The sequence below is a fragment of the Serratia sp. Sp408 genome, assembly GCF_057180665.1.
Genome location: NZ_JBXUFT010000002.1, coordinates 229,935 through 345,277, shown reverse-complemented (window position 1 = coordinate 345,277; position 115,343 = coordinate 229,935). Strand labels below are relative to the sequence as shown.

Annotated in this window: 105 protein-coding genes and 1 riboswitch (2 of these 106 cut by a window edge); of the genes, 64 read left to right on the top strand and 41 right to left on the bottom strand. The window is 57.3% G+C overall.

The window, feature by feature from the left end; all coding sequences use genetic code 11:
- Positions 1-1,510: the 3' portion of a bifunctional isocitrate dehydrogenase kinase/phosphatase gene (aceK, locus tag AC2AXP_RS12375; protein WP_484381708.1), read on the top strand. It extends 245 nt beyond the left edge of the window; 1,510 of the gene's 1,755 nt are visible here — the last part of the coding sequence; its start codon lies beyond the left edge, outside the window; it ends in the stop codon at positions 1,508-1,510.
- A gap of 30 nt (positions 1,511-1,540) precedes the next feature.
- Here aceK and AC2AXP_RS12370 read toward each other — a convergent pair whose 3' ends face one another.
- The 4 genes from AC2AXP_RS12370 to iclR all read right to left on the bottom strand — a co-directional run bounded on the left by AC2AXP_RS12370 (position 1,541) and on the right by iclR (position 5,839).
- A complete protein-coding gene (locus tag AC2AXP_RS12370; RefSeq protein WP_004957809.1) occupies positions 1,541-2,182 on the bottom strand; it encodes a bifunctional 4-hydroxy-2-oxoglutarate aldolase/2-dehydro-3-deoxy-phosphogluconate aldolase in 642 nt (213 codons plus the stop codon).
- A gap of 80 nt (positions 2,183-2,262) precedes the next feature.
- Positions 2,263-4,077, bottom strand: coding sequence for a phosphogluconate dehydratase (gene edd / locus AC2AXP_RS12365; protein ID WP_484381707.1), 1,815 nt, complete (start codon positions 4,075-4,077; stop codon positions 2,263-2,265).
- Positions 4,078-4,218: 141 nt separating this feature from the next.
- Entirely contained in the window at positions 4,219-4,758 is a 540-nt protein-coding gene (gene gntK, locus AC2AXP_RS12360) for a gluconokinase (RefSeq protein WP_004957818.1), read from the bottom strand.
- Between the two features lie 250 nt (positions 4,759-5,008).
- Positions 5,009-5,839, bottom strand: a complete 831-nt coding sequence (gene iclR / locus AC2AXP_RS12355) for a glyoxylate bypass operon transcriptional repressor IclR (RefSeq protein WP_004957820.1) — start codon at positions 5,837-5,839, stop codon at positions 5,009-5,011.
- A gap of 310 nt (positions 5,840-6,149) precedes the next feature.
- On the opposite strand from iclR, the gene metH reads away from it, so the two are divergent.
- Positions 6,150-9,830 carry a methionine synthase gene (metH, locus tag AC2AXP_RS12350; RefSeq protein ID WP_484381706.1) on the top strand — a complete coding sequence of 1,227 codons (3,681 nt, stop codon included), beginning with the start codon at positions 6,150-6,152 and terminating at the stop codon, positions 9,828-9,830.
- A 264-nt stretch (positions 9,831-10,094) separates the two neighbouring features.
- Positions 10,095-11,744 carry a Na/Pi cotransporter family protein gene (locus AC2AXP_RS12345; RefSeq protein WP_004957826.1) on the top strand — a complete coding sequence of 550 codons (1,650 nt, stop codon included), beginning with the start codon at positions 10,095-10,097 and terminating at the stop codon, positions 11,742-11,744.
- 31 nt (positions 11,745-11,775) lie between these two features.
- Here AC2AXP_RS12345 and panS read toward each other — a convergent pair whose 3' ends face one another.
- From panS to AC2AXP_RS12330, 3 genes are all read right to left on the bottom strand, one after another.
- Positions 11,776-12,699, bottom strand: coding sequence for a ketopantoate/pantoate/pantothenate transporter PanS (panS, locus tag AC2AXP_RS12340; protein WP_088499808.1), 924 nt, complete (start codon positions 12,697-12,699; stop codon positions 11,776-11,778).
- 134 nt (positions 12,700-12,833) lie between these two features.
- Positions 12,834-14,201 (bottom strand): lysine-sensitive aspartokinase 3, encoded by a 1,368-nt coding sequence (gene lysC / locus AC2AXP_RS12335; protein WP_004957828.1) that lies wholly within the window; start codon positions 14,199-14,201, stop codon positions 12,834-12,836.
- 116 nt (positions 14,202-14,317) lie between these two features.
- A riboswitch (Lysine riboswitch) is annotated at positions 14,318-14,512 on the bottom strand.
- Between the two features lie 52 nt (positions 14,513-14,564).
- A complete protein-coding gene (locus AC2AXP_RS12330) occupies positions 14,565-16,373 on the bottom strand; it encodes a cation:proton antiporter (RefSeq protein WP_004957831.1) in 1,809 nt (602 codons plus the stop codon).
- Positions 16,374-16,617: 244 nt separating this feature from the next.
- Between AC2AXP_RS12330 and pgi the strand changes: the two genes are divergently transcribed.
- The gene (pgi, locus tag AC2AXP_RS12325; RefSeq protein WP_198773859.1) at positions 16,618-18,264 is read left to right on the top strand and encodes a glucose-6-phosphate isomerase; all 1,647 of its coding nucleotides are present in this window, start codon (positions 16,618-16,620) and stop codon (positions 18,262-18,264) included.
- A gap of 86 nt (positions 18,265-18,350) precedes the next feature.
- Here the strand turns inward: pgi and adhP are convergent, their stop codons facing one another.
- Together adhP and AC2AXP_RS12315 are read right to left on the bottom strand one after the other, a co-directional pair.
- Positions 18,351-19,364, bottom strand: coding sequence for an alcohol dehydrogenase AdhP (gene adhP / locus AC2AXP_RS12320; protein ID WP_039991585.1), 1,014 nt, complete (start codon positions 19,362-19,364; stop codon positions 18,351-18,353).
- Positions 19,365-19,521: 157 nt separating this feature from the next.
- Entirely contained in the window at positions 19,522-20,955 is a 1,434-nt protein-coding gene (locus tag AC2AXP_RS12315) for a capsule assembly Wzi family protein (protein ID WP_004957837.1), read from the bottom strand.
- Positions 20,956-21,170: 215 nt separating this feature from the next.
- On the opposite strand from AC2AXP_RS12315, the gene psiE reads away from it, so the two are divergent.
- Positions 21,171-21,578 carry a phosphate-starvation-inducible protein PsiE gene (psiE, locus tag AC2AXP_RS12310; protein ID WP_004957839.1) on the top strand — a complete coding sequence of 136 codons (408 nt, stop codon included), beginning with the start codon at positions 21,171-21,173 and terminating at the stop codon, positions 21,576-21,578.
- Between the two features lie 79 nt (positions 21,579-21,657).
- Here the strand turns inward: psiE and malG are convergent, their stop codons facing one another.
- The 3 genes from malG to malE form a co-directional block, all read right to left on the bottom strand.
- Positions 21,658-22,548, bottom strand: coding sequence for a maltose ABC transporter permease MalG (malG, locus tag AC2AXP_RS12305; protein ID WP_004957842.1), 891 nt, complete (start codon positions 22,546-22,548; stop codon positions 21,658-21,660).
- A gap of 9 nt (positions 22,549-22,557) precedes the next feature.
- A complete protein-coding gene (malF, locus tag AC2AXP_RS12300; protein WP_198773860.1) occupies positions 22,558-24,135 on the bottom strand; it encodes a maltose ABC transporter permease MalF in 1,578 nt (525 codons plus the stop codon).
- 181 nt (positions 24,136-24,316) lie between these two features.
- Positions 24,317-25,513, bottom strand: coding sequence for a maltose/maltodextrin ABC transporter substrate-binding protein MalE (gene malE, locus AC2AXP_RS12295; RefSeq protein WP_004957845.1), 1,197 nt, complete (start codon positions 25,511-25,513; stop codon positions 24,317-24,319).
- A gap of 352 nt (positions 25,514-25,865) precedes the next feature.
- On the opposite strand from malE, the gene AC2AXP_RS12290 reads away from it, so the two are divergent.
- The 6 genes from AC2AXP_RS12290 to ubiA all read left to right on the top strand — a co-directional run bounded on the left by AC2AXP_RS12290 (position 25,866) and on the right by ubiA (position 32,032).
- On the top strand, positions 25,866-26,831 hold the full coding sequence (locus AC2AXP_RS12290; protein WP_004957847.1) for an alpha-amylase family glycosyl hydrolase: 966 nt from the start codon (positions 25,866-25,868) through the stop codon (positions 26,829-26,831).
- Entirely contained in the window at positions 26,824-27,933 is a 1,110-nt protein-coding gene (malK, locus tag AC2AXP_RS12285; protein ID WP_004957849.1) for a maltose/maltodextrin ABC transporter ATP-binding protein MalK, read from the top strand. Before AC2AXP_RS12290 ends, malK begins: the two co-directional genes overlap by 8 nt.
- A 157-nt stretch (positions 27,934-28,090) precedes the next feature.
- Positions 28,091-29,383 carry a maltoporin gene (locus AC2AXP_RS12280; protein ID WP_039991589.1) on the top strand — a complete coding sequence of 431 codons (1,293 nt, stop codon included), beginning with the start codon at positions 28,091-28,093 and terminating at the stop codon, positions 29,381-29,383.
- A gap of 99 nt (positions 29,384-29,482) precedes the next feature.
- Positions 29,483-30,373: a maltose operon protein MalM gene (gene malM, locus AC2AXP_RS12275; protein WP_484381705.1), complete on the top strand. Its 891-nt coding sequence runs from the start codon at positions 29,483-29,485 to the stop codon at positions 30,371-30,373.
- 250 nt (positions 30,374-30,623) lie between these two features.
- Positions 30,624-31,148, top strand: a complete 525-nt coding sequence (gene ubiC, locus AC2AXP_RS12270) for a chorismate lyase (RefSeq protein WP_004957855.1) — start codon at positions 30,624-30,626, stop codon at positions 31,146-31,148.
- 17 nt (positions 31,149-31,165) lie between these two features.
- Entirely contained in the window at positions 31,166-32,032 is an 867-nt protein-coding gene (gene ubiA / locus AC2AXP_RS12265) for a 4-hydroxybenzoate octaprenyltransferase (protein WP_039991590.1), read from the top strand.
- Positions 32,033-32,103: 71 nt separating this feature from the next.
- On the opposite strand, the gene plsB is transcribed toward ubiA, so the two are convergent.
- Positions 32,104-34,569: a glycerol-3-phosphate 1-O-acyltransferase PlsB gene (plsB, locus tag AC2AXP_RS12260; protein WP_004957858.1), complete on the bottom strand. Its 2,466-nt coding sequence runs from the start codon at positions 34,567-34,569 to the stop codon at positions 32,104-32,106.
- A gap of 128 nt (positions 34,570-34,697) precedes the next feature.
- On the opposite strand from plsB, the gene AC2AXP_RS12255 reads away from it, so the two are divergent.
- The 4 genes from AC2AXP_RS12255 (at position 34,698) to AC2AXP_RS12240 (ending at position 37,811) form a co-directional block, all read left to right on the top strand.
- Complete coding sequence (locus tag AC2AXP_RS12255; protein ID WP_004957859.1) at positions 34,698-35,066, top strand: diacylglycerol kinase; 369 nt, start codon at positions 34,698-34,700, stop codon at positions 35,064-35,066.
- Positions 35,067-35,190: 124 nt separating this feature from the next.
- On the top strand, positions 35,191-35,799 hold the full coding sequence (gene lexA / locus AC2AXP_RS12250; RefSeq protein WP_004957863.1) for a transcriptional repressor LexA: 609 nt from the start codon (positions 35,191-35,193) through the stop codon (positions 35,797-35,799).
- A 144-nt stretch (positions 35,800-35,943) separates the two neighbouring features.
- Entirely contained in the window at positions 35,944-37,290 is a 1,347-nt protein-coding gene (gene dinF, locus AC2AXP_RS12245) for an MATE family efflux transporter DinF (protein ID WP_371901906.1), read from the top strand.
- A 311-nt stretch (positions 37,291-37,601) separates the two neighbouring features.
- Positions 37,602-37,811, top strand: coding sequence for a CsbD family protein (locus AC2AXP_RS12240; RefSeq protein WP_004957869.1), 210 nt, complete (start codon positions 37,602-37,604; stop codon positions 37,809-37,811).
- A gap of 100 nt (positions 37,812-37,911) precedes the next feature.
- Here AC2AXP_RS12240 and zur read toward each other — a convergent pair whose 3' ends face one another.
- Complete coding sequence (gene zur / locus AC2AXP_RS12235; protein WP_004957872.1) at positions 37,912-38,421, bottom strand: zinc uptake transcriptional repressor Zur; 510 nt, start codon at positions 38,419-38,421, stop codon at positions 37,912-37,914.
- 251 nt (positions 38,422-38,672) lie between these two features.
- On the opposite strand from zur, the gene AC2AXP_RS12230 reads away from it, so the two are divergent.
- The 3 genes from AC2AXP_RS12230 (at position 38,673) to pspG (ending at position 40,804) form a co-directional block, all read left to right on the top strand.
- Positions 38,673-39,245, top strand: coding sequence for a sugar O-acetyltransferase (locus AC2AXP_RS12230; RefSeq protein ID WP_273869380.1), 573 nt, complete (start codon positions 38,673-38,675; stop codon positions 39,243-39,245).
- A gap of 111 nt (positions 39,246-39,356) precedes the next feature.
- Complete coding sequence (gene dusA, locus AC2AXP_RS12225; protein WP_273869377.1) at positions 39,357-40,403, top strand: tRNA dihydrouridine(20/20a) synthase DusA; 1,047 nt, start codon at positions 39,357-39,359, stop codon at positions 40,401-40,403.
- Between the two features lie 182 nt (positions 40,404-40,585).
- Positions 40,586-40,804, top strand: coding sequence for an envelope stress response protein PspG (gene pspG, locus AC2AXP_RS12220; RefSeq protein ID WP_004957989.1), 219 nt, complete (start codon positions 40,586-40,588; stop codon positions 40,802-40,804).
- A gap of 298 nt (positions 40,805-41,102) precedes the next feature.
- On the opposite strand, the gene AC2AXP_RS12215 is transcribed toward pspG, so the two are convergent.
- On the bottom strand, positions 41,103-42,092 hold the full coding sequence (locus AC2AXP_RS12215; protein ID WP_004957991.1) for a quinone oxidoreductase: 990 nt from the start codon (positions 42,090-42,092) through the stop codon (positions 41,103-41,105).
- A 111-nt stretch (positions 42,093-42,203) separates the two neighbouring features.
- Between AC2AXP_RS12215 and dnaB the strand changes: the two genes are divergently transcribed.
- Positions 42,204-43,619, top strand: coding sequence for a replicative DNA helicase (gene dnaB, locus AC2AXP_RS12210; RefSeq protein WP_004957993.1), 1,416 nt, complete (start codon positions 42,204-42,206; stop codon positions 43,617-43,619).
- Between the two features lie 140 nt (positions 43,620-43,759).
- Positions 43,760-44,839, top strand: coding sequence for an alanine racemase (gene alr, locus AC2AXP_RS12205; protein ID WP_484381704.1), 1,080 nt, complete (start codon positions 43,760-43,762; stop codon positions 44,837-44,839).
- Positions 44,840-44,889: 50 nt separating this feature from the next.
- Here alr and AC2AXP_RS12200 read toward each other — a convergent pair whose 3' ends face one another.
- Entirely contained in the window at positions 44,890-45,657 is a 768-nt protein-coding gene (locus AC2AXP_RS12200) for a transporter substrate-binding domain-containing protein (protein ID WP_004957997.1), read from the bottom strand.
- 273 nt (positions 45,658-45,930) lie between these two features.
- The gene (gene nudI / locus AC2AXP_RS12195) at positions 45,931-46,356 is read right to left on the bottom strand and encodes a nucleoside triphosphatase NudI (protein ID WP_484381703.1); all 426 of its coding nucleotides are present in this window, start codon (positions 46,354-46,356) and stop codon (positions 45,931-45,933) included.
- Between the two features lie 128 nt (positions 46,357-46,484).
- On the opposite strand from nudI, the gene AC2AXP_RS12190 reads away from it, so the two are divergent.
- The 5 genes from AC2AXP_RS12190 to maa all read left to right on the top strand — a co-directional run bounded on the left by AC2AXP_RS12190 (position 46,485) and on the right by maa (position 49,885).
- Positions 46,485-46,952: an Lrp/AsnC family transcriptional regulator gene (locus AC2AXP_RS12190; protein ID WP_004958001.1), complete on the top strand. Its 468-nt coding sequence runs from the start codon at positions 46,485-46,487 to the stop codon at positions 46,950-46,952.
- Positions 46,953-47,073: 121 nt separating this feature from the next.
- The gene (locus tag AC2AXP_RS12185; RefSeq protein WP_004958004.1) at positions 47,074-48,267 is read left to right on the top strand and encodes an amino acid aminotransferase; all 1,194 of its coding nucleotides are present in this window, start codon (positions 47,074-47,076) and stop codon (positions 48,265-48,267) included.
- Between the two features lie 128 nt (positions 48,268-48,395).
- Positions 48,396-48,812 (top strand): secondary thiamine-phosphate synthase enzyme YjbQ, encoded by a 417-nt coding sequence (locus AC2AXP_RS12180; protein WP_004958005.1) that lies wholly within the window; start codon positions 48,396-48,398, stop codon positions 48,810-48,812.
- Between the two features lie 4 nt (positions 48,813-48,816).
- Complete coding sequence (locus AC2AXP_RS12175; RefSeq protein WP_004958006.1) at positions 48,817-49,170, top strand: MmcQ/YjbR family DNA-binding protein; 354 nt, start codon at positions 48,817-48,819, stop codon at positions 49,168-49,170.
- A gap of 157 nt (positions 49,171-49,327) precedes the next feature.
- On the top strand, positions 49,328-49,885 hold the full coding sequence (maa, locus tag AC2AXP_RS12170; RefSeq protein WP_269815936.1) for a maltose O-acetyltransferase: 558 nt from the start codon (positions 49,328-49,330) through the stop codon (positions 49,883-49,885).
- 37 nt (positions 49,886-49,922) lie between these two features.
- Here the strand turns inward: maa and uvrA are convergent, their stop codons facing one another.
- Positions 49,923-52,754 carry an excinuclease ABC subunit UvrA gene (gene uvrA, locus AC2AXP_RS12165; RefSeq protein WP_484381702.1) on the bottom strand — a complete coding sequence of 944 codons (2,832 nt, stop codon included), beginning with the start codon at positions 52,752-52,754 and terminating at the stop codon, positions 49,923-49,925.
- Between the two features lie 276 nt (positions 52,755-53,030).
- Here uvrA and ssb1 point away from each other — a divergent pair, with 276 nt between their 5' ends.
- Positions 53,031-53,570 carry a single-stranded DNA-binding protein SSB1 gene (gene ssb1, locus AC2AXP_RS12160; protein WP_273869361.1) on the top strand — a complete coding sequence of 180 codons (540 nt, stop codon included), beginning with the start codon at positions 53,031-53,033 and terminating at the stop codon, positions 53,568-53,570.
- A 135-nt stretch (positions 53,571-53,705) separates the two neighbouring features.
- On the opposite strand, the gene AC2AXP_RS12155 is transcribed toward ssb1, so the two are convergent.
- Positions 53,706-54,206, bottom strand: coding sequence for an Lrp/AsnC family transcriptional regulator (locus tag AC2AXP_RS12155; RefSeq protein ID WP_273869360.1), 501 nt, complete (start codon positions 54,204-54,206; stop codon positions 53,706-53,708).
- An 84-nt stretch (positions 54,207-54,290) separates the two neighbouring features.
- On the opposite strand from AC2AXP_RS12155, the gene AC2AXP_RS12150 reads away from it, so the two are divergent.
- Positions 54,291-55,466: an MFS transporter gene (locus tag AC2AXP_RS12150; protein ID WP_004958011.1), complete on the top strand. Its 1,176-nt coding sequence runs from the start codon at positions 54,291-54,293 to the stop codon at positions 55,464-55,466.
- 79 nt (positions 55,467-55,545) lie between these two features.
- Here AC2AXP_RS12150 and AC2AXP_RS12145 read toward each other — a convergent pair whose 3' ends face one another.
- Positions 55,546-56,892, bottom strand: coding sequence for an enolase C-terminal domain-like protein (locus tag AC2AXP_RS12145; protein WP_484381701.1), 1,347 nt, complete (start codon positions 56,890-56,892; stop codon positions 55,546-55,548).
- Complete coding sequence (locus tag AC2AXP_RS12140) at positions 56,870-58,225, bottom strand: MFS transporter (protein ID WP_004958013.1); 1,356 nt, start codon at positions 58,223-58,225, stop codon at positions 56,870-56,872. Before AC2AXP_RS12140 ends, AC2AXP_RS12145 begins: the two co-directional genes overlap by 23 nt.
- A 472-nt stretch (positions 58,226-58,697) precedes the next feature.
- On the opposite strand from AC2AXP_RS12140, the gene hemB reads away from it, so the two are divergent.
- Positions 58,698-59,678: a porphobilinogen synthase gene (gene hemB / locus AC2AXP_RS12135; RefSeq protein ID WP_004958015.1), complete on the top strand. Its 981-nt coding sequence runs from the start codon at positions 58,698-58,700 to the stop codon at positions 59,676-59,678.
- 60 nt (positions 59,679-59,738) lie between these two features.
- Here the strand turns inward: hemB and AC2AXP_RS12130 are convergent, their stop codons facing one another.
- Positions 59,739-60,488, bottom strand: coding sequence for a 3-oxoacyl-ACP reductase family protein (locus AC2AXP_RS12130; protein WP_004958017.1), 750 nt, complete (start codon positions 60,486-60,488; stop codon positions 59,739-59,741).
- Between the two features lie 130 nt (positions 60,489-60,618).
- Between AC2AXP_RS12130 and AC2AXP_RS12125 the strand changes: the two genes are divergently transcribed.
- From AC2AXP_RS12125 to AC2AXP_RS12100, 6 genes are all read left to right on the top strand, one after another.
- Entirely contained in the window at positions 60,619-61,542 is a 924-nt protein-coding gene (locus AC2AXP_RS12125) for a LysR family transcriptional regulator (protein ID WP_004958018.1), read from the top strand.
- 80 nt (positions 61,543-61,622) lie between these two features.
- On the top strand, positions 61,623-62,066 hold the full coding sequence (locus AC2AXP_RS12120) for a lipocalin-like domain-containing protein (RefSeq protein WP_484381700.1): 444 nt from the start codon (positions 61,623-61,625) through the stop codon (positions 62,064-62,066).
- Positions 62,063-62,731: a glutathione S-transferase family protein gene (locus AC2AXP_RS12115; RefSeq protein ID WP_449145410.1), complete on the top strand. Its 669-nt coding sequence runs from the start codon at positions 62,063-62,065 to the stop codon at positions 62,729-62,731. Before AC2AXP_RS12120 ends, AC2AXP_RS12115 begins: the two co-directional genes overlap by 4 nt.
- A gap of 45 nt (positions 62,732-62,776) precedes the next feature.
- Positions 62,777-63,193, top strand: a complete 417-nt coding sequence (locus tag AC2AXP_RS12110; RefSeq protein WP_004958023.1) for a VOC family protein — start codon at positions 62,777-62,779, stop codon at positions 63,191-63,193.
- A gap of 330 nt (positions 63,194-63,523) precedes the next feature.
- A complete protein-coding gene (locus AC2AXP_RS12105; protein WP_004958025.1) occupies positions 63,524-64,885 on the top strand; it encodes an NCS2 family permease in 1,362 nt (453 codons plus the stop codon).
- Positions 64,886-65,073: 188 nt separating this feature from the next.
- Entirely contained in the window at positions 65,074-66,723 is a 1,650-nt protein-coding gene (locus AC2AXP_RS12100) for a Na+/H+ antiporter (RefSeq protein ID WP_004958026.1), read from the top strand.
- Positions 66,724-66,751: 28 nt separating this feature from the next.
- Here the strand turns inward: AC2AXP_RS12100 and AC2AXP_RS12095 are convergent, their stop codons facing one another.
- Entirely contained in the window at positions 66,752-67,639 is an 888-nt protein-coding gene (locus tag AC2AXP_RS12095) for a LysR family transcriptional regulator (protein WP_004958028.1), read from the bottom strand.
- 137 nt (positions 67,640-67,776) lie between these two features.
- Between AC2AXP_RS12095 and AC2AXP_RS12090 the strand changes: the two genes are divergently transcribed.
- Entirely contained in the window at positions 67,777-68,193 is a 417-nt protein-coding gene (locus tag AC2AXP_RS12090) for a CidA/LrgA family protein (RefSeq protein ID WP_004958031.1), read from the top strand.
- Positions 68,190-68,879, top strand: a complete 690-nt coding sequence (locus tag AC2AXP_RS12085; protein WP_004958033.1) for an LrgB family protein — start codon at positions 68,190-68,192, stop codon at positions 68,877-68,879. Before AC2AXP_RS12090 ends, AC2AXP_RS12085 begins: the two co-directional genes overlap by 4 nt.
- Before the next feature lie 40 nt (positions 68,880-68,919).
- On the opposite strand, the gene AC2AXP_RS12080 is transcribed toward AC2AXP_RS12085, so the two are convergent.
- From AC2AXP_RS12080 to acuI, 13 genes are all read right to left on the bottom strand, one after another.
- Positions 68,920-69,612, bottom strand: a complete 693-nt coding sequence (locus AC2AXP_RS12080; RefSeq protein ID WP_484381699.1) for a CTP synthase C-terminal region-related (seleno)protein — start codon at positions 69,610-69,612, stop codon at positions 68,920-68,922.
- A gap of 137 nt (positions 69,613-69,749) precedes the next feature.
- On the bottom strand, positions 69,750-70,670 hold the full coding sequence (gene lpxP / locus AC2AXP_RS12075) for a kdo(2)-lipid IV(A) palmitoleoyltransferase (protein ID WP_004958036.1): 921 nt from the start codon (positions 70,668-70,670) through the stop codon (positions 69,750-69,752).
- A gap of 432 nt (positions 70,671-71,102) precedes the next feature.
- Entirely contained in the window at positions 71,103-71,399 is a 297-nt protein-coding gene (fis, locus tag AC2AXP_RS12070; protein WP_000462905.1) for a DNA-binding transcriptional regulator Fis, read from the bottom strand.
- A gap of 21 nt (positions 71,400-71,420) precedes the next feature.
- Positions 71,421-72,386 carry a tRNA dihydrouridine synthase DusB gene (dusB, locus tag AC2AXP_RS12065; protein WP_004958039.1) on the bottom strand — a complete coding sequence of 322 codons (966 nt, stop codon included), beginning with the start codon at positions 72,384-72,386 and terminating at the stop codon, positions 71,421-71,423.
- Positions 72,387-72,915: 529 nt separating this feature from the next.
- Positions 72,916-73,797 (bottom strand): 50S ribosomal protein L11 methyltransferase, encoded by an 882-nt coding sequence (gene prmA / locus AC2AXP_RS12060; RefSeq protein ID WP_484381698.1) that lies wholly within the window; start codon positions 73,795-73,797, stop codon positions 72,916-72,918.
- 11 nt (positions 73,798-73,808) lie between these two features.
- Complete coding sequence (panF, locus tag AC2AXP_RS12055; protein ID WP_004958042.1) at positions 73,809-75,254, bottom strand: sodium/pantothenate symporter; 1,446 nt, start codon at positions 75,252-75,254, stop codon at positions 73,809-73,811.
- Positions 75,244-75,486 carry a YhdT family protein gene (locus tag AC2AXP_RS12050; protein WP_004958044.1) on the bottom strand — a complete coding sequence of 81 codons (243 nt, stop codon included), beginning with the start codon at positions 75,484-75,486 and terminating at the stop codon, positions 75,244-75,246. The genes panF and AC2AXP_RS12050 overlap by 11 nt, the downstream gene beginning before the upstream one ends.
- A gap of 193 nt (positions 75,487-75,679) precedes the next feature.
- Positions 75,680-77,029 carry an acetyl-CoA carboxylase biotin carboxylase subunit gene (gene accC, locus AC2AXP_RS12045; protein ID WP_004958046.1) on the bottom strand — a complete coding sequence of 450 codons (1,350 nt, stop codon included), beginning with the start codon at positions 77,027-77,029 and terminating at the stop codon, positions 75,680-75,682.
- A 13-nt stretch (positions 77,030-77,042) separates the two neighbouring features.
- Complete coding sequence (accB, locus tag AC2AXP_RS12040) at positions 77,043-77,510, bottom strand: acetyl-CoA carboxylase biotin carboxyl carrier protein (RefSeq protein ID WP_004958048.1); 468 nt, start codon at positions 77,508-77,510, stop codon at positions 77,043-77,045.
- 91 nt (positions 77,511-77,601) lie between these two features.
- Positions 77,602-78,054, bottom strand: coding sequence for a type II 3-dehydroquinate dehydratase (gene aroQ, locus AC2AXP_RS12035; protein WP_004958050.1), 453 nt, complete (start codon positions 78,052-78,054; stop codon positions 77,602-77,604).
- 307 nt (positions 78,055-78,361) lie between these two features.
- Positions 78,362-78,961 (bottom strand): protein-methionine-sulfoxide reductase heme-binding subunit MsrQ, encoded by a 600-nt coding sequence (gene msrQ / locus AC2AXP_RS12030; protein WP_004958053.1) that lies wholly within the window; start codon positions 78,959-78,961, stop codon positions 78,362-78,364.
- Positions 78,962-79,963, bottom strand: coding sequence for a protein-methionine-sulfoxide reductase catalytic subunit MsrP (gene msrP, locus AC2AXP_RS12025; protein WP_039991617.1), 1,002 nt, complete (start codon positions 79,961-79,963; stop codon positions 78,962-78,964).
- 150 nt (positions 79,964-80,113) lie between these two features.
- Positions 80,114-81,091: an acrylyl-CoA reductase (NADPH) gene (acuI, locus tag AC2AXP_RS12020; protein ID WP_039991619.1), complete on the bottom strand. Its 978-nt coding sequence runs from the start codon at positions 81,089-81,091 to the stop codon at positions 80,114-80,116.
- A 304-nt stretch (positions 81,092-81,395) separates the two neighbouring features.
- Between acuI and csrD the strand changes: the two genes are divergently transcribed.
- The 9 genes from csrD to tldD all read left to right on the top strand — a co-directional run bounded on the left by csrD (position 81,396) and on the right by tldD (position 94,591).
- Positions 81,396-83,327 carry an RNase E specificity factor CsrD gene (gene csrD / locus AC2AXP_RS12015; protein ID WP_004958057.1) on the top strand — a complete coding sequence of 644 codons (1,932 nt, stop codon included), beginning with the start codon at positions 81,396-81,398 and terminating at the stop codon, positions 83,325-83,327.
- A 324-nt stretch (positions 83,328-83,651) separates the two neighbouring features.
- Complete coding sequence (gene mreB / locus AC2AXP_RS12010) at positions 83,652-84,695, top strand: rod shape-determining protein MreB (protein ID WP_003855260.1); 1,044 nt, start codon at positions 83,652-83,654, stop codon at positions 84,693-84,695.
- 93 nt (positions 84,696-84,788) lie between these two features.
- On the top strand, positions 84,789-85,805 hold the full coding sequence (gene mreC / locus AC2AXP_RS12005) for a rod shape-determining protein MreC (protein WP_004958059.1): 1,017 nt from the start codon (positions 84,789-84,791) through the stop codon (positions 85,803-85,805).
- Positions 85,802-86,290, top strand: a complete 489-nt coding sequence (gene mreD / locus AC2AXP_RS12000) for a rod shape-determining protein MreD (protein WP_004958060.1) — start codon at positions 85,802-85,804, stop codon at positions 86,288-86,290. The genes mreC and mreD overlap by 4 nt, the downstream gene beginning before the upstream one ends.
- 9 nt (positions 86,291-86,299) lie before the next feature.
- Positions 86,300-86,884, top strand: coding sequence for a Maf family protein (locus tag AC2AXP_RS11995; protein ID WP_004958062.1), 585 nt, complete (start codon positions 86,300-86,302; stop codon positions 86,882-86,884).
- A 42-nt stretch (positions 86,885-86,926) separates the two neighbouring features.
- Positions 86,927-88,396, top strand: a complete 1,470-nt coding sequence (gene rng / locus AC2AXP_RS11990; RefSeq protein WP_004958064.1) for a ribonuclease G — start codon at positions 86,927-86,929, stop codon at positions 88,394-88,396.
- Positions 88,397-88,471: 75 nt separating this feature from the next.
- Complete coding sequence (gene yhdP / locus AC2AXP_RS11985) at positions 88,472-92,281, top strand: AsmA2 domain-containing protein YhdP (protein WP_039991649.1); 3,810 nt, start codon at positions 88,472-88,474, stop codon at positions 92,279-92,281.
- Positions 92,278-93,138, top strand: a complete 861-nt coding sequence (gene nit1, locus AC2AXP_RS11980; RefSeq protein WP_198773871.1) for a deaminated glutathione amidase — start codon at positions 92,278-92,280, stop codon at positions 93,136-93,138. Before yhdP ends, nit1 begins: the two co-directional genes overlap by 4 nt.
- A 7-nt stretch (positions 93,139-93,145) precedes the next feature.
- Positions 93,146-94,591 (top strand): metalloprotease TldD, encoded by a 1,446-nt coding sequence (gene tldD / locus AC2AXP_RS11975; RefSeq protein WP_004958070.1) that lies wholly within the window; start codon positions 93,146-93,148, stop codon positions 94,589-94,591.
- A 60-nt stretch (positions 94,592-94,651) separates the two neighbouring features.
- Here tldD and uriH read toward each other — a convergent pair whose 3' ends face one another.
- Together uriH and aaeR are read right to left on the bottom strand one after the other, a co-directional pair.
- The gene (gene uriH / locus AC2AXP_RS11970) at positions 94,652-95,584 is read right to left on the bottom strand and encodes a uridine-preferring nucleoside hydrolase UriH (RefSeq protein WP_039991650.1); all 933 of its coding nucleotides are present in this window, start codon (positions 95,582-95,584) and stop codon (positions 94,652-94,654) included.
- A gap of 38 nt (positions 95,585-95,622) precedes the next feature.
- A complete protein-coding gene (gene aaeR / locus AC2AXP_RS11965) occupies positions 95,623-96,534 on the bottom strand; it encodes an HTH-type transcriptional activator AaeR (protein WP_004958075.1) in 912 nt (303 codons plus the stop codon).
- Between the two features lie 284 nt (positions 96,535-96,818).
- Here aaeR and aaeX point away from each other — a divergent pair, with 284 nt between their 5' ends.
- The 6 genes from aaeX (at position 96,819) to AC2AXP_RS11935 (ending at position 102,320) form a co-directional block, all read left to right on the top strand.
- Complete coding sequence (aaeX, locus tag AC2AXP_RS11960; RefSeq protein WP_004958078.1) at positions 96,819-97,022, top strand: p-hydroxybenzoic acid efflux pump operon protein AaeX; 204 nt, start codon at positions 96,819-96,821, stop codon at positions 97,020-97,022.
- Between the two features lie 7 nt (positions 97,023-97,029).
- On the top strand, positions 97,030-97,965 hold the full coding sequence (aaeA, locus tag AC2AXP_RS11955) for a p-hydroxybenzoic acid efflux pump subunit AaeA (protein ID WP_004958080.1): 936 nt from the start codon (positions 97,030-97,032) through the stop codon (positions 97,963-97,965).
- Entirely contained in the window at positions 97,965-99,932 is a 1,968-nt protein-coding gene (gene aaeB, locus AC2AXP_RS11950; protein WP_198773873.1) for a p-hydroxybenzoic acid efflux pump subunit AaeB, read from the top strand. Before aaeA ends, aaeB begins: the two co-directional genes overlap by 1 nt.
- Before the next feature lie 109 nt (positions 99,933-100,041).
- Positions 100,042-101,496, top strand: coding sequence for an NAD-dependent succinate-semialdehyde dehydrogenase (locus AC2AXP_RS11945; protein ID WP_004958084.1), 1,455 nt, complete (start codon positions 100,042-100,044; stop codon positions 101,494-101,496).
- A 66-nt stretch (positions 101,497-101,562) separates the two neighbouring features.
- Complete coding sequence (locus AC2AXP_RS11940; protein WP_004958086.1) at positions 101,563-102,015, top strand: ribonuclease domain-containing protein; 453 nt, start codon at positions 101,563-101,565, stop codon at positions 102,013-102,015.
- A gap of 5 nt (positions 102,016-102,020) precedes the next feature.
- Entirely contained in the window at positions 102,021-102,320 is a 300-nt protein-coding gene (locus tag AC2AXP_RS11935) for a barstar family protein (protein WP_004958088.1), read from the top strand.
- A gap of 42 nt (positions 102,321-102,362) precedes the next feature.
- On the opposite strand, the gene yjgA is transcribed toward AC2AXP_RS11935, so the two are convergent.
- Entirely contained in the window at positions 102,363-102,911 is a 549-nt protein-coding gene (yjgA, locus tag AC2AXP_RS11930) for a ribosome biogenesis factor YjgA (protein WP_004958089.1), read from the bottom strand.
- 169 nt (positions 102,912-103,080) lie between these two features.
- On the opposite strand from yjgA, the gene pmbA reads away from it, so the two are divergent.
- Positions 103,081-104,421 (top strand): metalloprotease PmbA, encoded by a 1,341-nt coding sequence (gene pmbA, locus AC2AXP_RS11925; protein WP_004958092.1) that lies wholly within the window; start codon positions 103,081-103,083, stop codon positions 104,419-104,421.
- Between the two features lie 125 nt (positions 104,422-104,546).
- Positions 104,547-104,933, top strand: coding sequence for a cytochrome b562 (gene cybC / locus AC2AXP_RS11920; protein ID WP_273869317.1), 387 nt, complete (start codon positions 104,547-104,549; stop codon positions 104,931-104,933).
- Positions 104,934-104,953: 20 nt separating this feature from the next.
- Here the strand turns inward: cybC and AC2AXP_RS11915 are convergent, their stop codons facing one another.
- Positions 104,954-105,736: an AraC family transcriptional regulator gene (locus AC2AXP_RS11915; protein WP_198773874.1), complete on the bottom strand. Its 783-nt coding sequence runs from the start codon at positions 105,734-105,736 to the stop codon at positions 104,954-104,956.
- Positions 105,737-105,849: 113 nt separating this feature from the next.
- On the opposite strand from AC2AXP_RS11915, the gene AC2AXP_RS11910 reads away from it, so the two are divergent.
- Positions 105,850-106,638 carry a sulfite exporter TauE/SafE family protein gene (locus AC2AXP_RS11910; protein WP_198773875.1) on the top strand — a complete coding sequence of 263 codons (789 nt, stop codon included), beginning with the start codon at positions 105,850-105,852 and terminating at the stop codon, positions 106,636-106,638.
- Between the two features lie 32 nt (positions 106,639-106,670).
- Here AC2AXP_RS11910 and rnk read toward each other — a convergent pair whose 3' ends face one another.
- Entirely contained in the window at positions 106,671-107,081 is a 411-nt protein-coding gene (rnk, locus tag AC2AXP_RS11905) for a nucleoside diphosphate kinase regulator (protein ID WP_484381697.1), read from the bottom strand.
- A gap of 354 nt (positions 107,082-107,435) precedes the next feature.
- On the opposite strand from rnk, the gene AC2AXP_RS11900 reads away from it, so the two are divergent.
- The 10 genes from AC2AXP_RS11900 to AC2AXP_RS11855 form a co-directional block, all read left to right on the top strand.
- Positions 107,436-107,780 (top strand): glycine dehydrogenase, encoded by a 345-nt coding sequence (locus AC2AXP_RS11900; protein ID WP_004958102.1) that lies wholly within the window; start codon positions 107,436-107,438, stop codon positions 107,778-107,780.
- 33 nt (positions 107,781-107,813) lie between these two features.
- Positions 107,814-108,179 (top strand): glycine-rich SFCGS family protein, encoded by a 366-nt coding sequence (locus AC2AXP_RS11895; RefSeq protein ID WP_198773876.1) that lies wholly within the window; start codon positions 107,814-107,816, stop codon positions 108,177-108,179.
- Positions 108,179-108,475: a DUF4312 family protein gene (locus tag AC2AXP_RS11890; RefSeq protein WP_004958105.1), complete on the top strand. Its 297-nt coding sequence runs from the start codon at positions 108,179-108,181 to the stop codon at positions 108,473-108,475. Before AC2AXP_RS11895 ends, AC2AXP_RS11890 begins: the two co-directional genes overlap by 1 nt.
- A 13-nt stretch (positions 108,476-108,488) precedes the next feature.
- Complete coding sequence (locus AC2AXP_RS11885) at positions 108,489-109,265, top strand: DUF4311 domain-containing protein (RefSeq protein WP_004958107.1); 777 nt, start codon at positions 108,489-108,491, stop codon at positions 109,263-109,265.
- A 12-nt stretch (positions 109,266-109,277) separates the two neighbouring features.
- The gene (locus AC2AXP_RS11880) at positions 109,278-109,928 is read left to right on the top strand and encodes a DUF4310 family protein (protein ID WP_004958108.1); all 651 of its coding nucleotides are present in this window, start codon (positions 109,278-109,280) and stop codon (positions 109,926-109,928) included.
- 47 nt (positions 109,929-109,975) lie between these two features.
- Positions 109,976-111,115, top strand: a complete 1,140-nt coding sequence (locus tag AC2AXP_RS11875; protein WP_484381696.1) for an amidohydrolase/deacetylase family metallohydrolase — start codon at positions 109,976-109,978, stop codon at positions 111,113-111,115.
- On the top strand, positions 111,099-112,214 hold the full coding sequence (locus AC2AXP_RS11870; protein WP_198773878.1) for a DgaE family pyridoxal phosphate-dependent ammonia lyase: 1,116 nt from the start codon (positions 111,099-111,101) through the stop codon (positions 112,212-112,214). The genes AC2AXP_RS11875 and AC2AXP_RS11870 overlap by 17 nt, the downstream gene beginning before the upstream one ends.
- Positions 112,211-112,951 (top strand): 2-dehydro-3-deoxy-phosphogluconate aldolase, encoded by a 741-nt coding sequence (gene dagF / locus AC2AXP_RS11865; RefSeq protein ID WP_198773879.1) that lies wholly within the window; start codon positions 112,211-112,213, stop codon positions 112,949-112,951. The genes AC2AXP_RS11870 and dagF overlap by 4 nt, the downstream gene beginning before the upstream one ends.
- 70 nt (positions 112,952-113,021) lie before the next feature.
- Complete coding sequence (locus AC2AXP_RS11860; protein WP_484381695.1) at positions 113,022-114,236, top strand: lactonase family protein; 1,215 nt, start codon at positions 113,022-113,024, stop codon at positions 114,234-114,236.
- Positions 114,237-114,284: 48 nt separating this feature from the next.
- Positions 114,285-115,343, top strand: the 5' portion of a protein-coding gene (locus AC2AXP_RS11855) for a BglG family transcription antiterminator (RefSeq protein ID WP_039991657.1). 858 nt of this gene lie beyond the right edge of the window; only the first 1,059 of its 1,917 coding nucleotides appear in the window; the start codon lies at positions 114,285-114,287; its stop codon lies beyond the right edge, outside the window.

The following is a 115,343-nucleotide window of genomic DNA, read 5'->3' as shown; positions in this document are numbered from 1 at the left end:
GAAGGCGGTGTATACCGAGCTGTTGCCGGATTATCCGCGTTTTGAAATCGCCGAAAGCTTCTTCAATTCGGTCTATTGCCGCCTGTTCAAACACCGCGATCTTACGCCGGATAAACTGTTTGTCTTCAGTTCGCAGCCCGAACGGCGTTTTCGCGATATTCCGCGCCCGTTGGCGCGGGATTTCATGGCCAACGACTCATTACCGGCGATGCTGAATAATCTGTTAAGCGACTTGCCGCTGCGTCTGCCGTGGGAGGATTTGCCACGCGACATTGGTTACATCACGGCGGCGTTGCAGCAGGATTTCAGCGCCGCACAGCTGTCCGGTGCGACTTTCCACATTGCCAACGAGCTGTTTTACCGCAATAAGGCGGCCTGGCTGGTGGGTAAACTGCGTACCGTAGACGGGGTATTCCCGTTTCTGCTGCCGATCCACCGTAGCGATGCGGGGGCGCTGTTTATCGATACCTGTCTGACCCGCAAGGAGGAGGCCAGCATCGTGTTTGGCTTCGCCCGTTCCTACTTTATGGTGTATGCACCGCTGCCGGCGGCGATGGTTGAATGGCTGCGTGAAATTTTGCCAGGTAAGACCACCGCCGAACTTTATATGGCGATTGGCTGCCAAAAACACGGTAAAACAGAATGTTACCGAGAATATCTGACGTTTATGTCCGCTTCGCAACAGCAGTTCATTATTGCGCCGGGGGTTAAGGGCATGGTGATGCTGGTATTTACCCTGCCGTCGTTCGATCGGGTATTCAAGGTGATCAAAGACCAGTTCGCACCGCAAAAAGAGGTTACCCAGGCGCAGGTGATGGCCTGCTATCAGTTGGTGAAAGAGCACGATCGCGTTGGGCGAATGGCGGATACGCAAGAGTATGAAAACTTCGTCATCGACAAGGCGCGCATCAGCCCGGAACTGATGGCGGAGTTACAGCGCGAAGTGCCGGAAAAACTGGTAGATCTGGGTGAGCAGATCGTTATCAGACATTTGTACATGGAGCGCCGCATGACGCCGCTCAACCTGTACCTTGAGCAGGCCAGCGATCGGCAGTTGCGTGATGCGATTGAAGAATACGGCAATGCGATAAAGCAGCTGGCGGCGGCCAATATTTTCCCGGGCGATATGCTGTTCAAGAATTTTGGCGTTACCCGCCATGGGCGGGTAGTGTTCTATGATTATGACGAAATCTGTTACATGACCGAAGTGAATTTTCGCGATATTCCGCCGCCACGTTACCCGGAAGACGAATTGGCCAGCGAACCGTGGTACAGCACGTCACCCAATGATGTGTTCCCGGAGGAGTTCCGCCACTTCCTGTGCAGCGATCGACGGATCCGCCAGGTGTTTGAAGAGTTGCACGGCGATTTATTTACCGCGCAATACTGGCGCGGTTTGCAGCAGCGCATTCGTCAGGGGCACGTTGAAGACGTGTTCGCCTACCGCAAAAAACGGCGTTTCAGCCAGCGCAGCGGCGCGGATCTGCCGGCAACCTCCGCGACGGTATAAGAGCGCAGCGGCCTGCGCTCTTATTACTGCTTATGCCTGCGCGCCGGCGACGGCTGCGCGAGCCAGCTCGGTAATACGCGCATAGTCGCCGCTTTCCAGCGCATCGGCAGGCACCAGCCAGGAACCACCGATGCACAGCACGCTGTTCAGCGCCAGATAGTCACGGTAGTTGCCAGGTGAAATACCGCCGGTTGGGCAGAAGCGCACCTGTGGGAACGGACCGCAGATGGCCTGCAGCGCTTTCACACCGCCGTTGGCTTCCGCCGGGAAGAACTTGAATTCACGCAGACCATGGTCCATACCCAGCATCAGTTCAGACACGGTGCTGATACCCGGAATCAAGGGAATGCTGCCGGCGGTTGCGGCGCTCAGCAGCTCGGCGGTCAGGCCAGGACTGATGGCGAACTGCGCGCCAGCCTCGGTCACCTGTTGTAATTGCTTAGGATTAATGACGGTGCCGGCACCGATGATGGCGTCTGGTACCGCGTCGGCGATGGCGCGAATCGCGTCGATGGCACAGGCGGTACGCAGCGTCACTTCCAACACCCGTACGCCGCCGGCGACCAGCGCCTTCGCCAGCGGCACCGCATGCTCCAGTTTGTTAATGACAATCACCGGTACTACCGGGCCGGCGCTCAGAATCTGCTCGGCGCTCGTTTTCCAATTCTTCATTTACTCTCTCTTCAACGTTGGGGCGGGAAACCGACGGCCGATAACAGGATGACGCCCCCACGGCCGCGTTTCCCCGTCGATTAAAATTTGATGCAGCAGGCACCCTGTTCCGCGCCAGAAAGCTGGCTGCGCAGTGCGCCAAACAGTTCGCGCCCGCAGCCGATGTGCTCGGCGTTCAGATCTGGGAGATACGCTTCGCGCGCGGCCAGTTCGGCCGCATCAACCCGCAGTTCCAGTTCGCCGCTGCGGCCATTGACGCGGATGATGTCGCCGTTACGTACTTTCGCCAACATACCGCCGGTATAGGCTTCCGGCGTAACGTGGATGGCGGAGGGGACTTTGCCGGAAGCACCAGACAGTCGACCATCGGTCACCAGCGCCACCTTGAAACCACGATCCATCAGCACGCCAAGCGGCGGCATCAACTTGTGCAGTTCTGGCATGCCATTGGCCTGCGGCCCCTGGAAACGCACCACCACCACGCAGTCTTTGTTCAGCAGTCCGGCTTCGAAGGCTGGAACGATGTCGTGCTGACTGTCAAACACCACCGCCGGTGCTTCGATAATCTGGTTATCCGCCGGCACGGCCGAGGTTTTCATCACCGCGCGACCAAGATTGCCGGACAGCACCTTGGTCCCGCCGTGGTGCTCGAACGGCTGGGCGATGCTGGCGATAACCTGAGGATCGAGCGAGCTTTCCGCGCCGTCGCGCCATGCCAGGTTGCCGTTGTCCAGCCACGGTTCCTGGGTGTAACGCTCAAGGCCAAATCCGGCGACGGTGTGTACGTCACGGTGCAGCAAGCCATGTTTCAACAGTTCGCGCACTACCAATTGCACGCCACCGGCGGCCTGGAACTGGTTGATATCGGCCGGGCCGTTGGGGTAAATGCGGCACAGTAGCGGCACGGCGTCCGACAACTCGGAAAAATCATCCCAGTTGATGATGATACCGGCGGCGCGCGCCATGGCCACCATATGCATGGTCAGGTTGGTGGAGCCGCCGGTGGCCAGCAGCGAAACGATGCCGTTGACCACCACTTTTTCGTCCATCAACTGGCCGATGGGCAGATAATTGCCGGCGGTTTCGGTCAGGCGAGTGACCTGGCGAGCGGCGGCATCGGTAAGCGCGGCGCGCAGCGGCGTATCCGGATGCACAAACGAGGCGCCCGGCAGGTGCAGGCCCATCACTTCCATGATCATCTGGTTGGTATTGGCTGTGCCGTAGAACGTACAGGTGCCAATGCTATGATACGAGGCGGATTCCGCCTCCAGCAGTGCCTGGCGGTCTGCCTTGCCTTCGGCATACAGCTGACGCACGCGGACTTTCTCTTTATTTGGCAGGCCGCTGCTCATCGGTCCGGCGGGCACGAACACCGCAGGCAAATGGCCGAACGACAGCGCGGACATCACCAGCCCCGGAACAATCTTGTCGCAGATGCCGAGGAACAGCGCGCCATCGAACATATTATGCGACAGCCCGACCGCCGCCGACATGGCGATCACATCTCGGCTCATCAGCGACAGTTCCATGCCGTCCTGTCCCTGGGTCACACCGTCGCACATTGCCGGTACGCCACCGGCCACCTGACCGACCGCCCCGACGGCGTTCAACGCCTGTTTCAGCTTCTGCGGATAATCTTCGTAGGGCTGGTGGGCGGACAGCATATCGTTGTAGGCGGTGATGATGGCGATATCGCTGCGCACCATGTTTTTCAGCGCGTTTTTATCTTCCGGTTGGCAGGCGGCAAAGCCGTGTGCCAGATTACCGCAGGCCAGTTGGGCGCGATGCACGGTTTGGCTGCGGGCGGCGTCGATTCGTGCCAGATAGGCGGCGCGGCTGCCTTTGGAGCGTTCAATAATGCGCTGTGTTACACGGGATAGGGTTGAATTAATCATACCTTCCTCACATTGTCGTTATAGTTATCGCCAGTAATGGCGGGCCCGGTGATGCCAGGGCCAATCATGGTGTTGTTTTAAAGGTGTCGAATTTAACGAGGGCTCGCCGAGGTGATCCGCCGAGCCGGAGGCGCTATTTACTTACGCGCAGTCTTCCTGCGGCATAAAGCTTTGAATATGTTGCAAGGTATCGGCAATCACCCCTTCCAGCGGCTGGTTGATATCCACCGCCATCACATCACTTTCATCAATACCTGGCTGTTCCAGTGCGTCAAACTGCGATACCAGCATCTGTGGTTTAAAGAAATGGCCTTTGCGGGCGCTGAGGCGCGCTTCGATCACCGGCAGGTCGCCGTGCAGATAAATAAACGACAGGTTGCCGTTACCGGCGCGCAGACGATCGCGGTAGTGCTTTTTCAGCGCGGAGCACACGATAATCGACACGTTATTGGTGCGTTGCATGGCGAACGCGGCGTCATTGAGCGCCGCCAGCCAGGGTGCGCGATCGTCGTCGTTCAGCGCCACGCCGTCGGCCATTTTCATGATATTGCTGCGTGGGTGCAGGAAGTCGCCATCCAGAAAACCGGCGGAAAGTTGGCGGGCAACGGCACCGGCGACGGCAGATTTGCCACTGCCGGAAACGCCCATGATGACGTAGATACGGTTTTGATTATTGGTCATGGCTTAGCTCCAAACGCGATGGGTATCGTTACCTTGCGGTGTCTTTGTTACCGGTAACATGTTATCGGTAACATTGTCGGTGCAAGCGGCGTCGGAGGCAATCAGCTTTACCTTTTGCCGTCATTAACTGTGATCGGAATCAAACTTTTCGTACAGGAATTATGCGGGTGGTGGTATCACGCGATAGGAGAGTGATGGAGGGGAGGCCCTTTCCCCACAAGGCCGGTACCGCAGGGAAAGGAGAGGCAAATCAGCGTACGCCGCCGTAGGCCAGGCTTATCTCTTTCGCCGCATGGATCACCAGCGCGCCCAGTTCGATAACGCGGTTATCGGTAATGCGCGACACCGGCCCGGAAATGGAAATCGCCGCGAACGCTTCGCGATGCTCATCAAAAATACAGGCCGCAACGCAGCGTAGTCCCAGCGCATGTTCTTCATCATCAAAGGAAAACCCCTGCTTGCGGATCTGCGCCAGTCCTTCCTTCAGGTTATGCGGCGTCAGGGTATGCGGGGTATAGGTCTGCATGCCCTTCTGGTGCAACAGCCTGGTGACCTGCTCGTCGGACAGAGTGGAGAGAAACGCTTTGCCTGCGCCGGATGCGTGCATCGGCAATTTACCGCCGATGGGCGCCGACATGCGCATCAACGCGGTACATTGTACTTGATCGATAATAATCGCCTGATATTCACTGGTATCCAGCACCGCCAGATTGACGGTTTCACCGGACTCCTCCATCAAACGGCGCAGCGTCGGGTGCACCATCGCCAGCAGGTTGCGGCTTTGCAGGAAGCTGCTGCCGACCACAAACGCATGCGAGCCAATGGTCCACAGACCCAGATCGCCCACCTGGCGTACGAAACCTTGCTGCTGCATGGTAGTCAACAGGCGGTGGGTGGTGGAATTCGGCAGGCCTGCCTGCTGAGCCAGATCGGTCAGCGCGACATTACCCTGTGCTTCGGCGATGTATTCCAGCAATTTCAGGCCGCGGGTCAGTGATTGCACCTGTCCGGTGGCGCTGCTGGTAGCCGCAGCGGTGGCGCGCGGTTTCTTGCCGCGTTTGGCAGGAACGGGTGTGGCCATGTTCAAGCTTCCTTTTTCCGTATTATGGAATTCATTTTCGTTTTTTGAGTATGAATTGCAATATGTGATTGCGCTCATCGGATGTGTTAAATCTCTATCCTGAAAAACTCTCAATTGGTGCTGCCCCCTCTGCCTCACTTTACTGTGCTAGGATGGTTCGTTTTTAGAACGATTGGCTGATGGCATTACAGGCCCGTAGGTTTTACGTTGCAGCAAGGCGCAGCCCGAACAATAAAGCCCGTCGTGGGCGAACAACGTCGCGCAGCTGGCGCCGGCGAGGCGTGGAATAGCGAGGGGAGAAGGGGTTACAGTGACGAATCGAGTAGAACAACTGCGTCAGCAGCTTGCGCAGCGCATTTTGCTGCTGGACGGCGGTATGGGCACCATGATCCAGAGCTATGGGCTGCTGGAAGAAGACTATCGCGGCGAACGTTTTGCCGACTGGCAGAGCGATCTGAAAGGCAACAACGACCTGCTGGTGTTGACCCGGCCGGAAATCATTACCGCCATACATGACGACTACCTGGCCGCCGGCGCCGATATTCTCGAAACCAATACCTTTAACGCTACCCCGATCGCCATGGCCGATTACCATATGGAATCGCTGTCAGCCGAAATCAATTATCAGGCCGCCTGCCTGGCGCGCGCCTGCGCCGATGCGTGGACGGCGCGCACGCCGCAACGGCCGCGCTACGTGGCTGGGGTGCTCGGTCCAACCAACCGCACCGCGTCCATTTCGCCGAATGTCAACGATCCGGCTTTTCGTAATGTGTCGTTTGATGAGTTGGTCGCCGCCTATCGCGAGTCCACCCGCGCGCTGGTGGCCGGCGGTGTCGATCTGATCATGATCGAAACCATCTTTGATACCCTGAACGCCAAAGCCGCCGCATTTGCCGTTGAAACCGAATTCGAAGCGCTGGGGGTGACGCTGCCGATCATGATTTCCGGCACCATCACTGATGCTTCCGGCCGCACGCTCTCCGGCCAGACTACCGAAGCGTTCTACAACTCGTTGCGCCACGTCAAACCGCTGTCCTTTGGCCTCAACTGCGCATTGGGGCCGGACGAACTGCGCCAGTACGTGGCGGAGCTGGCGCGAATTAGTGAAAGTTACGTTACCGCACACCCCAACGCCGGCCTGCCAAACGCCTTTGGCGAATACGATCTCGATGCCGAAGAAATGGCGAAGCAGGTCAGCGAATGGGCGCATGCCGGTTTCCTGAATATTATCGGCGGTTGCTGCGGCACCACGCCGGCGCATATTGCGGCGATGGCCAAGGCGGTTGAGGGCGTGCCGCCGCGTCGACTGCCGGATATCCCGGTCGCCTGCCGACTTTCCGGCCTGGAGCCGCTGAACATTGACGCCAAATCGCTGTTCGTCAACGTCGGCGAGCGCACCAATGTCACCGGCTCAGCACGCTTCAAGCGCTTGATCAAAGAAGAAAAGTATAACGAAGCGCTGGACGTGGCGCGTCAGCAGGTGGAGAGCGGCGCGCAGATCATCGACATCAACATGGACGAGGGCATGCTCGACGCCGAAGCGGCGATGGTGCGTTTCCTCAACCTGATTGCCGGTGAGCCAGACATCGCCCGTGTGCCAATCATGATCGACTCCTCCAAATGGCAGGTGATCGAAAAAGGCCTGAAGTGCATTCAGGGCAAAGGCATCGTCAACTCGATTTCAATGAAAGAGGGCGAAGAGGCGTTTATTCACCACGCAAAACTGGTACGTCGCTACGGCGCAGCGGTGGTGGTGATGGCGTTTGACGAGGTTGGCCAGGCGGATACCCGCGAACGCAAGTTCGACATTTGCCGCCGCGCCTACAAGATCCTGACCGAACGCGTTGGCTTCCCGCCGGAAGACATCATTTTTGACCCCAACATTTTCGCCGTGGCAACCGGTATTGACGAGCATAACAACTACGCCGTCGACTTTATCGAAGCCTGCGCCGACATTAAAACTCATTTGCCGCATGCGATGATCTCCGGCGGTGTTTCCAACGTGTCGTTCTCGTTCCGTGGCAACGATCCGGTGCGCGAAGCGATCCACGCGGTGTTTCTCTATCACGCGATCCGCAACGGCATGGATATGGGCATCGTCAACGCTGGCCAGTTGGCGATTTACGACGACCTGTCCGCCGAGTTGCGCGACGCGGTGGAAGATGTGGTGCTCAACCGCCGGCCGGACGGCACTGAACGCCTGCTGGAGCTGGCGGAAAAATACCGTGGCAGCAAAGACAACGAGGTCGCGGTTCAGCAGGCGGAATGGCGTGGCTGGCCGGTGGCCAAACGGTTGGAATACTCGCTGGTGAAAGGCATCACCGAATTTATCGAACTGGATACCGAAGAAGCGCGCCAGCAGGCGACGCGGCCGATTGAGGTGATCGAAGGGCCGCTGATGGCCGGCATGAACGTGGTTGGTGACCTGTTCGGTGAAGGTAAAATGTTCCTGCCGCAGGTGGTGAAGTCCGCGCGGGTGATGAAGCAGGCGGTCGCCTATCTGGAACCGTACATTCAGGCCAGCAAGCAGCAGGGCAGCAGTGCCGGCAAGATCCTGCTGGCGACGGTGAAAGGGGATGTACACGACATCGGCAAGAATATCGTCGGTGTGGTACTGCAGTGCAACAACTATGAAATCATCGATCTCGGCGTAATGGTACCGACCGATAAAATTCTCAAGACGGCGCGCGACGAGAACGTTGATATTATTGGCCTGTCGGGGCTGATCACGCCCTCGCTGGACGAAATGGTCAACGTGGCAAAAGAAATGGAGCGTCAGGGTTTCACGCTACCGCTGCTGATTGGCGGCGCTACCACCTCCAAAGCCCATACCGCGGTGAAAATAGAACAGAACTACAGCGGGTCGACCACCTACGTGCAGAATGCCTCGCGCACCGTTGGCGTGGTGTCGGCGCTGCTGTCGGACACTCAGCGCGACGCGTTTGTCGCCCGGACGCGTAAAGAGTATGAAACCGTGCGTATCCAGCATGGGCGTAAAAAACCGCGAACCCCGCCGGTCAGCCTGGAAAAGGCGCGCGCCAACGCCATGGCGCTGGATTGGGACAGCTACAGCCCGCCGGTGCCGCGGCAATTGGGCGTGTTCCCGGTGGAGGCCGATATTGCCACGCTGCGCCATTACATCGACTGGACGCCGTTCTTCATGACCTGGTCGCTGGCGGGTAAATACCCGCGCATTCTGCAAGACGAGGTGGTGGGTGAAGAAGCCAAACGCCTGTTCGACGACGCCAATCAGATGTTGGATATGCTGGCGGCCAGGCATAGCCTGAACCCGCGCGGTGTCTACGGCCTGTTCCCGGCAAACAGCGTGGGCGATGACGTGGAAATCTATCGTGATGAACGGCGCGACGAGGTGCTGGTGGTCAGCCGTCATTTACGCCAGCAGACCGAAAAAACCGATTTCCCCAACTACTGTCTGGCGGATTTCGTTGCGCCGAAAAGCAGCGGCAAGGCCGATTACTTTGGCGCGTTTGCCGTGACCGGCGGGCTGGAAGAGGACGATCTGGCGGCAGCCTACGACGCACAGCACGATGACTACAACAAAATCATGGTGAAGGCGCTGTCAGACCGTCTGGCCGAGGCATTCGCCGAGTATCTGCATGAACAGGTACGCAAGCTGCACTGGGGGTTTGCGGCCGACGAAAACCTCAACAATGAAGAATTGATCCGCGAAAATTATCAGGGTATCCGTCCGGCACCGGGATATCCGGCCTGCCCGGAGCACACCGAGAAGGCCGAAATCTGGCAACTGTTGGACGTTAATCGCCATACCGGTATGGTGCTGACCGAATCCTTCGCCATGTGGCCTGGGGCGGCGGTGTCCGGGTGGTACTTCAGCCATCCGCAAAGCAAATATTTCGCCGTGGCACAGATCCAGCGCGATCAGGTTGAAGATTATGCGGCGCGCAAAGGCATGAGCGTCAGCGAGGTTGAGCGGTGGCTGGCCCCCAATCTGGGGTATGATGCCGATTGAGGCCCTACGCCTGGCGCGGCCTGAGTGGCGTCCGGCGTAGCGTGCGCTGTCAAAGCGCGCAGTAGCCGATTTCCCTACGGAGAGCAGTGAAATTGGGCTACACTTGGAAAGTGTTACATTACGGGCAGTTGCATGACAATGCCGGGCCGAATGGCGGGTTTTTCGCCCCTTGCGGCGGTCGGTGCCCGTAACTGCTGTCCTGCTCTTTTCACGCCCGGCAGGCAGGATAGCCAGCATGCCGGGCGTTAATGGAGCGTTCCTTCCGTGCTGACCCTTCTTCACCTGCTTTCTGCCGTTGCGCTGCTGGTGTGGGGTACCCACATTGTCCGCACCGGCATCATGCGGGTTTACGGCGCCAATTTGCGCCGCGTACTGAGCAACAGCGTCGAGAAAAAACCGCTGGCGTTTGCCTCCGGCATTGGTGTGACCGCGCTGGTGCAAAGCAGTAATGCCACCGCGCTGCTGGTCACTTCGTTTGTCGCGCAGGGGCTGGTGGGGCTGGCGCCCGCGCTGGTGATCATGCTCGGCGCCGACGTGGGTACCGCGCTGATGGCGCGGGTACTGACCTTCGATCTTTCCTGGCTTTCGCCGCTGCTGATTTTCGTCGGCGTTATTTTCTTCCTCAGTCGCAAGCAAACGCGTGCCGGCCAGATGGGGCGAGTATCAATTGGTCTTGGCCTGATCGTGCTGGCGTTGGAGCTGATTGTCGCTGCGGCGACGCCAATTACCCAGGCCGCCGGCGTCAAAGTGCTGTTTTCATCACTGACCGGCGACGTGATGCTCGATGCGCTAACCGGCGCGCTGTTCGCCATCATCAGTTACTCCAGCCTGGCGGCGGTGCTGCTGACCGCCACCCTGACCGCCTCCGGCGTGATTTCCCTGAAAGTGGCGCTGTGTCTGGTGATCGGCGCCAACCTGGGCAGTGGGTTGCTGGCAACCATCAATACCAGCGGGCAGAACGCTGCCGGCCGCCGCGTGGCGCTGGGCAGTCTGCTGTTCAAGCTGTTAGGCAGTGCGCTGGTGTTGCCGTTTGTGTCTTATCTGGCAGATGCGATGGAAAAATTACCGGGGCAGGGTGAAGAGCTGGTGATTTATTTCCACGTATTTTACAACCTGATCCGCTGTCTGATCTTCATCCCTCTGGCGGCTCCGATGGCACGTCTGTGCCAGATGCTGATTGCCGATGCCCCCGAAGACGATCCGCGCCTGCGGCCGCGGCATCTGGATCCCAGCGCGCTGGATACGCCGTCGCTGGCGTTGGCCAATGCGGCGCGGGAAACGCTGCGCATGGGCGACGTGGTGGAGCATATGCTGATATTGCATCACGAAGTGCTGCACGGCAAACTGGGGCAGGACAAGGAAGTACGCCGTCTGGACGACGATGTAGACGTATTGTACACCGCGATCAAACTGTATCTGGCGCAGATCCAGAAAGAAGATCTGGGCGAAGAAGATTCACGCCGCTGGGCGGAGATCATCGAAATGGCGCTTAACCTGGAGCAGGCCGGCGACATCATTGAACGTATGACCGGCGATGTGGCGGCCAAGTCGCATGCGGCACGGCGGGCATTTTCTCCCGAAGGGCTGACCGAACTGGATGCTTTGCACGAACGACTGGTGACCAACCTGCGGCTGAGCCTGTCGGTGTTTCTGTCCAGCGATTTGACCAGTGCCAAGCGGTTACGCCGTTCCAAACACCGTTTCCGCATTCTTGACCGGCGTTACGCCCATGCACACGTCGATCGCCTGCATCAGCAGAACGTGCAAAGCATGGAAACCAGCTCGCTGCATCTCGGCCTGTTGGGGGATATGAAACGTCTGAACTCGCTGTTTTGCGCGGTGGCGTATAACGTGCTGGATCAGGACCAGCGCGATGACGAGCGCGATTGGGAAGATACCCCGAGCACGCTGTAATGGGCCGGGCGCGAACGCGCCCGGCAAGCGTTTATTTTTTTTGCTTGCTAATCGGTCGTCCGGACCAATAGCCCGCCAGCAACGAGCCGGACAGGTTGTGCCAGACCGAGAACAGCGCGCCTGGCAATGCCGCCAGCGGTGAAAAGTAAATCTTGCCCAGCGTCGCCGCCAACCCGGAGTTCTGCATGCCGACTTCAATGGCCAGCGTACGGCAGGTGGATTCGTCAAAGCCAAACAGCTTACCGCCCCAGTAGCCCGACAGCAGACCAATGCCGTTATGCAGGATCACCGCGATAATCACCACCAGGCCGACCGAAGCGATATGCCCCTGGCTACCGGCGACCACCGCGCTGATGATGGCCAGGATGCACACCACCGACAGCGCCGGCAAGAGTGGCTCAACGCGTTTGACGGTTTTGCTGAACAGGTGGTGGACGATCAGCCCCAGACCGATGGGGATCACCACGATCTTCAGAATGCTGAGCAGCATGCCGAACACGTCAACGCTGATTTCGGCATCGACGTACAGCCGCGTCAACAGCGGGGTGGCAAACACGCCGACCAACGTCGATACCGCTGAAATGGTCACTGACAGCGCTACGTCACCCTTCGCCAGATAAATCATCACGTTGGATGCGGTACCGCTGGCTACGCTGCCCACCAGCACCATGCCGGCGGACAGATCCGGCGGCATATGGAACAGCATCGCCAGCAGCCAGGCCGCCAGCGGCATAATCAGATAATGCAGAAAAATGCCCGCCGCCACCGGCGCAGGGCGTGACAGCACGCGCTTGAAATCGTCCAGCCGCAGCGTAACGCCCATGGCGAACATGATCAGCATCAGCAACGTGCTGATATAGGGGCCGATGCCGGTAAAGGTGGTTGGCGTGAAGTAGGCGGCGACGGAAAGCGCCACCGCCCACAAGGGGAACAAACGAGTGAAAAGTGCCAGCATGGTTGATTTCCTTTGCCAAAGTGGAACGGGGGTATGGTTGTGTTTTTGCAGGTTCGGTTGAACCCCTACGTTTATGGACTGATTGTTAGATGTAGAGGCGCAGCGATGCTGCGCCCGCAATGAGGTAAAAGAGATTATTCGAACAGATTATGGTGCAGGGTGCGCACAACCTGCTCGGCGTCGTTGCCCGGAACCAGGAAGCACAGGTTATAGCTGCTGGCGCCGTAGCAGATCATGCGAATATTGAACGGATCCAGCACGCCAAACACTTCCTTGCCCACGCCGCAGGCCTGGGACAGCTTGTTGCCGATTAAGGCGATCAGCGCCAGGTTCTCTTCCACTTCGACTCGGCACAGCGACGACAGCTCGGTGAGCAACGAGGTGGTCAGCAGACTGCCGCTGGTGGAGGTCGAACCGGTGGTGTCCATGGTCAGGGCCACGCTGACTTCCGAGGTGGTGATCAGATCGACGGAAATATTATGGCGCGCCAGAATGTTGAACACCTCCGCCAGAAAACCGCGTGCGTGCAGCATGTTCAGGCTGTGTAGCGTCAGCAGGGTTTGCTTGCGGCGCAGCGCCAGCGCGCGGAACAGCGGTGGATTGTCGGTGGTATTGCACACCATGGTGCCACCGGCCGCCGGATCCTTGCTGGAGCCGACAAACACCGGAATATCACTGCGCACCGCCGGCAGCAGGGTCGCCGGGTGCAGCACTTTGGCGCCGAAGGTCGCCATTTCTGCGGCTTCTTCAAAGGTGATTTCATCGATGCGCTTGGCTGACGGCACCACGCGTGGGTCGGTGGTGTAGATGCCCGGTACGTCGGTCCAGATATCGACCTGGCTGGCATTCAGCGCTTCGCCCAGCAGTGCGGCGGTATAGTCGCTGCCGCCGCGGCCGAGCGTGGTAGTACGTCCCTTGGGTTCGCTGCCGATAAAACCCTGGGTAATGACCAGCGCCTGTTGCAGACGTGGCTGAAGCAGCGTCTGTGCCAGCTCCTTCAGTACCGCACTGTCCGGGGTGGCGCGGCCGAAATGGTCGTCGGTGTGCATCACCTTGCGAACGTCGAACCACTCCGCCGCAACCTGACGTTGGCGCAGGATTTCGACAAACAGCAGGGTGGACATCAGTTCGCCGTGGCTGACCAGCTCATCGGTCAATGCCGTTGACGTAGCCAGCGCCGCCGCTTCTGACAGCATGGCGATATTTTCCAGCATGCGGTCGATTTCTTCGCGGATCACCGTCGGGTTGTCGAGACGGTCGAGAATAGCGTATTGAATGCGGCGAATTTCGTCGAGCTGCCATGAGCGTTTGTCGGCTTCGCTACCTTCAGCCAATGCCACCAACAGATTGGTCACGCCCGCAGAAGCGGAAAGCACCACCAGCCGAACGGCAGGGTTGCTCAGCACCACATCGGCGCTACGGTTCATGGCCTCAAAATCAGCGACGCTGGTGCCGCCGAATTTTGCCACCACGGTGGAGGATTGGGGTGCTGCTTGATTCATGTAAAAAACCTCGTGTCAGGGTTTGTTTGCCGTTTCGTACGGCAGGGTAATTCCAGAGCCTTGGCACAAGGGAAGAGCGGTAAACAGGGAGCAGGCGTAGAGGTTAATGCTACGATACACCCAGAAGCGCCCCACCTTGTTGACCGCCCCGAACAGGGCGACCATGGTGACAACCCAAGGGATTCAGCCCCTGTAGTCGATATACCGCATGCCGCGATGCAGCGTATCTCGGCGTCACTCCCCCTCCAGTGCCGTCTGTGGAAAACGGCTCCTCTGACACTCTACCTGGGTGACGCGCCTCTTCTGGCTTGCGCATCGGGTGCGCAAGTAGGCTGTTAGGAATAGCCGGTTTAACCGCTGCTGTCAACGGTCTGACGCTGAGGGATTTTCATCTTGTACCAGCGCAATCAGCGTACAGGGCATTGACGGCGTTGAACCGGCGCCGATCGGCTGCAAACTGCCGTCATCCCGTTGGCAAAATAGCGGGATAACGCCTCGATTTTTCTCGAGATATTCCAACCAGCCAAAGTTCTCGTTGAGCTTGGTGGCCTTGATGGTGCTGCCCTTGGCGATCAGGCTGCTTAAACGGCCATAGGTGGCTTCCTGATTGAACAGGATTTCATGGCGGCGAAAGCGCGAGCTTTCCGAACTGTTGTTGCGTCCCTTGAGCGGTGCGCCGGAGCGAATGGCGAACACCTGGTCTTCGCCAAACAGATGGCCAAAGTGATACACCGCCAGCGCGTTTTGATGCCGGTTGGGCGATAGCGCCAACACCTGTGCGGTATCGCTCAGATCGAGGGTGTTTTCGGCGTGTTCGGAATAGGCATGGCCATAATAGGCCGGGATGCCTTCCATGCGCGCCTGGCGGTAATATTCCCAACTGCTGTCGGTCACCATCACCGGAATGTTCATTTTCATCAGCGCCTGTGCCAGCGTTCGTGCGACGCTGTTGGCGCCGACGATCAGCACTCCGCGCGGCTTTTGCTGCTGAACCCGCAGCCAGCGCGCCATCATGCCGCTGGTCAGGCTTTGCAGCACCACGGTACCGATAATAATGGCAAATACCACCGTCACCAGCCGATCGGCGCCTTGGTAGCCGCTGCGTTGCAGGGTCAGCGCAAACAGCGAACTGACCGCTGCCGCCACAATGCCGCGCGGCGCAATCCAGCACAGCAGCAGACGGTCGCGCCAGTGCAGGGTCGAACGCCAGGTCGATACCGCGATGCACAGCGGGCGGGCGATAAACTGCACCACCAGCAGCAGGATCAGCAGTGGCCAGCCCATGCTCCACAACGCGTTGATATCCAGCCGCGCCGCCAGAATGATAAACAGCGCGGAAATCAGGATGGCCGACAGCTCTTCCTTGAACGCCAGAATATCGCTGGTATCGACGTCGCGCATATTGGCCAGCCAGATGCCCATCACCGTGACCGTTAGCAACCCGGATTCGTCGGCGATGGCGTTGGACAGGCCAAAGGCGGTGAGCATGATCGCCAGCACCGCCAGGTTTTGCAGGTAGCGCGGTAGCCAGACGCGGCGCAACGCCACGCCAAGCAGATAGCCGAACAGCGCACCGGCGATCAGTCCGACAGCGGCAGTGGTGCCCAGCGTCCAGAACAGATGGGTATAGGATTCGGCGTGCTGTTGCAGAGAGATAAACTCAAACACCAGCAATGTGAAAATTGCACCGACCGGATCGATGACGATCCCTTCCCAGCGCAGCACCTGGTTGATGTTGGCGTTTGGCCGCACCACGCGCATCAGCGGGGCGATCACCGTCGGGCCGGTTACTACCGTTACCGCGCCGATCAGCGCCGCCAGTTCCGGCGGAAAGTCCAGCAGCCACCAGCAGGCGACGCTGATAACCAAAAAGGTGACCAGCATGCCGATGGTCACCAGGTTGCGTACCACGCCGCCCAGGCCACGGATTTCGTCTACCCGCAGCGTCAACGCGCCTTCAAACAAGATGATCGCCACCGACAGCGACACCAGCGGGAACAGCAGGTCACCGAACAGCACGTCCGGCTGCACCGTGTGCATCACCGGCCCCAGTACAATCCCAAACAGTAACAGCGGCAGAATGGCCGGCAGGCGCAATAGCCAGGCGAGCCATTGCGCCAGTAACGAGCTCAAACCAATCACCACCAGCATCAACGGGGCAGATAATTCCATAACGGGTTCCCTTTCCTAAAAACGACCACCAACCGTCAATTCTGCCACATTCCGCTGACAGTTTGACAACCCAGCGCTATCCGCTGTTAGCTGAAGTATAGGGAGTTTGTTGTTAAAAAGTAAAAAGCGCGTGCGGCGTTTTGACAGTTAACGCCTATCGCAAGAAAAGAGATCGTAATCACAGTCGAACAGGCTACAATCGGGACATCACGTCACATTCATTCTCAAGCATAAGAGCGTTGCTATGAAAAATATCAATCCTAGTCAAACCGCTGCTTGGCAAGCCCTGCAGCAACATTTTGAACAAATGAAAGACGTACAGATCGCCGATCTGTTTGCGCAGGATAGCGAGCGTTTCTCCACGTTTTCCGCCACCTTTGACGATCAGATGCTGGTGGACTATTCCAAAAACCGCATCACCGCGGAAACGCTGGAAAAACTGCAGGCACTGGCGAAGGAAACGGATTTGCAAAGCGCCATCAAATCCATGTTCGCCGGCGAGAAGATTAACCGCACCGAAGACCGAGCGGTGCTGCACGTTGCTCTGCGCAACCGCAGTAACACGCCGATCATCGTTGACGGTAAAGACGTGATGCCGGAGGTCAATGCGGTCCTGGCGAAGATGAAACAGTTCTGCGATCGGGTGATCGGCGGCGAGTGGAAAGGCTACACCGGCAAGGCGATTACCGACGTGGTGAATATCGGTATCGGCGGCTCCGATCTCGGCCCGTATATGGTGACCGAAGCGCTGCGCCCGTACAAGAACCACCTCAACATGCACTTTGTGTCCAACGTTGACGGCACGCACATCGCCGAAACGCTCAAACCGCTGAGCCCGGAAACCACGCTGTTCCTGGTGGCCTCCAAAACCTTCACTACCCAGGAAACCATGACCAATGCCCATAGCGCGCGTGATTGGTTCCTGACGTTCGCCGGCGACCAGAAGCACGTGGCCAAGCATTTCGCCGCGCTGTCTACCAACGGCCAGGCGGTGGCGGAATTCGGCATTGATACCACCAACATGTTCGAATTCTGGGACTGGGTCGGTGGTCGTTATTCCCTGTGGTCGGCGATCGGCCTGTCAATCGCGCTGTCGCTGGGCTTCGACAATTTCGAACAGCTGCTGAGCGGCGCCCATGCGATGGACAAGCACTTCGCAGAAACGCCGGCCGAGCAGAACCTGCCGGTACTGCTGGCGTTGATCGGTATCTGGTACAACAATTTCTTCGGTGCCGAAACCGAAGCGATTCTGCCGTATGACCAATACATGCACCGCTTTGCCGCGTATTTCCAGCAGGGCAATATGGAATCCAACGGCAAATATGTCGATCGCAACGGCAATCCGGTGGATTACCAGACCGGCCCGATTATCTGGGGCGAGCCGGGTACCAACGGCCAGCACGCGTTCTATCAGCTGATTCACCAGGGCACCAAACTGGTTCCTTGCGACTTTATTGCACCGGCCATCAGCCATAACCCGCTGAGCGACCATCATGCCAAGCTGCTGTCCAACTTCTTTGCGCAGACCGAAGCGCTGGCGTTTGGCAAATCGCTTGACGTGGTAGAAGAAGAGTTTGCTGCACAGGGCAAAAAGCCGGAACAGATCAAACACGTGGCGCCGTTCAAGGTGTTCGAAGGCAACCGCCCGACCAACTCGATCCTGCTGCGTGAAATCACCCCGTTCAGTCTGGGCAGTCTGATTGCGCTCTATGAGCACAAAATCTTCACCCAAGGCGCCATTTTGAACATTTTCACCTTCGACCAGTGGGGCGTGGAATTGGGCAAACAGCTGGCTAATCGCATTTTGCCAGAACTGGCAGGCGCAGAACCGGTTACCAGCCACGATAGTTCGACCAACGCGCTGATCAATCGCTTTAAAGCATGGCGTTAATCCAGGGGCTGGGGGCATAACCGTGCGCCCACACCGAAACAATAAAAAACCCGCAGCGCGGGTTTTTTTATTGCCGTCGATCGGCTTCAGCGTGATGTGAAATCAATCACCATGCGGCCTTTGATTTTGCCGTGCTCCATTTCATGGAAGATATCATTGATGTCTTCTACCGGGCGCTTGGTTACCGCCGGTACCACTTTGCCCTCGGCGGCGAACTGGAAGGCTTCCTTCAGATCTTCACGCGTGCCGACCAGCGAGCCGACAACCTGAATGCCGTCCAGCACCAGCCGTGGGATATTCAGACTCATGGATTCCGGTGGCAGGCCAACGGCCACGATGCGGCCACCGGCGCGCATGGCGTCCACCGCGGAGTTAAACGCGACTTTGGCGACGGCGGTCACCACCGCGGCGTGTGCGCCGGCCATTTCGGTCTGAATAATCTTCGCCGCGTCCTCTTTCGATGAGTTGATCACCCGATCGGCACCCATTTCGCTGGCAAATTTCAGCTGTTCATCATTGACGTCGATGGCGATCACTTTGGCGTTAAACACGTTTTTAGCATATTGCAGCGCCAGATTGCCCAGCCCGCCCAGGCCGTAAATGGCGATCCACTGTCCAGGCGCCACGCCAGACACTTTCACTGCCTTATAGGTAGTGACGCCGGCGCAGGTAATGCTGCTGGCCGCCGCCGAATCGAGGCCATCCGGCACTTTCACCGCATAGTCAGCTACCACTATGCACTCTTCCGCCATGCCGCCGTCGACGGTGTAACCGGCATTTTTCACCTCGCGACACAGGGTTTCGTTGCCGGAGTTACAATATTCGCAGTGCCCGCAGCCCTGATAAAACCAGGCGACGCTGGCACGATCGCCGACCCGCAACGAGCTGACGCCCGGACCGACAGACTTGACGATACCAATGCCTTCATGCCCCAGAATAACCCCGGTTTTATCGCCGAAATCACCGTTTTTGACATGCAGATCGGTATGGCATACCCCGCAGCATTCCATACTGAGCAAGGCTTCGCCGTGTTGCAGCGGGCGGAGCTTTTTGTCGACGATAGCGATCGAATGATCCTGATTGACAACGGCTGCTTTCATCTTGTTCTGTCCCTCTTGATAACAAAATTAAAAGATAGCGTAGAATCGGGCAGGCGGTGGGGCATTGCGGCGAGATAGGGCAGATATTCGACGGCAAGGCACAAAAAAGCCAGTCGACATGTCATCCGACTGGCTGTATGCGTGCCCGCGTTAACCGTTACAGGTTGATTGGCACTTCAAGGCTGATGCCCGCGCCAACGTCGTCGGCGGTGCTGTGGTTATTATCGGTATACCACAGGCTGGTGTCGAACTTGACCTGAGAATCGAAGTTGTAGCCCCAACCCAGTTGGATGCCTTTGAGGGTATCAGAGCGTGGGAAGGCCTGGTTGATGCTCTGGTTGTTCGGGTTGACCTTGGCGTAGACCAGTCGGGTGCTCCAGCGTTGGCCATCATCCAGTACCATTTCTACCCGGCCGGACAGCATCTGACCGTCGCCGCCCATGGCGTGACCCAGCGGATAACCCTGCTGGTAGTAACCGCCGCGGTAAATGTAGTGGTTATACATCACGTTGTTGGCGTTGCCGTTCGAACGGGTATCACTGCCTTCGATATGCCAGTTGATGGTGGTAGGGCCCCACTCTGGGTGGCCTTCCAGACCCAACAGATAGGCATTGTGCGAGGGCAGCATGCCGGCTTCATCTTCGCCGGTGATCTGGCCATAGAAGCTGACAGGCAGGCCAACCAGCGGTTGCAGCTTCAGCTTGAAGTCAAAGCCACCCAACTGGTTGCCTGGATCGTTTTTCGGGTCGCCGGTATTGTCGTTGCCGGCAACTGCATCCCAGAATGAGCTCCAGCTTTGCGGACGGCCGTCGCCACCCCACATCATGATGCGCGATGCACCCAGTTCGAGGAAGTCGGTCGGCATCATGGTGAAGCGGCCGCCAATCAGTTTGGTGTCCGGCACCGCGCTGTATTGCGACAGCTGGCCGGCGGTCAGCTGGTACTGCCAGCGGCCAATCCACGACAGCCACGGCGTTTCAAACGGTGATTGATCGGCTCGCTGCATCATAAAGCCGGTTACCGGGCGGGCCGCGTCGGAACGAATCAGGCTGCCGTCATAACCCGGACCCCACCATTGCGATACTTCGCCAAAGGAGAGCCACTGGTTCCATACCTTGATCGCGCCGTAGGAGCCTTGCAGGTTGAATTTGGAGCTGTCGCCCACGCGCTGATCGCCTTCGACCGAGCCTTGCAGACGGACATCCCAGTAGTCGCCGCTGCCGCCGACGCCAACGGTCAGACGATCGTCGGCATATTCGTTTTGGCCAAAGCCCTGCGGGGTGCCGGGCTTGTCGGTCGAGGCATAGCCGGTGATACGAATGTTGGATTTCAGTTCACCTACGCGACGCTGAACGCGTTCAATCACGTTTTTCTCGGTGTTGGTGACCGGCTTGGCCTGCGAAATCACCGAGCTGATCTCTTCTTGACTCAGTGGCCAGGTCGACAGGCTGACGTTAATTACGCCGCGATCGGATAACCAGGCAAGGTCGTTACGCAGGTCGTTATCAGGGGTAACCAGGCCGCTGGCATGGCCGGTTAACGCACAGGAAAACAGGCCAGCAGCGACCAATCCATTGAGTTTAGCGCGCATAGGAAGGATTCCTTTGAAGTTTGTGTTTTATGTAAATAATTTACGCACAATGATAGTTTGAATTGCTAATTGCAACAAACATACCACCGAGCATAATCATAACCTAAGTGTTATGCGATGCTTTATAAGGAATTTCCGATAATTGGACGGTAATTGTTCATTACTCCAATCGGATAGAAATAACGTATTTTTTTGAAAAACAAGGGAATTATAACATGGCAAAGACATCGCGTTCGATAACTATCGCCAAAGGATTGCAACGGGTGCTCAACGTCGGTTTATTGCTGTTGGCGGCGATCCTGGTGGTGTTCTTGGTGAAAGAAACCATTCACCTGGCAAAAGTATTGTTTATCAATAGTGAGGAGTCCTCTTCGTACCTGCTGATCGAAGGGATTGTGATCTACTTTTTGTATTTTGAGTTTATCGCCTTGATCGTGAAGTACTTTGAATCGGGTTACCACTTCCCGCTACGTTATTTCATTTATATCGGCATCACGGCCATCATTCGTCTGATCATAGTGGATCATAAAAACCCATTCGATACGCTGATTTATTCAGGGGCGATATTGTTATTAGTGGTGACGCTGTTCCTGGCCAATAGCGATCGGCTGAAACGCGAATAGCAGAGATAAAAAAGGCGGCCCAGCGGGCCGCCGAAGACACAGGCTTAGAAATACATCAAGCATATCGCAGTGGCATAAATTACCCTTTGACCCCGCCGGCGGTCAGGCCGCCCACCAACCAGCGCTGTGCCAGCAGGAAGACGGCGGTGATTGGGATTGCCGACAGCACCGCTGCGGCGGCAAAGTCCCCCCACAAATAGTTCTGCGGGTTAAGATACTGTTGCATGCCGACCGCCAGCGTGTAGCTGTTGACGTCGCGCAGCAGCAATGACGCCACCGGCACTTCGGTGATGGCGGCGATAAACGACAGAATGAACACCACCGCCAGAATCGGCACCGACAGCGGCAACAGCACCAGGCGGAACGCCTGCCACGGGCTGGCGCCGTCCAGCGCGGCGGCCTCCTCCAGCGAGTTGTCGATGGTTTCGAAATAACCCTTGATGGTCCAGACGTGCAGCGCGATGCCGCCCATATAGGCGAAGATCACCCCGCCGTGGGTATTGAGACCAATGAACGGCAGATATTGCCCCAGCCGATCGAACAGCGCGTACAGCGCTACCAGCGACAGCACCGCCGGGAACATCTGGAAAATCAGCATGCTTTTCAGCAGGGTGCTTTTGCCGCGAAAACGCATGCGCGCGAAGGCATAGGCACAGGTAGTGGACAGCGTGACAATGCCGATGGCGGTAATCACCGCCACTTTAATCGAGTTCCACAGCCACAGCAGCACCGGGAACGGCGGCGGCGTCACGCTGCCGTCAGCGTGGGTGACGCTGAGGCCGAGCGCCAGCCGCCAGTGTTCGAACGAGATCTCCTCGGGGATCAGGCTGCCGGTGGCAAAGTTGCCGGAGCGCAGCGAGATGGCGATCACCATCAGCAGCGGGAACATGATCAGTGCGATAAAGCACAGCATCAGTAGGTGAGTCAGCAACAGGCGTATGCGTTGAGACTTGGGTTGAACCATCGCCATTTTTTTCTCCTAGTCGAAGTTCATCTTGCTGGCTTTCAGATTCAAAATCGCCAACGCGCCGACCAACAGGAAGATCAGCGTGGCGATCGCCGCCGCCAGGCCGAAGTCTTGGCCGCCGCCGCCCTCAAAGGCGATGCGATAGGTATAACTGACCAGCAGGTCGGTGTAGCCGGCCGGGGTGGTGGTGCCAATCATGTCCGGTCCGCCATTGGTCAACAGCTGGATCAGTACGAAGTTGTTAAAGTTAAAGGCAAAACTGGCGATCATCAACGGTGTCAGCGGCTTGATCAGCAACGGTAAGGTGATACGGAAGAAATTCTGCAACGGGCTGGCGCCGTCCATCGCCGACGCTTCATACAGGTCGTCCGGAATGGCTTTCAGCAGGCCCATGCACAGGATCATCATGTATGGGTAGCCCAGCCAGGTATTGACGATGATAATCATACTCTTGGCGGTGAGCGGATCGCTGAACCAGGCCGGTTTGATGCCAAACAGCGCGCTGAGCATCAGGTTGATTTCGCCGAAGCTCTGGTTGAACAGCCCCTTGAAAATCAGGATCGATATGAACGACGGCACCGCGTACGGCAGGATCAGCAACACGCGGTAAACCGCTTTGCCTTTCAGCGCTTCCCACTGCACCACACAGGCCAGCACCATGCCGACGGCAACGGTCAGGAAAACCGTCAACACCGAAAACACGATGGTCCAGACAAAAATCGAGATAAACGGTTTTTTGATACCTTCATCCTGCAATACGCGCAGGAAATTCTTCCAGCCGGTGGTAACGGTATAGCCCGGGCTGAGGGTTTCCTTTGCCCAACTGCCGTCGGCGTTCACCGCCTGGTAAAAACCGATCTCCTGATTTGGCCGATACTGCACCTGGGTTTGGTTGTTGGTCAGCGTTTTACCGTCGTCGGCGACGTGATACAGCGGGCTGGTGCCGGCAAACTGGCGCAGTGAGCTCATGCGCAGTTCACCGCCGTCCGGCAGCTGCGCTACCAGGTGGCTCAGGGCCTGACGATGTTGGGTAATGACGCGCAGCGTGGCGCGTTCGGTGGTGGGCTCGCCGGCGGCCGCGGTTAATTTCACCGGTTCCGCCATATTGGCGTCAAGGCTGAACGGCTCTGACATCAGCCGTTCACCGCTGTCCGGATGAGTCAATTGCAACTGCCATTGCTGGTTGGCTGCGGCATACAGACTGAAGGTAAAGGTCTTGCCGGTCTGGAACTGGCGTTGCATCAATACCGACTGGGCACGTTCAAACGTCAGCTGATTGGTACTGCTGTAGTTGGTGAAGGCGATGGCAATGGTGCAAATCAGCGGGAACAGCACAAACAGCCCCATACCCGCAACGCCCGGATATACGTAGCGCCAGGCATAGGCGCGACGGTTGGCGAAGACGTACAGCCCGGCGCTGATCAGGATCAGCGTCATAATGGCGAACAGATATTCACCCTGTGCATACATCAACACAATCAGATAGCAGGTCATCAGGCTGAGCAGGCCGATACACAGCCATTTCACTACCTCACTCTGCCACCACTTCGATTTTTTTCGCGCAGGCGAACCGGCGTGAGCTAATTGCATAGGGCGTTCCTTTCTCTGCAGCAACGGCGGGGCGCTCGTCCCCTTCATTCTTGACGCTACACCTTGGTTGGCTGTGTCCGCTTACCCCGGTCAGATAGCTCGCTATGCTGCCGGGGATAGGCGTACTTGTCGTCGCGGTGTAACGCCAATTAGTTGGGGAGGTTAATCCCGCACAACGACATTACTTGGTGATGCGGGTTTGCGCATCGTCCAGCGCGGCCTTAACCGTTTGACGACCGCTGACGGCGTTAATCACCGCGCTGCGCATCGCATACCAGAAGGCGCTCATTTGCGGGATATTCGGCATGATTTCGCCATTCTGCGAGTTCTGCATGGTGGCGGCTATCTTCGGATCCTTTTCCAACTGCGCCTGGAACGACTTCAGCGCCACGGCGCCCAGCGGTTTATCCTTGTTGACGTCAGCCAGACCCTGATCGGTTAACAGGTAGTTTTCCAGAAACTCGGTCGCCAGTTCCTTGTTCGGACTGGCAGCATTGATGCCGGCAGTCAGCACGCCAACGAAGGCTTTGGACGGCTTGCCATTGAAGCTGGGCAGCAGTGCTACGCCGTAGTTGATGTTGCTCTTGTCGATATTGGTCCACGCCCACGGGCCGTTGATGGTCATCGCCGTCTGGCCCTTGTTGAATGCGGCTTCGGCAATGGAGTAGTCGGTATCGGCATTGATGTGCTTGTTTTTCACCAGGTCGACGATAAATTGCAGACCGGCTTGCGAACCGGTGTTGGCCACGCCGACGTTCTTGACGTCATATTTGCCGTTTTCCATCTTGAAGGCATAACCGCCGTCGGCGGCAATAATTGGCCAGGTAAAGTACGGTTCCTGCAGGTTCCACATGATGGCGCTCTTACCCTGGGCGCGTAGCGTTTTGTCCAGCGCCGGGATCTCTTCCCAGGTTTTTGGCGCTTCCTTGATCAGATCCTTGTTGTAAATCAGCGACAGCGCTTCCACCGCCACCGGGTAGCCAATCAGCTTGCCGTCGTAGCGTACTGCGTCCCAGGTGAAGGGATAGATTTTGTCCTGGAAGGCCTTGGACGGATGGATTTCTGCCAGCAGACCGGACTGCGCGTAACCGCCAAAACGATCGTGCGCCCAGAAGATGATATCCGGGCCGTCACCGGTGGCGGCGACCTGCGGGTACTTTTCTTCCAGCTTGTCCGGATGCTCAATGGTGACCTTGATGCCGGTGTCTTTTTCAAATTTTTTGCCGACTTCAGCCAGGCCGTTATAGCCTTTATCGCCGTTGATCCAGATAACCAGTTTGCCTTCTTCGATCTTGGCGAACGCCGACGAAGAAAGCACCAGCGTCGTCAATGCTGACAGCGCCAGAGTGCGAGCGGTGGTGGTAATTCTGCGAGTCATAGTCCAATCCTTCTGTGGGCACTGCGGTAAGGAGAGTGATTTCGTTGCTTATAGTGGGTGGCAAAGCGACATGGATTCATCCTCCCCCCGTCTACGCCCCATCGCCAGGTAGTGTGATCCAGCTAACATTACGCCCTATTCTGTGGGGTTAGACACAAAAAATGCCGACGATTTTTGCCAGATAGATCACAGATTTGTCTTAGGTGTCGAACCTGTGACCATCCGGGTCGTTCTCTCATCCTCCCGTCTCCTCCCCCATGAAAAACCCGCTTACGGATGATTACCGTTTCCTGTGGTTCGCGCACTATCGGCAGCATCACTTTTATCCCCGTTGCAGCAGGAAATCGTACCTATGTCGTTAATGCATAGCGCCACTCACCCGACGTTGTACCGGATTCATCCGGTGAGTTTCCGTGATGGCAACGGCGACGGCGTCGGTGACGTTGAGGGACTGCTGAGTACGTTGCCGTATTTTGACGCGCTGTCGGTGGATGGCCTGGTGGTACCGCAAGTGTGGCTGGCGGATGCCAGTGGCGCAGCGGCGGCGCGAGGCTTGACCCTGTGGCACGGCGATGACACGGGCCATCTGTATCAGGACGACCAGCCATATGCCAGCAGCCCGCTGGCGCAGCAGGTGGTGCCGTTTAGTGCGGAAAAACTGGTTGAGGTGCTTAATGCCCGTCGCCATCGACTGGCGGACAGCGTATGGAGCACCGGCGATGCCAATCAGCCGCGAGTGGTCAGCCACTGGGGGCAGGGAGATTTACGTTCCGCCGACGCCTTTCTGACACTGTTGGCGCTGCTGCCAGCCCCGATTTGCCTGTATCAGGGCGAAGAACTGGGTTTGCCACACGCCGCCGATCTGCACGATCCGCTGGGGGCACAAACGCCGATGCCGTGGCATGAAGCGCCGGAACAGGTTACCGCGGGGGAGATTCACTGGTATCAGCAGGTGGCTATTGAGCATCGAGCCCTGGCGATCAGCCGCCAGCAGCACGATGGCCAATCCACGTTGCAGTATTGCCGCTCATTGCTGGCGCTGCGTCGGTTGCCGGTGATTCAACACGGCGAATTGCAGGCGGTCAGCCAGCAAAATGGCCTGGTTCGCTTACTTATTACCCATCAGGATCAATGCCTTGAAGCGCTGATTAATTTGCAGCCGTATACTCAGGCGGCCGCGCCGTCTGAGGCGACCATGCCATGGGCATGGCAGACGGCGCAGGGCCAAGAGGGTCATCAATGGGTTTTGGCGGGGTTTGCCTCCGCCATTTTCACTAGGAATGTTAACTGCGAAAGCAGGGGAGTAACGCATGGCTAGCGTCACACTGCGCAGCGTTTATAAGGCCTTTGGCGAGGCCGTGATATCCAGAGACGTCAACCTGACTATCGACGACGGGGAGTTTGTAGTGTTTGTCGGGCCGTCAGGCTGCGGAAAATCGACGCTGCTGCGCATGATCGCCGGGTTGGAGGACATTACGTCGGGCGATTTGTTTATCGGCGAAACCCGCATGAACGAGGTGCCGCCGTCCGAACGCGGTATCGGCATGGTATTCCAGTCCTACGCGCTGTATCCGCACTTATCGGTGGCGGACAACATGTCGTTTGGCCTCAAGCTGGCCGGCGCGAAAAAGGCGGACATCAAGGCGCGGGTAAATCAGGTTTCCGAAGTACTGCAACTGGCGCACTTGCTCGATCGGCGGCCGAAAGCGCTGTCCGGGGGGCAGCGTCAGCGGGTAGCGATTGGCCGTACGCTGGTGGCCGAGCCGGATGTGTTCCTGCTCGATGAGCCGCTTTCCAACCTTGATGCCGCGCTACGTGTACAGATGCGCATCGAAATATCCCGTCTGCACAAGCGCTTGCAGCGCACCATGATTTACGTCACCCACGATCAGGTGGAGGCGATGACGCTGGCCGACAAGATCGTGGTGCTCGACGCCGGGCGCGTTGCGCAGGTCGGCAAGCCGCTGGAGCTGTATCACTACCCGGCCAATCGCTTCGTCGCCGGTTTTATCGGTTCGCCGAAGATGAACTTCCTGCCGGTCAAGGTGACCGCGGCAGAGCCGCAGCAGGTGCAGATCGAGCTGCCGAACCGCCAACTGGTCTGGCTGCCGGTGGACGGCAGCGGGGTCGTGGCCGGCGCCAACATGTCGTTGGGCATTCGGCCGGAACATCTGCTGCCGAGCAACGCCTCGGAAGTGACGTTGGAAGGTGACGTACAGGTGGTGGAGCAACTCGGCAACGAGACGCAAATCCACATTCAAATCCCGGCAATCCGTCAGAACCTGGTTTACCGCCAGAACGACGTGGTGCTGGTAGAAGAAGGTGCCACATTCGCCATCGGCTTGCCGCCGCACCGTTGCCACCTGTTCCGCGAGGATGGAACGGCGTGTAAACGGCTGCATCAGGAGCTGGGCGTTTAAAGCACCACAACCCGGCGCCTTTCGCGCTGTGGCAGCGTTGGCTGCGAGATCTTCCTACGGTCGCCTGCTTGTGCGGCCGGCGGGGAATCCGCATCCCGGCGCTCATGCCGCCGTGTGAAATCCATTGGGTAACGGTCTGTATAACTGGAGAATAATGATGACTACTCTGCGCAAACTCCCTCTGGCACTGGCTGTCGCCGCTGGTGTTCTCTCTTCATCAGCGATGGCGGTGGATTTTCATGGCTATGCACGTTCCGGCATTGGCTGGACCGGCAGCGGCGGTGAGCAGCAATGCTTCCAGGCTACCGGCGCCGGCAGCAAATACCGTCTTGGCAACGAATGTGAAACCTACGCGGAATTAAAGCTGGGCCAGGAAGTCTGGAAAGATGGTGACAAGAGCTTCTACTTCGATACCAACCTGGCGTACTCGGTTTCACAGCGTTCCGACTGGGAAGACACCACGCCGGGGTTCCGTGAAGTGAATGTGCAGGGTAAAAACCTGATCGAATGGTTGCCTGGCTCCACGCTGTGGGCCGGTAAGCGCTTCTATCAGCGTCATGATGTCCACATGATCGACTTCTACTACTGGGATATCTCCGGCCCGGGCGCGGGTCTGGAAAACGTGGATCTCGGTTTCGGCAAATTGTCGATGGCGGTAACCCGTAACGGCGAATCCGGCGGCTCTTACGGTTATCTGTATAACGAATGGGACGAGCGCCCAACCGTCAATGACGTGTTTGACGTCCGTCTGGCCGGTCTGGAAACCAATCCGGGTGGTACGCTGGAGTTCGGCGTCGATTACGGTCGTGCCAACGTGCAGGACGGTTACCATCTGGCCGACGGTGCCTCCAAGGACGGTTGGATGTTCACCGCGGAACATACGCAAAGCATCCTCAACGGCTACAACAAATTTGTGCTGCAATACGCCTCTGACTCGATGACCTCACAGAATAATGGTCGTAACCAGGGCTCCAGCGTCGATAACAACGGCAATATGTTCCGCGTACTGGATCACGGCGCAATTGATTTCAATGATAAATGGGCGCTGATGTACGTGGCGATGTATCAGGACATCGACCGAGACAATGATAACGGCAGCACCTGGTACACCGTGGGCGTGCGACCAATGTACAAATGGACGCCGATCATGAGCACCTTGCTGGAAGCGGGTTATGACAACGTTAAGTCTCAGCGCACCGGCGATCGCAACGGTCAGTACAAAGTGACGCTGGCGCAGCAATGGCAGGCCGGCGACAGCATCTGGTCACGTCCGGCAATCCGCCTGTTCGCCACCTACGCCAAGTGGGATGAGAAGTGGGGTTACGCCAACAGCGATTCCGGTTCGGCATATACCACCGGCACCGCCTACAGCGACAGCAGCGCCCACACCTTCAGCCGTGGCAATGACGATGAAGTCACCTTCGGCGCACAGATGGAAATCTGGTGGTAATACCGGCACGGTGGGAAGACGCCTGCGCCTCTTCCCGTCACTGATTACCGGCAGCGTGGCGCTTGCCTGCCCGCTGCCGGCATGAATGGGGATATAACAATGAAAAAAAATCTGTTGTCACTCTGCCTGTCCGTGGCGCTGTCGATCGGTATGCCGCTGATGGCCAACGCCGCTACCCCGGCCAATGTCTCCGTGGCACCGGCGATTGGCGCCGCTACGTTGCAAAGCCTGCCCTGGCAACCGCTGGTACCGCCTGTCAGCCAGGATGTGAAGCTGGATAGCGTCAGCCCGCAAATCAATCAGGGCGATATTCAAGGGGCGGTGGCGGCCTATACGCTGCCGGCCGACCGTGGATCGCTGGAAATCACCCTGAGCAGCATTGCCAAAGACAATGCGCTTTATGCGCCGAGCGTGCTGGTGCTGGATGAGCATCAGCGACCGGCCGCCTATTACCCAAGCAGTTATTTCGCGTATCAGCCGCCGGGCGTGATGTCAGCCGATCGGTTGGAAGGCACCCTGAAACTGACGCCGGCGCTGGGTCAAAAGCAAATCTATCTGCTGGTGTATACCACCCGCCAGGATTTGAGCAAAACCACGCAACTGACCAACCCGGCGAAGGCGTATGCGCGCGGCGTGGGTAATGCGGTGCCGGATATTCCCGATCCTATTGCCCGTCACACCACCTCCGGTCAGTTGAAACTGAAAGTCACCGCCGAGCAGGGGACCGGCAACGTGATGATCGGCATGCTGCAATCTGCGCCGGCAGCGGCGCCGGTGGTGGTGGGCACCAACGCGCCTGCGGCCAATGCGGCTGCGAAACCGGCCGAGCCGATGCTGAATGATACCGAAAGTTACTTTAACAACGGTATTCGCCAGGCGGTGAAGGCGGGGGATATCGACAAGGCGCTAAAACTGATGAATGAAGCTGAAAAACTGGGTTCGTCCACCGCGCGTGAAACCTTTATCAGCAGCGTGAAAGGCAAGGGGTAGTACCCCACGCTGTCGATGCTGGCTCGATGACTGGTGCGCCTCGGCGCCCCTTTTTTCGTCGCTGCCGGTTGACCGTCACCGGCGCGGTTATACTGCGCCTTCCCATGCCCTGCATGTTGATAACCCGCCGTCCCCTCATTGAATCACCCTGCCGCTTTTGCTTTTCTGCGTTACAATGGTCTCCTGTTAACAGTTTGTATAGTCTGGCGCGCGCGGCCGGTTTCGCGCGCTGCTGATGTGGAGTAGATCAATGTCTGGCACTAGCGAATCCATCCTGCCTCCGCTGGAATGGCTCACCGCACCGCACTCTGAGGTTCCCGCCGCGGTTAATGATTGGTTAATGGAGCTGGGCTCGATGACCCGACGCTTCGAACGGCATTGCCAACGGGTGCATGTTGAACCGCAGCGCGAAGGCTTTATCAGCCGCGCCGAACTGGGTGACGAAGCGGAACACCTGCCGGAAAGCCCTCGTTATTGGCTGCGTGAAATCGTCCTGCTGGGCGACAACCAACCCTGGCTGTTGGGGCGCACGGTGATCCCACTGGAAACGCTGACCGGTCCCGATCAGGCGCTGGTCGATCTGGGCACCGTGCCGTTGGGGCGCTACTTGTTCAGTAGTGACGCGCTGACGCGTGATTATATTCATATCGGTCGGCAAGACGATTTGTGGGCGCGTCGCTCGCGGCTGCGTCTGGCGGGCAAACCGCTGCTGCTGACCGAGCTGTTTTTACCCGCATCGCCGATTTATACGGTGAACCGCGTCGATCCGGCGTGACGAGGAGAGCAGAGAACGTGGAAGGAAGCGTGAAGCAAAGTAAATGGCAGGCATACTGCCATCTGATGCGCATTGACAAGCCGATCGGTACCCTGCTGTTGCTGTGGCCGACGTTATGGGCGCTGTGGCTGGCGGGACAAGGTATTCCACCGGTATCCATTCTGCTGGTATTTGTATTGGGCGTGTTTCTGATGCGGGCGGCCGGCTGCGTGGTGAATGATTTTGCCGATCGAGATTTCGACGGTCATGTCAAACGTACCGCCAAACGGCCGTTACCGAGCGGCCGCGTCAGCGTAAAAGAGGCCAAAATCCTGTTCGTAACGCTGGTGCTGGTGTCCTTTGCCCTGGTGCTGACGCTGAACGCCATGACCATCTGGCTGTCGTTGGCGGCGCTGGCGCTGGCCTGGATTTATCCGTTTATGAAACGGGTCAGCAACCTGCCGCAGGTGGTGCTGGGCGCGGCGTTCGGCTGGGGGATCCCAATGGCCTTTGCGGCGGTCAGCGAAGCCTTGCCGCTGAGCTGCTGGCTGTTGCTGTTGGCGAATATCTGCTGGACGGTAGCGTACGATACGCTGTATGCGATGGTCGATCGTGACGACGACCTGAAAATCGGCATCAAGTCCACTGCCGTGCTGTTTGGCCGCCATGACAAGCTGATCGTCGGCCTGTTGCAGTTCGCCACGCTGTTACTGTTGCTGTCGGTCGGCTATCTGTCGCAGTTGGGTGGCGCGTTTTATTGGTCGCTGCTGCTGGCGGGGGCGCTGTTTATTCATCAGCAACGGCAGATCGCCACGCGCGATCGCGATGCCTGCTTCCGGGCGTTTTTGCATAACAACTACGTTGGGTTGGTGGTGTTTATCGGTATCGCGCTGAGCTATATCTGACGCGCTGACGCCATAAACGATGCAGATAAAAAAGGCACCCGCGTGGGTGCCTTCTTCGTGGTAACGACCGATTACTCGTCTTCTTTGGGCTCTTCCACCGCTGGCGGCAAGGCGTTTCCGTCCGCCGGCAGGCTGACGCTCTCAATGGTCAACTTGATTTCCGGCGTGATCAGATCGCTCAACATGCTGTAAACCTCCATGGTGTGCTCACGGATCGCATCGCCAATATCATTGATATAGCCTTCGGCGCGTAGCGTGGCCACCAGGGTGGAAAATACCGCCTTGTCGAAGAACTCCGGGGCGTTGATGCCGTGCAGTACCGACAGACGCTGCGCCATGATACGGCTCTCTTTCTCCAGCGCGCCACGGTTGATGCTCGGGTTGGCGCTCAGGATCGACAGCGTGATGGCGTAGCGTTGCAGCGTTTCACGCACGCCGGCTGCCAGCAATTGCAGCGGACGAATGCGTGCCGAGTTGAGCACCAGCTCCTCGCCCTGGTCGCAGATCAACCGCTGGCGAGCCAGTTCGTCGACCAACGTATTCAACACCGCCGGCAATTGGTCGGTATCGTAATGCAGGAACAGTTCAGCTTTCAGCATCGGATAAATCAGGCTGATTTGGCGTAACAGTTCGCTGCGCGAGACGCGGCGATGGTGCATCACGATAGAGGCGATCAGCGACGGCAATACCAGCAAATGATGGATATTGTTGCGGTAATAGGTCATCAACACCGCCTGCTCGCGTGGCAGAATGATGATATCGCCGATGTTGTCCTTCTCTACCTCGAACTTGTTCATGTTGAGCGCGTGATCCAGCAACGCCTCTGCCGACTGCTGCGGCACGGTGACATCACTGGCGTAAGGCACGTTGCGCATCAGCTGCAGGTAGCACTCCAGTTGCTCAATCAACTGCTCGCGTGTCAGCGAACGCTGGCGTGAAGCCAGCAGTGCAGTGGAGCACAGATTCATGGCGTTGGCGGCGGCGGCATTGTTGATACGTACCATGATCTTGCCAGCCAGATCGTTGACCGTTGGTGTCAGCCAGCTTGGACGCTGTGCTTCGATCGGGTCGATCGACTCCCGCCACTGCGGCACGTGCTGATTGAGGTACGAGGTCAACGGCAATGGATCGCCAAAGTTGACGTAACCCTGGCCGAGGTTGCGCAGTTTACGCAGACCGCGCAGCATCTGCAGCAGGCTTTCTTTTTCTTTGGTGGCACCACGTAGTTCTTTGGCGTAGGTACCGACTTCCATCACGTGTTCGTAACCGATGTAGATCGGCACCAGGGTAATCGGGCGGGTGCCGCCGCGCAGCATCGCCTGGATGGTCATCGACAGGGTGCCGGTTTTGGGTTCCAGCAGGCGTCCGGTACGCGAACGACCGCCTTCAACGAAGTATTCCACCGAGTAGCCGCGGGTGAACAGTTCGCCGAGGTACTCGCGAAACACCGTCGAGTAGAGCTTGTTGCCCTTGAAGGTGCGGCGAATAAAGAACGCGCCCAGACGGCGGAAGATCGGCCCGGCCGGCCAGAAGTTAAGATTGATACCGGCGGCAATGTGCGGCGGTACCAGCCCCTGGTGGTACAGCACGTAAGACAGCAGCAGGTAATCCATATGGCTGCGGTGGCATGGCACATAGACGATTTCATGCCCGTCCTGCGCCAGCTGGCGCACGCGTTCGGCGTTGGTGACGTTGAGGCCCTGATACAAGCGGTTCCAGGTCCAGCTCAGCACGCGATCCGACAGGCGCACCGTTTCGTAAGAGAAGTCTGCCGCGATCTCTTCCATCAGCGCAATGGCGTTCTGCTGGGCCTTCTCGTGCGAAATCTTTTTGTTGCGTGCTTCGTCTTCTACCGCTTTTTCAATCGCTTTGGACGCCAGCAGCTTGTTGAACAGATCCTGACGTGCAGGCAGGCTAGGCCCGACTGCCGCCAGACGCTGCCGTGAAAAGTGCATGCGCGCCACGCGCGCCAGCTTTTGCGCGATAATCTTGTCGGTACCGTGCTCGGTCGCCATGCGGCGCAGAGACACCGTATTGGAGAAACGCACAAAACTGTCACGTCCCAGCCACAGTACGGCAAAGAACTTCTGCACACCGTTCAGTAGACGCAGATGCGGCGTACCGTGGCTTTCGCGCCCCGGCGAACGGCCAAACATCACCGAAACCGGCAGCATCTGAATATCGAGATCCGGGTTATTGCGGTGCAGGTCGAGATAATCGTGGAACAGTTTTACCGACTCTTCTTTCGGCGTGTAGTAGCGGAATACGCGCGGGCCATCGTGGATAAACACGTAGCTCGGCAGTACGGCGCCGTCGATCTCCAACGGAGTGAGCGGATCGGGCAGATCCTGCGCCAGGCACTGGGTGCGCAGCGTCAGTAAATCCGCCTTGGAATTATAAGGTAAAACATACAAAATCGGCCGTGAGGGATCCAACCCTAACTCCGTGACCGGATCTGAAGGGATAACCTTACTTCTTACCAACAGTTTTAGTGGTAAATTCAATAATTTATAATAAATTTTACGCCAACCTGACATAACAACGTGAAGCCTCTTGTTAGCAATGCGCCGCAAGCATACCAGAAACCGGGTAGCAGATCTGTGGTGTTAAAAAAACCAGAGCCGTTAAGATTATGACTTATCACTTATAAAAGGCACACCGCAACATGGCAAATCAAGCAACCGGTTTGACTCGCGTCATCAAAGCTTTCGGATATTCCTATAAGGGATTGACCGCCGCCTGGCAGCATGAAGCCGCGTTTCGCCAGGAACTGGTGGCGACCGTGCTGGCCATCATACTGGCGATTTGGCTGGATGTGGGTGCGATAGCGCGCATTTTATTGATCGGTTCGGTGGTACTGGTGATGATTGTCGAAATGCTCAACAGTGCGATTGAGGCGATCGTCGATCGCATCGGCACTGAACACCACGAGCTTTCCGGCCGCGCCAAGGACATGGGCTCGGCGGCGGTGTCGCTGGCGATTGCACTGGCGCTGTTTGTCTGGGTCAGCGTACTGTGGCAATACCTGGTTTGAGCGGCAGGCAATCGATGTTGCGCAGCACCTCGCTAATCCCTGATTTTTATTCATTCTCCAGTTCCCAATCCACGTTCACCTGTATATACTCACAGCAAGACTGTATAAACAAACAGGGGGCGGAATGAAAGCATTAACTACCAGACAGCAAGAGGTCTACGACCTGATTCGCGATCATATTTCGCAGACGGGCATGCCGCCAACGCGTGCCGAGATCGCGCTGCGTCTGGGGTTCCGCTCGCCTAATGCCGCTGAAGAACACCTCAAGGCCCTGGCGCGCAAAGGCGTCATCGAAATCGTCTCCGGCGCCTCGCGCGGCATTCGTCTGCTGATGGAAGATGAAGACGGCCTGCCGCTGATTGGCCGGGTGGCCGCCGGTGAGCCACTGCTGGCGCAGCAGCATATCGAAGGGCACTACAAGGTCGATCCTTCGCTCTTCAAGCCAAACGCAGACTTCCTGCTGCGGGTCAACGGCATGTCGATGCGCGATATCGGCATTCTCGACGGCGACTTGCTGGCGGTGCATAAAACCCAGGACGTGCGTAACGGCCAGGTGGTGGTGGCGCGCATTGAAGACGAAGTCACCGTCAAACGCCTGAAAAAACACGGTAATGTGGTAGAGTTATTACCGGAAAACAGTGAGTTTCAACCGATTGTGGTCGATCTTCGTCAGCAGAACTTCACCATTGAAGGCCTGGCCGTCGGCGTCATTCGCAACGGTGATTGGATCTAACTCGCAGTCCCCCGAACCTAATCGCCTCAGCCCGTTCTGGGGCGATGCCATCGTCAAAACATCACCATACCCAAGAGCTTTCAAGGCGTAGCCGGTAAATCGCTCCCCTTGCCAGAGCGTGGGTACCTACGGGAACATGTTACTATGCGCCTGCTTGCCACTTTCACCAGCGATACCGACAAAGCCCTGTGGCGTCTGGCGCTGCCGATGATCTTTTCCAATATCACCGTACCGCTGCTGGGGTTGGTGGATACGGCGGTGATTGGTCATCTCGACAGCCCGAACTATCTGGGGGGCGTGGCGATCGGTTCGATGGCAACCAGCTTCCTGTTCATGCTGTTACTGTTCCTGCGCATGAGTACCACCGGGCTGGCCGCGCAGGCGCTGGGGGCGCAAAATCCCCTGGCACTGGCGCGCGCCTTCATGCAACCGCTGATGCTGGCGCTACTGGCTGGTTTGGCCATTGTGCTGCTGCGTCATCCGTTGATCGACCTGGCGTTGAGCATCGTCGGTGGCGACGCCGAGGTGTTGGCGCAGGCCCGGCTGTTCCTGGAAATCCGCTGGCTGAGCGCGCCGGCCGCCTTGGCAAACCTGGTATTACTGGGCTGGCTGCTGGGCGTGCAGTACGTGCGCGCGCCGGTGATCCTGCTGATCGTCGGCAACCTGCTGAATATCGTACTGGATATCTGGTTGGTGATGGGGCTGGGCTGGAACGTGCAGGGCGCAGCCACCGCCACCGCCATTGCCGAATATGCCACGCTGCTACTGGGGGTGTGGCTCAGTTGGCGGGTGATGCGCCTGCGTGGTATTACACCGGCAATGCTGCGCCACGCCTGGCGTGGCAATCTGCGTCGCCTGCTGGCGCTCAACCGCGACATCATGCTGCGATCGCTATTGCTGCAGCTGTGCTTTGCCTCGTTGACCATCTTTGGCGCACGTCTCGGCAGCGAGGTGGTGGCGGTAAACGCGGTACTGATGAACCTGCTGACCTTTACCGCCTATGCGCTGGACGGTTTTGCCTATGCCGTTGAGGCGCATTCCGGCCATGCTTATGGAGCAAGGGACGATCGACAGCTGCGACGCATCTGGCGTGCGGCATGTCGGCAGGCATGTATGGTGGCGCTGGGCTTCGCGCTGATTTATGCCGTCGCCGGCCAGCACATCGTTGCTGCGCTGACGTCGTTGCCGGAGCTGCGCGCCCTGGCCAACCTCTATCTGCCGTGGCAGGTGCTATTGCCGCTGGCGGGCGTGTGGTGTTATTTGCTGGATGGTATGTTTATCGGCGCCACGCGCGGCGCGGAGATGCGTAATAGTATGGCGGTCGCCGCCGCCGGGTATGGCCTGACGCTGTTCACCCTGCCATGGTTGGGTAACCACGGTTTGTGGCTGGCCTTGGCGGTGTTTCTCGGCCTGCGTGGCCTGGCATTAGGCTGGGTTTGGCACCGGCACAGCGTGAATGGCACCTGGTTTGCCCACGCCGGTAGCCACTGACTTTGGCTATTCATTAGTTTCTTTGCTGTATTTTTTGCTTTTTGTTTATATCTGGTTACATTCCACCTTGATGCTGGAGCGGCGTTTAGTTACTGTTTTGTCGATTTTTTATCTGTAATTTGGTTTGTTAATGGTTTTTTGAACTGGTATTTTCCGTCGTTTGGTTGTCGGTGACTATAATTAGTCACGTGGCTGGCGAGTTATACGGTGATTTTATATTGCTGAGATAGCGTTAAATGGCCATAAATTTTAATCAGTTGGCGCCAGCCCGATTTATCTAAAACTGACTAACCACAGGTAACGGAGAGATTATGAACACAGATCAAGCCGACGGTAACTGGAAGCAGTTTAAAGGTAAAGTGAAGGAACAGTGGGGCAAGCTGACCGATGACGATCTGACGGTCATTGAAGGGAAACGTGAACAGCTTGTCGGTAAAATACAGGAACGTTACGGCTATCAGAGGGCGGCGGCCGAAGAAGAGGTCAAAGCCTGGGAAGATCAGAACAAGTATCGCTGGTAATCCGATCCGCCCGCGGTTGAACGCGGCGCTTTGACACCCCTTGGGCCAGCGTTCCCCCCTAGACGTCTTGGCCCATAGGTACAGGGACGTACCTGCCTGACTATTTCTTTTTAATCACGATGCTGTGGTCATGATTGCAATCGTGCTTACTGTCGCAAGACTCTACTTCAACACAGCCTGAGCACAGTCCATGGGCTTCCACCACGCTGTGGCGCAGGGCAAAACCGGACTCTTTTGCCAATTTTTGCAATGTTTCCTCTACCCCAGCGGTGGTGCGCTCGGTTACCTGCCCGCAACGATCGCAGATGAAAAGCGCGGAGGTGTGCATTGGCTGCTCAAAATGATGGCACAGCACGTAGCTGTTAGCCGATTCAACGCGGTGAATAAAGCCTTGTTCCAGCAGAAAGTCCAGTGCGCGGTAGACCGTTGGCGGCTTGGCCTGCGGTTCGGCGACGCGCAATAAATCGAGCAGATCATAGGCGCTGATCGCACCGGGCTGTTGAGCCATCAGGCGTAACACTTCCAGCCGTTGCGGCGTCAGGCGCACATTGCGTTGCTGACAGAGTTGTTCTGCCTGCGCGAGCAGCTTTTCCTGGTTGGTTGGGTTCATGGCAAATATTCCCGGTACGTAAAAAAGGCGATTTTAACATGTATCGGCCAATTCGCCGAGAGTTGAGCCATTTTCTCCCGTTAATCACGCCGGCAGCGGCACATTCACGCCTGCGGATTGGCAAAACGTGAATCGACTCACAACTTCTGCGGCGTGCTGGCGCTGAGATCAACGCCGTGGCGTTTTCGTCTGGGCATTGCCCGCACGTGGCGTTATAACGCCTGACAACACCTTGGCTAAAGGAACACGCGATGACCGAAAGAGAAAAGTTGCTGCGCGGTGAGATCTATAACAGCCGCGATGCGGAACTGATAGGCCTGTATCACCGGGCACGGGCGCTTAGCAAGCAGTTGGGCGCGCTGGATTCTCAGCAGATGGACGAAAAAAATCGTCTGCTGAGCCAGCTGTTCGCGCATTGGGGGCAACAGAGCTGGATTGAAACGCCATTCTGGTGTGATTATGGCCAGCACATCAGTATCGGCAACAACTGTTTTATCAACGTCAATGCGGTATTCCTCGACTGTAATACCATTACCATTGGCGATAACACGCTGATCGGTCCCAACCTGCAGGTTTATACGCCGAGCCATCCGCTGAAAGCCAGCGAACGTCTGACCGGTGATGCCGACTTTCCCTTCCAGACCTCCGCCAGGCCGGTGACTATCGGCAGCAATGTGTGGATTGGCGGCAATGTGCTGATCTTGCCGGGCGTGACCATTGGTGATGGCAGCACCATCGGTGCCGGCAGCATCGTCACCGGCGATATTCCGACCAACGTTTTGGCGATGGGACAGCCATGTAAAGTGATTCGCGTATTGGAATAGCTTTACTTTCAACACGATAGTGTTGCAGGGTACGGTGGTTTCGCCCCGACGGCAGTTTACGTTATAATCAGCGATTACTTTTTTGACCGCCAGACCCTGAATAGAGCCGTAATGACTGATTCGCTGAAAACTGATATTCCACTGCTTGCCGGCCAAACCGGCGTTGAACGACCGTTCCCTGCGAGCCGTTTTTCCGTTGCGCCGATGCTTGACTGGACCGATCGTCATTGCCGCTATTTTCACCGCCTGCTGAGCAAGGAAACGCTGCTGTACACCGAAATGGTGACTACCGGCGCGATCGTGCATGGCAAAGGCGATTATCTGGCGTACAGCGAAGAAGAGCACCCGATCGCATTGCAACTGGGCGGCAGCGATCCGGCGGCGCTGGCGCACTGCGCCAAACTGGCGGAGCAGCGCGGCTATGACGAAATCAACCTTAACGTCGGTTGCCCGTCCGATCGGGTGCAGAATGGCATGTTCGGCGCCTGCCTGATGGGGCAGGCAACGTTAGTGGCGGATTGCATCAAGGCAATGCGCGACGTGGTGTCGATTCCGGTCACGGTGAAAACGCGGATTGGCATTGACGAGCAGGACAGCTACGCCTTTCTGTGCGATTTTATCGAAACCGTTGCTGGTCGCGGCGAATGCGAGATGTTCACCATCCATGCGCGCAAAGCCTGGCTTTCCGGTTTGAGTCCGAAGCAAAATCGCGAAGTGCCACCGCTGGATTACCCGCGGGTGTATCAGCTCAAGCGTGATTTTCCTGCGCTGACCATCGCCATTAACGGCGGCGTTAAAACGCTGGACGAAGCCAGGCAGCATTTGCAGCATCTGGATGGCGTAATGATGGGGCGCGAGGCCTACCAGAATCCGGGCATTTTGCTGCAGGTGGATCGCGAGCTGTTCGGTTCGCAGGCACCATTGCAAGACAGCGTGGCGGCGATCGAAGCGCTCTATCCATACATTGAACGCGAACTGGCCAACGGCACCTATCTGGGGCATATCACCCGTCATATTCTTGGTTTGTTCCAGGGCATTCCGGGGGCGCGCCAATGGCGTCGCCACCTGAGCGAAAACGCCCACAAGCCGGGAGCCGACGTGCGTGTCGTCGAGCAGGCGCTGAGCCTGGTACGTCAACCGCATTGCGAAATGGCGTAATTGATTAAATATTTCCCTAAAAGTTAGTGTATTTCACCAAGCACGTTGCGGCCTGCAACGTGCTACCTACGCGATTTCAGCAACTTGGCGCGTTTGCCGACTTGGCATGCTTCTTGTAAGACTCTCCGCAGTCTATTTCTGTCAAAACAACCTGCAGAAACCCGTTTTGCCGAGGAGCAATCATGTTGGAACTTTTCTTTTTTGTCGGCTTTGTGTTGATGTTGCTGGTCACCGGCGTTTCGCTGTTGGGCGTCTTTGCTGCCTTGCTGGTTGCGGCGGCCTTCATGCTGATTGGCGGCCTGTTCGCCATGGTGATCAAGCTGTTGCCGTGGCTGATTCTGGCGGTGGTGGGGGTGTGGATCTACCGTTCACTACAGAAGCCGCAGATTCGCCGTTATTGATTTTCTGCTGATTAATCAAACTGTCAGCATGAAAATTGAGTAACGGCTTGGCGTTTGAATGCGGCAGCGATCACAGCTTGGAGCATTAATCGCAATTAGGGACCATTTCGCATTTTTTTTGCTTTTAGGGGCTGTTAGGATGTCCGACCAAGCAGTGATGCCCGGTTTTCATCACCGCACGAGGCCAGTCATAAAATAACAGTGTTGCATCAGCGACCAGCTGTCTCGGGCGGACTCTGCTCTACCCCTACAAAACGCAGTACCAGAAAGGGCTCCTTATGGAGCCCTTTTCTATTGCCTAACGACCGGGGATCAGCAGGCTTGAGCCGCTGGTTTTGCGGCTCTCGAGGACCTGGTGCGCGCGCTGCGCGTCACCCAGGGCGAAAATCTGCTCATCATGCACCTCAACCTTGATCGCGCCGCTGCCAATCAGCGAAAACAGCTCATTGCTGGCGTACTGTAATTCTTCGCGATTGGTGATGTAGCCGTTGAGCGAAGGGCGAGTGACGTACAACGAACCTTTCTGGTTGAGTACCGCCAGATCGATACCGGTTACCGGGCCGGAGGCGTTGCCGAAGCTGACCATCAGGCCTCGCCGTTTCAGGCTGTTAAGTGAATCCAGCCAGGTATTCTTGCCGACCGAATCATACACCACGCCCACTTTTTTGCCGTCGGTCAGTTCTGCCACGCGTTCGGCGATGTTTTCCTTACGGTAGTTAATGGTGGCCCAGGCGCCGGCCTGTTTGGCGCGTTCGGCCTTTTCGTCGGAGCCGACGCTGCCAATCAGTCGGGCTCCCAGCGCTTTGGCCCATTGGCAGGCTATCAGCCCTACGCCACCAGCCGCGGCATGAAACAGAAAGATTTCCCCCGGCTGTACGTCATAGGTCTGACGCAGTAGGTAATGTACCGTCAGACCTTTGAGGAAGGAGGCCGCGCCCTGTTCGAAACTGAGGTTGGGCGGCAGCAGCGCCACCTTTTGCAACGGCACGTTATGCACCTCGCTGTAGGCGCCGAGCGCCGCCTGCGCATACACCACGCGGTCGCCCGGTTTCACCGCATCGACGCCGGCACCGACCTTGGTGACCACACCCGCCGCTTCGGTTCCCAGCCCGCTTGGCAGCGAGGCTGGGGCATACAACCCGCTGCGTACGTAGGTATCGATATAGTTGATGCCGATGGCCCGGTTTTCGATCTGCACCTCGCCGGCAGCTGGATCGAGCGGTGTGAAATCAACGTATTGCAGCACTTCTGGCCCGCCGGTGGCGGAAAATTGAATGCGTTTGGCCATGACTCCTCCTCGTTTACGGTGTTCCGCGCTTGCCCTAATTTTAGGACATTGGTATTTATCATTATGTATACTGACGCGTCGTCACTTCATAACAGGTATTGCATCCCCACTATGGCAGGAAAGAAACCCACCAACAAATCTAACGAAGCTCAGGCACCGCGCGATCGCCAGATGGAAGGGCTGAAAATGCCGCCGCATTCGCTGGAGGCGGAGCAGTCCGTGTTGGGCGGTTTAATGCTGGATAACGAGCGCTGGGACAACGTGGCGGAACGCGTGGTCGCCAATGATTTCTTTAGCCGTCCGCACCGCCTGATCTTTACCGAGATGCAGCGCCTGCTGGAAATGAGTAAACCGATCGACCTGATCACCCTGTCCGAATCGTTGGAGCAGAAGGGTGAGCTGGACTCCGTCGGCGGTTTTGCCTATCTGGCCGAACTGTCCAAAAATACCCCTAGCGCCGCCAACATCAGCGCCTATGCCGATATCGTGCGTGAGCGCGCGGTGGTGCGTGAAATGATCTCGGTAGCGAACGAGATCGCCGACGCCGGTTACGATCCGCAAGGGCGTAGCAGCGAGGATCTGCTCGATCTGGCGGAATCACGGGTGTTCCAGATTGCAGAAAACCGAGCCAATAAAGACGAAGGGCCAAAAAGCATCGACCAGATCCTTGAAGCCACCGTTTCGCGCATCGAATCGTTGTACCAAACGCCGCATGACGGCGTGACCGGCGTGGATACCGGCTATCAGGATCTGAACAAGAAAACCGCGGGTCTGCAAAAGTCGGATCTGATCATCGTGGCGGCGCGTCCGTCGATGGGCAAAACCACCTTTGCCATGAACCTGTGTGAAAACGCCGCGATGCTGCAAGAAAAACCGGTGTTGATCTTCAGCCTCGAAATGCCCGGCGAACAGATCATGATGCGTATGCTGGCTTCGCTATCACGCGTTGACCAGACGCGTATCCGTACCGGTCAGCTCGATGACGAGGATTGGGCGCGTATTTCCAGCACCATGGGCATTCTGCTGGAAAAGCGCAACATGTACATCGACGACTCCTCGGGTCTGACGCCAACCGAAGTGCGTTCGCGCGCGCGCCGCATCTTCCGCGAGCATAACGGCCTTAGCCTGATCATGATCGACTACCTGCAATTGATGCGCGTGCCTGCGCTATCCGATAACCGTACGCTGGAAATCGCCGAAATTTCACGCTCGCTGAAGGCATTGGCGAAAGAACTGCAGGTGCCGGTAGTGGCGCTGTCGCAGTTGAACCGCTCACTGGAACAGCGCGCCGACAAACGCCCGGTCAACTCCGACCTGCGTGAGTCTGGCTCGATTGAGCAGGATGCCGACTTGATCATGTTTATCTATCGTGACGAGGTCTATCACGAGAACAGCGACCTGAAGGGCGTGGCGGAAATCATTCTCGGCAAGCAGCGTAACGGCCCGATCGGTACGGTACGCTTGACCTTTAACGGCCAATGGTCGCGTTTCGACAATTACGCCGGCCCGCAATATGATGACGAATAACCCGGTCTGAGCGACTGGCGGTATTATTTCCAGTCAGCGTACCTCCGTCGCCCAGCCTCTCTATGGTTCCAGTGGGTGCGCTGCGAGTTCACGCCGCGCAACCCCACGCTTCTTGGCATTGGTCTTATTAAGGAATTGAAATGAAAGCGGCAACCGCTGTAATCGACCGCCGCGCTCTGCGACACAACCTGCAACAGGTACGCCGTCAGGCGCCACAAAGCCGCCTGATCGCGGTAGTGAAAGCAAACGCTTATGGGCATGGCCTGCTGGAAACGGCCCACACCTTGCAAGATGCCGACTGCTACGGCGTGGCGCGCATCGGCGAGGCGCTGATGCTGCGTTCCGGCGGTATCGTCAAACCGATTTTACTGCTGGAAGGCTTCTTTGCCGCCGAGGATCTGCCGGTTCTGGTCGCCAACAACATTGAAACCGCAGTACACAGCATTGAACAGCTCGAGGCGCTGGAGCAGGCCGAGCTGGCGCGGCCGGTGCCGGTATGGATGAAGATCGACACCGGCATGCACCGTCTGGGAGTGCGGCCTGAACAGGCAGAGGCGTTTTACCAGCGCCTGTGCGCCTGCCGCAACGTGGCGCAGCCGGTGAATATCATGAGCCACTTCAGCCGCGCCGACGAGCCGAACAGTGACGCGACGCAGCAGCAGATCGCCTGTTTTAGCGCCTTCGCCCACGGCAAACCGGGGCAGCGTTCTATTGCCGCTTCCGGCGGTACGCTGCTGTGGCCGGATGCGCACAACGAGTGGGTGCGGCCGGGCATTATTCTCTATGGCGTTTCACCGATTGAACAGCGCCACGGCGGGCAGTTTGATCTGCAACCGGCGATGACGCTGAAGTCATGTCTGATTGCGGTTCGCGAACATAAATCCGGTGAAGCGGTGGGCTATGGCGGCACCTGGGTCAGCCCACGGGATACGCGCCTGGGGGTGGTGGCGATGGGCTACGGCGATGGCTACCCGCGCAGTGCGCCAACCGGTACGCCGATATGGCTTAACGGACGCGAGGTGCCGATTGTCGGCCGGGTTTCCATGGACATGATTTCGGTCGATCTCGGACCGGACGCCAGCGATCGGGTCGGTGATGAGGTGGTGCTATGGGGTGCGCCGCTGCCGGTGGAACGCATCGCCGAGGTGACCGGCATCAGTGCCTACGAGCTGATCACCAAACTGACCCAACGGGTGGCAATGGAATATATCGGCGAATGATGGCTCCGTTCCCTGGCCCGGCAGTTTATGACCGGACCGGGGAATGTCGATCACTTCTTCACGGCCAGCCAGCTGTCGATAATCGTCTGGTATTCACCGGTGGCCTTCGCCAGATGCAACCATTGGTCGACATACAGTTTCCAGCTCAGATCGTCACGCGGCAGCATGTAGGCTTTTTCGCCGTACTGCATGGGTTTTTTCGGGTTCACCGCGCACAGTTTCGGATAGCGTTTTTGCTGATACAGCGCTTCTGACGCGTCGGTAATCATCACGTCCGCCTTGCGATCGACCAACTGCTGGAAAATCGCCATATTGTCATGCGACAGGGTCAGGTTGACCTTTGGCAGGTGAGCGCGGACAAAGGCTTCATTGGTGCCGCCAGCCGGTTCTATCACGCGCACCGACGGTTTGTTAATCTGTGCGATAGTGCGGTATTTCTTCACGTCGGTGCAGCGCACCAGCGGGATCTTGCCGTCGGTATCCAGCTTGTCAGCGAAGAACGCCTGTTTTTGCCGCTCCAGGGTGACGGAAATACCGCCCATGGCGATATCGCATTTACCGGCGTTGAAATCCTGCATCAGGGTTTTCCAACTGGTTTTCACCCATTTCACTTCCGCACCCAGGCTTTTCGCCAGCGACTGCGCCATAGCGATATCGATCCCCTCGTAATTGCCTTCCTGCGTCAGGAAGGTGTACGGCTTGTAGTCGCCGGTGGTGCACACTTCGAGTTTTTTCTGTTGGCTAACCTTATCCAGGTGAGATTGGGCGCTGGCGCTGCCGGCAGCGATCAGCAAGGCAAGAGGCAGTAATTTATTCATCGTTTCCCTTGGTATCAATAGAGGTTTGCATACGCCGGATGGCAATTTTTGTTGTTGGTCAGGTTAAATTACCCGTTTTTTATGTCGCAGATAAATGCTTATGTGTCAATTTGCTGGCTGCTCTGCAGCGGATCGATGCGTTAAAGACGGGTGTGCAGGGGGGAGCAGGAAGCCTCACAAGGAGATTCTGCGCCGTGCGCAGCGTCGACAGAGTGAGGGCAGCACAACCTGAGAGACAGGTGCGTTGCCCGATGCTGGAGGGCGTCAGTCGCTTTAAATCACCCCTTTCTGGCGAAAGGTGACCCGCGTCGCCTCGTTTAAGTCGAGATTCTTTATCGCCGCCGGCGGTAGCCAGATGATTTCCTGAAACTCTTGATTGAAGGTAATCGTACGATTGGCACTGACACAGTCAACGATAAGATAAATCATGTAAATTTCTTCGCTAGTGCCATCCGGATAGGTTTTTGTGCGGATATCATCACGAAACGCCCACGGCTTAATCTCGGCGATCTGCAGTTGCTCGCCTAATTCCTCCCTGATCTCGCGCCTTAGCGCGCTCTCCATCGTTTCACCGGGTTCCATTCCGCCACCAGGCAGCGCCCATTGTCCGGGGAAAACCCCGCGATCGGCAGCCATTTTACACAGCAGAAACTCGCCGTCATTCTGTATAACAGGACATACGATCGTTCTGTGGCGCATTTCATCTCCTCGAAATCATTTGCAGTAAATCGCAAATTTCGGCGCTTTCGCTACAGATCACCATAACAACGGCAAAAAAGCTGATAGTCTGTAGCGTCAACATTTCTTAACACAGTTTACAGGTGGCTATGTACAACATTGACGATTTTGATATGAAAATCCTGACGCTGTTACAGGCCAACGGCCGCTTGACCAACCAGGAGCTGAGCGACCTGGTGGGGCTTTCCGCCTCCCAGTGTTCGCGGCGGCGCATCAGTCTGGAACAGGCACAGTTGATCCGCGGCTACCACGCGCGATTGGCGCCGGAGGCGGTGGGCCTTGGGCTGGTGGGGCTGATCGAAGTCAGTCTGGTGACCCATGCCCAGCAGCATATCGACAGCTTTCACCAGATGCTGGAGGAGGTGGACGCGATCATTGATGCTTATAAAACCACCGGTGACGCGGATTATCTGCTGAAAGTCGCGGTGGCGGATCTGCCGGCGCTTAGCGACTTTATCAGCCAGACGCTGTCGAGCCACCAAAGCGTGGCGCATATCAAAACCGCCGTGGTGCTGAACCGCATCAAGGAAAATGGCCTGTTGCCGGTTGCGCGTTAAGAAAAGTTGCCAGACTGACACGGCGAGCAGCAGCGCGCGCGAGGCGGGCGTTTCCCCGTTGAATGCGTCTATAGTAGATAGGCTTGCCGTACCCCACATAACAAAATCAAGGAGAACACCTGTGTTCCAGAATGTTGATGCCTATGCCGGTGACCCGATCCTGTCGCTGATGGAAAAATTCAAAAAAGATCCGCGTGCGCACAAGGTCAACCTGAGCATCGGCCTTTATTACAACGAGCAGGGTATTATTCCGCAGCTGCGGGCGGTTAGCGCCGCAGAGGCGCAGTTGAACAGCCTCGAGCAGAGCGCTTCGGTCTACCTGCCGATGGAAGGGCTGCAACCTTACCGTCATGCCATTCAGCAGTTGCTGTTTGGTGCCGAGCATCCGATGCTGCAACAGCAGCGCATCGCCACGGTACAAACCGTTGGTGGCTCTGGCGCCTTGAAGGTAGGCGCCGACTTCCTGCACGACTACTTCCCGGAATCCCAGGTCTGGGTCAGCGATCCGACCTGGGAAAACCACGTCGCCATCTTCAGTGGTGCCGGTTTCAAGGTGAATACCTATCCGTACTTTGACGGCGATAGCCTGGGCGTGAAGTTCGACGCCATGCTGACGACGCTGCAACAGTTGCCGGCCAGGAGCATTGTGCTGCTGCATCCCTGCTGCCATAACCCGACCGGTTCCGATCTGGGCAATGAGCAGTGGGACGAGGTAGTGAAGGTGCTGGCCGAACGTGAGCTGATCCCGTTCCTCGATATTGCCTATCAGGGCTTTGGCGACGGTATGGAACAGGATGCCTACGCCATTCGTGCGATTGCCGCCGCCGGTCTGCCGTGCCTGGTCAGTAATTCGTTCTCGAAAATTTTCTCGTTGTACGGCGAGCGGGTAGGTGGGCTTTCCGTGGTGTGCGAAAGCAGCGAGGCGGCCGAGCGGGTGTTGGGGCAGTTGAAAGCAACGGTGCGCCGCAACTACTCCAGCCCGCCGAACTTCGGTGCGCAGGTGGTGGCCAAAGTACTGAACGACGCGCAGCTGAAGCAGCAATGGCTGGACGAGGTAGAAACCATGCGCACCCGCATCCTCGAGATGCGCCACACGCTGGTGGCTGCGCTGAAAATCGCGTTGCCGCAGCGTAATTTCGACTACCTGCTCAAGCAACGCGGCATGTTCAGCTACACCGGTTTTAGCGCGGCGCAGGTTGATCGGCTGCGCGAGGAGTTTGGCGTATACCTGATTCACAGCGGCCGCATGTGCGTCGCCGGTTTGAACCACCGCAATGTGCAGCAGGTCGCCGAGGCATTTGCGGCGGTGCAGTAATTGCTGTTAGGGTAAAACCACGTTCAGGTTATCGGGGCGATGCGATTATCGCCCCTTTTTGTTGTCGGTTTGTCGCTCGAGTTGCCGCCAACCGGATAAAGAATATACTCAATGAGGGGCGCTCACGTATGTGGCATCAGCAAACGCTTATCCTCAGCGCAAAAGCGCGTGGTTTCCACCTGGTTACTGAAGAAATTACCGATCAGCTAACCGATTTGCACCGTCTGCAAACTGGCCTGCTGCACCTGTTGTTGCAGCATACCTCTGCCTCGCTGACGCTTAACGAGAATTGCGATCCCACGGTGCGATCCGATATGGAGCAGCATTTTCTGCGGCAGGTGCCGGAAAGTGCGCCTTATCAGCATGACTATGAAGGGCCGGACGATATGCCGGCGCACATCAAATCCTCGTTGCTGGGCGTGTCGTTGTCGCTACCGGTCAGCCATGGGCGACTGATGTTGGGCACATGGCAGGGAATTTGGCTGGGAGAGCACCGCATTGACGGCGGTTCACGCCGTATTGTGGCCACCTTACAGGGGGAGTAACTCAATGAATCAGTCGGCATTACTGCAATACTGCATGGCCAAGCCGGGCGCGGAACAGAGCGATCGGAACCAGTGGCAGGCCAGTCAGGTCAAAGTGGGCGAGGTGATGTTCGCCATGGTACTGGATCTCGATGGTCGTCCGGCGCTGGCGGTCAAGTCCAGCCCCGAGCAGGCCGAAAGCCTGCGTGAAAAACACCCTGAAATTGTCCCGTGCGAACATTTGAACAAAGCGCATTGGAATGCGGTGTTCCTTGACGGCAAGCTGCCGGATTCCCAGTTCTACACGTTGATCGACGGTTCTTACCAGTTGGCGCTGGAAGGGCTGTCCGACCAGGTACGACAGGAACTGCGTGCCTGACTGCTACGGCAGGCGTTGACGCTCTGCCTCTCACTCAATACCCAATGTTCGCATGTTGTGATCGTCGTCGCGAGATGGGAACGTTCCCTTTTTATTGTGCGGCGGAAACCATTAGGCTGTCCGCCTGATACTTTTTTGCCAGAAAAGGATGCTGCCCATGGCCATGAGTGAAGAGAAACGCAAGATGATCGCCGGCGAGCTGTATGATGCCGGGGACGAACTGCTACGCAGCGAGCGTAAACGCGCGCGTCAGTTGATCCATCATTATAACCATTCGTCACCTGACGAGGGTGCGCTGCGCAAGCAATGGCTGTCGATGCTGCTGGGTCAATACCAGGGTGGCACCATCGAACCCAGTTTCCGCTGTGACTACGGTTATAATATCTATCTGGGCAAGAATTTTTACGCCAATTTCGACTGCGTCATACTCGACGTGTGCGAAGTGCGCATCGGCGATAACTGCATGCTGGCCCCAGGGGTACACATCTATACCGCAACCCATCCGCTGGACGCGGCGACCCGAGTCGGCGGCGACGAATTCGGCAAGCCGGTGACCATTGGCCACAACGTGTGGATCGGCGGGCGAGCGGTGATCAATCCCGGCGTAACGCTGGGCGATAACGTGGTGGTGGCATCCGGTGCGGTGGTGACCAAAGACGTGCCGGACAATGCGGTGGTGGGCGGCAATCCGGCGCGCATCCTGAAAATGCTGTAGCGGAAAAATGCGGGCACCGCCAGGGTGCCCGGAGTGATTATTTCTTGGCCAGCAACGGCTGCAAGAAGCGTGCGGTGTGCGATGCCTTGCATTTGGCCACGGTGTCTGGCGTGCCGGACACCAGGATCTCGCCGCCGCCGCTGCCGCCTTCTGGTCCCAGGTCGACAATCCAGTCCGCGGTTTTTATCACGTCGAGGTTGTGCTCAATCACCACGATGGTGTTGCCCTGATCGCGCAATTGGTGCAGTACCGCCAGCAGTTGCTGGATATCGGCGAAATGCAGCCCGGTGGTCGGTTCATCGAGAATATACAGCGTCTGGCCGGTGCCGCGTTTCGACAGTTCACGTGCCAGCTTGACGCGCTGCGCTTCGCCACCGGACAGCGTGGTGGCCGACTGGCCGAGACGAATGTAAGACAGGCCGACGTCCATCAGGGTTTGCAGCTTGCGCGCCAGCGCCGGCACCGCGTCGAAGAAGTCACGCGCTTCTTCGATGGTCATTTCCAGCACTTCGTGGATGCTTTTGCCTTTGTATTTGATCTCCAGCGTTTCGCGGTTATAGCGTTTGCCTTTGCACTGATCGCACGGCACGTAGATATCCGGCAGGAAGTGCATTTCCACCTTGATCACGCCGTCGCCCTGACAGGCTTCGCAGCGCCCGCCCTTGACATTAAAACTGAAACGGCCAGGGTTATAGCCGCGGCTGCGCGATTCCGGCACGCCGGCGAACAGCTCGCGCACCGGGGTAAAAATACCGGTGTAGGTCGCCGGGTTGGAGCGCGGGGTTCGGCCGATCGGGCTTTGATCGATGTCGATCACCTTGTCGAAATGCTTCAGACCGCTGACGTCGCGGTAAGGCGCCGGTTCGGCAATGGTCGCGCCATTCAACTGGCGTTGGGCGATCGGGAACAGCGTGTCGTTGATCAGCGTCGACTTACCCGAACCGGATACCCCGGTAATACAGGTGAACAGTCCCACCGGCAGCGTCAGCGTCACGTCTTTCAGGTTGTTGCCGCGTGCACCGCTCAGTTTCAGCACCTTGGCCGGATCGGCTGGCACGCGCTGTTGCGGGATGGCAATTTCGCGCTTGCCGCTGAGGAACTGGCCGGTAAGCGACTCCGGCTGCGCCATGATGTCGTCGACGGTGCCTTCCGCCACCACCTGACCGCCGTGTACGCCGGCACCGGGGCCGATGTCGATCACATGATCGGCGGCGCGGATTGCGTCTTCGTCATGCTCAACCACGATCACCGTGTTGCCGAGATTGCGCAGATGGATCAGCGTTTCCAGCAGCCGTTCGTTATCGCGCTGGTGCAAACCGATCGACGGTTCGTCCAGCACGTACATCACGCCCACCAGCCCGGCGCCAATCTGGCTGGCCAGACGAATGCGCTGGGCTTCGCCGCCTGACAGGGTTTCGGCCGAGCGTGACAGGGATAGATAATTCAAGCCGACGTTGACCAGGAATTTCAGGCGATCGCCGATTTCCTTCAGCACCTTTTCGGCAATTTTGGCGCGTTGGCCGCTCAGCTTCATGTTCTGGAAGAAATCCATCGCATGACCAATGCTCAGCTCGGAGATCTCCGGCAACGTGGTGTCTTCGACGAACACGTTGCGGGCTTCTTCACGCAGGCGGGTGCCGCTGCACGAGGCGCACGGACGGTTGCTGATGAACTTCGCCAGTTCTTCACGCACCGCGCTGGACTCGGTTTCCTTGTAGCGGCGTTCCATATTATGTAGCACGCCTTCGAACGGATGCCGGCGCACGGTAGTGTCGCCGCGGTCGTTGATGTACTTGAATTCGATCGATTCTTTGCCTGAGCCGCCAAGCACCGCTTTCTGCACCTCGGCGCTCAGGGTATTGAACGGCGCTTCCACGTCGAACTGATAATGCTCCGCCAGCGAACGCAGCATCTGGAAATAGTAGAAGTTACGGCGATCCCAGCCGCGGATCGCGCCGCCAGCCAGCGACAGTTCCGGGTTCTGCACCACGCGATCGGGGTCGAAGAACTGTTGTACGCCCAGACCGTCGCAGGTCGGGCAGGCACCGGCCGGATTATTGAAGGAAAACAGCCGGGGTTCCAGCTCACGCATGCTATAGCCGCAGATCGGGCAGGCGAAGTTGGCCGAAAACAGCAGCTCATCGGCTTTCGGGTCATCCATATCGGCCACGACTGCGGTGCCGCCAGACAGCTCCAGCGCGGTTTCGAACGACTCGGCCAGGCGTTGGGCCAGATCTTCTCGCACCTTGAAGCGATCGACCACCACTTCAATGGTGTGTTTCTTTTGCAGTTCGAGTTTCGGAGGATCGGAAAGATCGCACACTTCGCCGTCGATGCGGGCGCGGATGTACCCCTGCGACGCCAGGTTTTCCAGCGTTTTGGTGTGCTCGCCTTTGCGATCCTTGATCACCGGCGCCAGCAGCATCAGGCGTTTGCCTTCCGGCTGGCTGAGCACGTTATCCACCATCTGACTGACGGTTTGCGCCGCCAGCGGCACATGGTGATCCGGACAGCGCGGCTCGCCGACGCGGGCGAACAGCAGACGCAGATAGTCATGAATTTCGGTAATGGTGCCGACGGTGGATCGCGGGTTGTGCGAGGTCGATTTCTGCTCGATGGAAATCGCCGGCGATAACCCTTCGATATGGTCGACGTCCGGTTTTTCCATCAGCGACAGGAACTGACGGGCGTAGGCGGAAAGCGATTCGACGTAGCGTCGCTGCCCTTCGGCATACAGCGTATCAAAAGCCAGAGAGGACTTGCCTGAACCGGACAAACCGGTGACAACAATCAGTTTGTCGCGCGGGATAATCAGGTTGATGTTTTTGAGATTATGGGTTCGAGCACCACGAACTTCGATATTGTCCATTTACACTTCCCGTCTAGATGATACACCGTGTCCGTTTGAACGTTTTGCGGCGCTTTTGTGATCAATTGCGCAAAAAAACGGCATGGCCAGGTCGAAACGCATAATTATGACACAAAAAAACCTGAATGAATATCCAGTATATGAATGCAACAAGGTCGATCGCCGAGACAATTTTGGAATACACTATGCAGTTATCAACGCGGGTGTGGTTTCAGCCTTAGCGTGTTAAACTTACTCGTTTATACTGTGTAAAAATCATTCATCAGGAGAGAGCTCATGGCCAGCAGAGGCGTAAACAAAGTAATTCTGGTCGGGAATCTGGGCCAAGACCCGGAAGTCCGTTACATGCCGAATGGTGGCGCCGTTGCCAACATTACCCTGGCTACCTCCGAAAGCTGGCGCGACAAGGCGACCGGCGAGCAGAAAGAAAAAACCGAATGGCACCGTGTGGTGCTGTTTGGCAAGCTGGCGGAAGTGGCGGGCGAATACCTGCGTAAGGGTTCTCAGGTGTATATCGAAGGCGCCTTGCAGACGCGCAAATGGACCGATCAGGCCGGCGTTGAAAAATACACCACGGAAGTGGTCGTAAACGTGGGCGGCACCATGCAGATGCTGGGCGGCCGTCAAGGCGGCGGCGCTCCGGCAGGCGGCGGTCAGGCTGCTGGCGGTCAGGGCAACTGGGGTCAGCCTCAGCAGCCGCAGGGCGGCAACCAGTTCAGCGGTGGCCAGCAGTCGCGTCCGGCGCAGAACAGCAGCGCACCGGCGGCCAGCAGCAACGAACCGCCAATGGACTTTGACGACGATATTCCGTTCTAAAAAACGCCACGGCATTTTTGGTCAGGTCCTATGCGACAAGCCCCGATATTCGGGGCTTTTTTTCGCCGCCATGATCAGTCTTGGCCACGGCGATCGCCGGTCGCGGCTAGGGTGAAACAGTCGCGATCCCGCGCTTTAGTCCGGTGAGGGACCACGCTCAATAAATGTCGAAAGTGCAATATAACTGCGTACCGAGCGAACCCCTTCGACGTTCTGAATTTCCATCAGGAAGTTTTCCAGTGATTCGGTATCGGCAGCCCGTACCTTGATCAGTACACAGCCGTCTCCTGCCACGGTATGCAGCTCTTCGACTTCTCGTCGACTGGTAAACTGAAGCAGGGCGCGTGTCGCGTGATAGCTGCTGGTATTAATGATCAGGAAGGTTAATAGCGTCCGGCCCAGCTTGCAGCCATCAAGTCTTGCAACGGTTCCCTTTATGACCCCATCACGCTTCAGTTTCTTTACGCGGTCATGTACCGCAGGTGCTGAAAGGTTGACGATTTCGCCCAGTTCGCTGTAACTGCGCCCAGCATCTTCGGCCAGCGCGCCTAATATTTTTCGGTCAATCGCATCGAGTTCTGCCGGTTTGTGCCTCGCCTGCCTAATATCCTCTTTTTCTTTATCAAAGTCGGTCATGTAGCTTCACTTGCAGAATGAAAGTATGAATATAATTGATTTTACCTAATGATATTAATTCAGCAAGTCTGTACTGGAGTTTCAATGCCCATCGCTCTGTTCGCGCTCGCCATCGGCGCATTCGGCATCGGTCTTACCGAGTTCGTCATCGCCGGAATCCTCCCTCAAATCGCTGCGGATTTTAGCGTCACTATCCCGACCGCCGGGCTGTTGGCCACGACCTACGCACTGGGGGTTTTTGTTGGTGCTCCGCTTTTAACGGTGCTGGGTACCCATGTTCCCCGTAAAACCATGCTGATGGCACTGGCAGGCATTTTCACGCTTGGCAATATCATTACCGCGGTTGCGCCCACGCTGTCGCTGGCGATTGCCGGGCGTATTATCACCTCCTTCAATCACGGAGCCTTTTTTGGCCTCGGCTCGATCATTGCCGCTTCGCTTGTTGCGCCGGGTCGCCAGGCAAGCGCCATTGCCTTTATGTTTTCTGGGCTGACGTTGGCAAACCTGCTTGGTGTTCCGGTTGGTACCTGGCTGGCTCAGACCTTTAGCTGGCGGCTGGTTTTCTGGCTGATCGCAGGCATCGGTGTGCTTACTATTGTCAGTATCGCGCTGTTTGTTCCGCGCATCGAAAAAGGAAAGGCCATCGCCTTGAGAACGGAACTGCGCGCCTTTGCCGATCCCCAGGTTCTGCTGGTCATGGGGATTACCGTATTTGGTCCGGCGGCGTTCTTTACTTCCATTACCTATATCGCGCCGATGATGATTGAGGAAGCCGGTTTTTCGGCCGGTGGCGTGGCTTGGATAATGGTACTTTTTGGTTTCGGACTGGCGGTAGGAAACTGGCTTGGCGGCCGTTTCGCCGATCGCTCGCTGTTTGGCACGCTGTTGGTCACGCTGGCGGCCCAAGGGTTGGTACTGCTGGTTTTCTGGGGCGGCGTCGACAACCCGCTGATTGCCAGTGCCTCGGTATTCCTGATGGCTGCGTTTGGGTTCGCCACGGTTTCACCGATTCAGAAATTAGTCATGGACCGCGCAAGCCACGCCGGAGCGCCCACCATGGCGGCATCGGTTAACATCGGCATGTTCAATCTGGGAAATGCGCTTGGCGCGTGGGTAGGGGGAGCGACCATTGCTGCCGGTTTGGGTCTGGCTTCACCGAACTGGGCCGGTGCCATTCTATCCTTTATCGGATTGGGTCTTGCCTTGCTGGCATGGCAAAGCGCCCGCAAAAATTATGCACTGCAGGCGCAGGCTGAATGAGTGGTTGCTTCAGGCTAACGCGGCCGTTAAGCAAAAACAGCTGCGTTACCGATGCTGCGCCCTTTGCGCTCGGGCTCTGTCAGGGGCGGACCAATGCCGGTCGTTTGGCATTGTATTGCCAGTTATCAATCAAGAACTGCATGCCCAGCGCGTCATTGCGATTTTTATCCGGCAGTGATTGATACAGCGCATGCGCGGCTTCAACCCGCGTCATATCCAGTTCGATGCCGAGCCCCGGCCCTGCTGGCAGTTCCAGATAACCGTCGCGGATCTGCGGCGGTTGGTGGGTCAGATGCTGACCGTCCTGCCAGATCCAATGGGTATCAAAGGCGGTGATGCGATCGCCCGGCGCAGCCGCTCCCAGATGAGCAACCATTGCCAGTGACACGTCAAAATGATTATTGGAATGGCAGCCGGTGGTCAGCCCCCATTCATGGCAGAGCTGCGCCACGGTATGCGCATTGCGCGGCGTCCAGAAATGCGGGTCGGCCAGCGGAATGTCAATGGCGTTCAGTTGTAACGCGTGCTGGAGCTGGCGCCAGTCATTGGCAATCATGTTGGTGGCAACGGGAATACCGGTTGCACGCCTGAATTCCGCCAGCGTCTCTCGCCCGGAGAACCCCTGTTCTGCGCCACAGGGATCTTCCAGATAGGGAACGCGCCCTGCAAGCTGTTTGCCAAAACCAATGGCCTCGTCCAGCGACCAACTGGCATTGGGGTCGACGGTGATGCGTGCCGTTGGGAAACGTGCCAGCAAGGCTTCAACGGTTTCCACTTCGTACTCGCCCGGATGTACGCCGCCTTTGAGTTTGAAGTCGCGGAATCCGTAGTGCTCCTGCGCCGCTTCTGCCAGCCTGACCACCGCTTGATGATCCATCGCAGGTTGATGACGTAGCCAAAACCAGGGGGCGCGCTGCTGCTCACCGCTCTGATAGTTCATCGTGGTCAGCTTGCGATCGGCGATATAAAACAGATAACCCAACACCGGTATGCGGTCTCGCTGCCGCCCGCTGGCCAGCAAATCGGCCACCGGCAGCTCAAGATGCTTGCCGAGCAGATCCAGCAGCGCCGCCTCAATCGCCGCCGCCGCATTGTAGAATTTTTCGGGATTCATCTGCGGAATATGCACGCGATCGGTCTGCTCGCTGGTTTGCTGCCGGGCATCGCTGGCGAAAAGCCGACTGACGGTGGCGTTCATTTGGCATAATGAACTGCCGACCACCTGTGGCGTAAATTTTTCAAGCAGCGACAGGGTTGAGGCATGACATGGACATTCTCCCACCCCGCTATTGCCCGCCGAGTCGCCAATAATCACCAGGATGCGAGTGAAATGGCAGTTATGGGCACCGCCAATATTCAGCAGCATACTGTCGTAACCGGCAACCGGTACTACCCGCATGCTGTTAATGACTGGACTGTCGGGCATGTTCATTCTCCATCGAGTTGATTGCAGGGGGCGCTGGCTGGCGACGCAGCAACAGCCACAGGCCGGTGACTACCGAGACGCAGGTCAGGGCATACAGCCCGCCGGTAGTAGAACCGGTTGTGAGTTCCAGATAGCCGAACACCGTAGGCGCGAAGAATCCTCCCAGATTGCCTACCGAATTGATCAGCGCAATCCCCGGCGCCACGATACTGGCCGGCAGCTCGGCCTGGGGCATGGGCCAGAACAGCGTTGCGCTGACTTTTGAACCGATGCAGGCCACGATCATCGCCAGGAAACCGAACCAGGGCCCGCCGAGGGTAGCCATAAAGGTGCCACAGGCGGCGACCAGCATCGCCAGTCCCAGCCATTTGCTTAATTTGTTACGGTGTCTATCGCCAAGTCGCCCGACAATATTGAGCGCGACAATGGCGCACAACCATGGAAATGCGGTGAGCAAGCCGGTGCCAAAGCTGTTGAAACCTTGAATACGTTGAATGATTTGCGGTAGCCAGAAAACCAGCGTGTAACCGGTCATGGTCATGGTGAAAAAAAGCAGGCAGTAAACCAGGACATGGCGATCGGTCAACAGGTTCAGCTTGCCCGGCGCGGTATACTGCGCGTCACGCTCGCTGTCTTCCTGCGCCAGCTGTTGTTGCAGGGCCTGCTTTTCCGCCGGCGTCAGCCAGCGGGCATCGTTCGGTCGTGAAACCAGAACCAGCATGGCAAGCAGCCCGACCAGCACCGAACCGCCTCCTTCCAGGAACATCACCCATTTCCAGCCGGCCAAACCAAGAAAATCATGCATCAGCAGGATCGAGCCGGTAATCGGGCCGGAAAACAGGAAAGCCCCGGCGGTGGCACTTAATACCATGGCGGTGGCGCGTCCCCGATAGGCATTGGGTACCCACTGGCGGAAATAAAACAGCACCCCGGGGAAGAAACCGGCTTCCGCCACGCCGAGCAGAAAGCGCAGCACATAAAAATGGACCGGTGAGCTGACGAATCCGGTCATCACCACCACTATTCCCCAACTAATCATGATGCGGGTTAACCAGACGCGGGCTCCGTACTTTTTCATCATCAGATTACTGGGGACTTCGAACAGCGCGTAGCCAATAAAGAATAGCCCGGCACCGAGTCCGAAGGCAGCGGCGCTGATGCCGGCGTCGAGCTGCAATTCCGCCTTGATAAAGCCGATATTGGAGCGATCTATCTGATTAATGATGAGCATTATCGCCAGCATGGGAATGATGCGTTTAAAAAACTTTCCGATGGCACTGGTGAGATGCGTCTCGTGCTGCTGGGATAAAAGCGGAGGCTGGATGGCAGGCATTCGTAACCCTCTTCTTTTTTATATAATTAGCGAAGAGACTATTCGCCGACATCGGGCAGAGATATGTGTAAATGCACTAATAATCTTGTGCATTATTTTAATGAGTTATGTATCAACGGCATAAATATGACTACCGCACGGGTGTTTAGTGGAATTGTGCGCTTATTCACAATTAATGGATGAAAAATTATGCGATTGCATTAGCGGCCGCCTGGCGAGTTGAGAGCGAACGGCCTGCAAAACGTGGCGTGGCGGAGGGTTGACGTATCTTGCTTATCGACCCGATGCGTTTGACACTGGCTGGCCTGCAAGGCCGAGGTATCAAAAACATCGCATAATGATAAGCTATGCGCACGTTAGATGTAGCGCCCGTCACTATGGCTCATGCCATAATAGCGCATCGCCGAGCCAACGCTCGGCTGATGTTCTTATCGCCCAGATTCAGCAGACGGGCCAATTTTTAGGAGTTCCCATGTCAAGTCACTTCCCGCAGGTTCGCCCGCGTCGTCTCAGAAAATCCGAGTCGCTGCGCACGTTATTCCAGGAAACCGAATTCAGCGTTAACGATCTGGTACTGCCGATCTTCGTCGAAGAAGAGGTGGATGATTACGCCGTCATCGAGACCATGCCTGGCGTGTTGCGCATTCCGGAGTCCAAGCTGGCTTATGAGATCGAGCGCTATGCCAAAGCCGGTATTCGTTCGGTGATGACGTTCGGCATTTCTCACCATATGGATGCCACCGGCAGTGATACCTGGAAGGAAGACGGACTGGTGGCGCGTATGGCGCGTATCTGTAAAGACACGGTGCCAGAAATGATCGTCATGTCGGATACCTGCTTCTGTGAATATACCTCGCATGGGCATTGTGGTGTCTTGCACGACCACGGCGTCGATAACGATGCTACGCTGGTCAATCTCGGCAGGCAGGCGGTTATTGCTGCCGCTGCGGGGGCAGATTTTATCGCGCCGTCGGCGGCGATGGACGGCCAGGTGCAGGCAATCCGCAGCGCGCTGGATGAAGCCGGCTTTATCGACACCTCGATCATGGCCTACTCAACCAAGTTTGCCTCCTCGCTGTATGGACCGTTCCGTGAAGCCGGCGGCAGCGTATTGCAGGGCAACCGCAAAAATTATCAGATGAACCCGATGAACCGTCGCGAAGCGATCCGCGAGTCGCTGATGGACGAACAGGAAGGCGCAGATGCGTTGATGGTGAAACCGGCCGGCGCTTATCTGGACGTGATCAGTGACATTCGAGCCGCATCGCGTCTGCCGTTGGCGGCCTATCAGGTCAGCGGAGAATACGCGATGATCAAGTTTGCCGCACAGGCCGGCGCGATTGACGAGCGTAAAGTGGTGCGTGAAACGCTGGGCGCCATCAAGCGCGCCGGTGCAGATATTATCCTTTCGTACTTTGCGATGGATATTGCCGAAAACGGCATCGATTACTGATCGTTTTCTCCGCAATAAAAAGCCCCGAAAGGGGCTTTTTGCCGTCTGGCATTCCTGATGCTAGGCGGAAAAACCGCCGTCGATGCTCAGGCTGGCGCCGGTGATGTAACCGGCTTCCGGACCGGCCAGATAGGCGACAAAGCTGGCAATTTCATCGTCTTTGCCGTAACGGCCGATCGCCATCATGGCCTTCAGCTGCTCGGCGAATTCGCCGCTGTCAGGATTCATGTCGGTATCCACCGGGCCAGGCTGTACGTTGTTGACCGTGATGCCGCGTGGGCCAAGATCGCGCGCCATGCCCTTGGTCAAACCGACCAGCGCCGACTTGCTCATGGCATATATCGCACCGCCGGCAAACGGCATGCGTTCAGCATTGGTACTGCCGATGTTGATGATGCGGCCATGATCGTTCATATGGCGTGCCGCTTCCTGGCTGGCGATAAAGACGCTGCGGACGTTAACAGCCAGCGTGCGGTCCAGATCTTCCAGTGGCAGCTCTTCGGTGTTGCCCAGTGCCAGGACGCCGGCGTTGTTCACCAGAATGTCCAGTTTGCCAAAGTGATTTACCGCCTGGCGAATCGCCTGTTGCAGTGCGGCAGCATTGGCGCTGTCGGCCTGAATGGCCAACGCCTTGCCGCCAGCGGCGGTAATCGCGCTGACGACGGCATCGGCCTTGTCGGCCGATGCGACATAGGTTAACGCCACGGCGGCACCTTCGCGCGCCAGACGTTTGGCCACTGCTGCGCCGATGCCGCGAGAACCACCTTGAACGAAGGCGACTTTTCCTGATAGTGAAAGCGTTGCTGACATGATGTATCTCCAAATTGGCGAGGGTCAGGATGACGTGGTCAGTATCAAAGAAATCAACCTCGGCCACTAGCCATAAAGAGCTATAATCAGCTTAAACCATTGGTTTGAAATCGGCCTGAAAGGAAAACGCATGTTGGGACATCTTGAATGTTTTGTCAGCAGCGCTGAGCTGGGCAGTTTTTCTGCTGCCGGCCGCAAATTAGGCATCAGCCCGGCCGCTGTGGGCAAAAATATCACCAAACTCGAAGCTCAGGTCAGGGTTCGCCTGTTCCAGCGCAATACGCGTAAATTGATCCTCACTGAAGAAGGAGAGCGTTTCCTTCAGGAGGTCAAAGGCGGTTTGCTATCGATTCAGTGTGCGCTGAAAGGGCTGAGCAGCGCCGGCGGCGTAGCGGCCGGTACGCTCAAGGTCAGTATGGGAACCGCTTTTGGCCTGCATTTTATGTTGCCGATGCTGCCGGGGTTTCTTGCCAGGTATCCAGCCATCATACCTGACTGGCATTTTGACAACCGCCAGGTCGATATCATCGGCGAGCAGTTTGACGCCGCGCTTGGCGGCGGTTTCGAACTGGCGCAGGGCATGATCGCCCGCGAACTGGCCCCGGCGCATGGCGTGTTGGTCGCTTCGGCCGACTATCTGCGGCGACAGCCAGCGCTGCAGCATCCGGAGCAGTTGGCTGAGCATGCGGGTATCTTCATTCGCTCCCCGCAAACCGGGCGTATCAGAAACCTGCCGTTGCGCAATCCAGACAATGAACAGCGCCCGGCCGCCATGCAGGTAGCCATGACGGTGAACGAACCTGCGGCGGCGGCGCAGGCGGCGGAAATGGGCATGGGGATCGCGCTGATTGCCATGCCGAATGCCTTGCCCTATCTGGAAAGTGGCCACCTGGTCAGGGTGTTGCCGGAATGGTATGTCGATCGTGGCAGCGTACGTCTCTATTTTCCCAGCCTTAAATTTTTGCCGACCAAAACCCGGGTCTTTGTCGATTACATCATCGAGCAGTTTCGCACGCAGCAACTGGCGGCGCGTTTCGATGCGCGCAGAAAATAATGACGGCAGCCGATAGCTGCGCTGGCGGGGGGCGGGATTCGCCACTACCTTTAAACAAGGCTGAGTGGGGAGAAAAGATTATGGTTATGCATGCATTTATCGGCAGCTGGTCACTGGTATCTTCGGTGTTCAAGAATGAAGAAGGTACGGTGAGCCATCCGCTTGGCGAACAGGTGTTGGGGCGGATCAACTACGAAGCCAACGGCACCATGGCGGCACAGTTGTACAGCGCCGTACGACCGAAGTTTACCTCGAGCGATCCGGCGCAGGGTACGGACAGCGAGCTGCGATCGGCATTTATCAACATGATCTGCTATTACGGCCGTTATCAGATTGACGAGCCGGATCAGCGGGTGATCCATCAGGTTGAGGGCTGCTCGTTCCCCAACTGGATCGGCAGCCGGCAAGTGCGTTTTTATACCTTTACCGACGACAAACTGACGCTGCGCACCGTGCCGCTGCAAATCGGCAACGGCGTGCAGATTGGTGAGCTGGTATGGCAACGGATCGGGGACGCTCCATGATCATTGTTCATCACCTGAATAATTCCCGCTCTCAGCGTATTCTCTGGTTGTTGGAAGAGCTGGAGGTGCCGTACCAGGTGCAACGTTATCAACGCGATAGCGTTACCTTGCTGGCGCCTGCCGAACTCAAAAAGATCCATCCGCTGGGCAAGTCGCCGGTGATTGTCGATGGCGACCTGACGCTGGCGGAATCCGGTGCGATTATTGAATATCTGCAAGAGGCCTACGACGCGCAGGGGCAATTCATGCCCACCGATTACCATGCGCGCCAGCAGTATCGTTACTGGCTGCATTATGCCGAAGGTTCGTTGATGCCGTTGCTGGTGATGAAGCTGGTGTTTGGCCGGCTCGATCATCCGCCGATGCCGTGGCTGATGCGGCCGATCGCTGGAGCGATAGGCAAGGGGGTCCAGCGCGAATACCTGGATAAACAGATAGCAACGCATCGTGATTATCTGGAGCAGCATTTGGCGGCCAACGTCTGGTTTGTCGGCAATGATTTCAGCGCGGCGGATATTCAGATGAGTTTCCCGCTGGAAGCGTTGGCCGCGCGTTACCGGCTGGACGATTGCCCGAAGCTGCGTGACTTCCTGCAACGCATACATGCACGTCCGGCTTATCAACGGGCGTTGCAACAGGGCGGGCCCTATGACCTGCTGAGTTGACAAGCTGGACTATACTCGATGGGTCAAGGTTTATGGAGATAGCCGATGGCTACGCAAATCTTTATTAATCTGCCGGTCAATGACCTGCCTGCGGCAATGACATTTTTTGACCGGCTTGGTTTTACCTTCAATCAGCAATTTAGCGACGACACCGCTGCCTGCATGGTGGTGAGTGACACTATTTATGTGATGTTGCTGACACACGACAAATTCAAAATGTTTACCCCCAACCCAATCAGCGATGCCAGGAAGGCCAGCGAAGTGCTGCTCTGTCTGTCACAACCCAGTCGCGCCGCGGTGGACGACCTGGTGCGCAAGGCGGTAGCGGCCGGCGGCAATACCTATCATCAACCGCAGGATCACGGCTTTATGTACGGCCATGGTTTTCAGGATCTGGACGGCCATATCTGGGAGCTGATGTATATGGATCCGCAGGCAATGGCGTCACAGAACCCTGCGTAACCTCTTTTCAGCGGCAGTCGGTTTACCGCCTGCTTATTTATGTGACAAAAGTCGCAATTTCCGTAATGATGGCGTCACACGCTTTTCGGCCGGTTGTGTTGCGATCTTTAGTTGATCACACGGCCTGGAAGGCGGGATAATCGTTTGCCTACACCAAAACATCATAAATTCACCGGTACCGTGCAATGAGAGTTAATCGTTTGCCTTGAATTGCGGCGCCTATTGGCTGCGATTGGGAAGGATAAATAAGCAAACGTGACGGAAACGATTCCGTTATTGCCTTGCATGGGCAGGTGAGCCGCTTTTGCGAAAAACACAGGGGACAGCAGCATGTCGGATTCTCAAGCAAACAACGCCGTTAAATCAAAAGGCGGGCTTGACGGGTATTTCAAGATTTCAGCGCGTGGCAGCAATGTGCGTCAGGAAGTGGTGGCCGGTCTGACGACCTTCCTGGCCATGGTCTATTCGGTGATCGTGGTGCCGAGCATGCTCGGCAAGGCCGGTTTCCCACCGACTGCGGTATTTGTCGCGACCTGTCTGGTAGCCGGCTTGGGGTCGTTGCTGATGGGGCTGTGGGCCAACCTGCCGATGGCGATTGGCTGCGCGATTTCACTGACCGCCTTCACCGCATTCAGCCTGGTGCTGGGCCAGCATATCAGCATTCCGGTCGCGCTGGGTGCGGTGTTCTTGATGGGCGTATTGTTTACCGTGATTTCGGTTACCGGTATTCGCTCCTGGATCTTGCGCAATTTGCCGATGGGCGTGGCGCACGGCACCGGTATCGGTATCGGCCTGTTCCTGCTGCTGATTGCCGCCAACGGCGTTGGTCTGGTGGTGAAGAACCCACTGGACGGGTTGCCGGTAGCGCTGGGCGCCTTTACCTCGTTTCCGGTGGTGATGACGCTGCTCGGTCTGGCGGTGATTTTCGGCCTGGAAAAACTGCGAGTGCCGGGGGGCATTCTGCTGGTGATTATCGCCATTTCGGTCATTGGCCTGATTTTTGACCCGGCGGTGAAGTACCAGGGACTGTTCGCCATGCCAAGCCTGGCTGACGAAAATGGCAACTCGTTGATTTTCAGCCTGGATATCATGGGTGCATTGCAGCCGGTGGTGTTGCCGAGCGTGCTGGCGTTGGTGATGACCGCGGTGTTTGACGCCACCGGCACCATCCGCGCAGTGGCCGGGCAAGCCAACCTGCTGGATAAGGACGGCCAGATCATCAACGGCGGCAAAGCATTAACCTCCGACTCGGTGAGCAGCATTTTCTCCGGTCTGGTCGGCGCCGCGCCGGCTGCGGTCTACATCGAGTCGGCTGCGGGCACCGCCGCCGGTGGCAAGACCGGCCTGACGGCCACCGTGGTCGGTTTGCTGTTTCTGCTGATCCTGTTCCTGTCGCCGTTGTCGTATCTGGTTCCGGTATACGCGACCGCGCCGGCGCTGATGTACGTTGGCCTGCTGATGCTCAGCAACGTGACCAAACTGGATTTCAACGACTTTGTCGATGCGATGTCCGGCCTGCTGTGCGCGGTGTTTATCGTACTGACCTGCAACATCGTTACCGGCATCATGCTGGGCTTTAGCGCGCTGGTGATTGGCCGTATTTTCTCCGGCGAATGGCGCAAGTTGAACATCGGCACCGTGCTGATTGCCGTTGCGCTGGTCGCCTTCTATGCAGGCGGCTGGGCTATCTAAGCGTATCTTTAGCGGGGACGCCGTCGCTGCGTCCCCGTTTCATCGCTTCCATTCAGATAAGTCTCCTTCTTTATTTCGCCGTTTTTGAAAGGCACAACAAGCTTTCATCGCCATAAAAAAGTGTTCTACTATCACAGATACTCTGGCAACGAGCCTTTGTGGTCTGAACCGTAGAGTCTAAGGAAAGCATGGAAATCTTTTTTACTATTCTTATTTTAATCCTGGTGGTTTCACTGTCTGGGGTGGTGACACGAATGTTGCCGTTCCAGGTGCCGTTACCGTTAATGCAAATTGCCATCGGTGCGATGTTGGCCTGGCCGCATTTCGGGCTGCACGTTGATTTTGATCCTGAACTGTTTTTAGTGCTGTTTATTCCGCCGTTGCTGTTTGCTGACGGTTGGAAAACCCCAACGCGCGAATTTATCCATCACGGTCGCGAAATTCTCGGGCTGGCGCTGGTGCTGGTGTTGATCACCGTGGTCGGGGTCGGCTATCTGATCTACCTGATGGTGCCTGGCATTCCGCTGGTAGCGGCATTTGCGCTGGCGGCGGTGCTGTCGCCAACCGATGCGGTGGCGCTGGGCGGCATCGTCGGCAAGGGGCGCATTCCCAAATCCATTATGGGCGTACTGGAAGGTGAAGCGTTGATGAACGACGCTTCCGGCCTGGTATCGCTTAAATTCGCCATTGCGGTGGCGATGGGCACCATGGTGTTTACCGTCGGCGGCGCGACGTTGGAGTTCCTCAAGGTGGCGATCGGTGGTCTGCTGGCAGGGGTGGCGGTGACCTGGCTGTACAGTAAGTCGCTGCGCATCATGAGCCGCTGGAGCGGTGACGACCCGGCGACGCAAATCGTCTTGCTGCTGTTACTGCCGTTCGCTTCTTACCTGATTGCCGAACACATCGGCGTTTCCGGCATTCTGGCGGCGGTGGCGGCCGGCATGACCATCAGCCAGTCTGGTGTGATCCGCAATGCGCCACTGGCCATGCGACTGCGAGCCAACAGCGTCTGGGCGATGCTGGAGTTTGTCTTCAACGGCATGGTGTTCATCATGTTGGGTCTGCAACTGCCGGGGATATTGGAAACCTCTATCCTGCAGGCTGAACTGGATCCTACCATTGAGACCTGGTACCTGTTCGTTGACGTGGCGATCATTTATGCCGCGCTGCTGATCCTGCGTTTTACCTGGCTGTGGCTGATGAAAGGCGCCAGCAAACGCTTCCTGAAGAAGCGCCCGTTGCTGTTTGGCGATTACACCACGCGTGAACTGTGGGTGGCGTCGTTCGCTGGGGTACGTGGGGCGATTACGTTGGCCGGTGTGTTGTCGATTCCGCTGTTGTTGAGCGATGGCAGCGCGTTCCCGGCGCGTTACCAACTGGTGTTTATCGCCGCCGGTGTGATCCTGCTGTCGTTGCTGGTCGGGGTGCTGGCATTGCCGCTGTTGCTGCGCGGCGTGCAGGTGGCGGACAAGAGCGCCAGCAAAAGCGAGGAGCGCATGGCAATTGCCATGGCAGCGGAAGTGGCGATCGAAAGCATCAATAAAATGGAAGAACGCCTGGCGGCAGATACCGAAGAAAACCTCGATCCACAGGTGTTGAAGGAAATCAGTTCGCGGGTGGTGGGAACGCTGCGGCGGCGGATCGCCAGCGAAGACGATATTGAAAACGCGCTGGAGCTGGAAAACCTGGAACGGCGTTTCCGCCTGACGGCATTGCGCGCCGAACGTGGGGAGTTGTATCACCTGCGCGCCACGCAGAAAATCAGCAACGAGACGCTGCAAAAATTGCTGCATGACCTCGACCTGCTGGAAGCGTTGCTGGTGGAACGCGAAGGATAATGCCACAGGGCCGCGTTTGCGGCCCTGATTATTTCAGCGTCGGCCAGAAGTCGCGACAGCAGGCAATCCAGGCCTGTGCGCTATGGGAAAGATAACTGCCCTGGCGCCAGATCAAGCCGACCTTCCATTCCATTACCGGTTCCAGTGGCAGCCAGATCAAACTGCTTTTATCCAGCCACTGGCACACCGGTTCCGGCAGCATGGCTATCCCGACGCCGGCCTGGACCATCGAAGCCAGAAAATCCCACTGTCCGCTGCGTACCGCGATTTTTGGGGCGATATCGGCCTGGCGGAATGCGGTCATCAGCATTTTGTACAGCGCGAAATCCTCGTTGTAAATCAGGATTGGCCAGTCAGCCAATTCGCTGATAGCCACGCTGGTGCGGGTTTGCCAGTGCGCATTGCGCGGGGCGACCACGCACATGGGATGGCGTAGCAACGGCAAGAAGGTGAGCGGTTGTTCGACATCGGGCGAATATACCGTCATGGCGAGATCCAGTTCGCCGGCCAGCACCGCCTGTTCGCCGGACAGTCCCCCCAGTTCGGAAATCTTCAGTTCTACGCCAGGATAGGTTTGGCGAAAGGTACGGATCAGTTCGGCGATCTGCCGGCCCACCATCGGCGGTATGCCCAGTCGCAGCACCCCTTTACGTACCGAGCCGATGTCTTCCAGCTCCGCCTCAAGCTGGCGGAATTCATCCAGAATGGCCAGGCCGCGCTGATAAACCGCCTGACCGCTGTCGGTCAGATGCAGCTTTCGCCCCTCGCGGATTAGTAGCGTGCATTCCAGTTCCTCTTCCAGGTGACGCAGCATTTTGCTGATGGTTGGCTGGGTGACAAACAGTTTTTCCGCGGCGCGGGTAAAACTTTGCTGACGCACCACTTCAACGAAGTAGCGCAGGGTGCGAACATCCACAGTTTTTCTCCAGATGAGCGATACCGGCGGTAAACTATTCCCTTACGGCATGATGTTGATAATTTTAATTCATTTCAGTGGATGTTTCTCGGCTGCGTATACTGAAACTCGGAATTTTTTGCTCGAGGTTAGATGCCATGTCTATGGCGTTACGCGCGGCGGCGCCATCGCTGCTCAACCGCTTACAGGTACCGATCCAGGTCATTTTGTATGTGGTGCTATTTCTGATTGCCGATCGGCTGGTACAGCAGTTTCATCTGCCGCTGCCGGCCAATATCGTCGGCATGTTGATGCTGCTGTCGTTGATTGTGCTGCGGGTGTTGCCGCTGCGCTGGGTGAAGGCCGGTTCACGCTGGTTACTGGCCGAAATGCTGCTGTTCTTTGTCCCGGCGGTGGTGGCGGTGGTGAACTACGCCCAGTTACTGATGGTGGAGGGGTGGAAGATCTTTCTGGTGATCGCCATCAGCACCACGTTGACACTGGGTGCGACCGGAGTGGTGGTCGATCGCGCCTACCGTTTCGAACTTTGGCTGCAACGGCGTAAAGCACGATGAATGACTTTTTTATCAGTGCGGTGTGTTTTGCCGCGACGCTGGCGCTGTATTACGTCAATAAGAAACTGTATCGCCGGCGGCGTACGCTGTTGCTGATGCCGCTGGTGTTAACGCCGATGGTTCTGGTACTGCTGCTGGTGGTAACGCACGTTTCCTATCAGGATTATATCGGTGAAACCCATTGGCTGCTGTGGCTGCTTGGCCCGGCGACCATCGCGTTTGCCGTGCCGGTTTACGAGAATCTGCATATTATTCGCCGCCACTGGCTGTCGCTCGGCGTTGGGGTCGTCACCGCGGTGCTGGTAGCGGTGTACAGCTCGGTGTGGCTGGCGCAGCTGCTGACGTTGCCGGAAGAAGTACAACGTAGCCTGGCGGTACGTTCGATTACCACGCCATTTGCCTTGGAGGCCGCCAGACAAATGGGCGGCCAGCCGGATTTGGTTGCGCTGTTTGTGGTGATCACCGGGGTGTTTGGCATGGCGATTGGGGAGATCCTGTTTCTGCGGTTAGCAGTGCGCAGTCGTCTGGCGAAGGGGGCCGGGCTTGGCGCCTCGTCACACGGCGCCGGCACCGCCCGCGCCTATGAAATGGGTGAAGAGGAAGGGGTGGTTTCAAGTTTGGTGATGATGCTGGCTGGCATCATCACCGTCGTGGCCGCGCCGCTGATTGGCCAACTGATGTGGTAAATGCAGACCTCTGCGCCGGTGAAGGCCGGCGCCGAAGCTGTTAGCGTCGTGCGGCGTCGATCAGCGCAACCACCAGCGGTGATAGCTGTTCATGCAACGCGGCGCGTTCAGACTGGAACAGCGTTGCCATGAAAAAACGGTGCTCGGGCAGTTCGATGGAGCGCACATCGCCCTCGCGATCGTGGCCGCTGATAATCAGCGGATATGGCTGGAGTTCGGCGACAAAATCCGGATTTACACCAAAGTTACAGTGATACCCCTCATGCGTTTCCAATCGGCCATAGATTTCAGCAATGCGCGTTTGCGGCAGAAAGACGACGGTGTCGGTTTTTTCCACCAGCGAGCAGGTTAACGGGGTAATGACCTGGCGGCCATCGCTGTCGGTTTCCGCGTGGCTGGCATTGTGCCAGCCCATGACGTTACGGGCATACTCCACTACCGCATACTGGAACCCACCGCAGGAGCCGAGGAATGGCACGTTCTGCTCGCGTGCGTGGCGGATAGCGATAAATGCGCCGTCATCGTTTTGATACGGGCTACCGGGGACGAGCCAGATGGCGTCGTAGCCTGCCAGTACTTCAGCATGGTTGACGGTTTCAGTCGGCAACCAGCAGGGGTCGATGTCGACATCCAGGTGAGCGGCGGCAAGGGACAGAGCAATGGGAATGGCCTGGTGGGCAACGGCCTGGGGACGAAAGTCTCCGACCAAGGCAATGCGGACTTGGGTTTTCATTACTGTTTCCTGTGTAGGGAAAGTATGAAGGTTACAACAATGTTAACTATAGTGCCGCTGGAATCTGGCAATATGGCACGAAATGCCGGGGAGATAACAGCGGGCGCAGCAGGCGCTACGCCCGGCATGGCAGGGGATCAGTACAGGGACGGCGCACCGGTCGGGCGCGTTTTGAACCGGCGATGCAGCCACATATATTGCTCTGGCGCTCGCATAATCTCTTTTTCTACCACTTTGTTCATATAGGCCGCTGCGGCCATTTCATCGGCGATTGGGTAATCTTCCAACGCCGGCTGGATCAGCAGATCGTAACCGCTGCCGTTTTCACGGCGAATCAGCACTACCGGCACCAACGCCGGTTTAGCCATGCGTGCCAGCATAAAGGTGCCGCTGGTGGTGGCGGCCTGGTCAACGGCAAACAACGGTGCGAAAACGCTGCCGCGTGGGCCGTAATCCTGATCCGGTGCGAACCACACCGCTTCGCCGCGCTTCAGCGCATGTACCATGCCGCGCAGATCCTTACGATCGAGCATCGCCTTGTTGGAGCGCATGCGACCTTTGGTCTGCGCCCATTCCATGGCCTTATTGTTGTGCGGGCGATACATCGCCATCATCGGTTGGCACAGGCCCATCGCGCGGCCGCCGAGTTCCAGTGACATGAAATGCACGCCAATCACCAGCACGCCGCGCTGGTTTTGCTGCGCCATTTTGAGGTGGTTGATGCCGGACACGTTAAACCAGCGTTTTACACGTTTGTCGGACCAGAACCAGGCCATGCCGGTTTCCAGCAGACCCATGCCGAGGGATTCGAAATTACCGATCACCTTGCGCTCACGCTGTGCTTCGTCCATATCCGGGAAACACAGTTCCAGGTTGCGGCGGGTGATCGAGACGCGGCGCTTCAAAAAGCGCATCGAGGTACGGCCCATCCATACCCCCAGTCGGTGTAATACGGGGTAGGGCAGTTGAACCAGCAGGAACAGCACCGCGAGGCCAAACCAGGTCAGCCAGTAGCGGGGGTGCAACAAGGCACGTTTGAATTTTTGCGGACGCTTCATATCAACTCATTTTGCGTTAAGGGGTAGAAACCTGTAACGCATAAAGAAGCCACTCGATAGCGATACAATTACTCAGACACCCAGACCAGATTATCGTTTAGTCATTGACTAAATCTTTACATTCGAAGGGCGGTTCGCGTGCTAATCAGGCGGAAGAAGAACGGCTGTTGGCAAGCCGACGTGGCTCTAAGAATGTACAGTATACCACAGCCTACGGCAGTGAATGTAAGAGGGATATGTGATTATTCTCATTCCGCCGCCGTGAGGATACGGTGAGTCACTGCCGTGCTGGTAAGGCCTGGCTACGCTGCAAAGCGATTAAGCGACGGCATGAGCGGTGTGCCCGTCGTTTTTCGTCGGCGCCCGTCTGGGCAAATAAAAAGGCGCCGCCTCTTGCGAGGTTGCGCCTTTTCAACATGCAGCTGACTAGTATCAGTTCATGCCGTATTTTTTCAATTTCTTACGCAGGGTACCGCGGTTGATGCCCATCATCAGGGCTGCACGGGTCTGGTTGCCACGGGTGTATTGCATCACCATGTCCAACAGTGGCTGTTCAACTTCAGCCAATACCAGCTCATACAGGTCGTTCACATCCTGACCATTCAGTTGAGCAAAATAGTTCTTCAGTGCTTGTTTAACCGAGTCGCGCAGAGGCTTTTGGGTCACTTGATCCTGTGAGTTCACGGTTGAAACGGTCAGTACGTCAGAATTTACGCGTTGTTCGAACATAGTTCTGTCAGCTCTTTTTTGTTACGCAAGATTTTCGAAATATGCCTCCAACGCCTCCAGCTGTTCGCTGGCATCCTCTATGGCGTTGAATGTGCGCCGAAACTGGTCATTCGGGGCGTGTTCCTGTAGGTACCAGGATACGTGCTTACGAGCAATCCGGAATCCCTTGCCTTGGCCGTAAAAGCCGTGCAATTCCCGAATGTGCCCTATCAACAAGCGCTTTACCTCGCCAAGTGGCAGCGGTGGCAGCAACTCCCCAGTGTCCAGATAATGCTGGATTTCCCGGAAGATCCAGGGTCTCCCCTGAGCAGCACGGCCTATCATCAGAGCGTCAGCCCCGGTGTAGTCGAGCACTGCCCTGGCTTTATGCGGGTCAGTAATGTCGCCATTCGCGATAATCGGAATGGAAACGTTCTGCTTAACTGCCCGAATGCTGTCGTATTCCGCGTCGCCGTTAAACAGGCAGGCACGGGTTCGGCCATGAATCGTCAAGGCCTGAATACCACAGTCTTCGGCCAATTGGGCAATCTCTACACAGTTACGGTGTTCTGGTGCCCAGCCGGTACGGATTTTCAGCGTTACCGGTACATCCACCGCATTAACTACCGCGAGGAGGATCTGTTTAACCAGATCCGGGTACTGCAACAAGGCAGACCCTGCAAGTTTCCGGTTCACCTTCTTGGCCGGGCAACCCATATTGATGTCGATGATCTGCGCGCCGCTGGCCACGTTAATCTGGGCGGCGGCGGCCATATCATCCGGATCGCAACCGGCAATTTGCACGGAGCGAATCCCAGGTTCATCGCTATGAACCATGCGCAGACGTGACTTATCCGTTCGCCACACCTCCGGATTGGAGGAGAGCATTTCGGATACAGCCATCCCAGCACCCATTGCATGACACAAGGTTCTGAACGGGCGATCGGTGATCCCGGCCATCGGGGCCGCAATCAGGCAATTTGTTAACTGGTGGTGTCCAATGCGCATAGACAAAGAGTGACCATACTGTGTCCGCAAGGGCGCGTATATTACGCATTTTTTCGTCGAGATGAAAGGCCAAACTTTGACCAATTTACTGCAATCGATCAATGAAAATGCGCTTCACAGCGCGGCTATAAAATATTATATATATTTAACAACAACTTGATTAATTGTGCTCATTTTGTGTTCAGCAAAATAATCGCCAAACAACAGGATTTTATCTGTCGCTGACGGCTTTTTAGCAACTAAACAGCAGGAAGCGGCGGGAGTTATCAGGGTAAAACATTGATGTTGGAGCAATATCGTGGGGGGGCTTCTCGGCGATGCAGAGGCGGCGACGCTGAAAAGGGCGAGAGTGGCTCCGTCGATGATGATAAGTCCATTCAGCGGCTGTATGGGGCGTCTGTTGGCATACGGGAACACCAGTGTGGCCGGAAATGGCGTCAGCGGTGAGCCATCACCGCCGAGGGGGAAGCAGAGCAACTCGCTCCCACCGTATTTTACCGCGGCGGTGGGGGCGAGCAAACGCGGATGCTTAGCGGCGTTGACCGGTAATGCGGCACCAGTCTTCTCTTTCGGCGACCGGGTCGAGCGCAAAGCTATCCTGGTAGGCTTCTGCCACGCTGCTTGCCTGGGTCGCCAGCACGCCGGACAGGCCAAGATAACCGCCGGATTTTGGCAGGCAGCCAATCAACGGTGCCAATTCGCGCAGTGGCCCAGCCAGAATGTTCGCCACCACCACGTCAGCCTGTAAATCGGCCGGCTGGTCTTTAGGCAGATACAGCTCCAGCCGCTCTGAAACGCCGTTACGCTGGGCGTTGTCACGACTGGCCTGAATCGCCTGCGGGTCGATATCAATGCCGATGGCGCGTGCGGCACCGAGTTTCAGCGCCGCAATCGCCAGAATGCCGGAGCCGCAGCCGAAATCGATCACGGTTTTACCTGCCAGATCGAGGCCGTCGAGCCATTGCAGGCACAGCGCGGTGGTCGGGTGCGTGCCGGTACCGAATGCCAGGCCCGGATCCAGCATCACGTTGACGGCGTCCGGATCTGGCACGTCGCGCCAGCTCGGGCAGATCCACAGATGTTCGCCGAAGCGCATCGGGTGGAAGTTATCCATCCATTCGCGCTCCCAGTCCTTGTCTTCCAACTGTTCGATTTTATGGCGGAAGCCGGCACCCAGTAGCGGGTGTTGCTCCAGGATCGCCACCACTTCGGCCATATCGGTTTCAGCGTCGTAAAGACCGATCACATCGGTATCACCCCACAGCAGGGTTTCTCCCGGCAGCGGTTCAAATACCGGATTATCGTGGGTGTCCTGAAAGGTCACCGAGACCGCGCCGCTTTCGACCAGCGCATCGCTCAGGGCTTCCGCCTGGCTGCCGGTGGTGTTCAGTTTAAGTTGGATCCAAGGCATAACAATTCTCTTCAAGAAGATAAGGATGATGCCGCCCGGCGCTTGTCGCCGAAGGCATTACCGATATAAAACGCCAGCAGGCTCAACAGCAGCGCAGGCACGATAGGATGCAACCCGGCTAACTGCAGTTTCAGGCTGGCCAATAGCGTATAGCATACCGCACCTGTCACCATTGAGCTAAGGGCGCCCTGGGCATTGGCGCGCTCCCAGTACAGACCGAGCACCAGCGGCCACAGGAACACCGCCTCCAGGCCACCAAACGCCAGCAGGTTCAGCCAGATGATCATCTCGGGCGGACGCCATGCGGCCAGCAGCACCAGCAGCCCGAGGATGAGCGTGGTCAGGCTGGAGAAGCGCTTGATCATTTTTTCGTTACCCACCTGCTGCGGCCGCACGCCAAGGTACAGGTCTTTTATGATGGTGGCGGAAGATTGCAGCAGTTGAGCATTGATGGTCGACATGATCGCCGCCATTGGCGCGGCGAGGAAAATACCGGCGGCATAGGGTGGTAGCACGGTGATCATCAGCGTCGGGATCACCTGATCGGGGATCTTCAAGTCGGGGAGTACCGCACGGCCCAGCGCGCCGGCCAGGTGCATGCCAAACATCAACAGCGCCACCACCACGGTGCCAAGAATAATGCCGCGGTGTACCGCTTTACTGTCTTTGTATGAAATGCAGCGCACTGCGGTATGCGGCAGGCCAATTACCCCGAAGCACACCAGGATCCAGAACGAGGCCATAAACGGCAGGCTGAGGATCTGCTCTCCACCCTGCGGCGATACCAGCGCTGGATCGATCTGTTGCAGTTTGTCCACCGCGCTGTGCAAGCCGCCGGCAGCGTGGATCACCGCCGTCAGCAGCAATACGGTGCCCAACAGCATCACCAGTCCCTGCATGGCGTCGTTGAGCACGCTGGCGCGGAATCCGCCGAATGCGGTATACAGCGCGATGCTGAGGCCGAAAATCAGCAAGCCGGTGTCATAAGGGATACCCGCTGCGGTTTCCAGCAGGCGGGCGCCGCCGATAAACTGTACCGTCATGGCGCCGAGAAATGCCACCAGCAGGCTCAGGCTGGCCAGCCACACCAGCAACCGGCTGTGATAACGGGCGAACAGCATATCGTTAAGGGTGATAGCGTTATAGCGCCGTGCCAAAATAGCGAACTTCTTGCCCAGTACGCCAAGCGACAGCCACACCGCCGGCAGTTGGATCATTGCCAGCAGCACCCAGCCAAGACCATATTTATACGCCGCGCCCGGCCCGCCAATAAACGAACTGGCGCTGATGTAAGTGGCCGTCAGCGTCATCGCCAGCACAAAGCCGCCCATCGAGCGGCTGCCGAGAAAATATTCATTGAGAAAATTGCCGCTCTGCCGACGGCTGTAGGCATAGGCTGAAAGCCCGAATACCAGCAACAGGTAGGCGATCAGCGGGATGATGATTTCAGTTTGCATCGTTGTCCTCCAGCGGGATATCGCGGAATACGCTGCGAACCATCAGCCAGCACAATACGATAAACAACAGCGGCACCAGCAGGCAGGCCATTTCGAACCAGTGCGGCAGGCCGGTGACGCCTATTTCGCTGTCCGGCAGATAGGCTGCCAGCGCCCAGGCGAGCACATACAACAGCGTGAGGCCAAGCGCCCAGCGCGCTTCACGATGAGCCTGTATAAAACGTTTTTCCATCCGTAGCTCCAAGCGGTTTACGGTCTCCCCGTTGTTTTGCGCCGTAGCGGCAATGCCAGGGGGAAGATGGATTTACCAGAGGAAAGGGATTTTACGTCAAGGTCGGCATTTGCCAAGTGATTAAGCTACCGGAAGCCGCAAAGAAAAGGGCCGGTGATATACCGGCCCTGGTCATATGAGATCAGGCGACAACTCAGGTTTCTTGCAGACCCAGTTTCTTCTCCAGATAGTGGATATTGGTACCACCGTGCTGGAAGTTTTCGTCGTTCATGATCTTGAGTTGCAGCTCAACGTTGGTTTTGATGCCGTCGATGATCAGTTCAGCCAGCGCATTTTTCATACGCGCGATCGCCACGTCACGGTTTTCACCGTAAGTGATCAGCTTGCCGATCATGGAGTCATAATATGGCGGCACGGTATAGCCGGAATAAATATGAGACTCCCAACGCACACCAAAGCCGCCTGGCGCATGGAAACGGGTGATCTTGCCCGGGCTTGGCAGGAAGGTGTTAGGATCTTCGGCGTTGATACGGCATTCCACCGCATGGCCCTGTACCTTCACTTCTTCCTGTTTGATCGACAGCGGTTGACCGGCAGCGATGCGCAGCTGCTCTTTGATCAGATCCACGCCGGTGATCATTTCGGTAACCGGGTGTTCTACCTGGATACGGGTGTTCATTTCGATGAAATAGAACTCGCCGTTTTCATACAGGAACTCGAAGGTGCCTGCACCACGGTAGCCGATTTCCACACAGGCCTTCGAGCAGCGCTCGCCAATGTAGCGACGCATTTCGTTGGTGATGCCGGGTGCCGGTGCTTCTTCGACCACTTTCTGGTGGCGACGCTGCATCGAACAGTCACGCTCGGCCAGATAGATGGCGTTACCCTGGCCGTCCGCCAACACCTGAATTTCGATGTGGCGTGGGTTTTCCAGGTATTTTTCCATATAAACCATGTCGTTGTTGAAAGCCGCTTTGGCTTCCGCCTTGGTCATGGAAATGGATTGTTCAAGATCTTTGTCGCTGCGTACAACGCGCATACCGCGACCGCCGCCGCCGCCGGACGCCTTGATAATCACCGGATAGCCGATGCGTTTGGCAAAGGCGCGGTTCTTATCCATGTCGTCGGTCAACGGGCCGTCAGAACCGGGTACGCAGGGTACGCCGGCTTTCTTCATCGCGTTGATGGCGGAAACCTTGTCGCCCATCAGGCGGATGGTTTCGGCTTTCGGGCCGATGAAGATAAAGCCGGAACGCTCGACCTGCTCGGCAAAGTCGGCGTTTTCGGACAGGAAACCGTAGCCCGGGTGGATCGCCACTGCGCCGGTGATTTCAGCGGCAGAGATGATGGCCGGGATATTCAGGTAACTTTTTACCGATGGTGCCGGACCGATGCACACGGTCTCGTCAGCCAGCAGTACGTGTTTCAGATCGCGATCGGCTGCGGAGTGTACCGCAACGGTCTTGATGCCCAGCTCTTTGCAGGCACGCAGGATACGAAGCGCGATCTCGCCACGGTTGGCGATAACAATTTTATCAAGCATGTGGTGCGCCTCGTTATTCGATGACGACCAGTGGCTCGTCATATTCTACCGGTTGGCCGTTCTCAACCAGGATGGCTTTTACCGTACCGGATTTGTCGGCTTCGATCTGGTTCATCATTTTCATCGCTTCAACGATGCACAGGGTATCGCCGGCGTTGACTTTCTGACCCACTTCCACGAAGGCTTTCGCATCCGGGCTTGGGGTACGGTAGAAGGTACCTACCATTGGGGAACGAACGATGTGGCCACTCATGGCCGCTGGTGCTGCAGGGGTTTCTGCGGCAGGCGCAGTGGCAACGGCGGTAGCCAGCGCAGGTTGCTGCTGGGCCGGCATTGCATAGGCCTGTTGCATCATTGGGTAAGCCTGCGCCGGTGCGGCACGGCTGATACGAACCGACTCTTCGCCTTCAGAGATTTCCAGTTCAGAAATACCTGATTCTTCAACCAGTTCGATCAGTTTCTTGATTTTACGAATATCCATGAGTGTGATTCCGTACTCTTTTTGCGTAAACCCTTGCTACCTGGCGTTGCAGACGCGATGGCGTGGCTGCGACACTCGGTATTGGGGGTATTTAGTTGGATTTTGACAAGCGGTTAGCCGCTGCCTGTAAAGCAAAGCTGTAGCCATCCGCGCCGAGACCGCAAATCACGCCTACCGCAATATCGGACAGGTAAGAGTGATGGCGGAAAGGCTCACGGGCGTGCACGTTGGACAGGTGAATCTCGATAAACGGGATTTGCACCGCCAGCAGCGCATCGCGCAGCGCCACGCTGGTATGCGTGAATGCCGCAGGGTTGATCAGAATGAAATCCGTATTGCCGCGTGCCTGATGGATACGATCGATCAGCGCATGTTCGGCGTTGGATTGCAGATGGCTCAGAGTGATGTCCAGCGCGAGCGCCTGGTTTTCCAATCCGTTAACAATCTCGGTTAACGTCATGCTGCCGTACTTGTCCGGCTCACGCGTCCCCAGCAGATTAAGATTGGGGCCGTTCAGAAGCAAAATGTGAGACTTGTCTTGCATTGTGCTGGCATCTCCGGCAATAAAACCATCATCGTTCAAAATAACCCGATGTTAGCGATTTGTCACCTTTTTCGGGGAAAAAACGCGCACCCCTTACGGGTAAGGTCGGGCATTATAACGATATCGTAGCAATTCGCAGCTAAATACTGGTCTTATCAGCGAAGATATTCAAGCTCAATCTGGCAGGGATGCGGTTCCCCAGCCGGCAAAAGTCGCGCCGTTGGCATGGGCCAGCGCCGCGTGCCGCGTGAAAAAAGCCGATGTGCAGGGTATCTGAGAATGGCAAACGGAAAAAGTTCCGCCAGCGTCAGCGCCACCAGGCGCGGAATTTCTTGTAACGCAGAGCCAGCAGTACCGCCGCCAGCAGCGCATAGATCACCGGCTGTGGTGAGAGGGTCTTCACCGACCAGAGATAGTGGATCGGTGCCAGGATGGCTGCCAGATAGACGAAGTTATGCAATTTCTGCCATTTGCTGCCCAACTTGCGCATGGCCCATTGGGTCGAGGTTGCCGCCAGCGCCAGCAGCACCAGCCAGCTGATAATGCCGAGCGTCAGATAAGGGCGCGATACCAGTTCACTGCCCAACAGGCCCAGGTTGTTCAACCCCAGTTCAAGGGTCGAGTAGCTGATCAGGTGCAAACTTCCCCAGGCAAAGCACCACAGACCAACCAGGCGACGGCAGCGCATCAGCAACGCCTGGTGGCTATAGCGCGCCAGCGGGGCAATCAACAGCGTGGCCAGCAGCAGTTTGAGCGTCATGCGGCCGGTAAAATGCTGAATGTCCTTGGCCGGATCGGCGCTGAGCCAGCCTTGGTTTACCGCCAGTATCAGCCACAGCAGCGGCAACAAGGCGGCCAGATGGATCAGCACCTTTAGCGCCGTAATATGTACCGGTTTCAGCCGCACTTAGAAGTTCTCCCGCAAATCCATACCGCGGTAGAGCGAAGCCACCCGATCGCCATAACCGTTGAACAGCAACGTCGGCTGTCGCTTGACGTCCAGGATGCCGCCTGAGCCGATGACCCGCTCGCTGGCCTGTGACCAACGTGGGTGATTGACCTGCGGATTGACGTTGGCGTAAAAACCGTACTCGTTCGGCGCAGAAAGGTTCCAGGTGGTCGGCGGCTGGTCTTTGGTCAAACGAATGTGCACGATGGACTTGATGCCCTTGAAGCCGTATTTCCACGGGGTAATCAGGCGCAGCGGTGCGCCGTTTTGCGGCGGCAGCGTTTTGCCGTACACGCCGACCGTTAACAATGCCAGCGGGTGCATCGCTTCATCCAGCCGCAGTCCTTCTACATAAGGGTATTTCAGGCCACCGCCGATAAAGCGATCTTTCTGCCCCGGCATCTGCTCGGGATCGTACAGGGTCTGGAACGCCACAAAGCGCGCATTGCCGTTTGGCTCGGCCAGCTTCAGCAGCTTGCCCAGTTCGAAGCCGATCCACGGCACCACCATCGACCAGGCTTCCACGCAGCGCATGCGATAAATACGCTGTTCCAGCGGGAAGCGTTTCATCAGATCATCGATATCAAGGGTGATCGGCTTGGCGACTTCGCCGTCGATGCGCACTTTCCAGTCTGCGGTTTTCAAACCGCCGGCGTTGGCCGCCGGATCGGCCTTGTCCAGACCAAATTCATAGAAGTTGTTATAGCCGGTCACTTTGTCTTCCGGCGTCAGATCCAGCTTGGCCTGCCACTGCGACGGCTGGCTGAATTCCAGCGCTTTGCCCGGCGGTGCCTTGGGACGATCGTTGCCCTTGAACCATGACAGCAGATCGGCCTGCGCATTAAGCGGCAGAGCCAGTGACGCAGCGCTGAGACCCAACGCCTGCAATACCTTGCGCCGCTGATGGAACACGCTTTCCGGCGTGACATCGGCTTCGGTCAGTTTACGCGGTTTGCTCATGGTCATGTCCTCCGTGGTGATGAATCAAGCATGGCGCGAAACGACGTCAGAAGCGAGCAGCCACCAGAAAATATGAAATTTCGCAGAAGGGGTGTGGGGGGCGATCGGGGCAGGAAAGTCAGGCGCGGCTGGCCGCGCCCGGCATGAATGCTAACGGATTTTCACCAGCGTACGGCCGGTCACCTGGTTGCCCAGCAACGCAGCCGCGGTAGCGGGCGCCTGCTCGAGCGTGATTTCATGCGTCGCCTGCTGGTAGAAGCTGTCCGGCAGGATACCGGCCAGGCGTTCCCAGGCGGTTTGCCGGCGGTGCAGCGGTGTATGCACCGAATCGACCCCTTGCAGGCGCACGTTGCGCAGGATAAACGGCATCACGGTGGTGGGCAGCTGATAGCCGCCGGCCAGCCCGCAGGCGGCGACGGTGCCGTTGTAATTCATCTGTGCCAGTACGCGCGACAACAGCTTGTCGCCAACGGTATCCACCGCCCCGGCCCACAGCTGTTTTTCCAGCGGCCTTGGCGTTTCGATATAACCGCTGCGTGACAGCACCTCTTTGGCGCCGAGCGCTTTCAAATAATCGGTATTGCTGTCGCGGCCACTCAGCGCGGTTACCTGGTAGCCCAGAGCGGACAAAATGGCGATGGCGGTGCTGCCGACGCCGCCGCTGGCCCCGGTGACCAGCACGTTGCCATCATCCGGCCGCACGCCGCCGTCCTCCAGCGCCATGACGCACAGCATGGCGGTGAAGCCGGCGGTGCCAAGGATCATTGCCTTACGCTCATCCAGTCCCTGCGGCAACGGCACCAGCCATTCGCCGGACACGCGTGCGCGTTCCGCCAGTCCACCCCAGTGGTTTTCCCCGACGCCCCAGCCGGTGAGTACCACGCTCTGGCCCTCCTTGAAGCGCTGATCCTTGCTGCTGACCACCGTGCCGGCGAAATCGATGCCGGGCACCATGGGGAAGTTGCGCACGATTTTGCCTTTACCGGTGATGGCCAATGCGTCTTTATAGTTCAGACTTGACCAGTTGACCTCGACCGTGACATCACCGTCGGGTAAACGATCGTTGTCGATATCCTGCACCTGGGCGATGGTGTGTTCGTCTTGCTGTTCCAATAACAGTGCGCGCATGTCACTCTCCCTCTCATATAATTCGTGATGCGAATGGCTGAGTTTGCTTTCTTTGACTATATGCATAATAGGCAAGTTATGTCCTGATAAAGCACAAATTAATGTGGTTAAAAGGTTTCTTTCATTAGTTATGCTTGGTAGGTTGATGCGCAGCCCTGACGGCGAAACGCCACGTCATGCGCCGCTAAAAAACGGCGATTATCGCTTAAAAATCAGGATGCACGTTGGTGTCAGATAGACAGGATCGGTGCCTTCTCTCTCGAAAGGCGCGGAGTTACTTAACCATAGCGAACAAGGCACAGGGATGCGATTTACCACCAAACTCTCTGCATTGATTACCCTGCTCGTCGCACTGGCTATGTTTTTAATGCTGATGGGCTGTTCCTACAGCTTCTTCTATGTCACTCAGGAGCGCATGGATCGCCGTTTTGACGCGCTGGTCACCTCGATCGATCAGGCGCTGCTGCTGGACTCGCCGCAGGATCAGGAAAAGTGGTTGCCGCTGCTGACGCGGCCATTGGGCATCGTTGCGATCAGCGTGGATACAGCACGCCATAACGTATTACGTTATCAGTCGCCTACGGTAAAACAGCCGTGGGACGCTCTGGCAGGCTACCGTCAGGTTGCTTTGCCGCTGCTGCATCACCCCGAAAGTACGCTGCACATTACCTATCAGGATCCCTTTGCCGGGGACGTGCGATCGCTGCAGTCCACCATGGCGGTGACGCTGGCGATTGTCGTCATGGTGATCGTGCTGCTGCTCAGCCTGCGCTGGCTACGTGAACAGGCGGAAGGCGAGGATCTGCTCGAACGCCGTGCGCGGCGCATTCTCAACGGCGAGCGCGAAGAGGTGATGAAAGGTGAGGTGCGCGAATGGCCCGCCAGCGTCAGCGGGGCGCTCGATCGGTTGTTGGCAGACTTGGCCGAAGCGCGTGAAGAGCGCAGCCGGGTTGATTCTCTCATCCGGGCATTTGCCGCGCAGGATGCGAAAACCGGCCTTAACAACCGGCTGTTTTTTGATAACCAACTGACGACCCAACTGGAAGAGGACGGCTCGCACGGTATTGTGATGATGGTGCGTTTCCCGGACTTCGACACCCTGCGTGAAACCTACGGCAACGCCGCTGTGCAGGAGCTGATGTATTCGCTGGTCAATCTGTTGTCCACCTTCGTCATGCGCTATCCAGCCGCGCTGTTGGCGCGCTATTTCCACAGCGATTTTACCGTGTTGCTACCGCATCGTAGCTTGAAGGAGGCGGATGGCATCGCCTCACAATTGGTCAACGCCATCGATTCGTTACCCTCGAAGGCGCTTATCGAGCGCGAAGCGTTTCTGCATATTGGCATCGTGGCCTATCGCAGCGGACAAACCACCGAACAGATTATCGATTATGCCGAGCAGGCGACGCGCCACGCCGCATTGCAGGGCGAAAACGGCTGGCACGTCTATGACAGCCTGGTGCCGGAAAAAGGCCGCGGCAGCGTGAAGTGGCGTACCCTGCTGGAGCAGGTGCTGGCGCGTGGCGGCCCGCGCCTGTATCAGAAGCCGGCGATTGACGTCGACGGTGAGGTGCATCACCGGGAAATCATGAGCCGAATTTACGACGGTACGCAGGAATTGCTGCCGGCAGAATACATGCCGCTGGTGCAGCAGTTCGGGTTGGCGGAAAGTTACGATCGCCAGTTGATGGGGCGCATTATTCCGTTGTTGCGGTTATGGCCCGAAGAGACGCTGGCATTTCCGCTGTGCGTTGACTCATTATTACAGCGGCCGTTCCAGCGTTGGTTGCGCGATACGTTGTTACAATGCGAAAAAACGCATCGGCGGCGGATTCTGATTGAACTTGCAGAGGCAGATGTGTGTCAACATATCGACCGCTTACGCCCGGTGTTGCGTTTGCTTGCAGGACTGGGCTGTCGTCTGGCGGTTTCCCAAGCGGGTTTAACCGTGGTCAGCACTTCCTATATCAAGTCATTGCAGGTGGAAATCGTCAAGCTCCACCCGGGTTTGGTGCGGAGTATTGATAGGCGCGATGAAAATCAACTGTTCGTTCAGAGTCTGTCCAGTGCCTGCGAAGGGACCAGCGCACGGCTGTTTGCCGCCAGTGTGCGTACGCGCAATGAGTGGCAGACCTTGAAGGAACGTGGTATTCACGGTGGTCAGGGTGACTTTTTCGCATCGCCGGAACCGATCGATGTCGGGCGCAAAAAATATTCGCGCCGTTATCGTGTTTAAGCTGAATATTTGAGTGATTTTTAACGTAGAATGGCCCGTCCTTTCCTGTCGAACGTTGGTAGGTGCTTACCACCAGTGGCAATCAGGGAATATGTTAGATTTTATGAGCTGTGTTACGCCGTTTTTGTGCGTTGACAGGGTGGTAAGCTGAGCCTTTGTTCAGGGAATTCAGGCCTCATCCAATTTCCGCGCATTCGAGCAGAAACAATACAGACTATTTTTCACCGAAGTAGAACGTTTTTGCGCCTTGTCGCTGCTTCGTGTGGTTGGTAAAGTAGGCGGATTTTATTTTCCGCCCCCAGCTTGCAGGATTATCCTTTAGTTATGTTTAAGAAATTTCGTGGCATGTTTTCCAATGACTTGTCCATCGACTTGGGTACCGCCAATACCCTGATTTATGTTAAAGGGCAAGGCATTGTACTGAATGAACCGTCGGTGGTTGCCATTCGCCAGGATCGTGCCGGTTCACCGAAGAGCGTTGCGGCCGTGGGTCATGACGCCAAACAGATGCTGGGGCGCACGCCTGGCAATATCGCTGCTATTCGTCCAATGAAAGACGGCGTCATTGCTGATTTCTTTGTGACCGAAAAGATGCTGCAGCACTTTATCAAGCAGGTTCACAGCAACAGCTTCATGCGCCCAAGCCCACGAGTGCTGGTGTGTGTGCCGGTGGGGGCCACTCAGGTTGAGCGTCGCGCCATTCGTGAATCTGCTCAGGGCGCTGGCGCCCGCGAAGTGTTCTTGATTGAAGAACCGATGGCTGCCGCAATCGGCGCCGGTCTGCCGGTGTCTGAAGCGACCGGCTCGATGGTGGTTGATATCGGCGGCGGTACCACAGAAGTAGCGGTGATCTCGCTTAACGGCGTGGTCTACTCCTCTTCCGTGCGCATCGGCGGCGATCGCTTCGATGAAGCAATCATTAATTATGTGCGCCGTAACTATGGCTCACTGATCGGCGAAGCTACCGCAGAACGCATCAAGCACGAGATCGGTTCGGCATACCCGGGCGACGAAGTGCGCGAGATCGAAGTTCGCGGCCGTAACCTGGCCGAAGGCGTGCCGCGCGGCTTTACCCTGAACTCCAATGAAATCCTCGAAGCCCTGCAAGAGCCGCTGACCGGTATTGTCAGCGCGGTGATGGTGGCGCTGGAACAGTGTCCGCCGGAGCTGGCTTCCGACATTTCCGAACGCGGCATGGTGCTGACCGGCGGTGGCGCGTTGCTGCGCAACCTGGATCGCCTGCTGATGGAAGAAACCGGCATTCCGGTGGTGGTGGCGGAAGATCCGCTCACCTGCGTTGCACGTGGCGGCGGTAAGGCGTTGGAAATGATCGACATGCACGGCGGCGATTTGTTCAGCGAAGAATAATCAGCCCCAGGAAGGAGGTATCATATTGGATGAATGCTATGGCGAACGTCTTGTATGGTGCCTCCTTCTGTTGTCGAGGAACTCGCATAATTTATGAAGCCGATTTTTAGCAGGGGGCCTTCCCTGCAACTACGACTTTTTTTGGCGGTGATCGCGGCTATAGCCCTGATTGTCGCTGACAGCCGGCTCGGTACGTTCGTTAAAATACGCAACTACATGGATACCGCAGTCAGTCCCTTCTATTTTCTGGCCAATGGGCCACGTAAAGTTCTGGACAGCGTTTCGGATACGCTGGCTACCCGCCAACAGTTGGAGCTGGAAAACCGCGCTCTGCGGCAGGAACTGCTGCTGAAAAACAGCGATGTTCTTCTTCTTGGCCAGTTCAAGCAGGAAAACGCCCGCTTGCGCGAGCTGCTGGGCTCGCCACTGCGCCAGGACGAACACAAAATGGTGACCCAGGTGATCTCAACCGGGTCGGATCCGTATAGCGATCAGGTGGTGATCGACAAGGGGTCTGACAATGGCGTGTACGAAGGCCAGCCGGTGATCAGCGACAAGGGCGTGGTCGGCCAGGTGGTGGCGGTGGCGAAGGTCACCAGCCGCGTACTGTTGATTTGCGATGCGTCGCACGCGCTGCCGATCCAGGTTCTGCGTAACGACATCCGCGTCATTGCTGCCGGCAGCGGCTGCGCCGACGATCTGCAACTGGAGCATTTGCCGGGCAACACCGACATTCGCGTTGGCGATGTGCTGGTCACCTCCGGTCTGGGCGGGCGTTTCCCGGAAGGCTATCCGGTAGCGGTGGTTTCGTCGGTGAAGGTGGATAACCAACGCGCGTATACGGTGATCCAGGCTCGACCAACCGCCGGCCTGCAGCGCCTGCGCTACCTGCTGCTGCTGTGGGGCGCCGACCGTAACGGTGATATGCCGTTACCGCCAGACGAAGTTCATCGCGTGGCCAACGAACGCCTGATGCAGATGATGCCACAGGTGCTGCCGCCGGCCGATGCCATGGGACCACCGGCTCCGCTGCCGGCCCCTGCCACCGGCGCGGTTGCTCCGCCTCAGGCGGCCTCGGCCGTTAAACCTGCCGCAGGAACGCTACAATGAATCGCTATCGCAGCCATGGGCGTTGGATCATCTGGCTCTCGTTCCTGATAGCGCTGGTGCTGCAAATCATGCCGTGGCCGGAACAGCTGTATATGTTCCGGCCGTCGTGGCTGGCGTTGATCCTGATTTACTGGGTGATGGCGCTGCCGCACCGGGTCAACGTCGGCACCGGTTTTGTCCTGGGGCTGATCCTGGATCTGATTCTTGGCTCGACGCTGGGCGTGCGTGCGCTGGGATTGGGTATCATCGCCTATCTGGTGGCATTCAAATTCCAGCTGTTTCGCAATATGGCGCTGTGGCAACAGGCGCTGATCGTGGTGCTGTTGTCGCTGGCGATGGACGTGGTGGTGTTCTGGGCTGAGTTTTTAGTGATCAACGTCTCTTTCCGCCCGGAGGTGTTCTGGAGTAGTGTGGTTAACGGCATCTTGTGGCCGTGGCTATTCCTGTTGATGCGCAAAATCCGCCGTCAGTTTGCCGTACAATAAGGGTAAATCATGATTTCGCTTTATCTGGCCTCCGGCTCGCCTCGGCGGCGCGAACTGCTGACCCTGCTGGGCGTGCCGTTTGAGATAGTCCTGACCAACACCGAAGAACAACGGCAAAGCGGCGAGGCGGCACAGGACTATGTGCGCCGTCTGGCACAGGACAAGGCCAGGGCTGGCGTGGCGCAGGCGGTGGAAGATCGCCCGGTGCTGGGTGCCGATACCATCGTGGTGCTCAATGGCCGGGTATTGGAAAAGCCACGTGATGCGGCGCATGCGGCAGAGATGCTGGCGCTGTTGTCTGGCCGGCAACATCAGGTGATGACCGCGGTGGCGATTGCCGATCGGCAGGACGTACTGTGCCAACTGGTGATCACCGATGTCACGTTCCGCAATCTGTCACAGCAGGATATTCACGACTATATTGCTACTGGCGAGCCGATGGATAAAGCGGGGGCCTATGGTATTCAAGGAAAGGGTGGTTGTTTCGTCAGAACGATAACCGGCAGTTATCACGCAGTCGTGGGACTGCCGTTGGTCGAGACACATGAGCTGCTCAGTAATTTTGTCGCATTACGTGATGTAAGAACGGGTTGATGGACGTTGCGATGATCTGTCAACCGGCTCTGAGGAGAAGACATGACAGCTGAGCTATTGGTAAATATCACACCGTCTGAAACGCGGGTCGCCTATATTGACGGCGGAATTCTGCAAGAGATCCATATCGAACGCGAATCCAAGCGCGGCATTGTCGGCAATATCTATAAGGGGCGCGTCAGTCGGGTGCTGCCGGGGATGCAGGCGGCCTTCGTGGATATCGGTCTGGACAAAGCGGCCTTTTTGCATGCCTCGGACATTATGCCGCACACCGAATGCGTTGCCGGCGACGAACAAAAAAACTTCCACGTGCGTGACATTGCGGAGCTGGTGCGGCAGGGGCAGGATCTGATGGTGCAGGTGGTGAAAGATCCACTCGGCACCAAGGGGGCGCGCCTGACCACCGACATCACGCTGCCTTCGCGTTATCTGGTGTTCATGCCCGGCGCGGCGCACGTTGGGGTTTCACAACGTATTGAAAGCGAAGCGGAACGTGACCGGCTGAAGAAAATCGTCGGCGCCTATTGCGACGATCTGGGCGGTTTTATCATCCGTACCGCAGCGGAAGGCATCGGCGATGAAGAATTGGCGCAGGATGCCGCGTTCCTCAAGCGGCTGTGGACCAAGGTGATGGAGCGTAAAAAGCGCAACCAGACCAAATACATGCTGTACGGCGAACTGGCATTGGCGCAACGTATTCTGCGCGACTTCGCCGGTGCTGCTCTGGATCGTATCCGCGTGGACTCGCGCCTGACGCACGATCTGCTGGTGGAGTTTACCGCCGAATACATCCCGGACATGAGTAGCAAACTGGAGCTGTATACCGGTAGCCAGCCGATCTTTGATTTGTACGATGTCGAAAACGAAGTCCAGCGCGCGCTGGAACGCAAAGTGGAGCTCAAGTCGGGCGGTTATCTGATCATCGATCAGACCGAAGCCATGACCACCATCGACATCAATACCGGTGCTTTTGTCGGCCACCGCAATCTTGATGAAACCATCTTCAATACCAATATCGAAGCCACGCAGGCGATTGCCCGGCAGCTGCGGCTGCGCAATCTGGGTGGCATCATCATTATTGACTTCATCGACATGAACAATGAAGAACACCGCCGCCGGGTGCTGCATTCATTGGAACAGGCGTTGAGCAAGGATCGGGTTAAAACCACCATCAACGGCTTCTCGCAGTTGGGACTGGTGGAAATGACCCGCAAGCGAACGCGCGAAAGCATTGAACATGTGCTCTGTCATGATTGTCCTACCTGCAATGGTCGCGGTACGGTCAAGACGGTCGAAACCGTGTGCTATGAAATTCTGCGTGAAATTGTACGAGTGCATCACGCCTATGACTCCGATCGCTTCCTGGTCTATGCTTCAGCAGCGGTAGGCGAAGCGCTGAAGAGCGAAGAGTCACATGCATTGGCAGAAGTGGAAATCTTTGTCGGTAAGCAGGTAAAGGTGCAAATCGAACCGCTGTACAGTCAGGAACAGTTCGACGTAGTGATGATGTAAGCTGTCGATCGATAAGGGTTCAGCCGGCTGAACCCGTTAATTCCCGTTGCCGGGCAGCGGAAGCAAGGAGATATTGTGAGGCGACTGCCTGGGATTTTGTTAGCAACAGGCGCCACGCTCATCGTAGTGGTGGCGTTGCTGATCAGTGGGCTGCGCCTGGCGTTGCCGGAACTGAACAGCTACCGCCCACAATTGCTGGAAAAGATCGCAGCCTTGTCCGGCGTGCCGGTGCAGGCCGATTTCGTGCAGGGCAGTTGGGAAAACTTCGGCCCGACGCTTGAAGTGCGCAACATCCGCGCACAACTGCCAAAAAGCAACCTGCATATCGAACGTGTCACGCTGGCGCTGGATGTATGGCAATCCTTGCTGCACTGGCGTTGGCAGTTTCGCGATCTCACCTTCTATCAATTTCAGCTCGATCTGAACACCACGCTGGGCGGGGATGAACACCAGGGCAGCATTATCGAGCCGGGTACCGTCAGCGATCTGCTGCTCTATCAGTTCGACCATTTCGATTTGCGCGACAGCCGCATTTCCTTCCTCACGCCGTCTGGCCCGCGGGCCGAGTTCGATATTCCGCAGCTCACCTGGCTTAACAGCCACCAACGCCATCGCGCGGAAGGGCAAATCAGCCTGTCGACCCTCAACGGTCAGCATGGACTGGTGCGGGTACGTATGGACCTGCGTGATAACAAAGGCCTGCTGAACACCGGGACGGTGTATATGCAGGCCGATGATATCGATCTGAAGCCATGGTTCAGCCGTTGGCTGAAGTCCAATACCGGCCTGGAAAGCGCGGATTTCAGTCTGGCGGCCTGGCTGCAAATACAGAACGGTGAAATATACGGCGGTAACGCCTTGCTCAAGCAAGGGGCGGCCAACTGGACGGTAGCAAAACAGCCGCACCGGCTGGATGTCGATAACCTGTCGCTGGCGTTGAACCGCAAGGGTAATGGCTGGCAGGTGGATGTACCGCAGCTGAACCTGAAAACTGATGGCCAGGCCTGGCCGCAAGGTTCTCTGTCCGGCCTGTGGCTACCGGAAAACGATCGTTTCCTCGGGCCGGAGCAGAGCGAGGAACTGCGTATTCGCGCCAGCGATATTCAACTGGAACGGTTGGCGGCGCTGTTGCCGACCTTCTCGTTCCTCAGCCCCGACGTGCTCGAGCGTTGGAATGATTTACAGCCACAGGGCAAGGTCAACGCGCTGGCGCTGGACATACCGCTCAAACAGCCGGAAAAAACCCGCTTCCAGGCGCGCTGGCACGGCGTCAGTTGGCAGCCCTGGAAGCTGCTGCCGGGGGTTAACCATTTTTCCGGCGCGCTCAGCGGCGGGGTGGAAAATGGCCGCCTGACGCTGGATATGCAGGATAGCGTACTGCCTTACGGCGATATGTTCCGCGCACCGCTGGAGATCAAGCGTGCGACGGGGGCAGTGACCTGGCGCAACAATGCTCAGGGTTGGGAACTGGCGAGCCACAAACTGGACGTCAAAGCCAAATCGCTGTGGGTAAACGGCGATTTCCGTTATCAGCAACCAACCACCGGTGAGCCGTGGCTGAGCATTCTGGCGGGCATCCGGCTGTATGACGGCGCGGACGCCTGGCGCTATTTCCCGGAACCGCTGATGGGTACCCATCTGGTGAATTACCTGAGCGGAGCGATTCAGGGCGGTCAGGTGGACAATGCGTCGCTGATTTTTTCCGGCAATCCGCATCATTTCCCCTTTGAGAAGAATGAGGGGCAGTTCGAAGTCTACGTCCCGCTACGTCAGGCGACCTTCCAGTTCCAGCCGGGCTGGCCGGCGTTGACCGATTTGGCAATTGACCTCGACTTCCTGAATAACGGTTTGTGGATGAATGCTCCGGCCGCCAAACTGGGCAAGGTCAGCGGCAAGAATATCAGCGCCATCATCCCGGACTATCTGAAAGAGCGGCTGTTGATCGATGCAGAAGTGGCTGGCGCCGGCCCGGACGTGCATGACTATTTCATGCAGACACCGCTGCACGATTCGGTCGGTACGGCATTGGAGGAGCTGCAGATTGGTGGTGATGTCAGTGGGCGCTTACATCTAGATATCCCCTTGAATGGTCAGCAGGTTGCCGCCAAGGGTGAAGTGACGTTGAACAACAATTCGCTGCTGGTGAAACCGCTGGGCAGCACGCTTGACAAGCTCAACGGTAAATTCCGCTTCGACAACGGCAATCTGTCCAGCGATACCCTGACGGCGAATTGGTTCGGCCAACCGGTGGCGGTGAACTTCACCACCGAAGAAGGCGCACAGGCGTATAAAGTCAACGTTGGCCTGAAGGGCGACTGGCAGCCGAGCAAGTTCCCCGGTATGCCGCCAGAGGTTGCCGAGGCGCTCGGCGGTAGCGCGCCGTGGAACGGCAAGGTGGCGATTAACCTGCCGCACGGCGGGGCGGCGAGTTACGATATCGGCGTTAACGCCGAGCTGAAGAATGTGAGCAGTCACTTACCTTCTCCGCTCGACAAACCGGCGGGTGAGTCGCTGCCGCTGAGCGTAAAAGTCAACGGCGGGCTGAACGGGTTCAACCTGACGGGTAGCGCCGGCAAGCAGAATCACTTCAACAGCGAATGGTCGTTTGCCAAACAGCAGGTCACCCTGGCGCGCGCCGCATGGCGTAACGGGCCGGGCACGCCGCCGCTGCCACCAAGCAAATCGCTGACGCTGAACCTACCGCCGCTGGACGGCGAAAAATGGCTGGGGCTGTTGGCGCCGGCGATGAAACAGGGCGGCAGCAGCGGCAAAGTGGGCAGTTTCAATTTCCCGACTACCGTGGCGCTGACGACTCCGCAATTGCTGTTGGGGGGACAGGCGTGGCATAAGTTGCAATTGGCGGTACAGCAACAGCTTGGCGGCGTCACCGTTGACGTCAAGGGCGAGGAGATTGACGGCGCGCTGCGGGTGGCCGACAGCGGCCCGTGGCGGGCGAATATCAAATACCTTTACTACAACCCGCAGTTTGGTGATGAGCACAGTACGCCGACGGCCACCAACCCACTGGCCGCGGCGGACCGGGTGTCGTTCCGTGGTTGGCCTTCGTTGATGCTGCGCTGTCAGTCCTGCTGGATTATGGGGCAGAATCTCGGCAAGGTAGAGGCGGATGTGACCTCGGCGGGCGACACGCTTACGTTGCAACACGGGCTGATCGATACCGGCAAGGGGCGGATGACCGCCACCGGCCTGTGGAAGCAGAATGATACGGAAGAACGTACGGCTCTGAAGGGCAAATTGTTGGGCAGCAAGATTGATGAGACCGCCAGCTTCTTTGGCCTCACCACACCGTTGAAAAATGCCCCTTACGATGTGGATTTCGATCTGCACTGGCGTGGCCAGCCGTGGAAGCCGGAGGTCAATAGCTTCAATGGCACCATGAAAATCGACATCGGCAAGGGCGAGATCGACAGTCTGGGCGGCGGGCGTGCCGGGCAGTTACTGCGTCTGGTCAGCTTCGATGCCTTGCTGCGCAAGTTGCAGTTCGACTTTAGCGATACCTTCGGCAAGGGTTTTTACTTCGATTCCATTCGCAGCACGGTATGGTCGAAAGATGGCATAATGCATACGGATAATCTATTGGTTGACGGCCTGGCGGCGGATATCGCCATGAGCGGTCAGGTCGATCTGGTAAAACGCCAGCTCGACATGGAAGCGGTTGTCGCGCCAGAGATTTCCGCCACGGTGGGCGTTGCCACCGCATTCGTGATTAACCCGATCGTGGGCGCCGCGGTGTTTGCCGCATCGAAGGTGCTGGCACCGCTATGGAACAAGATTTCGCTGATTCGCTATCACATCAGCGGCAGTATGGATCAGCCGAAAATCAACGAGGTTTTGCGCAAGCCAAAAGAGGATAAGGCGTCATGAGAAATGCGAACGTTGCGTTGTTACAACTGTGCAGTGGCGATCAGGTACGGGATAACCTGGCGCAGATTGAGCAGCAAATCAAGCAGCTCAATGCGGGAGTAAAACTGGTCATGACGCCGGAGAATGCGCTGCTGTTCGCCAACGCCGAGGCGTATCGCCACCATGCGGAAAGCGAAGGTGACGGCCCACTGCAACAGGCGGTGCGCGAAATGGCCCGCCGCTATGGCGTGTGGCTGCTGGTGGGCTCGATGCCATTAATCAGCCGCGAAAACCCGCAGCGTATTACCACCAGCAGCCTGCTGTTTGACGATCGGGGCGACATTCGCGCCCGTTACGACAAATTGCACATGTTTGACGTTGATATCAACGATATGCACGCGCATTATCGCGAATCGGATACCTACCAGCATGGACAGCAGCTGACGGTGGTGGATACGCCGGTAGGGCGTCTGGGCATGACGGTATGCTACGATCTGCGTTTCCCCGCGCTGTATCAGGCGCTGCGCGATCAAGGGGCTGAACTGATTTCCGTGCCGGCGGCGTTTACCCGCGTTACCGGTGAAGCCCACTGGGAAATCCTGCTGCGCGCGCGGGCAATTGAAAACCAGTGCATCCTGCTGGCGCCGGCGCAGGTGGGCCGGCATGGTCTGACGCGCCGTACCTGGGGCCACACGATGGCGGTGGACGGCTGGGGCAAGATCCTGGCCGAGAACCCGGACGCGGTTTCTGCGCTGAAAGTCCGTGTCGACACCGGCGTGCTGAAAACCATGCGCGCCCAGATGCCGGTGCAGCAGCACAACAGATTCCAGACGTCGCTGACGGCGCCGTTTGAAAACACATCCTCCAATAAAGAGTGAAGAAATTATGAGTTTGACGCTTGTCAGTGAACACTTACTTGCTGCGAATAAGCTGAGTCATCAGGACCTGTTCGCCGTATTAGGGCAACTGGCCGAGCGCCGCATCGACTATGCCGATCTGTATTTTCAGTCCAGCTATCACGAAGCGTGGGTGATTGAAGACGGTATCATTAAAGATGGCTCTTACAATATCGATCAGGGCGTCGGCGTGCGTGCGGTCAGCGGTGAAAAGACCGGATTTGCCTATGCCGACCAGATCACCCTCAATGCGTTGCAGCAAAGCGCGCAAGCGGCGCGCAGCATTGTACGCGAGCAGGGCGACGGCAAAGCCCGTACCCTGGGTGAAATCAGCCACCCGGCAATGTACTCGCTGCTCGATCCGCTGCAAAGTCTGCCGCGCGAAGAGAAAATTGCGTTGTTGCATCGGGTGGATAAAGTGGCCCGCGCCGCCGACAAGCGGGTGCAGGAAGTGAGTGCCAGCATTACCGGCGTGTATGAGCAGGTGCTGGTTGCCGCTACCGACGGCACGCTGGCGGCAGACGTTCGTCCCTTGGTGCGTCTTTCGGTCAGCGTGCTGGTCGAGGAAGACGGCAAGCGCGAGCGCGGCTCCAGCGGTGGCGGCGGTCGTTTTGGCTATGACTACTTCCTGGAAGTGGTCGGCGGTGAAACGCGTGCCGACGCCTTTGCCAAAGAGGCGGTGCGCATGGCGTTGGTGAACCTTTCCGCCATTGCCGCGCCGGCGGGCGGCATGCCGGTGGTGCTGGGCGCCGGTTGGCCTGGCGTGCTGCTGCACGAAGCGGTAGGACACGGGCTGGAAGGCGATTTTAACCGTCGCGGTACGTCGGTGTTCAGCGGTCAAATGGGGCAACTGGTGGCATCCGAGCTCTGTACCGTGGTGGATGACGGCACGCTGCAAGGGCGTCGCGGCTCACTGGCTATCGACGATGAAGGCGTGCCGGGTCAATATAATGTGTTGATCGAAAACGGCATTCTGAAAGGCTACATGCAGGACAAACTCAACGCGCGTCTGATGGGCGTTGCGCCGACCGGCAATGGTCGGCGGGAATCTTACGCCCATCTGCCGATGCCGCGCATGACCAACACCTATATGCTGGCCGGCAAGTCGACACCGGAAGAGATCGTCGCCAGCGTAGAATATGGCCTGTATGCACCGAACTTCGGCGGCGGCCAGGTGGATATCACCTCAGGTAAGTTCGTGTTCTCCACGTCGGAAGCCTATCTGATCGAAAACGGCCGCATCACCAAACCGGTGAAGGGGGCAACGCTGATCGGTTCGGGGATCGAAGCGATGCAGCAGATATCGATGGTCGGCAACGATCTGGCGCTGGACAAGGGCGTCGGCGTTTGCGGCAAAGAGGGGCAAAGCCTGCCGGTCGGCGTGGGTCAACCAACGCTGAAGCTGGATAATCTGACCGTGGGCGGTACCGCGTAACCCTCTGTCATTGCAATAATAAAGGGCGCACAGGCGCTCTTTATTGTTGATGTCGAGGTCTCAGCCAATCCTTTCCAGCGCGTCCACCACCAGACCCCAGAACTTGTCTTGATCCAGCGTCATGGCTACCTGGGTATGGCAATCCTGCGGCGCAGGAAAACGGAAGTCCGCCACCGTCATGCCCAGCGTCAGGGTGCCGGTCAGTTCAATATCTATCGGTACCTTGCGTACCGTCATCACGCTCGGATCGATAACATAGGCGACCGCGCACGGGTCGTGAACCGGCGGTGCGTCAAACCCCTGCGCCTGTCGATACATCTGGCCGAAAAATTGCAGCAGTTCACCGACAAAGGTCGCCGGCGCGCTATCAATGGCGGCAATGCGCTGGCAGACCTGCGGCGTAGCGAGCGCCTGGTGGGTCAGATCCAGCCCCACCATGGTCAGCGGCCAACGTTCATTGAACACGATATGTGCGGCTTCCGGATCGATCTTGATATTGAACTCCGCCACCGCGCTCCAGTTGCCGACGTGATAGCCACCGCCCATCAGCACCACCTCCTTCACCCGCTCGGCGATGCGTGGCTCTTTGCGTACCGCCATGGCGATATTGGTCAGGCCACCGGTGGGTACCAGCGTCACGCTGCCTGGCGGATGAGCCATCACCGTGTCGATGATTACATCGATGGCATGTCGCGCATCCAGCGTCAGCGTGGGATCGGGCAACCGTGGGCCGTCCAGCCCCGACTCGCCATGAATATCCGCCGCGACTTCGATATTGCGCACCAGCGGCCGCGAACAGCCGGCGGCAAACGGCACACCGGTAATATTGGCGATGCGCGCCACCGCCAGCGCGTTGCGCGTGACCTTATCCAGCGTCTGGTTGCCGACCACCGTGGTTACCGCCAGCAGCTCAATCTCCGGGTTGCCCCAGGCGAGCAGCAGGGCGATGGCGTCATCATGTCCGGGATCGCAGTCCAATATGATTTTTTTCATTTTTATTCCCATTGCACACAGCGGCAGCGCGGTTGGCGTTAACGATATTCTTGATAGACTTCGCTCACTTTTTTGAAGTATTCAGTTAAGTAATTAATGCAGACTTCCACCTTGAGCGGCAGCTTGTCCTTTTCGGTATACAGCGCGTACACCGGCCGTGGATCCGAATGGTAGCGTTTGAACAGGATCTCGATCTCGCCGCGCTTGATCTCTTCGATCACCCACATCAGCGGCGCATAGGCGATGCCGGCGCCGGCTTTCAGCCAGCGGATCATGGTCTGCGAGTCGTTGGTGACGAAGCGTCCCTGCGGCGAAATGCGCGTACTGATGCCCTCGGGGGCAATCAGTTCAAACTCGCTGTCTGGCCGCACGCTGTATTCCAGCCAGGAAAAATTGACCATATCGTTAGGTTTTTGCGGCGTGCCGTGCTGCGCCAGATAGCTTTTGGCGGCGCATATCACCATCGGCATCGAACCGAGGCGTTTTGAAAACAGGCTCGAATCCTGTAACGCACCAACGCGGATCACCACGTCCAACCCATCGGCGATCAGATCCGGTGCCGGAATGCCGGTGACCAGATTGACCGTCAGACCAGGATACTCCTTCAGCATGTCGGCGGTCATGGTTGCCAGCACGTTTTGCGCCATGGTGGACGAACTGCCAATGCGCAACGTTCCGGTTGGCGTATTGTTAAAAGCGTACAGCTGCTCGTGCACCTCGCTCACTTCCTGTAGCATGCGCCGGCAGCCCTGATAGTAAATCTTGCCGGCTTCGGTCAGACCAATGCTGCGCGTGCTGCGGTTAAGCAGCTTCACCTGTAACTCATTTTCCAGTTTGGACACTGTCTGGCTGATGGATGAAACGCTCATGTCAAGTTGACGTGCTGCGGCGGTAAACGACCCGCACTCAACGACTTTGGCGTACACCGACATCCGTTTAAGTCTTTCCATTGTTCACTCTGGCTTAAAAGTGATTTAGATCACAGATTGTTGATGCCTTGATAGTAAGCAGGCTAATATAACGCGGTCAAAGATGCTTTAGCGGCGTCACCGCCCCCCGGTTACCCTCGCATTCCCATTCGCGGACGCAGTTCTGAGTTTAACCCTTTTTCAGGTTCGTGACCTGGACAACCCGTCTGGTCATCACCTTGTGGCGTGCTTCCGCTAGAATGTAAAGAGAATGTGAATGAGTAGGGTGTTTGTTCTCCGGTGTAGTGAACAATAAGGATAAAGTAATGAGTTTGCTTCCGGTTATGGTCATCTTCGGATTGTCGTTTCCACCGGTATTTTTTGAGTTGATCGTCTCGCTGGCGCTGTTCTTTGTGCTACGTCGGTTGTTGCAACCGACCGGCATCTACGACTTTGTCTGGCATCCGGCGCTGTTCAATACCGCGCTGTATTGCTGCCTGTTTTATCTGATTTCGTGTCTTTTCGTTTGAGGTCGCTGTGAAAACTTTTTCAATAAAAATAGCCAGAATCGCGATCACTTTGATTCTTGTCCTGCTGGGGATTGTCGCGGTGTTCAAGGCCTGGGTGTTCTACACCGAATCCCCCTGGACGCGGGATGCCAAATTCACCGCCGATGTGGTGGCGATCGCGCCTGACGTCAGCGGCCTGCTGACCAGCGTACCGGTAGTGGATAACCAACTGGTGAAACAGGGGCAGGTGCTGTTTGTCATCGATCAGCCGCGTTATCAGCAGGCGCTGGCGGAAGCCAACGCTGACGTCGCCTATTACCAGACGCTGGCAGCGGAGAAAAAACGCGAAGCCGGTCGCCGGGTGAAACTGGGTATCCAGGCGATGTCGCAGGAAGAGATCGATCAGGCCAACAACGTACTGCAAACCGTGCAGCATCAGTTGGCGAAGTCGATTGCGGTGCGCGACCTGGCCAAGCTGGATCTGGAACGTACCACGGTGCGTGCGCCGGCCGACGGCTGGATCACCAATCTTAACGTGCACGCCGGTGAATTCATCACCCGTGGCTCGACCGCCGTTGCGCTGGTCAAAAAGAATACCTTCTACGTACTGGCTTATCTGGAAGAAACCAAACTGCACGGTCTGAGCAAAGGCGATCGGGTAGAAATCACCCCATTGGGCAGCAACCGTATCATGCACGGTACGGTAGACAGCGTGGCAGCCGGGGTGAACAACAGCAGCAGCACCAATGACAGCAAAGGGCTGGCGGCCATCGACAGCAACCTGGAATGGGTGCGTCTGGCGCAACGTGTGCCGGTAAAAATCATTCTCGACGCCGAGGATCAGCAACATCCGTATCCGGCCGGCACCACCGCGACGGTAGTGGTTACCGGCAAGGGCGATCGCGACCGGGACGGCAGTTCACCTTTTGTACGCCTGATGCATCGGCTGCGTGAGTTCGGTTAATGAATAGTCCGACGTTCATACGCCTGCGGTTTGCCTTCAAACTGAGCTTTGCCATCGTCTTTGCGCTGTTTGTCGGCTTTCACCTCAATCTGGAAACGCCGCGCTGGTCTGCCATGACCGCCGCCATCGTCGCAGCCGGACCGGCGTTTGCCGCCGGCGGTGAGCCGTTTTCCGGCGCCATCCGCCACCGCGGCTGGCTGCGCATCATCGGCACCTTCATCGGCTGTTTCGTCGGCCTGATTATTATCGTCACTACCGCGCGTGCGCCGGTGGTGATGCTGATGCTGTGCTGCGTCTGGGCCGGTTTTTGCACCTGGGTTTCCTCGCTGATTAAAGTGGAAAACTCCTACGCCTGGGGATTGGCCGGTTATACCGCGCTGATTATCATCGTGACCGTCGCCACCAGCGAGTCACACTTGCTGGAAGCCCCGCAGTTTGCGGTCGAGCGCTGTAGCGAAATCGTGCTGGGCATCGTCAGCGCGGTGCTGGCGGATCTGATTTTTTCTCCGCGCTCGATCAAACAGGATATTGATCGTGCGGTGGACAAACTGCTGGTGGAACAGTACCAACTGATGCAGATGTGCGTCAGCAATGCTGACAAAGAAGATATCGACCGTGCCTGGAGCAATCTGGTGAAGGGCACCACGGCGCTGAACGGTATGCGCAGCAGTCTGATGATGGAGTCCTCACGCTGGCAGAAGGTTGACCGGCGGGTGCGCGTGCTACATACCCTCTCGCTGACATTGATAACCCAGGCTTGCGAAACCTATCTGATCCTGCTCAACCACCCGGATGCGGTGAAAGAGAACATCCGCGAACTATTGCTGGTGCCGGCGGAAACGCCGCAGGAGATCCATAAACGGATGAAGCTGCTGCGCCAGATGCTGACCACCAACCGTACCGATGAAACATTACTTACCATTTCCAGCTGGGTAGGGGCGGCGACCCGTTACCTGCTGCTGGCCAAGGGCATTCACACCAACAGCAGCGTCAGCGCGGTGGAAGAAGACGTGCTGCGCAGCGAAGTGGTGGTCAAGCCGACGTCGGCGGAAGGCCACCATGCGATGATTAACGGCTTGCGTACCTTTACCGCCACGGCACTCGGCTGTCTGCTGTGGTTGTGGACCGGTTGGACCTCCGGCAGCGGGTTTATGGTGATTATCGCGGTGATTACCTCACTGGCGATGCGCACGCCAAACCCGCGCATGGTGGCGATGGATTTTGTGCTCGGCATGCTGGTGGCTATCCCGCTCGGCGCGCTGTATTTCATGGTGATTATCCCGGCGACGCAGCAGAGCATCCTGCTGTTGTGCCTCAGTCTGGGACTGTTGGCGTTCTTTATCGGCATCGAAGTGCAAAAACGGCGGCTGGGGTCGCTGGGGACGCTGGCCGGCACCATCAACATTCTGGTGCTGAGCAACCCGATGGAGTTTAACGTCACCCAGTTTCTGGATGCCTCGATCGGCCAGTTCCTCGGTAGCTGCGTCGGGCTGATGGTGCTGTTGCTGATCCGTGACAACTCGCGCGAACGTACCGGTCGCACTCTGCTGAACCAGTTTGTCGGCAGTGCGGTATCGGCGCTGACCACCAAGGCCGCCAAACGGCGGGAAAACCACCTGCCGGCGCTGTATCAACAGCTGAACCAACTGTTGATGATGTTCCCCAACGATATTGCCAAATACCGTCTGGCGTTGAATCTGATCATTGCGCACCAGCGCATGCAGCGCGCCGAAATCCCTGCCAGCGAAGAACTGTCGGCCTTCCACCGGCAAATCCGCAAAACGGCCGATCGGGTGGTAAGCGCCAAGAATGACGTCAAGCGCGCCTACTATTACGATCGCTTGCTAAGCGAAATGAACGACTACCAGCAGAAACTGGTGGATAATCAGGCTCCCCTTAGCGTCACCGGACCGGTGAGGCGGCTGGCGGATATGCTGCACCGTTATCGCCATGCCTTGATCGATTGATGCCCTCCGCTCGGACGCTGCCGCAGTAGGCCGTGTCCGCAGCTATACTGAGAGAATATTGTTATCTCGCGGATGCGGGAAGATTCATGCACTCAGGAGGGCTGCAAGCATGTCTGTAGAACAACTGACCGAGAGTGAATACTTCAATACCGGCTATTTCGTCGCCGGCCAGTGGCATACCGCCAGCACGACGTTCGAGGTGCTGAACCCCGCCAATGGCGAACGGGTGGCGCAGGTGGCGAAAGCCGGCCAACGCGAAACGCAGGCGGCGATCCGCGCCGCCAGCCAGGCATTCCCGGCCTGGCGCGATACTCCAGCCAAAACCCGCAGTGAAATCCTGCACCGTTGGTATCTGCTGATACTGGAACAGAAGGATTTTCTGGCGGCGCTGATGACCACCGAGCAGGGTAAGCCGTTCAAGGAAGCGCAGGGTGAAGTCGACTACGCCGCCAGCTTTATTCAGTGGTTCAGCGAACAGGCCAAACGCGCCAACGGGGAAATCATCCCACCCGCCAAGCCGGGCGCGCGCATTCTGGCGACCCGTGAGCCGGTTGGCGTGGTGGCGGCGATTACGCCGTGGAACTTCCCGCTGGCGATGCTGACGCGCAAACTGGGCCCGGCGCTGGCCGCCGGCTGCACCGCACTGATCAAGCCAGCCAGCAACACGCCGCTGTGTGCCTTCGCACTGCTGGCGCTGGCGCACAAGGCCGGCGTCCCTGCCGGGGTGCTGAACGGCGTGGCGGGCGATACCCGCGCCATCAGCGACGCCATTATGGCCAGTTCGGCGGTGCGTAAAATTACCTTTACCGGTTCCACCCAGGTTGGCAAGACGCTGATGCGTAACGCGGCAGAAACCATGAAGAAAGTGTCAATGGAACTGGGCGGCAACGCGCCGTTTATCGTATTTGACGACGCCGATCTGGAGCTGGCGGTGCAAGGGGCGATCGCCAATAAATTTCGTAATGCCGGTCAGGTGTGCGTATGCGCCAACCGTTTCTTTGTTCAGGACGGTATTTACGATAAATTTGTCAGCCGGCTGGCGGCAGAGGTACAAAAACTCAAGGTCGGCAATGGCATGGAGCACGACGTCGTGGTCGGGCCGTTGATCGATCGGGACGGCGTAGAGAAGGTGGAAGAGCACGTCAAGGATGCGCTGCAGCACGGTGCGCGTATCGTGGTTGGCGGCGAGCGGCACCGGTTGGGGGGCAATTTCTTCCAGCCGACGGTATTGGCAGAGGCCAATGCGCAGATGAAACTGGCGCAGGAGGAGACCTTTGGTCCGGTGGCGGCCTGCTTCCGTTTTGGCAGTGAAAGCGAAGCGATCGAACGCGCCAACGACACGCCGTTTGGACTGGCAGCCTATTTCTATACCGAGAATCTGCAGCGGGTATTCCGCGTGTCGGCGGCATTGGAAAGTGGCATGATTGGCATTAATGAATGTTCGGTATCGACCGAACTGGGACCCTTTGGCGGCGTCAAAGAGTCCGGTTTGGGGCGCGAAGGGTCGGTACTGGGGCTGGAGGAGTTCCTGCAAGTGAAAACGTTACACATCGGTAATCTTTAATTCATCCAATTCAGTTATATAACTAACATGGGGCGTAACCTGCGCCCCGGTACGACAGGGAAAGTAATGAACAAGCGGATTCTGGTGGCGGTGCTGATCGCCGTGGTGATGGCCGGTTTTATTGCCTTGCGTGGTAATGGCGATCGGGCCATTGGTCATGTGCCGGCGGTAGCGGCAACGGAAAGTATTGATCAACTGACACAGCAAAAACGGGTGGTGAGCTACCTGCAGCAACACCAACGCCTGCCGGGCTATTACATTACCAAGAAGCAGGCGCGTGAGCAGGGGTGGAATGCGCGTGACGGCAACCTGTGTACGGCGTTGCCAGGCAAAGCGATCGGCGGCGATCGCTTTTCAAACCGTGAAGGGCGTCTGCCTGCCGCGCACAAGCGTGTCTGGCGTGAGGCGGATATCAATTATCAGTGCGGGCGGCGCGGCGCCGATCGCCTGCTGTACTCCAATGACGGTCTGATTTTTGTTACGCGCGACCATTACAAAAACTTCATTCGGGTGGAGTGAGTCTGATGGGAAAAGTTGAATTTGATTTCAGCCAGATACCCGATCCACCGGCATTCTATCGGGATTTTGCCGGCAAGTTTGCATTGGGCGAAGAGTTTGGCGCCAATCTGGACGCGCTGTGGGACGTGGTCACCGGTGACATCGGTTTACCGGTCGAGATTGAGTTCGTCAATCTCGATAACCGTCGCAAGCGCCGTTTCGGTGCGATTATTCTGCTGTTTGAAGAAGCGGAGGAAGAGCTGGAAGGCAGCCTGCGTTTCAATATTCGCGAGGGCAGCAGCGCACCCGCGCACCATCAGGGATGAACGATGGTGTCCATCCCATGATGCAGGCGGCGCTGCGGCCGCTCATTCGGTGGTCTCGGCCAGCTCGCGCAGATACTGGAAGATCTGGCGGTATGCTTTTGGCGGTTTATTGGCGGCCTTTTCTTTCTGGGCATTACGCACCAGTGAGCGCAGCTGCTGCCGGTCGGCCTGCGGATACAGATCCAGAATGGCGGGTACCGCGTCATCGCCTTCTTCCACCAGGCGGTCGCGCAGCGCTTCCAGCTTGTGGAACAGCGATACCTGCTGATTGTGGCGGTTTTTCAGCTTGTCGAGCGCGGTCTGGATCGGCTCAACGTCGCGGGCGCGCAGCATTTTGCCGATCAGCTGGATCTGGCGGCGGCGGCCTTCTTTCTTGATCTTTTGCGCCAGCTCAATGGCGTTACGCAGGTCTTCATCCAGCGGAATGCGTTCCAGCGCGTTTTTCCCCAGTTCAACCAGTTCGGTTCCCAGGTCTTTCAGCGCTTCGGCGTCGCGTTTGATTTCACTTTTACTGACCCAGATAATCTCGTCATCGTCCTCGTTGTCATTGTCCGGGACATCGTCGAGCCAGTCTTCAGGCTGTTTGTTCATGGTAGGCTCCGTTAAAAAGAGGCTAATCCTAACAGGTTGCTGCCTTTATGCGAAATTCCACGCGGTTCCTGTTAGACTCAAGGGCATTATTCATTCGATTTTGCGTGCCATTCGCGCAACCACGCCGCCACGGCACTTTTCTCAACGATTTTTTAATTATGGCAGATTGATGAAAGTAGTCACTCAAGTTGCAGAACAGCGCAAGACGCTGGAACGGGCTGTTTCACAGGCTCTGGAACTGGCGGGCGCCGGTTCCGATGCGGCAGAAGTTGCCGTCACCAAAACCACCGGCATCAGTGTCAGCACTCGCTTCGGCGAGGTAGAAAACGTCGAATTCAACAGCGACGGCGCACTGGGCATCACCGTTTACCATCAGCAACGCAAAGGCAGCGCATCGTCAACCGATCTCAGCCCGGACGCCATCGCGCGTACCGTGCAGGCGGCGCTGGACATTGCACGCTATACCTCGCCGGATCCGTACGCCGGCCCGGCGGAACGCCAACTGCTGGCGTTCGAGGCGCCGGATCTGGATCTGTTCCACCCGGCCGAGCTGGATGCCGAGCGTGGCATTGAACTGGCGGCCCGCGCCGAACAGGCGTCGCTGGCGGCGGACAAGCGCATCACCAATACCGAAGGCGGCAGCTTCAACAGCCACTATGGCATTAAAGTGTTCGGCAACAGTCACGGCATGCTGCAAAGTTACTGTTCCAGCCGCCATTCGCTGTCCAGCTGCGTAATTGCCGAGCATCAGGGCGATATGGAACGCGATTATGCCTATACCATCGGGCGGGCGATGAGCGATTTGCAAAGCCCCGAGTGGGTCGGCGCGGAATGCGCCCGCCGCACGCTGTCGCGCCTGGCGCCGCGCAAGCTGTCGACCATGAAGGCGCCGGTGCTGTTCGCCGCCGAAGTGGCGACCGGTCTGTTCGGTCACCTGGTGGGCGCCATCAGCGGCAGCAGCGTCTACCGCAAGTCCACCTTCCTGCTGGATTCACTCGGCAAACAGATCCTGCCTGCATGGCTGACCATCGAAGAGCACCCGCATCTGTTGAAAGGGCTGGCCTCGACGCCGTTTGACAGTGAAGGCGTACGTACCCAGCGGCGCGATATCGTCAAGGACGGGGTGTTGCAGACCTGGTTGCTGACCAGCTACGCGGCGCGCAAACTGGGCATGCAAAGCACCGGCCATGCGGGCGGCATTCATAATTGGCGTATTGCCGGTCAAGGCAATGATTTTGCCGCGATGCTGAAACAGCTGGGTACCGGACTGGTCGTGACGGAGCTGATGGGTCAGGGCGTTAGCGGCGTAACCGGCGATTACTCGCGCGGTGCATCCGGTTTCTGGGTGGAAAATGGCGAAATTCAATATCCGGTCAGTGAGATCACCATTGCCGGCAACCTGAAGGATATGCTGCGCAATATCGTCAGTGTGGGCAGCGACATCGAAACCCGCAGCAATATTCAGTGTGGTTCGGTCCTGCTGCCAGAAATGAAAATCGCCGGCGAATAATCGCCTGATGGCCGGCGGGATGCAGGCCAGTTTTATATCGTTGCTTACAAATAATTCCTGTCGATGTTGCGGTGCGCCGCTTATGTTAACTAACGGTTAACTAAAACAATAACTGGAAGGTGAGCATGAAGACAACACTGAAGACGCTGGCGGCGTTGACGCTGCTGGGTGCCAGTTCGCTGGCAATGGCTGCCGATCTCGACGAAGATATGGATATCATCGCCGGGAACTACAAAACCGCGCTAAAAACCGATTCCATCGCCACATTTAAACAAAGCCTGCAAAATATGCGCGCTGCCGCACAGGATGCGCAAAAGGCCACGCCGCCAAAACTGGAAAATAAAGCGCCGGACAGTGCGGAAATGAAAGACTTCCGTCACGGTCTGGATACGCTGATCGCTCAGATCGACGGCGCGCTGACGGCGGCGAACCAGGGCAAACTGGCACAGGCGCAGACGTTGGCGCAGGATTTCAAAACCACCCGCGATAGTTACCACCAAAAATACCGTTGACCGTGTGCGCGGCCCGCCTATCAAAGCGGGCTGCCGCCGCTGAGAAAACTGGACGGTGTCTGCCCCAGCACCCGTCGAAACATGGCGGAAAACGCTGCGCTGTTCTCATACCCCAACTCCCACGCAATCTGCGTGACGCCATCGCCGGCCGCCAGGCGGGACAACGCCAGCACCACGCAGGCACGTTGACGCCATTGTGAAAAAGACAGGCCGGTTTGCGCCTGAAAGAAACGGCTGAACGTGCGGATGCTCATATACAGCTGCCGTGCCCAGAGCTGCGGCGATAGATGAATATTCGGCTGCTGCAGGAACGATTGACACAGCGCGTTCAGCCGAACGTCGTTGGGCAACGGTATATGCAGCGGCAACGCAGACAGGCGGGCTATTTCGTGCAGTAACAGCGACACCAGGCAGGCGTCGCGTCCTTGTTGCGCGTATTCGAGCGGCATTTCCACAGCCTCGATCAGCAACTGACGCAGCAGCGGGGAAATGCTGACTACCTGGCAATCTGCGCTACGCGCTGCCAGCGGCAAGGCCTCGGGCTCGATGTACAGGCTGCGGGTAGTCACGCCCTGCATTTTGACCTGATGAGGCATGTGCGGCGGCAGCCAGACCGCGCGTTGTGGCGGCACGATCCAGTTCCCACTGCGGGTATGGACGTGCATGATGCCGGTTGCACCATACAGCAATTGGGCGCGACGATGGCTGTGCATGGGGAGGAGATAACCCGGTGGATAGTCTCTGCCGATGGCAATCACCGGCCGTGGGAAATGATCCACCTCATCGATAGCGATATTGCGCATTGTCCTGCGATTCAGTTTGGCCGAATCACCATGATAGTTGGCTTTACATCGTATGCAAGTCAGCGGTCAGGATGATTACCCTATTGCCTTTTGATGTTCAGAGGCAATGCAGCATGACGGAACTGATTATTATCCTTTCGGCCGGTTTTCTGACCGGTATTACCACCATCCTGTTTGGGTTCGGCGGCGGCTTTGTGGTGGTGCCGTTTGTCTACCATCTGATTTCCGCCTCCGGTGAGCACCCTGGACAGGCAATGCATATCGCGGTGGCTACCTCGACGACGGTGATGATCCTTAACGCCGGCTACGCCACTTACGGGCATTGGCGCAGCGGCAGCATACTGCGGGAAACGGTGGTTCCGCTGATCTTGTTCATCGCGCTCGGCGCGCTGGCAGGGGCCTTGGCGGCCACCTTGCTGACCGACGGTGTTATTCGCCTGCTGTTTATCGCCTATATGGTAATCACCATCGCTGACTGCTTGTTCCACAAGGGTTTTTTACAGCGTCCGGCGCGGCGTGCGCTGTCGTCTCGCACGCTTTGGCTCGGTGGGTCGCTGATTGGCAGCGTAGCGGCGATGCTCGGCGTGGGGGGCAGCGTGATGACGGTACCGTTGTTGCGACGTCATGGCTATGAGATGAAATATTGTGTCAGCGCCGCCAATCCGCTGTCGATCGCCGTGGCGGTGATGGGCGCGGCCATATACGGCTGGCTGGGGCAGGGAAAAATCGCCGGTGCGGCCTATCTGGGCTATGTAAATATGGTGATTCTGGCGTTATTGGCTCTGGCTGGTACGGCGGGGATCGCCTTTGCCAAACGTGCGTTGCCGCGGATTGACGATACGCTGCACGCGCGGATCTACGTACTGTTGCTGATACTGGTGCTGGTGGCTATCGTCTGGTGACATAAGGGGCGGCAGGTTGCCGCCCGGGACGATCAGCGGTGATATACGCCCGCCGCTTCTGGCTGATACAGCAGTTCCAGTACTTCTATTTGCGCCTGCTCGCCGTTTGGCAGCGCCCAGTCAATCTGCTTGCCGACGTGCATGCCGAGCAAGGCGGCGCCCAGTGGCGCCATCACCGACAGCTGCTCATTGCTGTTTTGCAGTTCGGCCGGGTACACCAGCGTACGCACGTGCTCTTCGTTGGTATGCAGATCGCGGAAGCGCACTCGGCTGTTCATGGTAACAACATGAGCCGGGATCTGGGCTGGCGGCAGGATCTCGGCCCGATCCAGTTCAGCGTTCAACGCCGCAGCGACATCGGTATTGGCATAGGCCGGCTTTTCCAGCAACGCATCCAGTCGTTCCGCATCCAGCTCATTAATAGTAATGATTGGTTTGGTCATTCCACTCTCCAATAGCCTCAAATAAACAACACAAAGCAACACCCCCGCGCCGTGGGGAGCGGGGGTGTTGGAAATGTCGGTTTGTTCTTCCGATAGTAGGGGGTTAGCGCAGGAAAAGAAAGAGATCCCGATCACGAACTTTTCGTCGGCATGAACGCCACCGAGACAACCGTTCATCATGTTATCTTTTTGTATTCCAATTAACTTATCTGCAAAAGCCGCAATATGCGAAATGGATCTCTGACGGTCACCCAATTTCCACTTTGAACTGGAAAAAAACGCGCTACACACCCAATGGGACAGAGAGTAGGGTAAAGATAACAGATAAAGTGAGCGATTCAGGAGTGACTGAAAGTGAATGAAGGAGCGGCATCGCTAAAAACGACACAGGCTGATATTACCCAGGCAGAAACCATTACCGAGCGGGTATTGTCAGATATTACCATCATGTTAAATTCAGAGAGTATTTATACCAACGCGGTGCAACAACAAATGCTGGAGTCGCATATTCGTGCAATGGTGTTGCGTTCCATTACTGGCGAGCCTTTGCCTGAAGTGGATAAATCACTGTTCGATGAGATCTCGCATCATTCAATGCAGTTGGCGCAGCGAGTGGTGAGCCAATTTAACAACTTGCCGATCGAAGAGTCCTATTTACTGTCGGTACACTTTGAAGTGGCAAAAGATAATAACCAATAAGCGTTTTATTGATTTCAATCAGGAGAATATACCATGGGTCAAATTACCGTTGTGATCGGCGATCGTCTGGGCAAAGGGCAAAAAGTTGGCCAGGGCATTGAAAGCGCAGGTGGAAAAGCCATTGTCATTCCCGGCGTGGCGGCCGACATGAAGCTGGGCGACGTAATGAAAGCGGAAAATGCACAGCTGGGTATTTCGTTCTGCGGCAGCGGCGGCGCCGGCGCCATTACCGCGCAAACCAAATATGGCTACAAGGCCAAATATGGCATGCGTTCGATTGAGGAAGGTGTGACGGCAATTAATGAAGGCTGTAACGTGCTGGGATTCGGTTTTATGGATAAAGAAGAACTGGGGCAGAAACTGGTTGAAGCCTATATCAAGAAACACGGCGCAGCATAATGAAGGAACAGTATACCACCTCGGTAATTGTTACGGGCAAGGGCGACAGCAAAGCGAAAGCCTTTGCTTCCGCTCTGGCGAATGTACAGGGCGCGGTATTAAAATCCACCAATAATATTCTGCTGCGCATCGAACCGCAGGACGTCAGCGTATTAAGCGCGGAGGAAAAAACAACCCGAGAGAAATTCCTGTTCTTCTTTCTGCCGCGTGAAAGAAAAAGTTATGCCGTTTCTCTGGAAGTAACCATAAATGTGACCATTATCAACACAGAAAAGGTTGTTTTCACCTCGAAATAATAAGGGCAGACTCATGTTCCTAATAATTTTATTTAAGTCGATTATTATCGGCGGGCTGGTAGGTGTCGGCGTCGGCGCCGGCGCCGCACGCATGTTCCATGCCCCGACGACACAGGGTATGGGGGCATTCCGCACCCTGGGCGAGCTGAATTCCTGCGAAGGCGATCCGGCGTCACACTTCTCATTTGGCCTGGGCTTTTTCTTCAATGCCTGGGCGTCCTCCGTGGCGGCAGGTGCCTTCACACAGGACGTCGATCACCGCATCATCCCCAACTGGGGAGCGGCAGCGTTGATGATCAAGAATCGCAATGTGGCGCAAACGCTGCACGATCCGAAAAAAATGGCTATCGCCTGCGGCATCATCGGCATGCTGGTAGTGGCCTTCCTTAACTCCACCGCTTCGGCGGTACCGGCGGCGCTGCAGGTTACCGCCATCAAAGTGCTGGTGCCGGCAGCCAACCTGTTGGTGAATACCGTGATGCCGGTGATTTTCTGGCTGGCGGCGATTGATGCCGGCAAACGTTCCGGCTTCTGGGGCACCATTTTTGGCGGCCTGGCACAGTTGATCATGGGCAATGCCGTTCCGGGGCTGGTGCTGGGTATTCTGATCGGCAAAGGGGTTGAAGAGAGCGGCTGGAACAAGGTCACCAAAATCATGATGGCGGTGATCGTGCTGTTGTTCGTGCTGAGTGGCTTCTTCCGCGGCTTCGACATGAAACTCCTCGAGTCCTTCAGCCTTGGCATACCAGGCTGGCTGGATGCCATTCACAACACCCTGAGCGGTAAATAAGGCGGCGTGACGATGGAACAACAAACTCAACAACAAGGCTTCTGGTATGCCGACTGGTCGTTCCCGATTTTTGTCGGCCTGCTGTCCTCGGGCGTATTTGCCGGGACCCATATGTACTACCTGTACGGCATCGGCGCGTTTAACGAAGTGGCTTTCGTCTCGATGCTGCGTGCCGGCATGGATACCGGCGTGTATGGCGCGGTGGCGGCATTCGGTGCCAGCTTCCTGTTCGCACGTATTATCGAGGGCTCGCTGGTCGGCATCCTGGATATCGGCGGGGCGATCCAGACCGGTGTCGGGCTGGGGGTGCCAGCGCTGCTGCTCGGTGCAGGGATCGTGTTCCCGGTAGCCAACTTTGCCGCATCGCTGGTCACCGGTCTGGTGATTGGGCTGGCGATCGGTTACCTGATCATCCTGGCGCGCAAGTTCACCATCAACCAGAGCAACTCGACCTACGGCGCAGACGTCATGATGGGCGCGGGTAATTCCTCCGGGCGTTTCCTTGGGCCATTGATCATCCTGTCTGCCATGACTGCGTCGATTCCGATCGGTATCGGTTCGCTGCTCGGTGCACTGCTGTTTTATATCTGGGGCAAGCCCATTACCGGCGGCGCGATCCTCGGCGCAATGATCCTGGGGGCCATTTTCCCGGTCGCCATCTGAATGTGGCTGCGGGGCGAACGGTGTCGCCCCGCGGTAAGGAGTAAAGCATGTATGACTTAATCATTCGCCACGCGCGGCTGGCCGACGATCGGTTGGTCGACGTGGCGGTGCAGGACGGCAAGATTGCGGTGGTTGGGCAACTGGCGGCGCAGACGCAGGGGACGCGCCAACTTGATCTGGGCGGCAGGTATCGCCTCAGCGCCGGTTGGATCGACGCCCACGTGCACTGTTATCCCTCTTCGCCGATTTATCACGATGAACCAGACAGCGTCGGCACCTGCTGCGGCGTTACCACGGTAGTGGACGCCGGCAGTACCGGCACTGACGACGTCGACAGTTTCTATGCCCTGACGCGCAGCGCCAAAACCAACGTGTTTGCCTTCCTGAATATTTCGCGCATCGGCCTGTTGCGTCAGAACGAGCTGGCCGAAATGGCGGATATCGACAAGCAGGGCGTGCAGCGAGCCATTGAGCAGCATCGCGGCTTTATTATCGGCATCAAGGCGCGCATGAGCAGCAGCGTCGTTGGCCAGAATGGCATCACACCGCTGGTGCGCGCCAAGGAGATCCAGCAGGAAAACAATCAGCTGCCGCTGATGGTACATATCGGCAACAACCCGCCGGATCTGGATGAAATCGCCGATTTGCTGACGCGTGGCGATATCATCACCCACTGTTACAACGGCAAGCCCAACCGTATTCTGACCCCGGCCGGTACGTTGCGCGAGTCTATTCAACGGGCGTTGAAGCGTGGCGTATTGCTTGACGTTGGCCACGGCACTGCCAGCTTCAGCTTTGAAGTCGCACGGCAGGCGATCGCTCTCGGCATTCTGCCGCACACCATCAGTTCCGATATTTATTGTCGCAATCGCCTGTCCGGGCCGGTACACAGCCTGGCGACGGTGATGTCCAAATTTTTCACCGTCGGCCTGACGTTACCGCAGGTGATCGACTGTGTGACGGTCAATGCCGCGTCGGCATTGCAATTGACCGGCAAAGGACAGCTGCAGCCGGGCTTTGACGCCGATTTGACCATTTTCGATCTTCGCCAGGCGCCGCAAGTATTTGCCGATGCCGAAGGGCAATCCGCCAAGGGTGAACAATTGCTGGTGCCGCTGGCTGCGGTGGTGGCCGGGGAAGTCCTATTAACCGATGAAGGGAAAGCCGCTCATGTCTTCGATCTATGAAAAATACCAGTTAAAACAGGTGATCAATACGTCCGGCCGTATGACGGCGCTTGGCGTTTCTACCCCTCGTCAGGAGGTCATCGACGCGGTGGGTTATGGTCTTGACCACTATTTCGACATCAAGGATCTGGTGAATAAAACCGGTGCCTATATCGCCAATCTGCTGAACGTCGAGGCGGCGGTAGTGGTTTCCTGCGCCTCCGCCGGCATTGCACAGTCGGTGGCGGCCACCATTGTCAAAGATAACGCCAACCTGCTGGTCAACCTGCACTCCGCTGCGGTCAACGAACCACGCGAGATCGTGCTGCCACGTGGGCACAACGTCAACTTTGGCGCGCCGGTCGACACCATGGTGGCGCTCGGCGGCGGTAAGGTGGTAGAAGCCGGCTACGCCAATGAATGCTCCGCCGAACAGCTCGAGGCCTGCATTACCCGGCAAACGGCGGCCATCCTCTATATCAAGTCACACCACTGCGTACAGAAGAGCATTCTGTCGGTCGAACAGGCGGCGGCGGTGGCGCGCAAGCATCAGCTGCCGCTGATCGTGGATGCGGCGGCCGAGGAAGACCTGCTGTGTTATTACCAGATGGGAGCCGATCTGGTGATTTACAGCGGCGCGAAGGCGATCGAAGGGCCGACCAGTGGTCTGGTGATCGGCAAGAAACAGCTGGTCGAGTGGGTAAAATTGCAGTCGGGCGGCATCGGTCGTGCGATGAAGGTCGGCAAAGAGGGCATTCTGGGTCTGACGCAGGCAATTGAAAGCTACCTGACGCAGGAAAAGACCAGCGGCGCGCAAATGGTCGAGCGCATGACGCCCTTTATCAATAGCCTGAATACCTTGAATGGCGTAAGCGCCAAAACCGTCTGGGACAGCGCCGGTCGCGACATTGCGCGTACGGAAATCGCTTTTGACGAAGCGGCGATCGGCATGTCGACCCTCGACATCGTTCAGGCGCTGAAAACCGGTGACATCGCCATTTACTTCCGTGGCTACAAGGCCAACGAAGGCAAGATCGAAGTGGATGTGCGCAGTGTGGATCAACAGCAACTGACGACCGTTTTTAACTGCATCAAAAAATTACTGGAGCAACAAGCATGAAGCTGAAGCCGAACTATTACCGTGACCGCGTATGCCTTAACGTGCTGGCGGGTTCAAAGGACAACGCTGAGGAGATTTATGCGGCGGCGGAAGGCCACGTGCTGGTTGGCGTGCTGTCCAAGAATTATCCTGACGTCGACAGTGCGGTGGCCGATATGCAGCGCTACGCGCGCCTGATTGACAACGCGCTGTCGGTGGGGCTGGGCGCCGGCGATCCGAAGCAGTCGGCGATGGTCAGCCTGATCTCGCAGCGAGTACAGCCACAGCACGTCAATCAGGTGTTTACCGGCGTCGGCGCCAGCCGTGCGCTATTAGGGCAAACGGATACGGTGGTCAATGGTCTGGTATCGCCGACCGGGCGAGTCGGTTGGGTGAAGGTATCTACCGGGCCGCTGAGCGCTGGTGCGCCGGACGGTATTGTGCCGGTTGAGACGGCGATTGCGCTGTTGAAAGACATGGGGGGGAGCTCGATCAAGTATTTCCCAATGGGGGGTCTGAAGTGCAAGGACGAGTATCAGTACGTGGCCAAAGCGTGCGCCGAACATGATTTCCTGTTGGAGCCGACCGGTGGCATCGATCTTGACAATTTTGAGCAGATCCTGGAAATCGCGCTGGCGGCGGGAGTCAAGCAGGTGATCCCGCACATTTACAGTTCGATCATCGATGCCAACAGTGGCAATACGCGCCCGCAGGATGTGAAAACGCTGTTGGCGATGACCAAAAAACTGGTGGGCTAAACGGCGGCGTGCCGGGCTGATTCACCGTAGCTTCGTAATGTGTTGTTCTTTACCAATACAAGGAATAAATATGCGAAACTGGCAGGGTATGACCACGCGATTTGCGGTATCTCTGGCGCTGCTGGCGATGTTCAGCCCGGCGCTGCATGCTGAGGATGCAATGAAGTCCACACCGTCTCATTTTGCCTATATCGGTTCTTATCAGCCCAATGGTGAAGGGGTCTACCGGCTACGGGTCGATGCCGCCAGCGGTGCGCTGAGCGACAAGACCCTGGTCAGCACGTTGCCCAATCCAGCCCAGTTGGTGGTTGATGCCAGCGGCCGTACCTTGTACGTTGCCAGCGAAGTGGCAGATTTTAACGGCGGTAAACACGGTTCGATCACCGCACTGCGCATCAGCGAGCGAGACGGTAGCCTGACGCCACTGAATCAGGTGGATTCGCAGGGCGCCGGGCCGGTATTTCTTTCGCTGACACCGAACGGGCGCCATCTGCTGGTGGCGAATTATATCAGCGGCAGCGTGGCGGCGTTTCCGCTGGATAGCGAAGGCCGGCTGGCGCAAGCCAACTCGGTGCGCCAGCAGCAAGGCCCGGCGGGGGCGAGCAGGCCTGCCGCAGCGGTGGAGGGCAGCTTTGCCATCAGCGATCACAATGGCCCGCATGCGCATATGATCGCCAGCGATCCGAGTGGTAAATTTGTTTTCTCAACCGATTTGGGGCTGGATCGGATCTACCAGTGGCGTTTTGACGATAGCCGTGGCGAACTGACGCCAAACGATCCGCCGTGGATCGCGGCGTCGTCGCCTGGTGCAGGCCCGCGCCACTTCGTGTTCCACCCGGACGGTAAAACGCTGTTGCTGGTGAACGAAGAGGCGTCCACGCTGACCAGCTACCGTTTCGACAGCGACCAGGGCACGCTGACGCCGCTACAGACGGCATCCACTCTGCCGGCGGATTATAAGGGCACCAATTTTGCCGCCGGATTGACGCTAAGCCAGGACGGCAAAAATCTGTACGTCGCCAACCGGCTGCATAACAGCATTGCGCAGTTCAGTATCGGCAGCGGTGGCAGCATGACGCGGGTGGGCGAAACCTGGACGCGCGGTGATTATCCACGCACCGTCACGCTCAGTCCGGACGGGGGGTATCTGTACGCGCTCAACCAGCGCAGCGATAACATTACGCGTTTTCGCGTCGATCAACAGAACGGTACGCTCAGTTTCGTGGATGGCTATACCCCGGTAGGCAGCCCTTCACAGATGGTATTCGCGCCCGCAGCGCAGTAACCCGTGGCCCGTCTGGCAGCAGGCGGGCGACTTGACATTGGAATGACGATGGTGAGATTCCCTTATCCCCGTTTGGCTTATCTGTTTGACGCGTTGCAGAGTGAAACGCTGCCGCAGGATGAACTGGCGAAGCGCTTTGCGGTGTCTACCCGCACGGTGCGTGCAGACATCACTGCGCTTAATGATATTTTGGAAAAATACGGCGCGCGCTTTGTGCATAACCGCGGTGCCGGTTACCGGCTGCAGGTGGACGACGCGGCGCTGTTCAGCGGGTTACAGCAGCAGGAGCGCCGCAAGCAGGCCACGCCGCGTAGCGCCCAGGAGCGCGTGCATTATCTTTTGATCCGTTTTTTGACCTCAGCCTTCTCCCTGAAGTTGGAGGATTTAGCCGATGAATGGTTTGTCAGCAGGGGTACGCTGCAAAACGATATGGCTGAGGTGAGGGAACGGCTGGCGCATTACCCGTTGACCATCGAAACCAAACCGCGTTACGGCATGAAGTTGTTCGGCTCGGAAATGGCGATCCGCGCCTGTCTGACCGATTTGCTGTTCCAGCTGCATCTGGCGGATGCCGAGAATCCGTTGCTGAATAACGAGATCCTGCTGCAACCGCAGGTAGCGACCTTTGCCGGCCTGCTGCACCCGTTGCTGTCACAGTACGCCATTCGTCTGACCGATGAAGGGGAGCAATATCTGATCTTTTATTGCGCGGTGGCGCTGCGCCGCATCAGCGATGGTTATCCGCTGTCGGAGTTTGACGTCGAAGATGGCGACGAAGGGGTGCGCAAGGCGTCGACCTGGCTGGCGGGCGAACTGGGCAAGGCGGCCGGCAAAGAGGTCTCGGCCGCAGAAGAAGCCTATCTGCGGGTGAATATCGCGGCACGACGGGTGCAGGACGTGCGCCCCAGCGAGATCAACGCCGATGACGAAGAGGCGCTGGTGGACTACATCCTGTCCTATATCAACGCACACTATAACTACAATCTGCAGGGCGACAAGCAGCTGCGTGCCGATCTGCTCACCCATATCAAGACCATGATTACCCGGGTGAAATACCAGATAAACATCCCCAACCCGCTGCTGGCCAACATCAAGCAGCACTATCCG

Coding starts and splice junctions, on each gene's coding strand:
- AC2AXP_RS12215 (WP_004957991.1), bottom strand. CDS start 42,092: ATGGCCAAACGCATTCAATTTTCCGCCACCGGCGGGCCAGAAGTGCTG.
- panS (WP_088499808.1), bottom strand. CDS start 12,699: ATGCTGGCACTTTTCACTCGTTTGTTCCCCTTGTGGGCGGTGGCGCTT.
- AC2AXP_RS11895 (WP_198773876.1), top strand. CDS start 107,814: ATGGGTCAAATTACCGTTGTGATCGGCGATCGTCTGGGCAAAGGGCAA.
- yjgA (WP_004958089.1), bottom strand. CDS start 102,911: ATGAACAAACAGCCTGAAGACTGGCTCGACGATGTCCCGGACAATGAC.
- AC2AXP_RS12150 (WP_004958011.1), top strand. CDS start 54,291: ATGCCCATCGCTCTGTTCGCGCTCGCCATCGGCGCATTCGGCATCGGT.
- pgi (WP_198773859.1), top strand. CDS start 16,618: ATGAAAAATATCAATCCTAGTCAAACCGCTGCTTGGCAAGCCCTGCAG.
- AC2AXP_RS12115 (WP_449145410.1), top strand. CDS start 62,063: ATGATCATTGTTCATCACCTGAATAATTCCCGCTCTCAGCGTATTCTC.
- tldD (WP_004958070.1), top strand. CDS start 93,146: ATGAGTTTGACGCTTGTCAGTGAACACTTACTTGCTGCGAATAAGCTG.
- alr (WP_484381704.1), top strand. CDS start 43,760: ATGAAAGCGGCAACCGCTGTAATCGACCGCCGCGCTCTGCGACACAAC.
- AC2AXP_RS11940 (WP_004958086.1), top strand. CDS start 101,563: ATGAACAAGCGGATTCTGGTGGCGGTGCTGATCGCCGTGGTGATGGCC.
- lexA (WP_004957863.1), top strand. CDS start 35,191: ATGAAAGCATTAACTACCAGACAGCAAGAGGTCTACGACCTGATTCGC.
- AC2AXP_RS12315 (WP_004957837.1), bottom strand. CDS start 20,955: ATGCGCGCTAAACTCAATGGATTGGTCGCTGCTGGCCTGTTTTCCTGT.
- accB (WP_004958048.1), bottom strand. CDS start 77,510: ATGGATATTCGTAAAATCAAGAAACTGATCGAACTGGTTGAAGAATCA.
- AC2AXP_RS12050 (WP_004958044.1), bottom strand. CDS start 75,486: ATGGAAAAACGTTTTATACAGGCTCATCGTGAAGCGCGCTGGGCGCTT.
- AC2AXP_RS12125 (WP_004958018.1), top strand. CDS start 60,619: ATGTTGGGACATCTTGAATGTTTTGTCAGCAGCGCTGAGCTGGGCAGT.
- malG (WP_004957842.1), bottom strand. CDS start 22,548: ATGGCGATGGTTCAACCCAAGTCTCAACGCATACGCCTGTTGCTGACT.
- ubiC (WP_004957855.1), top strand. CDS start 30,624: ATGTCTGGCACTAGCGAATCCATCCTGCCTCCGCTGGAATGGCTCACC.
- AC2AXP_RS12130 (WP_004958017.1), bottom strand. CDS start 60,488: ATGTCAGCAACGCTTTCACTATCAGGAAAAGTCGCCTTCGTTCAAGGT.
- AC2AXP_RS11885 (WP_004958107.1), top strand. CDS start 108,489: ATGTTCCTAATAATTTTATTTAAGTCGATTATTATCGGCGGGCTGGTA.
- aaeB (WP_198773873.1), top strand. CDS start 97,965: ATGAATAGTCCGACGTTCATACGCCTGCGGTTTGCCTTCAAACTGAGC.
- AC2AXP_RS11880 (WP_004958108.1), top strand. CDS start 109,278: ATGGAACAACAAACTCAACAACAAGGCTTCTGGTATGCCGACTGGTCG.
- prmA (WP_484381698.1), bottom strand. CDS start 73,797: ATGCCTTGGATCCAACTTAAACTGAACACCACCGGCAGCCAGGCGGAA.
- hemB (WP_004958015.1), top strand. CDS start 58,698: ATGTCAAGTCACTTCCCGCAGGTTCGCCCGCGTCGTCTCAGAAAATCC.
- malK (WP_004957849.1), top strand. CDS start 26,824: ATGGCTAGCGTCACACTGCGCAGCGTTTATAAGGCCTTTGGCGAGGCC.
- AC2AXP_RS12140 (WP_004958013.1), bottom strand. CDS start 58,225: ATGCCTGCCATCCAGCCTCCGCTTTTATCCCAGCAGCACGAGACGCAT.
- AC2AXP_RS12155 (WP_273869360.1), bottom strand. CDS start 54,206: ATGACCGACTTTGATAAAGAAAAAGAGGATATTAGGCAGGCGAGGCAC.
- aroQ (WP_004958050.1), bottom strand. CDS start 78,054: ATGCAAGACAAGTCTCACATTTTGCTTCTGAACGGCCCCAATCTTAAT.
- AC2AXP_RS11875 (WP_484381696.1), top strand. CDS start 109,976: ATGTATGACTTAATCATTCGCCACGCGCGGCTGGCCGACGATCGGTTG.
- mreD (WP_004958060.1), top strand. CDS start 85,802: ATGAATCGCTATCGCAGCCATGGGCGTTGGATCATCTGGCTCTCGTTC.
- psiE (WP_004957839.1), top strand. CDS start 21,171: ATGGCAAAGACATCGCGTTCGATAACTATCGCCAAAGGATTGCAACGG.
- aaeR (WP_004958075.1), bottom strand. CDS start 96,534: ATGGAAAGACTTAAACGGATGTCGGTGTACGCCAAAGTCGTTGAGTGC.
- lpxP (WP_004958036.1), bottom strand. CDS start 70,670: ATGAAGCGTCCGCAAAAATTCAAACGTGCCTTGTTGCACCCCCGCTAC.
- AC2AXP_RS12280 (WP_039991589.1), top strand. CDS start 28,091: ATGACTACTCTGCGCAAACTCCCTCTGGCACTGGCTGTCGCCGCTGGT.
- AC2AXP_RS12080 (WP_484381699.1), bottom strand. CDS start 69,612: ATGAAAACCCAAGTCCGCATTGCCTTGGTCGGAGACTTTCGTCCCCAG.
- AC2AXP_RS12180 (WP_004958005.1), top strand. CDS start 48,396: ATGTGGCATCAGCAAACGCTTATCCTCAGCGCAAAAGCGCGTGGTTTC.
- AC2AXP_RS11860 (WP_484381695.1), top strand. CDS start 113,022: ATGCGAAACTGGCAGGGTATGACCACGCGATTTGCGGTATCTCTGGCG.
- maa (WP_269815936.1), top strand. CDS start 49,328: ATGGCCATGAGTGAAGAGAAACGCAAGATGATCGCCGGCGAGCTGTAT.
- fis (WP_000462905.1), bottom strand. CDS start 71,399: ATGTTCGAACAACGCGTAAATTCTGACGTACTGACCGTTTCAACCGTG.
- AC2AXP_RS12200 (WP_004957997.1), bottom strand. CDS start 45,657: ATGAATAAATTACTGCCTCTTGCCTTGCTGATCGCTGCCGGCAGCGCC.
- iclR (WP_004957820.1), bottom strand. CDS start 5,839: ATGGCCACACCCGTTCCTGCCAAACGCGGCAAGAAACCGCGCGCCACC.
- AC2AXP_RS12370 (WP_004957809.1), bottom strand. CDS start 2,182: ATGAAGAATTGGAAAACGAGCGCCGAGCAGATTCTGAGCGCCGGCCCG.
- mreC (WP_004958059.1), top strand. CDS start 84,789: ATGAAGCCGATTTTTAGCAGGGGGCCTTCCCTGCAACTACGACTTTTT.
- uvrA (WP_484381702.1), bottom strand. CDS start 52,754: ATGGACAATATCGAAGTTCGTGGTGCTCGAACCCATAATCTCAAAAAC.
- adhP (WP_039991585.1), bottom strand. CDS start 19,364: ATGAAAGCAGCCGTTGTCAATCAGGATCATTCGATCGCTATCGTCGAC.
- cybC (WP_273869317.1), top strand. CDS start 104,547: ATGAAGACAACACTGAAGACGCTGGCGGCGTTGACGCTGCTGGGTGCC.
- AC2AXP_RS12255 (WP_004957859.1), top strand. CDS start 34,698: ATGGCAAATCAAGCAACCGGTTTGACTCGCGTCATCAAAGCTTTCGGA.
- AC2AXP_RS11995 (WP_004958062.1), top strand. CDS start 86,300: ATGATTTCGCTTTATCTGGCCTCCGGCTCGCCTCGGCGGCGCGAACTG.
- AC2AXP_RS12240 (WP_004957869.1), top strand. CDS start 37,602: ATGAACACAGATCAAGCCGACGGTAACTGGAAGCAGTTTAAAGGTAAA.
- AC2AXP_RS11945 (WP_004958084.1), top strand. CDS start 100,042: ATGTCTGTAGAACAACTGACCGAGAGTGAATACTTCAATACCGGCTAT.
- dusB (WP_004958039.1), bottom strand. CDS start 72,386: ATGCGCATTGGACACCACCAGTTAACAAATTGCCTGATTGCGGCCCCG.
- dinF (WP_371901906.1), top strand. CDS start 35,944: ATGCGCCTGCTTGCCACTTTCACCAGCGATACCGACAAAGCCCTGTGG.
- AC2AXP_RS11915 (WP_198773874.1), bottom strand. CDS start 105,736: ATGCGCAATATCGCTATCGATGAGGTGGATCATTTCCCACGGCCGGTG.
- AC2AXP_RS12085 (WP_004958033.1), top strand. CDS start 68,190: ATGAATGACTTTTTTATCAGTGCGGTGTGTTTTGCCGCGACGCTGGCG.
- AC2AXP_RS11890 (WP_004958105.1), top strand. CDS start 108,179: ATGAAGGAACAGTATACCACCTCGGTAATTGTTACGGGCAAGGGCGAC.
- AC2AXP_RS12330 (WP_004957831.1), bottom strand. CDS start 16,373: ATGGAATTATCTGCCCCGTTGATGCTGGTGGTGATTGGTTTGAGCTCG.
- AC2AXP_RS12230 (WP_273869380.1), top strand. CDS start 38,673: ATGACCGAAAGAGAAAAGTTGCTGCGCGGTGAGATCTATAACAGCCGC.
- pmbA (WP_004958092.1), top strand. CDS start 103,081: ATGAAAGTAGTCACTCAAGTTGCAGAACAGCGCAAGACGCTGGAACGG.
- accC (WP_004958046.1), bottom strand. CDS start 77,029: ATGCTTGATAAAATTGTTATCGCCAACCGTGGCGAGATCGCGCTTCGT.
- AC2AXP_RS12110 (WP_004958023.1), top strand. CDS start 62,777: ATGGCTACGCAAATCTTTATTAATCTGCCGGTCAATGACCTGCCTGCG.
- AC2AXP_RS12190 (WP_004958001.1), top strand. CDS start 46,485: ATGTACAACATTGACGATTTTGATATGAAAATCCTGACGCTGTTACAG.
- AC2AXP_RS12090 (WP_004958031.1), top strand. CDS start 67,777: ATGTCTATGGCGTTACGCGCGGCGGCGCCATCGCTGCTCAACCGCTTA.
- AC2AXP_RS11870 (WP_198773878.1), top strand. CDS start 111,099: ATGTCTTCGATCTATGAAAAATACCAGTTAAAACAGGTGATCAATACG.
- aaeX (WP_004958078.1), top strand. CDS start 96,819: ATGAGTTTGCTTCCGGTTATGGTCATCTTCGGATTGTCGTTTCCACCG.
- AC2AXP_RS11910 (WP_198773875.1), top strand. CDS start 105,850: ATGACGGAACTGATTATTATCCTTTCGGCCGGTTTTCTGACCGGTATT.
- msrP (WP_039991617.1), bottom strand. CDS start 79,963: ATGAGCAAACCGCGTAAACTGACCGAAGCCGATGTCACGCCGGAAAGC.
- rnk (WP_484381697.1), bottom strand. CDS start 107,081: ATGACCAAACCAATCATTACTATTAATGAGCTGGATGCGGAACGACTG.
- lysC (WP_004957828.1), bottom strand. CDS start 14,201: ATGAATCAAGCAGCACCCCAATCCTCCACCGTGGTGGCAAAATTCGGC.
- panF (WP_004958042.1), bottom strand. CDS start 75,254: ATGCAAACTGAAATCATCATCCCGCTGATCGCCTACCTGTTGCTGGTA.
- AC2AXP_RS12105 (WP_004958025.1), top strand. CDS start 63,524: ATGTCGGATTCTCAAGCAAACAACGCCGTTAAATCAAAAGGCGGGCTT.
- nudI (WP_484381703.1), bottom strand. CDS start 46,356: ATGCGCCACAGAACGATCGTATGTCCTGTTATACAGAATGACGGCGAG.
- gntK (WP_004957818.1), bottom strand. CDS start 4,758: ATGACCAATAATCAAAACCGTATCTACGTCATCATGGGCGTTTCCGGC.
- AC2AXP_RS12290 (WP_004957847.1), top strand. CDS start 25,866: ATGTCGTTAATGCATAGCGCCACTCACCCGACGTTGTACCGGATTCAT.
- malM (WP_484381705.1), top strand. CDS start 29,483: ATGAAAAAAAATCTGTTGTCACTCTGCCTGTCCGTGGCGCTGTCGATC.
- AC2AXP_RS11935 (WP_004958088.1), top strand. CDS start 102,021: ATGGGAAAAGTTGAATTTGATTTCAGCCAGATACCCGATCCACCGGCA.
- AC2AXP_RS12175 (WP_004958006.1), top strand. CDS start 48,817: ATGAATCAGTCGGCATTACTGCAATACTGCATGGCCAAGCCGGGCGCG.
- malE (WP_004957845.1), bottom strand. CDS start 25,513: ATGACTCGCAGAATTACCACCACCGCTCGCACTCTGGCGCTGTCAGCA.
- rng (WP_004958064.1), top strand. CDS start 86,927: ATGACAGCTGAGCTATTGGTAAATATCACACCGTCTGAAACGCGGGTC.
- csrD (WP_004958057.1), top strand. CDS start 81,396: ATGCGATTTACCACCAAACTCTCTGCATTGATTACCCTGCTCGTCGCA.
- dagF (WP_198773879.1), top strand. CDS start 112,211: ATGAAGCTGAAGCCGAACTATTACCGTGACCGCGTATGCCTTAACGTG.
- dnaB (WP_004957993.1), top strand. CDS start 42,204: ATGGCAGGAAAGAAACCCACCAACAAATCTAACGAAGCTCAGGCACCG.
- AC2AXP_RS12100 (WP_004958026.1), top strand. CDS start 65,074: ATGGAAATCTTTTTTACTATTCTTATTTTAATCCTGGTGGTTTCACTG.
- uriH (WP_039991650.1), bottom strand. CDS start 95,584: ATGAAAAAAATCATATTGGACTGCGATCCCGGACATGATGACGCCATC.
- pspG (WP_004957989.1), top strand. CDS start 40,586: ATGTTGGAACTTTTCTTTTTTGTCGGCTTTGTGTTGATGTTGCTGGTC.
- ssb1 (WP_273869361.1), top strand. CDS start 53,031: ATGGCCAGCAGAGGCGTAAACAAAGTAATTCTGGTCGGGAATCTGGGC.
- acuI (WP_039991619.1), bottom strand. CDS start 81,091: ATGCGCGCACTGTTATTGGAACAGCAAGACGAACACACCATCGCCCAG.
- edd (WP_484381707.1), bottom strand. CDS start 4,077: ATGATTAATTCAACCCTATCCCGTGTAACACAGCGCATTATTGAACGC.
- zur (WP_004957872.1), bottom strand. CDS start 38,421: ATGAACCCAACCAACCAGGAAAAGCTGCTCGCGCAGGCAGAACAACTC.
- AC2AXP_RS12120 (WP_484381700.1), top strand. CDS start 61,623: ATGGTTATGCATGCATTTATCGGCAGCTGGTCACTGGTATCTTCGGTG.
- nit1 (WP_198773871.1), top strand. CDS start 92,278: ATGAGAAATGCGAACGTTGCGTTGTTACAACTGTGCAGTGGCGATCAG.
- dusA (WP_273869377.1), top strand. CDS start 39,357: ATGACTGATTCGCTGAAAACTGATATTCCACTGCTTGCCGGCCAAACC.
- AC2AXP_RS12145 (WP_484381701.1), bottom strand. CDS start 56,892: ATGCCCGACAGTCCAGTCATTAACAGCATGCGGGTAGTACCGGTTGCC.
- plsB (WP_004957858.1), bottom strand. CDS start 34,569: ATGTCAGGTTGGCGTAAAATTTATTATAAATTATTGAATTTACCACTA.
- malF (WP_198773860.1), bottom strand. CDS start 24,135: ATGCAATTAGCTCACGCCGGTTCGCCTGCGCGAAAAAAATCGAAGTGG.
- mreB (WP_003855260.1), top strand. CDS start 83,652: ATGTTTAAGAAATTTCGTGGCATGTTTTCCAATGACTTGTCCATCGAC.